The 115,343-nt window shown below is 34.4% G+C and carries 103 protein-coding genes, 1 tRNA gene, 1 other RNA gene and 1 riboswitch (2 of these 106 only partly in view); of the genes, 16 read left to right on the top strand and 89 right to left on the bottom strand.

Features of this window, described 5'->3' with window-relative positions; all coding sequences use genetic code 11:
- Positions 1-171, top strand: the 3' portion of a protein-coding gene (locus DES36_RS00855; RefSeq protein ID WP_113919329.1) for a type II toxin-antitoxin system antitoxin. 9 nt of this gene lie to the left of the window's left edge; the window shows 171 of its 180 coding nt (coding positions 10-180); the start codon falls outside the window, past its left edge; it ends in the stop codon at positions 169-171.
- 203 nt (positions 172-374) lie between these two features.
- A complete protein-coding gene (locus tag DES36_RS15255; protein WP_113919330.1) occupies positions 375-1,199 on the top strand; it encodes a methyl-accepting chemotaxis protein in 825 nt (274 codons plus the stop codon).
- A 163-nt stretch (positions 1,200-1,362) separates the two neighbouring features.
- Here DES36_RS15255 and DES36_RS00865 read toward each other — a convergent pair whose 3' ends face one another.
- From DES36_RS00865 to DES36_RS00945, 17 genes are all read right to left on the bottom strand, one after another.
- Positions 1,363-1,965: a hypothetical protein gene (locus tag DES36_RS00865; protein WP_113919331.1), complete on the bottom strand. Its 603-nt coding sequence runs from the start codon at positions 1,963-1,965 to the stop codon at positions 1,363-1,365.
- Between the two features lie 547 nt (positions 1,966-2,512).
- Entirely contained in the window at positions 2,513-2,731 is a 219-nt protein-coding gene (csrA, locus tag DES36_RS00870) for a carbon storage regulator CsrA (protein WP_113919332.1), read from the bottom strand.
- A 1-nt stretch (position 2,732) separates the two neighbouring features.
- Positions 2,733-3,176, bottom strand: coding sequence for a flagellar assembly protein FliW (gene fliW, locus DES36_RS00875; RefSeq protein ID WP_113919333.1), 444 nt, complete (start codon positions 3,174-3,176; stop codon positions 2,733-2,735).
- A 155-nt stretch (positions 3,177-3,331) separates the two neighbouring features.
- On the bottom strand, positions 3,332-4,243 hold the full coding sequence (flgL, locus tag DES36_RS00880; protein ID WP_113919334.1) for a flagellar hook-associated protein FlgL: 912 nt from the start codon (positions 4,241-4,243) through the stop codon (positions 3,332-3,334).
- A 3-nt stretch (positions 4,244-4,246) separates the two neighbouring features.
- Positions 4,247-5,689 carry a flagellar hook-associated protein FlgK gene (gene flgK / locus DES36_RS00885; protein WP_113919335.1) on the bottom strand — a complete coding sequence of 481 codons (1,443 nt, stop codon included), beginning with the start codon at positions 5,687-5,689 and terminating at the stop codon, positions 4,247-4,249.
- Positions 5,690-5,698: 9 nt separating this feature from the next.
- Entirely contained in the window at positions 5,699-6,070 is a 372-nt protein-coding gene (locus DES36_RS00890; RefSeq protein WP_113919336.1) for a flagellar export chaperone FlgN, read from the bottom strand.
- Positions 6,063-6,359, bottom strand: a complete 297-nt coding sequence (flgM, locus tag DES36_RS00895) for a flagellar biosynthesis anti-sigma factor FlgM (protein WP_113919337.1) — start codon at positions 6,357-6,359, stop codon at positions 6,063-6,065. Before flgM ends, DES36_RS00890 begins: the two co-directional genes overlap by 8 nt.
- A 187-nt stretch (positions 6,360-6,546) precedes the next feature.
- The gene (gene fliY / locus DES36_RS00900) at positions 6,547-7,629 is read right to left on the bottom strand and encodes a flagellar motor switch phosphatase FliY (protein ID WP_113919338.1); all 1,083 of its coding nucleotides are present in this window, start codon (positions 7,627-7,629) and stop codon (positions 6,547-6,549) included.
- Positions 7,626-8,624 (bottom strand): flagellar motor switch protein FliM, encoded by a 999-nt coding sequence (gene fliM / locus DES36_RS00905; RefSeq protein ID WP_113919339.1) that lies wholly within the window; start codon positions 8,622-8,624, stop codon positions 7,626-7,628. Before fliM ends, fliY begins: the two co-directional genes overlap by 4 nt.
- A gap of 2 nt (positions 8,625-8,626) precedes the next feature.
- Positions 8,627-9,031, bottom strand: a complete 405-nt coding sequence (locus DES36_RS00910; RefSeq protein ID WP_170128124.1) for a chemotaxis protein CheW — start codon at positions 9,029-9,031, stop codon at positions 8,627-8,629.
- A 14-nt stretch (positions 9,032-9,045) separates the two neighbouring features.
- Complete coding sequence (locus DES36_RS00915) at positions 9,046-9,408, bottom strand: response regulator (protein ID WP_113919341.1); 363 nt, start codon at positions 9,406-9,408, stop codon at positions 9,046-9,048.
- A 14-nt stretch (positions 9,409-9,422) separates the two neighbouring features.
- A complete protein-coding gene (locus tag DES36_RS00920) occupies positions 9,423-10,025 on the bottom strand; it encodes a chemotaxis protein CheC (protein ID WP_207657409.1) in 603 nt (200 codons plus the stop codon).
- Entirely contained in the window at positions 10,018-12,039 is a 2,022-nt protein-coding gene (locus DES36_RS00925) for a chemotaxis protein CheA (RefSeq protein WP_113919343.1), read from the bottom strand. The genes DES36_RS00920 and DES36_RS00925 overlap by 8 nt, the downstream gene beginning before the upstream one ends.
- Before the next feature lie 22 nt (positions 12,040-12,061).
- Positions 12,062-12,835 (bottom strand): CheR family methyltransferase, encoded by a 774-nt coding sequence (locus DES36_RS00930; RefSeq protein WP_113919344.1) that lies wholly within the window; start codon positions 12,833-12,835, stop codon positions 12,062-12,064.
- Positions 12,832-13,845, bottom strand: coding sequence for a protein-glutamate methylesterase/protein-glutamine glutaminase (locus DES36_RS00935; RefSeq protein ID WP_113919345.1), 1,014 nt, complete (start codon positions 13,843-13,845; stop codon positions 12,832-12,834). Before DES36_RS00935 ends, DES36_RS00930 begins: the two co-directional genes overlap by 4 nt.
- A gap of 46 nt (positions 13,846-13,891) precedes the next feature.
- The gene (locus tag DES36_RS00940; protein WP_113919346.1) at positions 13,892-14,374 is read right to left on the bottom strand and encodes a chemotaxis protein CheD; all 483 of its coding nucleotides are present in this window, start codon (positions 14,372-14,374) and stop codon (positions 13,892-13,894) included.
- Positions 14,375-14,415: 41 nt separating this feature from the next.
- Positions 14,416-14,871, bottom strand: coding sequence for a chemotaxis protein CheW (locus DES36_RS00945; protein WP_113919347.1), 456 nt, complete (start codon positions 14,869-14,871; stop codon positions 14,416-14,418).
- A gap of 214 nt (positions 14,872-15,085) precedes the next feature.
- Here DES36_RS00945 and DES36_RS00950 point away from each other — a divergent pair, with 214 nt between their 5' ends.
- On the top strand, positions 15,086-16,198 hold the full coding sequence (locus tag DES36_RS00950) for an HD-GYP domain-containing protein (RefSeq protein ID WP_113919348.1): 1,113 nt from the start codon (positions 15,086-15,088) through the stop codon (positions 16,196-16,198).
- A 210-nt stretch (positions 16,199-16,408) separates the two neighbouring features.
- On the opposite strand, the gene ychF is transcribed toward DES36_RS00950, so the two are convergent.
- The 7 genes from ychF to DES36_RS00985 all read right to left on the bottom strand — a co-directional run bounded on the left by ychF (position 16,409) and on the right by DES36_RS00985 (position 23,416).
- A complete protein-coding gene (ychF, locus tag DES36_RS00955) occupies positions 16,409-17,500 on the bottom strand; it encodes a redox-regulated ATPase YchF (protein WP_113919349.1) in 1,092 nt (363 codons plus the stop codon).
- Positions 17,501-17,805: 305 nt separating this feature from the next.
- Positions 17,806-19,155 carry a germination protein YpeB gene (gene ypeB, locus DES36_RS00960; RefSeq protein WP_113919350.1) on the bottom strand — a complete coding sequence of 450 codons (1,350 nt, stop codon included), beginning with the start codon at positions 19,153-19,155 and terminating at the stop codon, positions 17,806-17,808.
- An 11-nt stretch (positions 19,156-19,166) separates the two neighbouring features.
- On the bottom strand, positions 19,167-19,862 hold the full coding sequence (gene sleB / locus DES36_RS00965) for a spore cortex-lytic enzyme (protein WP_113919351.1): 696 nt from the start codon (positions 19,860-19,862) through the stop codon (positions 19,167-19,169).
- 342 nt (positions 19,863-20,204) lie between these two features.
- Positions 20,205-20,651 carry a Mini-ribonuclease 3 gene (locus DES36_RS00970; protein WP_341457112.1) on the bottom strand — a complete coding sequence of 149 codons (447 nt, stop codon included), beginning with the start codon at positions 20,649-20,651 and terminating at the stop codon, positions 20,205-20,207.
- Positions 20,636-22,027 carry a cysteine--tRNA ligase gene (gene cysS, locus DES36_RS00975; RefSeq protein ID WP_113919352.1) on the bottom strand — a complete coding sequence of 464 codons (1,392 nt, stop codon included), beginning with the start codon at positions 22,025-22,027 and terminating at the stop codon, positions 20,636-20,638. Before cysS ends, DES36_RS00970 begins: the two co-directional genes overlap by 16 nt.
- A gap of 441 nt (positions 22,028-22,468) precedes the next feature.
- Positions 22,469-22,951 (bottom strand): 2-C-methyl-D-erythritol 2,4-cyclodiphosphate synthase, encoded by a 483-nt coding sequence (gene ispF / locus DES36_RS00980; RefSeq protein WP_113919353.1) that lies wholly within the window; start codon positions 22,949-22,951, stop codon positions 22,469-22,471.
- A gap of 162 nt (positions 22,952-23,113) precedes the next feature.
- Positions 23,114-23,416: a bh protein gene (locus tag DES36_RS00985; protein WP_113919354.1), complete on the bottom strand. Its 303-nt coding sequence runs from the start codon at positions 23,414-23,416 to the stop codon at positions 23,114-23,116.
- Positions 23,417-23,624: 208 nt separating this feature from the next.
- Between DES36_RS00985 and DES36_RS00990 the strand changes: the two genes are divergently transcribed.
- Positions 23,625-23,960 carry a YlbF family regulator gene (locus DES36_RS00990; RefSeq protein ID WP_113919355.1) on the top strand — a complete coding sequence of 112 codons (336 nt, stop codon included), beginning with the start codon at positions 23,625-23,627 and terminating at the stop codon, positions 23,958-23,960.
- 544 nt (positions 23,961-24,504) lie between these two features.
- On the opposite strand, the gene DES36_RS00995 is transcribed toward DES36_RS00990, so the two are convergent.
- The 8 genes from DES36_RS00995 to DES36_RS01030 form a co-directional block, all read right to left on the bottom strand.
- Entirely contained in the window at positions 24,505-25,122 is a 618-nt protein-coding gene (locus DES36_RS00995; protein ID WP_113919356.1) for a hypothetical protein, read from the bottom strand.
- A 109-nt stretch (positions 25,123-25,231) separates the two neighbouring features.
- Entirely contained in the window at positions 25,232-26,044 is an 813-nt protein-coding gene (locus tag DES36_RS01000) for a Cof-type HAD-IIB family hydrolase (protein WP_113919357.1), read from the bottom strand.
- A gap of 457 nt (positions 26,045-26,501) precedes the next feature.
- Complete coding sequence (gene recR, locus DES36_RS01005) at positions 26,502-27,101, bottom strand: recombination mediator RecR (protein WP_113919358.1); 600 nt, start codon at positions 27,099-27,101, stop codon at positions 26,502-26,504.
- A 256-nt stretch (positions 27,102-27,357) separates the two neighbouring features.
- On the bottom strand, positions 27,358-27,699 hold the full coding sequence (locus DES36_RS01010; RefSeq protein ID WP_113919359.1) for a YbaB/EbfC family nucleoid-associated protein: 342 nt from the start codon (positions 27,697-27,699) through the stop codon (positions 27,358-27,360).
- Positions 27,700-27,737: 38 nt separating this feature from the next.
- Positions 27,738-29,270, bottom strand: a complete 1,533-nt coding sequence (gene dnaX / locus DES36_RS01015; RefSeq protein WP_113919360.1) for a DNA polymerase III subunit gamma/tau — start codon at positions 29,268-29,270, stop codon at positions 27,738-27,740.
- A gap of 144 nt (positions 29,271-29,414) precedes the next feature.
- Positions 29,415-29,678, bottom strand: an RNA gene (gene ffs / locus DES36_RS01020) — signal recognition particle sRNA large type.
- Between the two features lie 245 nt (positions 29,679-29,923).
- Positions 29,924-30,016, bottom strand: a tRNA-Ser gene (locus tag DES36_RS01025).
- A gap of 161 nt (positions 30,017-30,177) precedes the next feature.
- Positions 30,178-30,534: a carboxymuconolactone decarboxylase family protein gene (locus tag DES36_RS01030; protein ID WP_113919361.1), complete on the bottom strand. Its 357-nt coding sequence runs from the start codon at positions 30,532-30,534 to the stop codon at positions 30,178-30,180.
- A gap of 120 nt (positions 30,535-30,654) precedes the next feature.
- Here DES36_RS01030 and DES36_RS01035 point away from each other — a divergent pair, with 120 nt between their 5' ends.
- Positions 30,655-31,791 (top strand): aldo/keto reductase, encoded by a 1,137-nt coding sequence (locus tag DES36_RS01035; protein WP_113919362.1) that lies wholly within the window; start codon positions 30,655-30,657, stop codon positions 31,789-31,791.
- Positions 31,792-31,824: 33 nt separating this feature from the next.
- On the opposite strand, the gene DES36_RS01040 is transcribed toward DES36_RS01035, so the two are convergent.
- The 3 genes from DES36_RS01040 to DES36_RS01050 all read right to left on the bottom strand — a co-directional run bounded on the left by DES36_RS01040 (position 31,825) and on the right by DES36_RS01050 (position 35,187).
- The gene (locus DES36_RS01040) at positions 31,825-32,637 is read right to left on the bottom strand and encodes a CPBP family intramembrane glutamic endopeptidase (protein ID WP_207657410.1); all 813 of its coding nucleotides are present in this window, start codon (positions 32,635-32,637) and stop codon (positions 31,825-31,827) included.
- Between the two features lie 187 nt (positions 32,638-32,824).
- Positions 32,825-34,465, bottom strand: a complete 1,641-nt coding sequence (locus DES36_RS01045; RefSeq protein ID WP_113919364.1) for a putative ABC transporter permease subunit — start codon at positions 34,463-34,465, stop codon at positions 32,825-32,827.
- On the bottom strand, positions 34,462-35,187 hold the full coding sequence (locus DES36_RS01050; RefSeq protein WP_113919365.1) for an ABC transporter ATP-binding protein: 726 nt from the start codon (positions 35,185-35,187) through the stop codon (positions 34,462-34,464). The genes DES36_RS01045 and DES36_RS01050 overlap by 4 nt, the downstream gene beginning before the upstream one ends.
- A gap of 230 nt (positions 35,188-35,417) precedes the next feature.
- Between DES36_RS01050 and serC the strand changes: the two genes are divergently transcribed.
- From serC to DES36_RS01065, 3 genes are read left to right on the top strand one after another with little or no spacing between them, the layout of a single operon-like run.
- Positions 35,418-36,512 carry a 3-phosphoserine/phosphohydroxythreonine transaminase gene (gene serC / locus DES36_RS01055; protein ID WP_113919366.1) on the top strand — a complete coding sequence of 365 codons (1,095 nt, stop codon included), beginning with the start codon at positions 35,418-35,420 and terminating at the stop codon, positions 36,510-36,512.
- A gap of 12 nt (positions 36,513-36,524) precedes the next feature.
- Positions 36,525-37,703: a phosphoglycerate dehydrogenase gene (locus DES36_RS01060; RefSeq protein ID WP_113919367.1), complete on the top strand. Its 1,179-nt coding sequence runs from the start codon at positions 36,525-36,527 to the stop codon at positions 37,701-37,703.
- A complete protein-coding gene (locus tag DES36_RS01065; RefSeq protein ID WP_113919368.1) occupies positions 37,703-38,941 on the top strand; it encodes a DUF1015 domain-containing protein in 1,239 nt (412 codons plus the stop codon). Before DES36_RS01060 ends, DES36_RS01065 begins: the two co-directional genes overlap by 1 nt.
- Before the next feature lie 191 nt (positions 38,942-39,132).
- On the opposite strand, the gene tadA is transcribed toward DES36_RS01065, so the two are convergent.
- Positions 39,133-39,588 (bottom strand): tRNA adenosine(34) deaminase TadA, encoded by a 456-nt coding sequence (gene tadA, locus DES36_RS01070; RefSeq protein WP_278278684.1) that lies wholly within the window; start codon positions 39,586-39,588, stop codon positions 39,133-39,135.
- Positions 39,589-39,601: 13 nt separating this feature from the next.
- Entirely contained in the window at positions 39,602-39,775 is a 174-nt protein-coding gene (locus tag DES36_RS15410) for a DUF6954 family protein (RefSeq protein WP_423230741.1), read from the bottom strand.
- Positions 39,776-39,861: 86 nt separating this feature from the next.
- Here DES36_RS15410 and DES36_RS01075 point away from each other — a divergent pair, with 86 nt between their 5' ends.
- Positions 39,862-41,244 carry an MFS transporter gene (locus DES36_RS01075; protein WP_170128125.1) on the top strand — a complete coding sequence of 461 codons (1,383 nt, stop codon included), beginning with the start codon at positions 39,862-39,864 and terminating at the stop codon, positions 41,242-41,244.
- Positions 41,245-41,543: 299 nt separating this feature from the next.
- Here the strand turns inward: DES36_RS01075 and DES36_RS01080 are convergent, their stop codons facing one another.
- From DES36_RS01080 to DES36_RS01130, 11 genes are all read right to left on the bottom strand, one after another.
- Positions 41,544-42,734: an isocitrate/isopropylmalate family dehydrogenase gene (locus DES36_RS01080; protein ID WP_113919370.1), complete on the bottom strand. Its 1,191-nt coding sequence runs from the start codon at positions 42,732-42,734 to the stop codon at positions 41,544-41,546.
- Between the two features lie 197 nt (positions 42,735-42,931).
- Positions 42,932-43,888, bottom strand: coding sequence for a magnesium/cobalt transporter CorA (gene corA, locus DES36_RS01085; protein ID WP_113919371.1), 957 nt, complete (start codon positions 43,886-43,888; stop codon positions 42,932-42,934).
- Between the two features lie 176 nt (positions 43,889-44,064).
- Positions 44,065-44,253 carry a ferredoxin gene (locus tag DES36_RS01090; protein WP_113919372.1) on the bottom strand — a complete coding sequence of 63 codons (189 nt, stop codon included), beginning with the start codon at positions 44,251-44,253 and terminating at the stop codon, positions 44,065-44,067.
- A gap of 107 nt (positions 44,254-44,360) precedes the next feature.
- Positions 44,361-45,809, bottom strand: coding sequence for a DUF2284 domain-containing protein (locus DES36_RS01095; RefSeq protein WP_113919373.1), 1,449 nt, complete (start codon positions 45,807-45,809; stop codon positions 44,361-44,363).
- A gap of 69 nt (positions 45,810-45,878) precedes the next feature.
- Positions 45,879-46,817 carry a DnaJ C-terminal domain-containing protein gene (locus tag DES36_RS01100; RefSeq protein WP_113919374.1) on the bottom strand — a complete coding sequence of 313 codons (939 nt, stop codon included), beginning with the start codon at positions 46,815-46,817 and terminating at the stop codon, positions 45,879-45,881.
- A gap of 277 nt (positions 46,818-47,094) precedes the next feature.
- Positions 47,095-48,135, bottom strand: a complete 1,041-nt coding sequence (locus DES36_RS01105) for a hypothetical protein (RefSeq protein WP_113919375.1) — start codon at positions 48,133-48,135, stop codon at positions 47,095-47,097.
- A 293-nt stretch (positions 48,136-48,428) separates the two neighbouring features.
- A complete protein-coding gene (locus DES36_RS01110; protein WP_113919376.1) occupies positions 48,429-49,619 on the bottom strand; it encodes an anaerobic nitric oxide reductase flavorubredoxin in 1,191 nt (396 codons plus the stop codon).
- Positions 49,620-49,875: 256 nt separating this feature from the next.
- Positions 49,876-50,442 (bottom strand): hemerythrin domain-containing protein, encoded by a 567-nt coding sequence (locus DES36_RS01115; protein WP_113919377.1) that lies wholly within the window; start codon positions 50,440-50,442, stop codon positions 49,876-49,878.
- 12 nt (positions 50,443-50,454) lie between these two features.
- Positions 50,455-51,084, bottom strand: a complete 630-nt coding sequence (locus tag DES36_RS01120) for a hypothetical protein (RefSeq protein ID WP_113919378.1) — start codon at positions 51,082-51,084, stop codon at positions 50,455-50,457.
- A 177-nt stretch (positions 51,085-51,261) separates the two neighbouring features.
- Entirely contained in the window at positions 51,262-51,447 is a 186-nt protein-coding gene (locus tag DES36_RS01125) for a DUF1858 domain-containing protein (RefSeq protein ID WP_113919379.1), read from the bottom strand.
- A gap of 88 nt (positions 51,448-51,535) precedes the next feature.
- Positions 51,536-52,531, bottom strand: a complete 996-nt coding sequence (locus DES36_RS01130; protein WP_113919380.1) for a hypothetical protein — start codon at positions 52,529-52,531, stop codon at positions 51,536-51,538.
- Between the two features lie 190 nt (positions 52,532-52,721).
- On the opposite strand from DES36_RS01130, the gene DES36_RS01135 reads away from it, so the two are divergent.
- The 3 genes from DES36_RS01135 (at position 52,722) to cuyB (ending at position 56,292) form a co-directional block, all read left to right on the top strand.
- Positions 52,722-53,900: a carboxylate--amine ligase gene (locus DES36_RS01135; protein ID WP_113919381.1), complete on the top strand. Its 1,179-nt coding sequence runs from the start codon at positions 52,722-52,724 to the stop codon at positions 53,898-53,900.
- A 127-nt stretch (positions 53,901-54,027) separates the two neighbouring features.
- A complete protein-coding gene (locus DES36_RS01140) occupies positions 54,028-55,572 on the top strand; it encodes a Mur ligase family protein (protein ID WP_113919382.1) in 1,545 nt (514 codons plus the stop codon).
- A 24-nt stretch (positions 55,573-55,596) separates the two neighbouring features.
- Complete coding sequence (gene cuyB, locus DES36_RS01145; RefSeq protein WP_113919383.1) at positions 55,597-56,292, top strand: cysteate racemase; 696 nt, start codon at positions 55,597-55,599, stop codon at positions 56,290-56,292.
- Positions 56,293-56,430: 138 nt separating this feature from the next.
- On the opposite strand, the gene DES36_RS01150 is transcribed toward cuyB, so the two are convergent.
- From DES36_RS01150 to DES36_RS01220, 15 genes are all read right to left on the bottom strand, one after another.
- Entirely contained in the window at positions 56,431-57,078 is a 648-nt protein-coding gene (locus DES36_RS01150; protein WP_113919384.1) for a transaldolase family protein, read from the bottom strand.
- An 18-nt stretch (positions 57,079-57,096) separates the two neighbouring features.
- A complete protein-coding gene (gene rpiB / locus DES36_RS01155; RefSeq protein ID WP_113919385.1) occupies positions 57,097-57,543 on the bottom strand; it encodes a ribose 5-phosphate isomerase B in 447 nt (148 codons plus the stop codon).
- Positions 57,544-57,708: 165 nt separating this feature from the next.
- Complete coding sequence (locus DES36_RS01160) at positions 57,709-58,752, bottom strand: zinc-binding dehydrogenase (protein WP_113919386.1); 1,044 nt, start codon at positions 58,750-58,752, stop codon at positions 57,709-57,711.
- Between the two features lie 2 nt (positions 58,753-58,754).
- Positions 58,755-59,801: a galactitol-1-phosphate 5-dehydrogenase gene (locus tag DES36_RS01165; protein ID WP_113919387.1), complete on the bottom strand. Its 1,047-nt coding sequence runs from the start codon at positions 59,799-59,801 to the stop codon at positions 58,755-58,757.
- A gap of 132 nt (positions 59,802-59,933) precedes the next feature.
- Positions 59,934-61,202 (bottom strand): PTS galactitol transporter subunit IIC, encoded by a 1,269-nt coding sequence (locus DES36_RS01170; RefSeq protein WP_113919388.1) that lies wholly within the window; start codon positions 61,200-61,202, stop codon positions 59,934-59,936.
- A 52-nt stretch (positions 61,203-61,254) separates the two neighbouring features.
- On the bottom strand, positions 61,255-61,533 hold the full coding sequence (locus tag DES36_RS01175) for a PTS sugar transporter subunit IIB (protein WP_113919389.1): 279 nt from the start codon (positions 61,531-61,533) through the stop codon (positions 61,255-61,257).
- Positions 61,534-61,557: 24 nt separating this feature from the next.
- On the bottom strand, positions 61,558-62,013 hold the full coding sequence (locus tag DES36_RS01180) for a PTS sugar transporter subunit IIA (protein WP_113919390.1): 456 nt from the start codon (positions 62,011-62,013) through the stop codon (positions 61,558-61,560).
- A 169-nt stretch (positions 62,014-62,182) separates the two neighbouring features.
- On the bottom strand, positions 62,183-64,261 hold the full coding sequence (locus tag DES36_RS01185; RefSeq protein WP_170128126.1) for a BglG family transcription antiterminator: 2,079 nt from the start codon (positions 64,259-64,261) through the stop codon (positions 62,183-62,185).
- Positions 64,262-64,671: 410 nt separating this feature from the next.
- Positions 64,672-67,182 (bottom strand): RyR domain-containing protein, encoded by a 2,511-nt coding sequence (locus DES36_RS01190; protein ID WP_113919392.1) that lies wholly within the window; start codon positions 67,180-67,182, stop codon positions 64,672-64,674.
- Between the two features lie 210 nt (positions 67,183-67,392).
- Entirely contained in the window at positions 67,393-67,755 is a 363-nt protein-coding gene (gene crcB, locus DES36_RS01195) for a fluoride efflux transporter CrcB (protein WP_113919443.1), read from the bottom strand.
- Positions 67,756-67,757: 2 nt separating this feature from the next.
- Entirely contained in the window at positions 67,758-68,135 is a 378-nt protein-coding gene (gene crcB / locus DES36_RS01200; RefSeq protein ID WP_113919393.1) for a fluoride efflux transporter CrcB, read from the bottom strand.
- A 188-nt stretch (positions 68,136-68,323) separates the two neighbouring features.
- A riboswitch (Fluoride riboswitch) is annotated at positions 68,324-68,383 on the bottom strand.
- Between the two features lie 324 nt (positions 68,384-68,707).
- A complete protein-coding gene (gene glmS, locus DES36_RS01205; protein ID WP_113919394.1) occupies positions 68,708-70,537 on the bottom strand; it encodes a glutamine--fructose-6-phosphate transaminase (isomerizing) in 1,830 nt (609 codons plus the stop codon).
- Positions 70,538-71,028: 491 nt separating this feature from the next.
- Entirely contained in the window at positions 71,029-72,402 is a 1,374-nt protein-coding gene (rpoN, locus tag DES36_RS01210) for an RNA polymerase factor sigma-54 (RefSeq protein WP_113919395.1), read from the bottom strand.
- Positions 72,403-72,599: 197 nt separating this feature from the next.
- The gene (locus DES36_RS01215) at positions 72,600-74,999 is read right to left on the bottom strand and encodes a glycyl radical protein (protein ID WP_113919396.1); all 2,400 of its coding nucleotides are present in this window, start codon (positions 74,997-74,999) and stop codon (positions 72,600-72,602) included.
- Between the two features lie 128 nt (positions 75,000-75,127).
- Positions 75,128-76,030: a glycyl-radical enzyme activating protein gene (locus tag DES36_RS01220; protein WP_113919397.1), complete on the bottom strand. Its 903-nt coding sequence runs from the start codon at positions 76,028-76,030 to the stop codon at positions 75,128-75,130.
- A gap of 221 nt (positions 76,031-76,251) precedes the next feature.
- Between DES36_RS01220 and DES36_RS01225 the strand changes: the two genes are divergently transcribed.
- Positions 76,252-77,010 carry a DeoR/GlpR family DNA-binding transcription regulator gene (locus DES36_RS01225; RefSeq protein ID WP_113919398.1) on the top strand — a complete coding sequence of 253 codons (759 nt, stop codon included), beginning with the start codon at positions 76,252-76,254 and terminating at the stop codon, positions 77,008-77,010.
- Between the two features lie 239 nt (positions 77,011-77,249).
- On the opposite strand, the gene DES36_RS01230 is transcribed toward DES36_RS01225, so the two are convergent.
- The 3 genes from DES36_RS01230 to DES36_RS01240 are packed head-to-tail and all read right to left on the bottom strand — an operon-like array spanning position 77,250 to position 79,241.
- Positions 77,250-78,560 (bottom strand): PTS sugar transporter subunit IIC, encoded by a 1,311-nt coding sequence (locus DES36_RS01230; RefSeq protein ID WP_113919399.1) that lies wholly within the window; start codon positions 78,558-78,560, stop codon positions 77,250-77,252.
- A 22-nt stretch (positions 78,561-78,582) separates the two neighbouring features.
- Positions 78,583-78,897, bottom strand: coding sequence for a PTS sugar transporter subunit IIB (locus DES36_RS01235; protein ID WP_113919400.1), 315 nt, complete (start codon positions 78,895-78,897; stop codon positions 78,583-78,585).
- A gap of 14 nt (positions 78,898-78,911) precedes the next feature.
- The gene (locus DES36_RS01240) at positions 78,912-79,241 is read right to left on the bottom strand and encodes a PTS lactose/cellobiose transporter subunit IIA (protein WP_113919401.1); all 330 of its coding nucleotides are present in this window, start codon (positions 79,239-79,241) and stop codon (positions 78,912-78,914) included.
- A gap of 309 nt (positions 79,242-79,550) precedes the next feature.
- On the opposite strand from DES36_RS01240, the gene DES36_RS01245 reads away from it, so the two are divergent.
- Positions 79,551-82,214: a sigma-54-dependent transcriptional regulator gene (locus DES36_RS01245; RefSeq protein WP_113919402.1), complete on the top strand. Its 2,664-nt coding sequence runs from the start codon at positions 79,551-79,553 to the stop codon at positions 82,212-82,214.
- 168 nt (positions 82,215-82,382) lie between these two features.
- Here the strand turns inward: DES36_RS01245 and glmM are convergent, their stop codons facing one another.
- From glmM to DES36_RS01295, 10 genes are all read right to left on the bottom strand, one after another.
- The gene (glmM, locus tag DES36_RS01250; RefSeq protein ID WP_113919403.1) at positions 82,383-83,726 is read right to left on the bottom strand and encodes a phosphoglucosamine mutase; all 1,344 of its coding nucleotides are present in this window, start codon (positions 83,724-83,726) and stop codon (positions 82,383-82,385) included.
- Between the two features lie 208 nt (positions 83,727-83,934).
- The gene (gene ispD, locus DES36_RS01255; RefSeq protein ID WP_113919404.1) at positions 83,935-84,636 is read right to left on the bottom strand and encodes a 2-C-methyl-D-erythritol 4-phosphate cytidylyltransferase; all 702 of its coding nucleotides are present in this window, start codon (positions 84,634-84,636) and stop codon (positions 83,935-83,937) included.
- 336 nt (positions 84,637-84,972) lie between these two features.
- Positions 84,973-86,082 carry a PIN/TRAM domain-containing protein gene (locus DES36_RS01260; RefSeq protein WP_113919405.1) on the bottom strand — a complete coding sequence of 370 codons (1,110 nt, stop codon included), beginning with the start codon at positions 86,080-86,082 and terminating at the stop codon, positions 84,973-84,975.
- A 119-nt stretch (positions 86,083-86,201) separates the two neighbouring features.
- Positions 86,202-86,678, bottom strand: a complete 477-nt coding sequence (locus DES36_RS01265) for a CarD family transcriptional regulator (RefSeq protein WP_113919406.1) — start codon at positions 86,676-86,678, stop codon at positions 86,202-86,204.
- A gap of 300 nt (positions 86,679-86,978) precedes the next feature.
- Entirely contained in the window at positions 86,979-89,447 is a 2,469-nt protein-coding gene (locus tag DES36_RS01270; RefSeq protein WP_113919407.1) for an alpha-ketoacid dehydrogenase subunit alpha/beta, read from the bottom strand.
- Positions 89,448-89,577: 130 nt separating this feature from the next.
- A complete protein-coding gene (lpdA, locus tag DES36_RS01275; RefSeq protein ID WP_113919408.1) occupies positions 89,578-90,939 on the bottom strand; it encodes a dihydrolipoyl dehydrogenase in 1,362 nt (453 codons plus the stop codon).
- An 11-nt stretch (positions 90,940-90,950) separates the two neighbouring features.
- The gene (locus DES36_RS01280; RefSeq protein WP_113919409.1) at positions 90,951-92,627 is read right to left on the bottom strand and encodes a 2-oxo acid dehydrogenase subunit E2; all 1,677 of its coding nucleotides are present in this window, start codon (positions 92,625-92,627) and stop codon (positions 90,951-90,953) included.
- A 10-nt stretch (positions 92,628-92,637) separates the two neighbouring features.
- Positions 92,638-93,570 carry a sugar-binding transcriptional regulator gene (locus tag DES36_RS01285; protein ID WP_113919410.1) on the bottom strand — a complete coding sequence of 311 codons (933 nt, stop codon included), beginning with the start codon at positions 93,568-93,570 and terminating at the stop codon, positions 92,638-92,640.
- Between the two features lie 236 nt (positions 93,571-93,806).
- Positions 93,807-95,174, bottom strand: coding sequence for a DNA repair protein RadA (radA, locus tag DES36_RS01290; RefSeq protein ID WP_113919411.1), 1,368 nt, complete (start codon positions 95,172-95,174; stop codon positions 93,807-93,809).
- A 271-nt stretch (positions 95,175-95,445) separates the two neighbouring features.
- Positions 95,446-95,955: a VanZ family protein gene (locus tag DES36_RS01295; protein WP_113919412.1), complete on the bottom strand. Its 510-nt coding sequence runs from the start codon at positions 95,953-95,955 to the stop codon at positions 95,446-95,448.
- A 165-nt stretch (positions 95,956-96,120) separates the two neighbouring features.
- Between DES36_RS01295 and DES36_RS01300 the strand changes: the two genes are divergently transcribed.
- Positions 96,121-97,575, top strand: coding sequence for an aminoacyl-histidine dipeptidase (locus DES36_RS01300; RefSeq protein ID WP_113919413.1), 1,455 nt, complete (start codon positions 96,121-96,123; stop codon positions 97,573-97,575).
- 171 nt (positions 97,576-97,746) lie between these two features.
- On the opposite strand, the gene argS is transcribed toward DES36_RS01300, so the two are convergent.
- From argS to DES36_RS01370, 13 genes are all read right to left on the bottom strand, one after another.
- Positions 97,747-99,423, bottom strand: coding sequence for an arginine--tRNA ligase (gene argS, locus DES36_RS01305; RefSeq protein ID WP_113919414.1), 1,677 nt, complete (start codon positions 99,421-99,423; stop codon positions 97,747-97,749).
- 15 nt (positions 99,424-99,438) lie between these two features.
- Positions 99,439-99,873, bottom strand: coding sequence for a YwiB family protein (locus DES36_RS01310; protein WP_170128128.1), 435 nt, complete (start codon positions 99,871-99,873; stop codon positions 99,439-99,441).
- 80 nt (positions 99,874-99,953) lie between these two features.
- Positions 99,954-100,994, bottom strand: a complete 1,041-nt coding sequence (locus tag DES36_RS01315; protein ID WP_113919416.1) for a D-alanine--D-alanine ligase family protein — start codon at positions 100,992-100,994, stop codon at positions 99,954-99,956.
- 227 nt (positions 100,995-101,221) lie between these two features.
- A complete protein-coding gene (locus DES36_RS01320; RefSeq protein ID WP_113919417.1) occupies positions 101,222-102,061 on the bottom strand; it encodes a CvfB family protein in 840 nt (279 codons plus the stop codon).
- A 281-nt stretch (positions 102,062-102,342) separates the two neighbouring features.
- A complete protein-coding gene (gene pulA, locus DES36_RS01330; protein ID WP_113919419.1) occupies positions 102,343-104,241 on the bottom strand; it encodes a type I pullulanase in 1,899 nt (632 codons plus the stop codon).
- Between the two features lie 10 nt (positions 104,242-104,251).
- Positions 104,252-106,672, bottom strand: coding sequence for a glycogen/starch/alpha-glucan phosphorylase (locus DES36_RS01335; RefSeq protein ID WP_113919420.1), 2,421 nt, complete (start codon positions 106,670-106,672; stop codon positions 104,252-104,254).
- A 14-nt stretch (positions 106,673-106,686) separates the two neighbouring features.
- The gene (glgA, locus tag DES36_RS01340; RefSeq protein WP_113919421.1) at positions 106,687-108,123 is read right to left on the bottom strand and encodes a glycogen synthase GlgA; all 1,437 of its coding nucleotides are present in this window, start codon (positions 108,121-108,123) and stop codon (positions 106,687-106,689) included.
- The gene (gene glgD, locus DES36_RS01345) at positions 108,123-109,319 is read right to left on the bottom strand and encodes a glucose-1-phosphate adenylyltransferase subunit GlgD (protein ID WP_113919422.1); all 1,197 of its coding nucleotides are present in this window, start codon (positions 109,317-109,319) and stop codon (positions 108,123-108,125) included. Before glgD ends, glgA begins: the two co-directional genes overlap by 1 nt.
- Before the next feature lie 54 nt (positions 109,320-109,373).
- Positions 109,374-110,504 (bottom strand): glucose-1-phosphate adenylyltransferase, encoded by a 1,131-nt coding sequence (locus tag DES36_RS01350; protein WP_113919423.1) that lies wholly within the window; start codon positions 110,502-110,504, stop codon positions 109,374-109,376.
- 74 nt (positions 110,505-110,578) lie between these two features.
- Positions 110,579-112,486, bottom strand: a complete 1,908-nt coding sequence (glgB, locus tag DES36_RS01355; protein ID WP_113919424.1) for a 1,4-alpha-glucan branching protein GlgB — start codon at positions 112,484-112,486, stop codon at positions 110,579-110,581.
- A gap of 315 nt (positions 112,487-112,801) precedes the next feature.
- A complete protein-coding gene (locus DES36_RS01360) occupies positions 112,802-113,590 on the bottom strand; it encodes a tyrosine-protein phosphatase (protein ID WP_113919425.1) in 789 nt (262 codons plus the stop codon).
- Positions 113,591-113,619: 29 nt separating this feature from the next.
- Entirely contained in the window at positions 113,620-114,330 is a 711-nt protein-coding gene (locus tag DES36_RS01365) for a CpsD/CapB family tyrosine-protein kinase (RefSeq protein WP_113919426.1), read from the bottom strand.
- A gap of 29 nt (positions 114,331-114,359) precedes the next feature.
- A complete protein-coding gene (locus DES36_RS01370) occupies positions 114,360-115,052 on the bottom strand; it encodes a YveK family protein (RefSeq protein ID WP_113919427.1) in 693 nt (230 codons plus the stop codon).
- A 233-nt stretch (positions 115,053-115,285) separates the two neighbouring features.
- On the opposite strand from DES36_RS01370, the gene DES36_RS01375 reads away from it, so the two are divergent.
- A protein-coding gene (locus DES36_RS01375) for a C40 family peptidase (RefSeq protein WP_113919428.1) crosses the window boundary here: on the top strand, positions 115,286-115,343 show its beginning. 935 nt of this gene lie beyond the right edge of the window; 58 of the gene's 993 nt are visible here — the first part of the coding sequence; the start codon lies at positions 115,286-115,288; its stop codon lies beyond the right edge, outside the window.

A 115,343-nucleotide genomic window follows, 5' to 3' on the forward strand; every position in this document is an offset into this window, starting at 1 on the left:
AACGATAAAACAAAAAAACAATTGCTGCTACGTTTATCTCCACATCTATGGGAAGAGATCTCCAAGTGGGCAGAAGACGATTTTCGCTCTATAAATGGTCAAATTGAATACTTGCTACACGAATGCGTAAAGCAACGCAAGAAAAGCAAAACCAAAAATCCATCCGAATAGGATGGATTTTTGACTTCTTCTTGAATCATTTTTTGCGCAGTTGGCTCCGATGACTATTAGTCAATAAAAAATTAGACTATATCGTTTAGAATTATGCGGATATAATTATGAAATACTTCATATAAATATTATTTTGTAATTACACTTAATTTTATCTTAACAAATCAAACAAGTCGCCGATATTATCACTAGAGGTGAATGAAATGAGTGAAAAGATTTTTAACAACGAAGTGTTACATGCATTCCATACTGTAATTGATTACCTGCCAATATTAATGGACGAACCTACGGCAATATATATTACAGATGAAGAATGTTACAGAGTAGTTCGAGATGTTGAGGAGGTTCCTTTAAAAAGTCAAGTGGGAGACTCTATTATCCAAGCGGTTAAAGATGCAGTTAAAAGCGGAGAACCATTTATTGGAGATTTTGAAGCGAATGGAGCTAAATTTAAATCTTACAATTTGCCTATCAAAGACGAAAATGGCAAAATTGCAGGTCATTTACTTATGGCAAAAAGTTTAAAACGTAAACAAGAGGTTCAAAACGCTGCAGAAAATATTAAATCTTCTTTAGAGCAAATCACTATGGCCATTAGTGATTTAAATGTAAATCTTCAGCAAGTAGTAGATAGCAATCAGGAAATGGTAAATATTGTACAGGAATCCACTAATAAGACTAAGGATACCAATAATATATTAAATTTCATCCAGGAGATTTCTTCACAGACGAATCTCTTAGGGCTTAATGCCGCCATTGAAGCAGCTCGAGCTGGGGAATATGGTAGGGGATTTGATGTAGTAGCGAAGGAAATTCGAAAATTATCTAGTTCTACTAGTGAATCTGTTAAAAAAGTCGATGATGTATTAAAAAATGTGTCTAACTCCATAAATAACCTTAATAATAGGATTTTAGACTCTAATCAAAATTTCGAAGTTCAAGCATCAAGCTTAGAGGAAATTGCAGCTTCCATAGAAGAGCTAAATTCTTCTGCGGAGATTATGCATAATTTAGCGGAAAAGCTGTAAATAAAGATAGCCACCAGGGACCAGCCATCAGCGATCAAGGTTTTGCTACCGTTGGTGGCTCTTAGTGGTCCTTGAGTTTATAATAAGCATGAAAAGTATACATGTTATGTAAGATCCTTCGCTTGCGCTCAGGATGACGAGGCCTACGGCCAGCGATCAGCGTTCAACCACACAAAACAATATAGCTTCCAATAAACTCCGCAGCCCTCTTTATCTCTTCCAATACATTTAAAATATCTTTAAATATCTGAATGAATTCTATATTTTTGTCTTTTGCTTTTTCTAAGGATATGCCTAACTCCGATAATTTTTTTACCTGGGTGGTATAGATTTTCCATAGGCTGTATTTTCTTATGGTGTCTTCTTCGGATACTAGGGCATTGATGTAGATTTGGGTTTGTTGAATGAGATATATGTCTTCGATTAATATATTAGTAAATTCTTGTGCGCTATTCTTTGTCATTTCTTCATGCTTGTCTATAAAGGATTCTAATGTTTTTAGCAGTTCTTTTATGTATGTTTCTGTCCTAAATAGTGTACTTTTAATGAGATTAGGTATGCTTTGGGTGATTACTTGTATCTTTTTTATGACTTTCACATTATTGTCGATAAATTGTGGAAAATTGTTGTATACAGGAAGCCCGTCTACCACTAGATAATTTATATTGATTCCCTTTACAATGGTATTGTCGTATATGGTTTTTAAGATTTCATCAGAGTCATTTTTTACTGTTATTTTGCATTCTTCATTAATTTGAACTTGCATAATTTCCTCCTGAAATTTCACCTTTAAAATAGAAAGTGAATTTGAAAATTATTTTAAAATATCTTTAGATATTTATTATATCACTATCTAGGTTCAAAATACAGCAACCAGTAATCATCTTTCTAGCCACTGATAGTGATTGCAATGGATTAGTCGTTCTTAGTATAGTTTTTATGCAAAGATAAGCTTGAATCTAAAAAAGTGCCTTTGGCATTTTAGTCTCTAGTCATTCGTCCTAAGTCACTAGGGTTAGGGTATTCCTTTTGGGTCAAGATCCTTTGCTTGCGCTCAGGATGACGGGGGGGTGTGCTGTGCGCACAATTTAGAATTTACAATTTAGAATTTAGAATTAAACCTCTTAGTATCGTTTTTCGTACAAAGATGAGCTTGAATTCAAAAAAGGCTACCGTAGGTAGCTCTTTTTCGAAGTTCTTTGTTCTATATTGTAATCAAAACCTTTGCCACCAGTGGTGGCTTATTGTTTTTGCTTACCACCTTACCACCTTGTTACCTTACCACCTTACCACCTTGTTACCTTACCACCTTATCAAACTTTATTCAGTATATCTAATACGTTCACCTTTGAATCAATAGATGCCTTGTTCTCAGCTTTTACATCGTCTTGTACTTCTTTTCTAAGGATGTTCACGTTTTTTGGTGCTTCGATTCCGATTTTTATTTTTCCTTCTACTACTTCTAGTATTTTTATCTCAATATTTTCCCCTATAATAATACTTTCTCCTGCTTTTCGATTGAGTATGAGCATATCATTCACCTATCTCTTGGGGAAATAATTTGTGTTTTGTAGCATATAGCGAATCGTTTAGAATAAATTGTTTTCCTTTTTTATCTTCTAAATTAATAAGAACAGGTGCAAGGAGGTTAGCAGTGCTTTCCTTTAGAGTATCACCTAAAGTTACAATACTATAGATAGCCATTTGATTTTGTTGATCAGGAAGAATCCCCAGCTTTTTCAGTTCTTCATCAGGAATTTCCACATCATAATCTTCAAAAAAATCCCAAGGATTTACGACTAAGAAGGCAATGTAACTGGTATGAATACTCTGAAGAAAACAAAAGTGATCATTATTAGGAATTTCGAGTAACACAAATTCATGTTCATCCTCAAACCCTAAAATTCCCATTTCAAAATATTTAATATTTTCCTCTATTATATCAACTTGTCCTAAGTATTTTGTTTCTATTTGCATAAACTACCTCATTATTCAATCATTATATTTGTGTAGCGAAAACAATACCAGAGGCATTACGTTTTCCCTTTAATCATAATCAACTATTGGCTGTCTCTTAGCAATATTCGTCAAAACAAGCTAAAAAGTTCCGCTTTCCGCCTTCCACTTTCACCTTACCTCAAGTAATCGAGCAAACTCGGTTGTAATATTTGCGCTCCTACAGAAAGCGATGCTTGGTATACGGCTTTCATATTACTAAATTCCATGTATTTTTCAGCTACATCTACATCTTGCCTTTGGGATAATAGACTGTTTAAGTTTAAGTTTTCTGTTTCATTTCGATCTTTTGCAGATTCTAATCGATTGTATACTGCACCAATTTGAGATCGAACTCGGATTACATTGTCTAGGTGCTGGTCCATATCTGCTAATAAGTTTTTTGAAAGGGTATCTGCACTTCCATCTTTTAATGCGCTAACAACATTCTCCAAGAATGTGCCCAGGTCCTTATTTTCTTCATCACTAAGACTGTAATTACTGTCTAACTTAGTGATTTGGCTTCCAGCAGTAGGAATCTCTATTGTAACACCTTTAGAAATCTCTCTTGTCACGTTGTTGTCGTCCCCTGCTATATAGTTCATATTTTCGTCAAATGGACTTTCCGTCGTTTTTTGCCCTCCAAATATATACCTACCGTCAAAGTTGGTATTTAAGATATCTGCTAACTGACCAATTTTCATTTGTACCTCATCTTTTATAGCATTTCGGTCCGTATCTGACAATGTACCATTTGAACCGTAAACAATCAGCTCTCTCACCCTTTGGAGGGTTCTTGTTACATCGCTTAATGCTGTATCCTGAGTTTGCACCCAACCTAATGTATTATTTATATTTGTATTGTATTGTTCGTTTTGCAAAATATTATTTTCTAGTGACATAATCTTTGACACCAACAAAGGATCGTCTGAGGGTCTAGATACTTCTTGTCCAGAAGATATTTGGTTTTGATACGTTTTCATCTTTTCAAGATTTTTATTGAGATTTCTTAAGTAATTTTTATTTAATGTTTGATTTGTTATTCGCAATCCTTACACCCCGGTTCTATTGATTAATGTGTCAAGCATCTCAGATAATACAGAAATCACTCTGGCATTTGCCTCATAGGACTTTTGATACTTAATTAAATTTGTCACTTCTTCATCGATAGAGACTCCAGAGGTAGATTCTCTTCTCTGCTCTAATTGATCTAAAAGGACTCCTTGATTGGATACCATATTGTCTGCATGTTCTTTTGAAATACCTACTTTAGTGACGATATCTGAATAAGCTCCTTCAATGGTGATACCACCCTGTTGATTCTTAATCGTCATGGTATCTATATCGTATTCTATAGTCGCACCTTCTTGAAAAGAAAGCTTCGTATTTCGAAGTCTAGCTATGGCCAAAGCTCTTGAGCCATCTCCTTCTGGCGAATCACTAGCTTTTCCTGTACGCACTAGGCTATTGTCTTCTTGAATTTTATCATTTACTTGTATCGTAGCCGCATCAAACTCGCCATCTTCAAATGTAAAAAACAAATCATTTGCTGGATCTGCTCCAGTATGAACTGTATTTATAGCATCTGCCATTGTTTTAGCAAAATTATTTAACTCTGCTCTCCGACTCTTTAACTCCTCAATAGCTTCTGTATTCCCTTTTATTTGCCCTGAGCTTACTGTTATTGCGATTTTATCTTCTCCAACAGAGATTGAAATAGAAGAATCATCGATATTTATATTTACATTTTTTGCACCTTCCGTATTGAGTACTTCTACAAAGCCTGAATCCTCACGATTAAAAGATATTGCTACACGACCATAGGTATCAAAATCAGCCTTAAAATCTGCAGTAGCAGACAAATCTCTTAACAGCAAATCTCTTTGATCTAATAAATCATTTGGAATTTGATCTTTTAGGGATATATTAAATATTTGTTTGTTTAAAGAATCCAATTGTTTGATAATAGAATTCATATCCTGTACATTCTTTTCAATTTGTCCTTTTGTCTCAGCAATCAAAGAATCTGTTTGACTTGCCATGTGCTTTAGGGTATCCGTCATTGTTTTAGATTTTTCTACAACGATGGTTTTCGATGAAAGATTTTCAGGATTTGAACTAAGCTCTTGCCAACTATCAAACATCTCTCCTAAATTAAAATTGAGTCCCGTTTTTGAGGGCTCATTAAAGATGACTTCTAGCTGGTCTAGAACCTGAGCTTTTGTTGTATACTGTTCTAGAGTGCCATTTTCTTGCCTGATTTGTTTCGAAACATAATCGTCTACAAGCCTAACAATAGACTCCATCTTGACTCCTGTACCCAGCTGCCCTACTCCTGTGTAGTTAGAAGCTATATCTGCTTTTAAATCTACCCTTTGCCTCGAAAAGCCTTCTGTATTAGCATTAGAAATATTGTGAATAACCGTCTGGAGTGCTGTCTGCTGAGCTATAAGACCTTTATTTGCCGCATTAAATGAACTAAAAATTCCTCCCATATTCCACCTCTATACTGATTGATCAATTAAATTGATTGTATTTTTTGACTCATAGCTCCCCTTAGGAGAGTACGTATTTGTACTGCCTTGAACATTTTTTGACATACTCTCTAATAAATTATTTTGAAAACGAAGGGCTTGTTTTGTCAAAAGCAAATTCGTTTCTTGTAATTCATTAATCTGCTCTATAATAGCCATAATTTTATTGTTATCTTGTATATCTAAGCCTTTTAAATTCGATAATTCTTCAATATAACTTTTTTTACTCTCAACAATTTGAGCAATTGCATTTCCATCATTGTGAATCAATGCTTCTTTTTCTTCATGTAATAATGTTAAAATGGACTTTAAATGATTGGCTAATTCCTGTGTACTATTCATTATTGCCACTTTCCTTTTGGTTTTTTATTGCATTCATAATTTTATCTGCAATTTTATCAGGTGAGACCTTGTAGGAGCCTTCGAGAATGGCCTTTCGAATCTCTTCTACCTTTTCACCATACTTGCTACCTTCCGCTTGATTGATTTTTTGGGCTAAAGACTTAGCAGAGTCCGAAATCTCTATATTAATATTCTTTTCTTTTTTTATATTTGTCGTCTGTTCACGTTGCTCTTGTGTTTTATAAGGATTATTGCTTATAAAACGACTATGAGAATGATTGATTTTCATAAAATATCCTCCTTGTACCTTTGTATATTAATATCGGAATTGTTGAGTATAATTTAATAGTAAACCAAAAAGAAAAAATCCCCAAGGGATTTTTTCTTTTTGGTTTACAGCTGTAAGTGGAATACTCAAACCACTTCTCGCCTTTGGCGAGTTATGGTTTTGCTTACCACGTTACCACCTTACTATCTTACTTAAGATTCTTCACTCTTTGCTCTTTACTGAGTATATTCGTAATTCTTATGCCGAAGTTTTCATTTATAACTACAACTTCGCCTTGTGCGATGAGTTTTCCATTTACGTAAATTTCTAATGGTTCATCGGTTAGTTTGTTTAATTCTATAATGGAACCATTTCCGAAGGACAAGACTTCTTTAATTGTCTTGCGGGTTTTTCCAAGAACTACACTAAGTTCTAGGGGCACGTCCATGATTAAATCTAGGTTTCTAGGTGCTTTTCTCTCCTCAGAAGGCTTTGTAAGAGGTGGAAATGCAGGCTTTTGTACGGATATTTTTTCTGTACTTACCTCTTCTGCTTTCTCTATTGAAGGGATTTCCTCAATGTATTCTTGCTCCCCTAAAGAATGGGGTGATTGTTCTATTGAAGAAGTCACCATAGTATCTCCCATGAGTAAAGTAGAAATTTCATTTACTGTTTCTTTCGTAAAAATTTGCATGATCTGACTTTGTATCAATCCTTCTACATTTAGATCAAATGCAATTTTACACATATAATTTTCCTTGCTAATCTCTGTAATATCAAAATCTAATTCATTAGCCCATAAGGAAACATCAGGAGGGAGAATATCTACATCTCTTCCTAACATCGTAGCCATAGATGTAGATGCAGACCCAATCATCTGGTTCATTGCTTCTGCGACAGCGCTTAACTCTAGCTCAGAAAGAACATCCTTTTTATTCGTTCCATCTCCACCCATCATTAAGTCTGCAATAATTGTGGCATCTGTAACATCCATCATGAGTAAATTGATGCCCTTTAGTCCTTCTTTATATTTTATATGTGCTACAACTTTAGGAATATCGCATTCTTTTATAATCTGCTCAAAAGGTATCCAGGAAACCCTGGGTGTAGTTATTAAAACTTTTTTATTAAGTATAGAAGAAAGGGTTGTTGCTGCTGTAGACATAGAGATATTACCAACTTCTCCAATAATGTCTTTTTCTGTTTCACTTAACTGAGACTCTTCTTCATCTACAGAACTACTGCCTAGTAGAGCGTCTATTTCCTCTTGAGATAAAAAGTTTTGGTTCATTGCTCAACATCCTCTTCTACATATTGTAATACTTCTACTGCTAATTTTCCGTTCATTTCACCAGGTCTAACATAATAGTGCAACTGATTCTCTACGCACATTCGAAGTGGAGAATTTGTTTGAATATCTAACTGTATAATATCTCCTTCTTCTAGTTGCAAGAAATCATCTATAGTAATAATGGTCCTTCCCAACTCCACTTTTAATTCTACATCAGAATGGATTAGACTTTGTTCTATTAATCCTCTATTTTCATTGCTTTGATTCTTATCTAAATCAAACCAGTTTTTTAAACTTAATTTTTCCATAATACTTTCAATGGACATATAAGGTATACATATATTCATAAAACTCTTGTGTTCATGTATCACTACGGAAAAACTTATTAATACAACTGGTTCATTAGGTGACATATTTTGAATTAATTGGGGGTTTGTCTCTAAATCATCAATAACCGTCTCAATTTCTGCAATTTCGTTCCATGCTGCTTCAAAGGCTTTTAACAAACTCGAAATGACTTCCTCCAGTATTCCCACTTCAATATCCGTAAAGACGTCTTTTCTAGATATATTTTTACTAAAATCACTTTGAGACCCACCACACATGAGTTCAACAATCTGCATGCAAAGTTGGGGGTTTAATTCTAACATTTGATTCCCATTTAAAGGCTTTGAATGAAATACACCTAGCATTGTTGGATTAGGAGTTGAACGAATGAATTCATCAAAACTAATTTGCTCTACAGCTCCCAAACTCAAAGCAGCATTGACGCGGATCTGACTTGTCAATAAATTGCCAGCGATTTTTGAGAAATTCTCAAAAATCATATGCAATGTATTAATGTATTCCTTTGAAAGTTTAATTGGGCGCCTAAAATCATAAGGTTTGACGCGATTTTTTTCTTCATCCAGCTTTACAGCTTCTGGGTCTAGTTCTCCAGTATTTAATGCTTGTAACAGCGTGTCTATTTCTTGTTGTGATAAGACTTCATTCAAATCTATCCCTCATTTTCAGCAAGTAATATCCCTATATCGATGATATTGACAATGTACTCATTTAGTTGAATGATACCTACTATTCCATCAACTACTTGTGTATGAACCCTTTCAATATTATCTGCTTCTATCTCGATAACCTCAATAACATCTTTTACTAAAAGACCTACTTTTTCATCTTCATCATTAATAAGAATAATATTATTATAGCATCTATCATCTTCTTTGCGCAAAAGTTTACATAAATTAACGAGAGATACTACATTTCCTCTTAAATTAATAAGACCTTCAATCCAGTAGGGTGCACTAGGTACCCTTGTAGAAGGGATATTTCTACTAATTTCCTCTACATGTTCTGTATTTATAGCATAGTATTTGTCATTTAATGTGAATACAATAATCTGCATTTTTTTCAACTCCATTACTGTAACGCTTTATCAATTGATTGTATGACTCGGTCATTATCAAAAGGTTTGACGATAAAGTCTAGGGCTCCAGCTCTTATGGCATCCATTACCATAGATTGTTGTCCCATTGCACTACACATAATAACTTTAGCATTAGGATTTACTTCTTTGATGCTCTTTAATGCAGCAATGCCATCCATCTCTGGCATAGTGATATCCATAGTTACTAAATCTGGATTTTCTGTTTTAAATTTCTCTACAGCTTCGACACCGTTTTGAGCTTCTGCAACGACCTCGTATCCACCCTTTTCTAATATATCCTTTAATTTCATCCTCATAAAAATCGCATCATCTACTATTAAAATTCTCTTTGACATGATCTTTTCTCCTTTCAAACACCTAATATTTTGAATAATTTTTTTAGCACGCCTGGTTTGGGAATAAAGTATAAAGAAGACTCTATTCTCTCACCTTGATAAAGAAATTCATTTTTTATAATCATAATATTTTCGTCGTATTGCTCAGACTCTATATAAGCACTACTTAGTATCGCTCCAAACATATCCTCACTTAATGAAGGTACAGAAGAAATGAGATTTACATTGACCATCTTTGAGATGGCATTTAAATAAGAAGATACTACAATATTGACTAATTCCTTCAAGGTCGAATGATTTAATTCTTCATTTTTCTCTTTTATAAAATCAGGCAACATCATTTGAATCAAGGCTTTAGATGCTTCTGGCCTGGTTACAAATAAGTAAATCCCTTCTGCGTCTCCTAACATTCTCATCATAATAGCATCAATCAAGGTATCTTCAGGCATGATTTTATTAAATACATTATTGTAATTTAAGATTTCAATAGTAGGTACTTCCATACTAACAGGTTTGCCTATTAATTGAGATATGCTCGTAGCTGCATTTCCCCCACCAACATTTGCCAATTCCTTTATCGTATCAATTTGTAAAAGAGTATAATTATCCTTATTCAAGATATTCTCCTTTCACATCTTTGCTTAGATTGCTCACATCTAAAATAAGGGTAATATCTCCATCTCCAAGTATGGTGGCGCCTAGATACTCTCTCATTTTGCCGAGAACTCTACTAAGCTTTTTAATAACGATTTCTTGTTGTCCTATTAGATCATCTACTAGGAGTCCATAATATTGATCTCCTAATAAAACTAGGATAATATGTTTATTTGTTCGTTCAGATTCAATACCCAAACTTTTATTTACCCTTATAATTGGAATGGCCTTATTTCTATAAATATAAACCTCACTATTATGAGATTGCAAAATTTCGTCTTTTTCTACTTTTACAACTTTTTCAATAACGCCTAGTGGCAGAGCAAAAGTCTCTTCCCCTACATTTACAAGAAGGGCCTGGATAATAGATAAGGTCAGTGGCAATTTAATGACAAAAGTGCTTCCCTTATTGACTTCTGTTTGTACCTCTATGCTACCACCTAATTTGATGATTTTCTGCTTGACCACATCCATTCCTACGCCTCTACCTGAGACATTGGTTACTTCTTTTGCCGTAGAAAATCCCTGACTAAAAATCAGGTTCACCATGTCTCTAGGGCTCATACCTTCTGTACTAATGCCTTTTCTCATGGCGCTTTGCTGTACTGCTTCTGGATCAATGCCTTTTCCGTCATCGCTAACAGTTATAACTACGCGATTACCTTCTTGATAAGCAGAAAGCTTCACAGTTCCTACTTCAGGCTTTCCTAAAGCCACTCTCTCTTCTACGGATTCTATACCGTGATCTGCTGCATTTCGAAGTAAATGTATCAAAGGCTCGCCAATTTCAGAGACCACTGTTCGGTCTAACTCTGTATCTTCACCTTCTATGACCAGTTCAATTTCTTTGTTTAATTCTTTAGATAAATCTCGAATCATCCTTGGGAACCGATTAAATACTACATTTACTGGCTGCATTCGAATCTTCAAGACTAAATCCTGTAGCTCCGAGGTGATTCTTGCAACATGTTCTAAGTGTTCATTGATTTCCGTAGTTTTAAAATCCGTACAAAGGTCTTCTAATCGAGTTCTATAGATTACCAGTTCCGAGACCAAATTCATAAAACTATCCAACTTACTCAGGTCTACTCGTATGGATTGATTAACATGATGAGCATTATTTTTGTCTTTGTTCTTTTCAATCTTATTTGCAGGCATAGGAGTAATATTTGATTCCTGGATTTCCTCTTTAGGAACCTCTTCTGCAACAGTTAAGGTGGCAGCAACTTCACTCTTTTCTACGCTCTCGATGATTACTTGTTCAATCTCTGCTATATTTCCAATAGTCTCCTCTATTTCAGATCCTTCAAGCCTTGTTAGATAAATTAATGTAAATCGATCTTCAAAATTACCCTCTTCTAGATCTTCCGCTGAAGGGCTTAATTGGAGAATTTCTCCTCCTTGTTCTAGTCTATTGATGATTAAAAAAGCCCTTGCCCCTTTTAAAAGACTGTCCTTAGAAATGCGAACACCTATATGGAAAGCATTGTACTCCTTGTCTTGAGCATTTTTTATAACAAATAAATCCGTGTCACTTATATCCTCATCCATCCTAAAAGTCGACTCTTCTTCCTCTTCATTATCCTGTGTGTTGTTTTGCTTGGCTACTTGGTCAAGAACTTTTACCAAGTCCTCAATATCAAAATCCGTATACTTCTCTTCCCTTAGATCTTCTACAATTTCAGATAATTTGTCTAAGCAACTTAGAAGTAAACTGATGATTTCAGAATCAATTGTAGAAGCTCCACTGCGAAATAATTCCAACACATTCTCCATATGGTGAGTTAATTCTGCCATGCTTTCGTATCCCATTGTGGCTGCCATTCCCTTAAGAGTATGGGCTGCTCTAAAGATTTCATCTATGAGGCTGCTATCTTGAGAATCTTTCTCTAATTGGAGCAAACAATCATTTAAAGTCTGCAAGTACTCATCTGTTTCCTCAAAAAACAAATCCCGATATTTACTATTGTCGTCCATGTGTAACCCTCCTATCTATAAACTATATCTTTTCATAAATAAATGTAGATAATTTTTTTAATCCAATTTCCTTTGGATTGTAGATGCTTTCAGTGGCACCTGTAAAAAGTACTCCTCCGGAAACTAGAGATTGACTTATCTTTGCATAAATTTGATCTTTGGCTTCGTTTTTAAAATAAATCGTTACATTTCTACACACTACGGAATGCAGATTCTTTTCGTATTGATCTAGTATGAGATCGTGTTTTTTAAAGGACACCATATTCTTAATTTTTTCATCAATAACATACTGATTGTCCTGTTGCATAAAATAATGAGCCAAATCTTTTGAGCTTACATTTTTCAACTGATGATCGTAAAATACTCCCTTCTGAGCTTTCTTCAGGATATTATCATCAATATCTGTTGCAAGAATCTTATTTCCTTTATATAAATTGTATTTATCTAGTATTATTGCTATAGAGTAAGGTTCTGCGCCTACGGAGCAAGCTGCACTCCAAATATTTATACTTCTAAATCTAGGAATAAGCACATCTTTTATTACTGCTTCATATTGTTCAAAAATCTCTTTATTTCGAAAAAACTCTGTAACATTAATGGTGATATAATCTAGAAATATATTTTTTGTTTCCTGATCTTGGCTAATGAGTTTTGCATATTCTCTTAGATCAGATGCCCCAGAATTTTTCATGATTGTAGCAATTCTTCTCTGAAGCTGTTTTTCCTTATATGCATTTAAGTCTATATGTAAATTTGATTTAACCCAACTGTAGAAGAAATCAAAGTCTAAATTCATCTCAACACCCCTACATGTCTACTTATACTGCTTGCAATATCTGGTAAGTTCATAATCTTATCAATGACATTAGAAGATATGGCGTGTCCCGGCATACCAAAGACCACACAAGACTCTTCACTCTGAGCGATGGTATATCCTCCAGCTTTTTTGATTTCTTTAAGACCTATGGTTCCATCTCTGCCCATTCCTGTCATTATTACGGCTAGTAATTTGTTTTTGTATACTTTTGCAGCACTTGAAAACAGATAATCTACTGCTGGTCGAACCCCGTAAATCTTATCTTCTTTATTCAATCGAATTCTATTTTTATCTATTGTCATATGAAAATCTCCAGGGGCAAGGTATACCGTTCCCGCTTGTATGAGCATACCTTCCTCTGCTTCTACCACTTTAAGAGATGTTTCACGATCTAATCTTGCTGCAAAAGAGGTAGTAAAGCCTTTTGGCATATGTTGAACAATAAAAATAGGTACCCTAGCTTTTGAGGGCAATTTATGAATAAGTTGAGTAAGGGCCTTAGGCCCACCAGTAGATGCTCCTATGACTACTGCTTCGATCTCATGTGTTTGTCCATAAGATGTACTGCTATTATTCTGTTTATTGAAATGCTTACTTTCCCTTTTCCCTAAAACAGATTTGATTTTATTTTCTAATTCTACTTTTAAATCACCCAGGTTCGATTTAATATCTTGCGGTTTTTCAATAAAATCTACAGCTCCTATCTGAAGAGCTTCAATCGTAATATCGGCTCCAGTATGAGAACTGATCATAATCACCGGAATATTGTATTTTTCTTTAATAATTTTTAATGTTTCTAGCCCATTTAATTTAGGCATTTCTACATCTAAGGTGATGATGTCTGGTTTAAGTTTTGGAATAATTTCTAGAGCATCTAGTCCATCACGAGCAATGCCAGCTACTTCTATTCCTTGCATTTCTTTTACAGAATCGGAAATCACTTTTCTCATGAAAGCAGAATCATCGACGATTAGTAATTTTGTATTCATATTTGTCTCCCTTTATTTAGCTAATTCATATTGACTTCTTTGAGAGCTATAATATTGTTATTTCTCTATTTGCTGTTCTTATTTTCACTACAAAACTCTCTAAATCCACAATCATAGTCCTTCCTATGCTCCCACCTGTATCACTAGCCAAAATAGGAATGCCTAATTCTTTTAGCTTTTGTTGGACAGCCAACACATTTCGTTCCCCAATATTGGTATTTGTTTTTTTATCGGCAAAATTAAACATACTGGCTCCTCCTGCAATCTTAGCTACTAGATTTGCATAGGATCTACCCTTTGTAATCTCGCTCACCATCTTAGGTATCGCTAAATCAGCAAACTTTTCAGGTTTTAAATCTTTCATAAAAAAAGTACTGTCAGGCAACATAATATGGCTTAGACCTCCTACTTTGCTACTTTTATTGTAGATGGCAATTCCCACACAGGAGCCTAATCCTAAAGTAATCAATTTATCAGGCGATTCTCCTATTTTATAGTCTGAGATCCCCACTTTTATTTCATCAGACACGGTTCTTCACCACTCTTTCTGTGGAGAAGTGATATTCCAATTTAAAGGGCATACTCAATACCTTCTCTAATTTCTTTTTCTTGCTCAAGGGTAAACAATCGATCTATATCTAAAACAATGATAATATCGTCATTTGTCTTAATAAAACCTCTAATATATGCTTTTGAAATAGATATATCTCGATTCATTTTTTCATATTGATTTGGTTCAAAACTGCTTATTTCCTTAATATCTTCTACTACAAATCCCATTTGCTTTTCTTTCCATGCAGCGACAATCACCTTTTTACTGTCTGAATTTAGAGAGTCGTTATTATATAATCTCTTTGTCAAATCAATAATAGGTAAAATTTCGCCATTATGTTGTATCACACCTAGTAAATAATCAGATGCTTCTGGTATTTTCTTAGGCTGTTGAAATTCTATGATCCGCTCAATTTTTGAAATATCAAGAGCAAAATGTTGACCATTGTTTATAAATACGATAAATTGTTCCATGGCAATTCCTCCTATTAATACTATATGTACTATATCGTGTTTTTCTTTTATTAATTAATATATTTCGACACAAATTATTAACTATTATCAAAATTTGTCGATATTGTTTTTATAAATATCAAATATATATCAAATATTTTTCAAATATTTTTCAAATTCAGTAAGTGATTAAAAATAGTATGATAGATAATAAATCTAGAAAGGTCGATAACAAATGAGATTGGTGCCAATAAATTCGATCTTGCCAGGGGCAATATTATCGAAAACCATATATAGTAAAAGTGGGGCTTTGCTACTCAGAGCCGGATATCCTTTGCATGAAAAGATGATTGATACCGCACGAAAAAACGGAGTAGAGTTTTTATATATTGAGGATTCATATAGCGAGCAATTAATTGACAATATCATCAGACCAGAGTTAAAAAAAAGGGCAATTTATACAATAAAAGAAAGCTTCAAACAATTACACAAACTATCTACTGAAAGCAATCCTAGTTCAGTAAAAAGTAATGAAATCATAAATAATATTTCATCTTTAGCTGGTGAATTAGTAGATAATGTATTATTTACTAAGCAAATTGGTTTTCATTTAGTTGATATAAAAAATAGAGACAACGATACCTACAACCACTCCGTGAATACAGCATTATTGGCAATCGTATTAGCAATAGAACTTGGTTATGAAAAAAAACAATTGCAATCTATAACAGTGGGTACACTCCTTCATGATCTCGGGAAATTATTTATTCCAACAGAAATTTTGTTAAAACCAGGAAAATTGACCTTTGAAGAATTTGCAATAATAAAAGAACATCCTAAACTAGGTTATGACTATTTGAAAAATCAAGTGAATATCGATTCTATTGCTCTATCAATTGTTTATGAACATCACGAAAAAGCCAATGGCTTAGGTTATCCTAATAATTTAAAAGCAAAAAATATATCTCCTTTTGCAAAAATAGTTTCCATTTGCGATGTATATGAAGCCTTAACTTCTGATAGAGCTTATAGAAAAGCGGTATCACCAAACGAAGCTTTAGAATTACTTATGGGTTCTTGTGGAACAGATTTTGATTTAAACATGGTAAGCTCGTTTATCAAGAGAATCAATCCTTACCCTGTAGGTAGCATAGTCAGATTAAGCAATAAGGATCTTGCAGTAATCAAAAAAACGAACCCTAAATATGTTCTTCGTCCTGTAGTATCTGTGATAAACGATAACTGCACAGATATAAATTCAATGGATTTAGATTTGATGGAACGGTTTGATGTAGTAATAGAAGAATTATATAGCGAAGCACAAGAGAACGTGCCTTCGACGCTTTAGTCGCTGGTTATTAGTCGCTAGTCTTTCGTATTTAGTCACTAGTATTGGGGTATTTCTTTGGGGTCAAGATCCTTCGCTTACGCTCAGGATGACTGGGCAGGAGCTAGAGGCAAGTCTTATAGATTAAAAATTCAATTATATATAAAGAGGACTTAAAATTAAAAATGTAGGCTACTAGTAGCCTACATTTCTCACGTCTCACCACTCAAATTAAACATTGAATCGGAAAAGTATTACATCGCCGTCTTTGACTTCATAGTCTTTTCCTTCTACTCGGGTCCAGCCTAATTCTTTTGCTTTTACGTCGGAACCTGCTTCCATTAATTTTTCATAAGGGGTAATCTCTGCCCGGATAAATCCTCGTTCAAAATCAGTATGAATTTTTCCAGCGGCTTGTGGGGCTTTTGTTCCCTCCGTTATAGTCCACGCCCTTACTTCCTTTGGTCCTGCTGTAATATAAGTAATTAAACCTAGCAGTTTATAACCGGATTTGATTACTTTGTCTAATCCCGACTCAGATAAACCTAATTCCCTTAAAAACTCTTCTTTTTCTTCTGGCTCAAACTGAGATATTTCTTCTTCAATACTAGCACAGATTTTTATTACTTCTGAACCCTCATCTTTGACATACTCTTTTAAGGCCTTGACCATTTCATTGTCTTCACTTGCTACGTCTTCTTCTGAGACATTTGCAATGTAAAGGACAGGTTTTGTAGTGAGCAGCTGAAGAGATTTAATGATTTCCCACTCATCTTCATCAAAGTTCTTTTCTGAGGCAAACTTGCCCCCTTCTAATATCTCTTTAATCTTTATGAGAATTTCTAATTCTACTTTATCGCCTTTATTGCCTGATTTCGCATTTTTAGAAGTTTTTTGAATTCTTCTTTCTAATACTTCTAAATCTGAAAATATTAATTCAAGATTGATGGTCTCTAGATCTCGAGTAGGATCTACTTTACCATCTACGTGAACAATATTCGTATCTTCAAAACATCTTACCACATGAGCAATGGCATCTACTTCACGGATATTAGCCAAAAACTTGTTGCCTAGACCCTCGCCTTTACTAGCTCCCTTTACTAGACCAGCAATGTCAAAGAACTCAATAGCTGTTGGTACGGTCTTTTCACTATTATATAAAGCTACTAATTTATCTAATCTGTAATCAGGAACAGATACTACGCCAACATTTGGTTCAATTGTGCAAAAGGGATAATTTGCTGACTGGGCTCCTGCTTTTGTTATTGCATTAAACAAAGTACTCTTACCTACATTTGGTAAGCCAACGATTCCAATTTTCATTTACTACTTCCTCTCATGTATTGATATGTCTATTATACATGAAAAAGTTCCAAGTTGTATAGTTCTAAAAAGCGCTTTTCGGTCTTGAACAATCGTTGTTAAAAACAAAAGATCCTTCGTCGCAAGCTCCTCAAGGATGACATAAGCAGTAGCTTGGGTCTATTAAGTGCCTTTGGCATCTAGAGCCGACTCCAACGAACTACTCTGTCATCCTTGAGCGCAGCGAAGGATCTTATATATCTCGCCTATAGGCGAGTAAAGTTTTTCCTTTCTGCTTTCTGCTTTCCACTTTCCGCATTCCGCAGTTATAGAGTTAACACCGATTCATCTGCCTCTATAATTTGAAGTATTTGTTCTTCTTCGCCGGTTTTTGCATTGATATAAATGATAAACCATTTGTAATTATAGGTTCCCTTTAATTCATAGCAAAGTACTTCTGATTTAAAATCTGTTGGTATAATGGCCAGTCGTTCACTGGTTAATTCAAAGTCCTTTACTAGATTCTCTTTCGCTTGTTCCATCGTAATGACAGGCTTTTCTATTTCTCTCTCATGATGAGCGTAGTGGAAACCCTGCGCTTCGATTCCTAAAAATCCGCCATTATCAAGGGCTATTTGAACTTTAATCAAATCAGGATAACAAAGGACATCTCCTTCTGTATAAGCATAATTGAATACGCCTACATTAGAATATTTTTGATAATAGGAGTTCTCCATATTTTTGTATCCTTTTTCTTTTAAGAATTCATCTGCCTTCTTTTGGGCTTCTTTCATAGATAATTTCTGCTGATGAGGTACTCTATTCATCATCGCTTTAAGCACATGACCACCCTTTTGTGTGATCTCTACATATGCGCTTTCCTCTTGATCTTTTATTTTAATATTATACTTATACGCTTTTATGACACCCTCAACATTACCAGAGCTTTCTACCTCTTCAACATTTTCACTACCGATAAACTCAATTGCCTTTTTCTGGCCTTCTTCTATTGTAATTTTTTCCCCTTCTATCCACTTAGGTTCCACTTCTGAAATGTGATCCGAAAAAGGTCCATCATATATTAACTTAGGGTAATCTTCCATTTCTTTTTGTACTGTTGTAAAGTTTCTCATAACTAGATTTTCAGCTGCTTCATCTAAATTTCCTTCATTGCTTTCTCTAGAGCCTTCTGCAAATGTAATCTCTCCTGAGGTGACGCTTTCATTCATTTCCTGTAATTGTTGAGATAAATAACTACAACTATTATTTAGCCTTTGAAAATCATTTCGCTGTTCTTTCGTCAAAGTTCCAGAGTCCATATGAATTTTTGCCATTGAATACGAAAAATCTCCAACTTGATTTAAAAACTTAGCTGTATCCTTTAGTGTAGAGTGAGTAAGTGGCAATCTACCCAAATAGGTTTGAGCTAAATCGGCCTGTCTCCAAACTTCTGTCAACAGTTCAACAGACATAGAGTGAGATGAACTGACTATAGCCTTTGACATATTGGTCTCTATATTTTTTACAGTACTGAGCAATGATTGAAAATCATATTGATAATTATTTTCTAATCTTGTTCGGTAGCTTGTTGTCTCCTGTCTTTGTTGATAACCGAATACACCAATGCCTATTAAAGCTACCAAGAGAACACCGATAATAATATTTTTATTCTTCATAAATATCCCCCCTAATCACAAAATACGTGCTTTCCAATTTCTGCAATAATCGGCCTAGATAATATCCACTGATTCGTAGACGTTACTGGATTGTAATAGTATATAGCCCCACCAGAAGGATCCCAGCCAGCCAATGCATCATTTGCAGCCTTAACGGAGGACTCTGAAGGCTCTAGGTATATTTGACCATCTGAAACTGCATCAAATGCCCCTGGTTGATAAATTACACCACTTATGCTATTAGGGAATTCAGGATGATTTACTCGATTTAAAATAACTGCGGCTACTGCAACTTGTCCTACATAAGGTTCTCCTCTCGCTTCTCCATTGATACATTGTGCTAGTAAACGGGCTTCACTCCTATTTCCACTTGCTTTCTTTGGAGAAGAAGTGCTCCTACTTTTATTGACTAGATTCCCTAAACCCAATTCCTTTAATGTATTTGCACCACAAATTCCGTCTACATCCAAGCCATTTTTTCGCTGAAACTTTTTTACAGCCTCTTCTGTTCTCCAGCCATAATATCCGTCTACACCGTAGTCATAATAGCCCCATTCTTTTAATTTTCTTTGAACTTTTCCAACTGCATCAGGATCGCTTCCATAGTAGATGGCATTTTGCGCTAATACGGATCCTTCTACAAATAGGAAAGCGAGAATTGTTAAAGTTAACAGTAAAGTAATCTGTCTTTTCTTCCTAACTTTCATAATGAACCTCCTACATATTAAAACATTGACACGAATGTGTTTAAAATTTTCAAGGTTATTTTATGTTTAATTGTCTTATTTATACAAAAAGAAATAACGCATGAGTGTTATTTCTTTTTGTATAAATAGCGGACAGCGGAACTCTTTAGCTACTATTGGTAGCATTTATAAAACTTGTAGAGCAAAAGGATAAATAATAGTTTTCCATCAATGAGATAATGAGAATTTAAATTTCTCGCCTATAGGCGAGTTTTCAGCTTTCACCATTCCGCTTTCAACTTTGCAAAATCTCAATATTCCAGCTTTCTAGCTAGAAAGATTCACCAAATAAAAAAACGCTAGCTATATACTATCAGCTAACGTTATTTTTATTGCTTGTTCTATAATATATTCAAGTCTTTTTTGATCTCCAAGTAAATACAAATAGCCCAGTAAAGCTTCGAACCCTGTGGCTAGCTTGTAGTCTATTAATTGGGTGTGTTTGGGAACGGTTTTTGGAGAGGAGTTTCTGCCTCTTTTTATTATGCGAATCTCTTCTTCTGTTAATTCCCCTTCTATAGCATTTACAACACTCTTTTGTGCAGTAGCCTTCACAAATTTTATGCACTTTTTATTGAGCTCATTTACCTTAATAGGGTGTTTTAAAACTAAATATTTTCTGATACAGATTTCATACACTGCATCTCCTATATAGGCTAAGGTGAGTGGATTCATGGCTTTGACCTCTTTTAAGGAAAGGTTCTTTGAAAACAGGTCAAAACAATCTTGATTTTCTAAATTCTCTTCCACTTTACACCTTCTCTTGTATCTTCTAAAACAATGCCTTTGTCTTTTAATTCATCTCGTATTTGATCAGATAAGGCAAAGTCCTTTTGGCTTCGAGCAATTTGTCTTCGCTCTATCATTTCTTCGATTTCAACATCTAATAGTTTCTCTTCTTTTTTTGTCACAATTCCTAGGACTCCTGTCAATTCTGTAAAAAGATCTAATGAGGCTTTCACTGTTATTTTGTTGCTCTTCTCGTCGATATTGGTATTAATCGCTTTAATCAATTCAAAGATTACTGCAATAGCTTCAGCCGTATTGATATCGTCTTCCATAGCATTTTTAAAAGCTTCTTTGTATTTTGGCAATCTCAAAGCCCATGGTTCTATTTCATTGTTATTTTCTTTTGCTTTTTCCAATAAGAACAACAAATGATCTCTAGTATTGTACAATCTATTTAATGCTGTGTTCGATTGTTCTAGTAAATCTTTACTAAAGTTAATTGGATGACGATAATGGGCGCTTAACATGAAAAAACGCACTACTTCTAAGTCGATTTCCTGGGAAATGTCTCGAATAGTAAAAAAATTCCCCTTAGATTTGGACATTTTTTCGTTATTTATATTGATATAGCCATTGTGAATCCAATAATTTGAAAATGTTTTATCTGTAACCCCTTCTGTTTGCGCAATTTCATTCTCATGGTGAGGGAAAATTAAATCCTGTCCACCTCCATGGATGTCTATCGTGTCGCCTAAGTACTTTTGACTCATTGCGGAGCACTCAATATGCCAACCTGGTCTACCATTTCCCCATGGACTTTCCCATGAAGGTTCCCCTGGTTTTTCCTTTTTCCATAGTGCAAAATCAAGAGGGTCTTCTTTTTCTTCACTGATAGAAATTCTTGCGCCTTGCTCTAGATCTTCAATAGATTGTTTAGACAATTTGCCGTATTCTTTAAATCTGTTTACCCTGTAATATACATTTCCATCTACATTATAGGCTAGACCTTTATCCACCAATTTTTGAACAAAGGAAATAATAGCGTCCATATTTTCACTGACTTTAGGGTGCATTGTGGCCCTTTTGACTCCTAAACCATCGGCATCAATAAAATACTCTTCAATATATCTTTCAGAGATTTCCGATGCTTCCACACCTTCTTCAATGGCTTTATTAATAATTTTATCATCTACATCTGTAAAGTTCTGTATATAAGTAACTTCATATCCTATATATTCAAAATACCTTCTTAAAACATCAAAAATAATAAAAGGCCTAGCATTACCAATATGAAAAAAGTTATAAACCGTAGGTCCACATACATACATTTTCACCTTATTCTCTTCAATAGGCTTAAATTCTTCTTTCTGTTGGTGAATTGTGTTATATAATTTCATTTTTCGCTCCTTGTTTGTTCAATAGTAATAGTAAGTAATCAGACAGAATCCGTGCGTTAACCTATAGTTGAACAATTGTCGAACAATAGTTCAACGATTGTCATCAACTATACTTAAACATAAAGTTACAAGAATAGCGCCTGTGGCGCATTAGCCGCTAGCTAGTCTTTAGTCATTAGTCATTAGTCTTTAGTCACTAGCATTTGGATTCCTTTTGGGTCAAGATCCTTCGCTTGCGCTCAGGATGACTAGCAAGAGCTAGAGTCTAAAGTAGAACTTTCTAATATATAAAAAGCACGGAAAAGTGGTATCTGAATAGATAGGTGGACATGAACTCTAGATAGTTAAAAACACCTCGCCTAAAGGCGAGTTTTTCTTCCGCTTTCAGCATTCAGCTTTCCACTTTTAAATTCTCCCGTCCAACCACTCAGTTTTCCGCTTTCAGCATTCAGCTTTCCGCTTTAAAATTACTGCCGCGTGACTAGCTATGCCCTCTTCTGTACCTGTAAAGCCTAGTCCTTCTTCTGTAGTAGCTTTTATATTCACATCTTCTTTTGGTATTTGAAGAACTCCTGCAATATTTTCTTTCATAGTTTCTATATGAGGCGCCATCTTAGGTTTTTGCGCTACAATAATTCCATCAATATTTCCTATAGTGTAAGAATAATCTATCATTAATGTATATACATGTCCAAGTAGCTCCATGCTATTTGCACCTTTGTATTTTTCATCTGTATCTGGAAAATGCTTGCCGATATCACCTAGGCCAAGAGCTCCTAAAATAGCATCCATAATAGCGTGTATTAATACATCCGCATCTGAATGACCTAATAATCCTTTACAATGAGGAATTTTCACCCCGCCTATGATCAAATCTCGATCTTCCACTAATTTATGAACATCGTACCCTATTCCTATTCGCATGTAAAACTCCTTTTGATTCTCTTGGTAACTTGTCAATATTATAAACCTTTGCAAAAGCACAGCTTGACAAAGACCACTTAAATCTCTTCATAAAAAGCCTATAAGGCTTTATCTTAATTGTAAATTCTTAATTTTCAACTGCTCATTGCGCAAAGCGCTACACTATTCTTTAAATTCTCTATATACCCTAAAAGGTTTTGTCACTACTCGAAATGGTAAACTCTTCAAAAACCCTGTCAGGTCTGCTTCCATTTCCTTTGTCATTCTAGCAGGCTTTGTCAAAACTCTATGAACAAATTCTTCTTTAAAGTGCTTTTGTACGTAATCTTGATCAATTTTTACCTCTACACCGCAACTAGTACATTTAATCATATTGATCTTATTGCTCTTATAGTGAATACTATGTTTCGTTTCATTATCACAATGTATACAAAATAGATAGGCATCCATATGAGAATTTGACATTTTCATTCTCCTTTTCGTTCTTTGCTTTCATTATAGCATACCTCAATAAGCTAGCCTAGATATTTTCAAGGCAAATTCCTTGTTTTTCCTATGCTACCTATGAATATTGTTACCCAAAACTGCACTTCTTTATCCTCACCAAAGCCTATAATAGGAACCTATTTGCGACTTATCTAATACAATAAAGAAATAGCATAGGAGGGATTTTATGAGCCTTAAAGCGATTGGAAAAGCAATGGCAAAGGAATTGATGGAAACAAAAGAATACCAGCTGATGAATAAAAAAAGAAGAGAGCTTTACGCACATCCTAAATTAGGTACTCTCGTAAAAAACTACGAAGCAAAACAAGTGAAGATTGTCAATATGGCTGCATCTCCAGAAAAAAAGCAATCCTTAATGACTTCTCTTACAAAAGAATATCAAGGACTTCTTATGACAAGAGAAATGAAAGAATACCGAAATGCTATTGACGGGTTTCAAAAGAAAACTTTCGCTGTATTTAATGAGCTAAATGTAGAGATTAGTATGATTATTAATCAATAAAGCCCGGAAAGTGCTTTAGCCATCAGCGGTCAGCTATCAGCACTCTGCCACCAATGGTGGCTTTTTCAAAAAGATGACTCCTGACGAGGTTCCGTCACCATCTGGCGCATGGCTCCGTGGCCTTAGATCCTTCGCTGTGGTATAGGATGACGGGGCCTACGGCCAGCGATCAGCGTTCAGCCGTCAGCCGCCAGGGCTTGGGTATTCCTCTGGGGTCAAGATCCTTCGCTACGCTCCAGGATGACCTATGTGTGCTTTGCACACAATTAATAATTTACAGACTTTTCTTCACAGTCTCATTTAGAATTTAGAATTATTGTTTAGAATAGCTCATTATTTTCCTTTCCACTTTCCACTTTTAAGTTTTAAGTTTTCCCGTCCAACCGTCCAACCGTCCAACCGTCCAACTAAGTTTTCCAACATATCAACGTTAAAAGTTTCAGCTTTCCGCTTTCAGCTTTCCGCTTTCAGCTTTCCGCTATCAAAAAAAGATGCTCGAGAAAGCGATATGTAATCCTTACTCCTCGAACACCTTTATCAAAATTTAGTAGATTGGTGGATAGCCGTAGTTGTCATCTTGAGTGCAGTTGCTGCAACCACATCCTCCCATTGGGCTTTGGTACATTGGGTTTTGGTACATCCCCATATCATAGCCATTGCTATTTTGAAGCATTTGCATAAAGAAAACACTTGCCATGTAACACATTGAAGCAACGCACCTAATTACTTCAGTACAAGTCCCCCCCATAGGCATTATATTGTATCCATTCATACCCTGCATTGGTGGCATATTGTACATATTGTCCATTCCGCCTTGCATTGGTGGCATATTGTACATGCTGTCCATTCCCCCTTGCATTGGTGGCATATTGTACATGCTGTCCATTCCTCCTTGCATTGGTGGCATATTATACATGCTGTCCATTCCTCCTTGCATTGGTGGCATATTGTACATATTATCCATTCCATCATCAACAGACCATACATCACTATTTATACTGGTTTCATCCATCCCATACATCGGACCAAAATTATTCATATCTTGCATAAAATTCTCCATTCCTTGACTTGAATTTACTCCTTGCAAACCTTCAATATTCACAAATTCTGGTGAATAATTAATTTCATTATTGTTTGTGCTATAATTTGTATTTTCCTCCAAACACACTCGCCTCCATTCCTAGAATCTTACTATAATATACGCTTGATTAGGGATTGTGTGACGGATAAAAAAGAAGCCTCTAGATAACCGAGAAGCTTCTTAAAAGTAACTATAAAATATTTAATTTTTTTAGGGCTTTTACAAAACCAAGATTGTCATTCGTGTCCGTCACCATGTCTGCTTTGCTTTTTACTATGTCTCTAGCATTGCCCATGGATACACTACAACCTGCGTATTCGAACATGCTCACATCATTGCCTCCATCACCTATGGCGATGATTTTTTCTCTTGGTATTTTATAATACTCTGCAACTTTTTTGACTGCATTTCCTTTGCTAACCTTTTTGTTGGTTATTTCGATACTAGATTCATCTTGTAAGATTAAATTTGATTTGTTCAAATCAATGGGAAATTGAGAGTATATATCCATTATCCGAGATTTTGGATCAAAGAAATCTACCTTTATAATTTTATTCATATCGTCTAAATCCATAATATCTTGGATTGTATTAAATAGTACTTTAGATACGGCATCTGCTCGCACCAATTTATTGTCTCTATAGTATTCGTTATAAATATCTAGAGATGTATAATAACCCATATTTTCTGTGTAGATTATGTATTCAAAATTTAACTCATCGCATATTTTAGCTGTTTTGATAATTTGTTCTTTATCTAAGTGGATGGTTTCTAAATAATCTTCATAAGATATGACCGCACCATTGCAGGCAGCAAAACTGGGATTAATATTTATAGAAGTAGCATAAGACGCTGCTGATTCAATAGGTCTCCCAGTAGAAAACATGATTTTGATCCCTTTATTTTCTAAAATATGTAAGGCTTCAATACTTTCCTTTGGTATCGATTTATTGCTATCTAAAAGAGTTCCATCCATATCCGTGGCAATTAATTGGTAATCCATGCTAGCCCTCCTACTGTTTTTGGTATTTATACTTAATAGTATACAGGGTAAGGCAGAGGGATTCAATTGGATACGTTTTCACTTTTCAGGTGGTCAGGTGGTCAGCAAATATGCGACTTACGTCGCAGTGAACAATGAACAGTGAACAATATAAAGGGTTGTTGAGTCGCATATTTGTACTGTTCCATGTTCAGTATTCATTTTTCATTGTTCATTGAAGGTTTTTTCATTTTATTCTAATAATAAGAAATCAACCTCGCCCTTAGGTGCGATTGATTTTCTTTATAGTTTTCAGCTTTTAAGATTTTCCTGTCCAACTGTCCAACTGTCCAACTGTCCAACTGTCCAACTGTCCAACTGTCCAACTGTCCAACCATCTCCATTTGAAGAAGTAAAAAGCTTAAAAGCACAAATTCTAAGCGCAAAGTATATCTTCAAAAAAATAAAAGAAGGAAGCTCATATTTCATGTCTTCCTTCAATAGCTTTTGATAGGGTTACTTCGTCTGTGTATTCTAAATTACCTCCTATTGGAATGCCGTGAGCTATTCTGGTGACTTTGATTCCTGAAGGTTTTATTAGTTTAGAGATGTACATTGCAGTGGCTTCCCCTTCAATATTAGGGTTTGTGGCTAGGATCACCTCTTGGACATCTTCCTTTTGAAGCCTCAATATAAGCTCTCTAATCCGAATTTCGTTTGGTCCTATTCCCTCCATAGGTGAGATTGCTCCCTGCAATACATGATATAAGCCATGGTATTCTTTTGTCTTTTCGATAGCAATGATATCGTTGGCCTCTTGAACAATACAAATAGTGCCCTGGTCTCTTCGAATATCAGAACAAATGGAACAAGGGTCATTTGATGTAATATTAAAGCAAGTAGAACAGTTAATCACCTTTTCTTTTGCCTCTACGATTGCATCAGCTAAATTTTTTACATCTTCACTATTCATCTTCAACACATGCATTGCCAATCTCTGAGCAGATTTGTTTCCTATGCCAGGTAATTTACTAAATTCATGTATTAATTTTGAAATTGGCTCTGAATAATACGACATGATTTCCCCTCTTCTCATAGATACAGCTATCAGCCACCAGCGTTCAGCAATCAGTATAGCTACCGTTGGTAGCTTAATTAAGATCCTTCGCTGGCGCTCAGGATGACCACGGCATCATCTATTCTCCACTTTTCAAAATGCCGCCATTGGCGGCAAATAGTGGTGGTGATTGCTGGCAGCTGGTGATTTGTGGCTGGCAGCTGATGGCTATTCTACATAATGATACTATACTTAAACAGCAATTAATCCAGCTATACTAAAATAGCCCCTTTGGTAGATTCATTCCCCCTGTTATTTTGCTCATTTCGTCGCTTACCATTGCTTCTGCACTTCTTAAAGCTTCATTTACAGCAGCCAGTACTAAGTCTTCTAGCATTTCTACATCATCTTCATCTACTACTTCTGGATTGATTTTAATTGAGACAATATTTTTCTTTCCATTAGCTATAACTTTTACTGCTCCACCACCAGAGGTAGCTTCTATTTCTTTTTCTTCTAATTCGCCTTGCATTTTTTGCATATCTGCTTGCATCTTCTGAACTTGCTTCATCATATTATTCATATTACCCATTCCGCCTGGAAAACCTTTTTTTGCCATAATTTATTCCTCCTTAATATACCTTCTTCATTATTTTGCTATTTATCTGTTAAAAAAACTTTATCTTCTCCAAATACTTCTTTTGTGCGACTTAGGAAGTCGTCTCCTCCCTTTTCTTCAGTCCCACAATTAAAATAGCAATTTGGATTTATTAATTTTTTTACTTGGTCTTCAATATACTGTCTGTTTTTGTGTACCGTATTGTAGTGAAAGGAATTGTCTTTATTAAAGGCAACGCTACATTTTTCATCTGAAATCTCTTTGCACGTTCCCATTTCAAGAGCCGTTCCTATGAGTGGTCTGTCTTTTTTTATAGTATTGCACAATGTCTCAAAGTCAATATTCCCCTTTGCTTGTTTACGCTCTTCTTGTCTATTATTTTTACTTTGCGTACTTTCTATAATCTTTTCTATTGGTTTTCTATTCGATATTTTGTCCTGAGCAATTTCTACATTAGAATTTGTCACTGTATTTGTAGATAAACCTACGCTACAAAGCTTGATCAGAAGTACTTCCATTAAGACCTTTGGTAGAGTGCTGTATTTTATTTTGCTTTCCATCTCCGCTAAACTTTCAATATAATAAGATAACAATTCATTTTCTACTTGAGTGCTTAGCTCTCTTAATGTATTCGTATTTTCTTCACTTGCTTCCATTAGATTATCAGAGGAATTTGTTACCTTTAGTATGAGCATATCTCTTAGACATACCACCATCTGATTGACTAATTGGGCAATTTCTTTTCCATTTCCATAGGCTTGCTCTAAAGTGTTAAGGGCACTGTGAATATCTTTATGAATAATATTTTCAATAAGTCCATAGACCAATTGATCCCCACTGATACCTAATAACTCTTTTACGCTATTGTAATCTACCATATTATCATCGCTAATAGATAGACATTGTTCTAATATGCTTAGAGCATCTCTCATGGCTCCATCTGCATTTTTAGCAATGAGTTTTAAGGTTTTTTCTTCAATTTGTACATTAAGTTCTGTGCATATATAGTCCATTCTACTATAGATGTCTTTCAATTCCAATCTTTTAAAGTGAAATCTTTGACATCTAGACAGAATGGTCGTAGGTAATTTATTTGGTTCAGTAGTGGCCAAAATAAAGATAACATGCTTCGGAGGCTCTTCTAAAGTCTTTAGTAAGGCATTAAAGGCTTCTGTAGTCAACATGTGAACCTCGTCTATAATATAGACCTTGTAGCTTCCCACTGTAGGTGGATATTTGACCCGCTCTCTTAACTCTCGGATTTCATCTACCCCTCGATTTGAAGCAGCATCAATTTCGACAATATCCATGATATTATTATTGTCGATTGCCTTACAAGTTTCGCATTTCTGACATGGTTCACCAGTTCCATGATTTTCGCAATTTACAGCTTTTGCAAAAATCTTAGCAGCAGAAGTTTTCCCAGTTCCTCGAGTTCCACTAAATAAATAAGCGTGACCAATTTTTTCTGTTATAATTTGATTTTTTAATATCTTAACAATATTATCTTGACCAATAACCTCTGAAAAGTTTGTAGGTCGATATCTTCGGTATAAAGCTATATGTTCCATCTCTTCACTCCATGGGAGAATATTTTCTTACTATTATATCAAATTATTTAGAGATAGAGTAGTTTTTACTTTTTCTCAACCAACCAATTTTTTCACAAAAAAAGAACTCCTTAGAAAAAGAAGTCCTTTGTTTTAAAGAAAGAGTCGTGCACCTTTCGTCGAATATAATCTTCGAGCGTTACCTTGGTAGTTGGCTCAAATCAGGTAGACCTGAGGCACATAGATTAGCTTGCTTACCGCTGCTTCCTTCCGGACCTGACGGGGTTCACAAGCGTCTATTGCACAGGGCCCGATTCTCAACACCACTTGCCAAGGTCAGACCCCAAAGATTATACCCTCGGTCAGGAATTCAACCCTGCTATAGCGGATTGCAGGTACAGGGCACCGCTAACTCCCCGTCTAGCACGACAAATGGGTATATGCAAAATGTCTCATTGGACATGCATTATTAAATTAATTTATCATCAGGTCAAATTAGATATAGCTAATATTTTAATATATTCATTTTTACCTGATTATTTAAATACATAAAACCTTTAGTGAACAATAAAGAATAAGCATTGAATATTGAACAATACATATATGCGATATTCACATTAAACTGATGTACGCTGTTCATTGTTCTGTGTTCACTGCGATGCAAGGCGCATATATGGCGGAGAGAGGGGGATTCGAACCCCCGGTACGCTTGTGACGTAACACACGCTTTCCAGGCGTGCTCCTTAAGCCAACTCGGACATCTCTCCGTACTTCGGATTTTAATTATACCTGTTCACTTCTTAAAAGTCAACACGTTAGTTGTAAGTTCTACGTTGCCAGTTTTAAGTAAAAACATTCAGGCCACCAAGGGTGGCCAAAGCTTTTACATAGATCTTAGAACATAGATCTTAGAACATAGAACTTACAACTATTTTGTTTGTAGTGCTTCAATAGCATCTTTTACATAGGTAACAAAAAAGGTCATAGAATCCATACCACCTGATATAACAGATACCATAGCCGCTTCTGCAATCTCTTCTTGTGTTGCTCCTAGTTTATAAGCTTCATTTATATGATAGACTAAGGATTGTTCATTTCTACTGTATGTTGCAATACCAATGCTAATAAGCACTTTTGCTTTTTCCTCTAATTCACCTGGATTATTAATGGCATTGATTAAATCTTGAAAGGGTCTGTAAACTTGCTGGTCTTCTGAAGATAAATTTCTCATTCCCTCTAAAAATGTACTTAATAATTCTTTTATTTCTTTTTGCTTTGAATTCATACGTTCACACCTCCATTATTTTATTATTTCATTGTCGAAAGGAAATATTCAAAGAACATAACTTGACATCCTTCTTTGTTATTATTAGTATCTAAATTAGATAAAAGGAGGGTAACGATTATGATTTATAGAGATTTATGCAATGAAAAGGTATCGCAACTTGGATTTGGTTGTATGCGTTTTCCCACTTTAGATGAGGATCCCAGACAAATTGATAAAGAAAAATCTTCTGCAATGCTAAAAGAGGCAATCGACAAAGGAGTTAATTATTTAGATACAGCATGGCCTTATCATGGTGAGATGAGCGAATTGTTTGTAGGGGAATTCTTAAAGGAAAACAATTTACGTGAAGAGATTTATTTGACTACTAAATCACCTGTCTGGCTGTGTAAAACGTATGATGATTTTGGCTTATATTTAGATAAACAATTAGAAAAATTGCAAACAAATTATATCGACTTTTATTTACTTCATGCTCTTGATGCTGGGCGTTGGCAAAAACTAAAAGAACAAAATATTCAAGACTTTATTATTGAAGCAAAAGGCTCTGGGAAAGTAAAACACTTAGGATTTTCTTTTCATGATTCACTAGATCTGTTTAAAGAAATATGTGATTCTAATTTATTTGATTTCTGTCAAATCCAATTAAATTATATGGATGTCAACTACCAAGCTGGCTTAGAAGGTTTACAGTATGCTCATTCTAGAGGAATTCCTGTAATCATTATGGAGCCACTAAAGGGTGGAAAGCTCGCCTTTAAAATTAAGGGGGTATTAAAAGAAATATGGGACAAACACGGTGTCGAGGCTTCGCCAGCCCAATTAGCACTAAAATTCCTCTACAATCTACCAGAGGTCAATTTGGTTCTAAGCGGTATGTCTACTATGGAACAAGTGCTAGAAAATATTGATACCTCTTCTGCTGCAAATATTAGAGATTTAAGCAGTAAAGAAGAAGCTCTTATTAAAGATATTAAAAAATATATAGAAGAAAAGACAAAAGTAAACTGTACTGCATGTAAATACTGTATAGATTGCCCACAGCAAATCCCTATTCATGATGTCTTTGAAATTATCAATACTGCTTATATGTACAATGATTGGGACTACAGCAAGAAAAAATACAGCCAAATCAGCGAAGACAAAAGAGCTAATAATTGTATCGAATGCGGAAACTGCGAGGATCAATGCCCTCAGCATATAGGTATTATTGAGGCATTAAAAAAATGCCATGAAGAATTAAGGCTACCAAGTTAGTTTGAAGGTGGTAAGGTGTTGCTTACCACCTTACTACCTGATTAAGTTAATCCCCACATACACCAACACAATAAGAAAAAACGGTATATTAAAAAACAAACTTTTCCAAGAAACCTTTATATGACTCTCATTTCCTTCATTCTCGTTCTCTTCAAGGACACCTTCTTCAAGTTTAATCTCTTTTGTTGCCACATTGACTTTTTGTAGTTTTTTGATGTAGTGAACAGATAGTAGGATTCCAATGCCTAAGCAGATCACTGCAAATACAAAGCTATAGGCTTCTTGTACTATACCTATATTGGCTGTAGATTGAGCCTGTGCTTCTGTCACCATTTGTTCAAATCCATTGGGTAGAGTATTTTCTATAAGCTGTAAAAAACTTAGAGCAGCTACAGATGTAAAATTATTGAGGAAGTGGAAAAGTACACCTCCCCATAAGGAACCTGTAGCAATGACGATGGCTCCCATTAAAATACCAAGGGCAGTTGTATAGCCTAATTGACCAATGTCTACATGCATAAAACCAAATAACAAACCTGTCATGATAGCACCTTGCCAAAGACTAGTATCTTGAAATTGATCCAATACTACACCTCTAATGATGATTTCCTCTAAAAAGGAAGGCATAATGGCTACGGCAAAGAATAAAGTAAGAAAACTTGGCGCTAATTCCATTACTTCCATAGTCACTCTCGAAGGGTCAATAGCACCTGTTAACATGACAAGATAATTGATGCCTAATTTTAATAAAAAACTAATCAAAAACAATTGAAAGACAATGATAACACTTTTTCTATTTATCTTCTTATCGAGTTTTAAGGTCGATAAGATTGGCTTTTTGGTCACTAGTAGATATATTAAACAAGGAATCAATATATCTATTACCTCATGATATAAGGCTAAAGGGTAAAGGTACACTCCAATGAATAAATTTAATGCCAAAAACACTATAAACAAAATCAGAAAAAGCCAAAGGCCTTTCTTAAAATTCTTATTCGTAATTTGTTCCATAATTCTCCTTACTATGAAATTCTTATTTTATTTTATGAAAAGCCCCAAAAATTCCGCCTGCAGCAATCGTAGATAGAATACTTATAAAGGCATAAATCAAGTTTATATCTATTTCATATTCCGTCATCTTTATAGACATAAAACCTAATAACAAAATATACCCTGCTCCTATTAACATATTTAAAAGGACATTGACATTTTGCTTTACCGCCTTTTGTGGCTGATCCCAGTCTAGTTTTGGATTCAATCTATCGATGAATACTCCTATTGCACATATGGGTAAACTGACCAACATACCAATTACCAGACTAATGAACATCTCACTAATGTCAAGGGGCAAGACAAATTTTAAGGAGCCTAACATAATAAGGATGGATATAAACTCCAATAGCATAGGTTGTAACATCCTGCCTACAAACATACTTCCAGGAGTCACGGGAATCACAGCATTAATCCAATATGCTTTTCCCTCTCTAGAATAAGTAGTAGACGCTGTAGGATTTGCGGTAGCAATAAAAGCAAAAAAGGCAATTAATATTAAAGTAAAATAATCTTTAAACTGAAAATACAATTGGCTAAAATCTGCGTCTTCCCCTCCAGATATTAAGGGCATTACTATAACTAGTATAGGCAATAGAAAAGAAATACTCACGCAGTTAAATAAGTAAATAGGTGTTCTCAAAACTAGTTTTATGTCATTTAGAAAAATTGCAATAATAGGAGATCTATTTTTTATGAGCAATCCTAATTCAACTTTTTTTAGGCTTTTCCTGAAATTGTTTTTTTCTAATAAAGCCTTAAGATAAATTTTGCTGCCTATTTGCCCGATTAAATAAACCATGCCCACTCCTAATAATATATTAAGTACGGAATAAATAAGACCCGATATATTATGTGCATTTGATATGCTTTTGCTAAACCATATAGCAGGTGGATAAGCTCTTCCTAACCAAACCATAATGCCATCACTTCTTTGTAAAAGCGCACTCAGGAATTCTCCCTCTTTACCTGGCTCCACAGAAGTAAGTGTGTTATTAAGTACTGCTTGAAATGCAATGATAATAAATAAGACAAAGAACATGGAGAGATTTCTCAGCAAGTCCTTTCTTCCTTGAATATTGGTTAATTTCATAAGTACCATGATGATAATCGTGTCGATTCCAAGAGGAATGACTGGTAACAGTAATATGGTTAGTAAGCTGTAAATAATATAAAGTGTTCCACCAAAATCTCCAAATCCTACAATTAGCACAGGCAATAACATAAGTACTACAATAAGGTAATTAAAGACTACCATACTAATAAATTTTGATATAACAATATTACCCTCTTTTATAGGCAATGGAATGAGTTTTTCCATATCATTAGAAAAGTAAAAAGCAGACAATACATAAGACAAGCCAAAGACAAAGATGATGAGTGAAATAGGCATAATGATTAATGTGAATATTGAACTTTCTTGCCCTAAAGTAAATAATTGTATATATATGTTTTTAATCAATTTGACATACATAAAATAAGATGGGATAAGGGATGCCAAAGCCAATACCAATATGATAGGCTTCCAAATATCTTTCTTGTTTTTCATAAAATTATACTTTATGGACGAAAATCCAAAAGATGAAAGTAAAGAAATTCTCACTAATTTCACAATTTGTTTCATTCCTCTGTCAACTCCAAAAATATATTCTCTAAGCTTTCATTGTTTTTCGTCATATTCTTTAGCTCTTCTATAGTGCCCTGAGCGATAATCTTACCTTTGTTAATAATAGCAACTCTATTGCAGATTTTTTCAGCTACCTCTAGTACATGGGTTGAAAAAAATACGCTTTTTCCTTTTTGACAGTGCTCATTCATAATTTCTTTTAAATGAAAAGCAGACTTAGGGTCTAGGCCTACCATAGGCTCATCAAGAACAAATATCTCAGGTTCATGAAGAAGGGCGCCAATTAGGACAATTTTTTGTTTCATTCCATGGGAATAGCTCATCATAGGGTCGTTTAAAGCGTGTTTTAGTTCAAAAAGAGTCGCGTACTTTTCAATCCGCTCTATTCGTTTCTTTGACTCTACTCCATATACATCTCCAAGAAAATTTAGATATTCTACTCCCTTTAGCTTATCAAAAACCTCTGGACTATCAGGCACAAAACTAAATTGCCTTTTGGCTTCTATAGGATCTTTTTGGATGTCTACTCCATTGATTTCAATACTCCCACTATCTAATTGCAATAGCCCAGTAATCATCTTTATTGTCGTCGTCTTCCCCGCTCCATTAGGCCCCAAAAACCCAAAGATCTCCGATGAATGAACGTCAAAACTTATATCATCCACTGCAAAAGTCTTCCCGCCATTAAAAGATTTTTTTACATTTTTGACTGATAACATCTGTATTACCTCCTTATTAGTTCTAAGTTCTATGTTCTATGTAAAAACCTTTGCCACCAATGGTGGCTTATTGATTTTGCTGACCACCTGACCACCTGACCACCTGACTACCTCGCATTTATTATACCTTAAAACAAATATATAACAAAGTAACTTGATAATATCTATGAAATAATTTAAAATATAGGGATATAAATCTGTAGCAAAATAAAACTAATGGAGGAGATAATATGAACAATGATAGAGTTTTCAACTTTTCTGCAGGCCCATCCGTCTTACCAGAAGAAGTTCTATCTATAGCAGCAAAAGAAATGTTAAACTACAACAACTCAGGAATGTCTGTAATGGAGATGAGCCATCGTTCGAAAGTATATGAGTCCATCATTTCAGATGCAGAAAAACACTTGCGTTCCTTAATGAATATACCTGATCATTATAAAGTATTATTTCTTCAAGGTGGAGCATCTACTCAATTTGCAATGGTTCCCCTTAATTTATTTACAAAATACAAAAGAGCTTCTTATATAGACACTGGCTCCTGGGCCTCAAAGGCAGCAAAGGAAGCAAATAAATATGGAGAAGCGGTTGTTATTGCCAGCTCAAAAGAAGATAATTATTCACATATTCCGAAATTAGATCCTTCAATATTCCCTAAGGATGTTGATTATTTTCACATTACTACAAACAATACGATTTATGGTACAAGATATACTCCAGAAAACATACCAGATACAGGGAGTACACCACTGATAGGGGATATGTCTTCCAATATATTGTCAGAATATTACGACATAAATAAATTTTCATTAATATATGCTGGTGCACAAAAAAATATGGGTCCAGCTGGAGTGACCATTGTTATTATAAAAGAGGAGTTGATTGGTCATGCTATGGATATTACACCTACTATGCTCGATTATAAAACTCACGCAGACAATGATTCTCTCTACAATACACCACCATGCTATTCTATTTATATGTGCAAATTAGTCTTTGAGTGGTTGATCAAACAGGGTGGTCTAGCGGCTATAGAAGAAAAGAACAAATATAAAGCCAATTTATTGTACTCTTATATTGACAATAGTACTTTATTTAAAAATCCTGTTGCAGTAGAAGATCGTTCACTTATGAATATTACATTTATTACTGGCAATCAAGAACTAGATGCTTCCTTTGTAAAAGAAGCTGCCCAAAAAGGTCTTGTGAATTTAAAAGGTCACCGCTCTGTAGGTGGGATGAGGGCAAGTATTTACAATGCAATGCCAGTAGAAGGTGTGGAAAAACTTATTGCGTTTATGAAAGAATTCGAAGCCAAACATAAATAAAGGAGTATCTATATGTATAAAATTAGAACATTAAATAATATATCCGATGAAGGTCTTGCATTATTAAACAAAGATACCTATAGCTTTGCTACAGTAGATGAAGAAGCAGATGCTATGATTGTTAGAAGCTTTAAAATGCACGACATGAATTTACCTGAAAAAGTAAAGATTGTAGCACGAGCTGGAGCTGGTGTTAATAATATCCCTGTAGAAAAATACGCTGAGCAAGGTGTAGTTGTCTGCAATACTCCAGGTGCCAATGCTAATGCTGTCAAAGAACTCGTTGTACTTGGATTATTATTATCCTCTAGAAAAGTCATCCAAGGAATCAAATGGGTACATGGTGTGAATACAGAAGAAGTAGATGTTTCAAAAGCAGTAGAGAAGGAAAAATCTAAATTTGCTGGTCAAGAATTAACAGGAAAAAAATTAGGTGTTATTGGCCTTGGTGCCATTGGCGTAAAAGTTGCTAATATCGCCATATCCCTTGGCATGGAGGTATATGGATACGATCCATTTGTTTCTATTGAATCTGCTTGGGGCCTAAGTAGTGAAGTAAAAAGAATTCTAAACATTGATGAAATTATGACTGAATGTGATTATATTACCTTACACGTTCCACTTATTGAACAAACCAAAAACCTTATGAGTGCTGAAAAGTTTGCTCTTTCAAAAAACGGAATTCGACTGCTAAACTTTGCTAGAGATGGCCTTGTAAATATTGAAGATTTAAAACAATCTATAAAGGATGGAAAGATCCTATGCTATATAACAGATTTTCCTGAAAATGATCTTGTAAACATGGAAAACGTAATAGCTATTCCGCATTTAGGTGCTTCTACTCATGAATCTGAAGAAAATTGTGCTAAAATGGCTGTAAGTCAAACAAAAGAGTATTTAGAAAACGGAAATATCATCAATTCTGTAAATTATCCGAATTGTTATATGGGTCTATGCCAAAGCTATGCCCGAATCGCCATTCATCATAAAAATGTACCGAATATGGTTGGTCAAATTTCTAGCATTCTTGCAAAAGAAAATTTGAATATTTCAGATATGTTAAATAAATCAAAAGGTAATTATGCTTATACGCTCATCGATGTAGACTCTGAAGTAAGTGAGCAATTAATAAATGATTTAATGGCAATTCAAGAAGTAATACGTGTGAGAATTATTAAAGGAGATAAATAATGGCAATTATTAAAGATTTTATGGGAATTCGCCCAAGTGCTGATTATGTCAAAAAGGTTGCTGCCCTTCCTTATGATGTATACAGCTCATCTGAAGCTCGAAAGATTGTAGAGGGAAATCCCTACTCTTTTTTGCGTGTTGATCGACCAGAAACCGACTTCCCAGAATCCGTCAATATGTATAGTGAAGAAGTATATCAAAAGGCAAAGGATAATTTAGATGATATGATACAAGAAAATATCCTTGTAGAAGATTCTCAAAAATCTTTATACATATACCGTTTAACCATGTCTGGTCGCAAGCAAACAGGCCTTGTTTGCTGTTGTGATATTGATGATTATTTAAATGGAGACATTAAAAAACACGAGCTTACAAGAGAAGAAAAGGAATTAGATCGAATTAATCACGTTGATTATTGTAATGCTCATACAGGTCCTATCTTTATGATTTACAAGAAGCAAGGTATGATCAATGAAATCATCAGCTCTTGGATTGAAACCAATCCTGTAGAATATGAATTTGTATCCGACGATGAAATCAAACATGAGATTTGGGTTATCGATAATACTCCTACTATAAATACTCTTAAAAATATTTTCAGCGAAATTCCTGCCTTATACATAGCAGACGGCCATCACCGTGCTGCATCTGCTGTAAAGGTTGGATTAAAGAGAAGAAAAGAAAATCCTGATTATACAGGTCAGGAAGAGTTTAATTTTTTTCTGAGCGTACTCTTCCCTCATGATCAAATCCACATTATGGATTACAATCGAGTGGTGAAAGACTTAAACGGACTTTCTAGCAGTGAATTTTTGGAGAAAATCTCTGAAGATTTTTATGTAGAGCTACGTAATGCTCCAATTAAACCATCTCAAAAAGGCACTATAGGAATGTATTTAGAGGAAAAGTGGTACGAGTTAAAGATTAAAGAAAACAAATGCTCTACAGATATCGTAAAAAATCTAGATGTATCCCTATTACAAGACTTCATTTTACAGCCAGTACTAGGCATAAAGGATGTAAGAACAGATAATCGAATTGACTTTGTAGGTGGAATCAGAGGATTAGAAGAGCTCGAAAAGCGTTGTAAAGAAGATATGACAATAGCCTTTTCAATGTATCCTACATCTGCAGAAGAACTCATGAACATTTCAGACGAACAAAAACTAATGCCTCCAAAATCCACATGGTTTGAGCCTAAGCTTCGAAGCGGGCTGTTTGTTCATAAGCTTGATTAAGGTGGTCGGGTGGTCAGGTGGTCAGCAAAAGCACTTGCCACCTATGGTGGCTTAAAGGGGGAACGACGAGCGTCGTTCCCTATTTTATCTCACTCGAAGGCGAATATTGTTCCCTTTCAAATTTACAACAGTCATAATTTCAAATTAAAACCTAGGCTACCAATGGTAGCCCTTTGATTTTGCTGACCACCTTAAAGCTGACCACCTGACCACCTGATCTTTTGAAAAAACTCCTGCATCAAATCTACACACTCTTCCTCCAATATCCCCGGATAAATCTCTATGTTCCTAAATAGTGGATTGTGAATGAAATCCGATTGGGATTCTACTGCGCCTAGTTTATTGTCTCCTGCCCCATATACGAGTTTAGAAATCCTAGAATTTAGTATGGCCCCCATGCACATAATGCAGGGTTCTAAGGTGACATATAAAGTGCAATCGGTTAATCGCCAATTTCCAAGTATTTCACAGGCTCTCTGTATGGCTAACACCTCTGCATGAGCAATTGGATTTGTACTGGTTTCTACCTCATTATGAGCCATTGAAATGATTTCATTATTTTTTACGATAATTGCCCCAACAGGAACCTCTCCTGTCTTCATACCTTCTTTTGCAATATCTAAGGCTATCTCCATATATTTTCTCAACAAATCACACCTATTATTTAGATAGTTTTCTCCACAGATAAACAATCAGACCGTAGAGAAGCAAGACAATAAATAGTGTTATCAATCTCTCTGTTAACACACCATCAGCCATCAAAACTGGACCTAATCCAAAAAAGCTTACTAATAAAAAAGCTATCACTAGCACAATACGCCAAATGTTTTTCACGCTATCAGTCCTTTCCTTTGCACTCTTTGTGATATAATAATACTACAATCAAATACAGAATCATTCTAAAAGGAGGAACACAAATATTGAATGATAATAAAAAAATCATCTTGATTATTTCAATTTTAGGCGCTCTTTGGACACCGTTTATTACTACTTCCGTAAATATTGCCTTACCTCATATGGGTACATACTTAAAAATTGGTTCTTCCCTAGTAAACTGGATTACCTCATCAACTATTTTAGCTATCGCCATGTTTACCTTGCCTATGGGAAAGCTCTCAGATATGATTGGTCGGAAAAAACTCATGTTGATTGGAGCAATTATTTCCACTATATCTACATTTATGTGTGCACTATCTCAGTCGATTTATTTTTTACTGGTTTTTCGGGTACTACAAGGCATTGGATGTGCTATGATCAGTACAGCTGTAGTATCTATTGTATGTGCTGCTTATCCACCTAATGAAAGGGGCAAGGCGTTAGGAATAAATGCAGCTTGTGTATACATAGGTTTGTCAGCAGGTCCAATTATCGGTGGTGGTATCCTAAGTTTTACAAGCTGGCGTGGAATCTTTTTATTTCCTATTCCACTAGGCTTGCTATTGATTTTTTTACTCATTAAGGTCTTTCGTACAGATGATATCATAGATAAATCACAAAGTAAATTTGATTTAAAGGGTACAGGCCTTTACGGCATTTCCATCTTCCTAATCATTTTCAGCTTATCAAATCTGCTCCTACGAAATTGGAGTAAGTATACCTTAATATTAGGAATCCTAATGCTATGTACTTTTGTGTACTTCGAGAGCAAGGTATCTTTTCCTATTATTGATATAAAATTAATGAAAGGCAATAGAGTGCTTATTTTCTCATCTTTAGCAGCATTAATTAATTATAGCTCTACTTATGCCATAAGCTATCTGATGAGTTTATATTTACAAGTAGCTCAGTGGATTGAGCCAGGTACTGTTGGTCTAATACTATTAACCCAGCCTGCAATTCAGGCTACTCTATCGCCCTTTGCAGGCAGGCTATCTGACAAAATCTCATCACAGGTTTTAGCATCTATTGGTATGTGCGTTATTACCCTTGTTTTGTTTGGATTTAGTTTGTTCAACCAAAATACACCTATTGCCCTTGTAGTATTTCTATTAGCTTTAGTGGGAGCAGGTTTTGCATTTTTTAGTTCCCCCAATACAAACTCTATTATGTCTAGTGTAGATAAAACACATCATGGAGTCGCTTCCGGGATATTGGGTACTTCTAGAACGGTAGGTCAATCCTTTAGTATGTCCCTTACAGCCTTAATCACTTCGATTTTTATGGGCAATGAACAAATCGGTACAGAAACAATTCTTCAATTTATTCAAAGTTTCAAAGTAACCTTCGCCATTTTAGCTTTTCTCTGTTTACTAGGTGTCTTTGCATCGCTAGCTAGAGGGAAGAAAGCGCCTATGGCGGAATAGCTACGAGCCACCAGCCATCAGCGTTCAGCGCTAGGGTCAAGTCTCACAGGTCAATCACAAAAAAAAGCACCTACGGTGCAGTAGTCTCTAGTCACTAGCATCTGGGTATTCCTTTAGAATCACAGATCCTTCGCTACGCTCCAGGATGACTAGGGCAGTAGCTAAGGTCAAAAGTAGAATTTTTATATTAAATAAGAAAAAAGGCTTTATGGTTTACAAACCAAAAGCCTTTTTCTTTGCAATTGTTTAACTACTCTTTAACCATTATTCAACTACTGTTCAACTATAGTTCGCAACTATTATTTCTGATAACTTTTCCAAACTTCTTCTAAATGTTCATCTTGCACAGTATCCATGACATACTGTGCATACTCTGCACCAGTTGCCCCATCTTTACGGCCAGTAATGGAGACCTTTGTTTCGTATAATCCACAAATATCTAATGCCATTTGCAGCTTTTTGGCTTCATCTATAAAACCGATATGTTCTAATAGCATAATAGAAGCTCTCATAATACTGCTTGGGTCAGCGTATTCTCCTCTGCCTTCTTCTACCATTCTAGGTGCAGAACCATGAATGGCTTCAAACATAGAATATCTTTTGCCTATATTGGCACTACCAGCTGTACCTACGCCACCTTGGAATTCCGCCGCTTCGTCAGTTAGAATGTCTCCATATAAATTAGGGAGTACCATTACTTGAAAATCTCTTCTTCTCTTAGGGTCGATTAATTTTGCTGTCATAATATCGATATACCAATCATCTAATTCAATTCCTGGATAATCCTTAGCGATTTCTTTTGCAATAGCCAAGAACTTACCATCTGTAGTCTTTATAACATTCGCTTTTGTTACTGCTGTAACTTTTGTCTTTCCTGCTTTTTTAGCGTATTCAAAAGCCGCCTTAATAATTCGATGAGAACCTTCTTGAGTCGTAACTGTAAAGTCAATAGCTAAATCGTCATTTACATGAATCCCTTTGCTCCCTAGTGTATAAGCGCCTTCTGTATTTTCTCTATAAAAAGTCCAGTCAATACCTTGCTCCGGAACCTTAACTGGTCTTACATTGGCGAACAAGTCTAGCTCTTTTCTCATAGCTACATTAGCACTTTCTATATTAGGCCATTTATCTCCCGCTCTTGGCGTAGTTGTTGGCCCTTTTAGTATGACATGGCATTGCTTTAATTCCTCTAAAACATCTACTGGAATAGCTGCCTTTTGAGCTGCTCTATTTTCAATAGTTAAACCATCTATAACTTTAAAGCGTACTTTATTTTCTTGCACTTGATCTTTTAATAAAAACTCTAAAACTTTCTGAGCTTCTCCTGTAATAAATGGACCAATCCCATCGCCTCCTACAATACCGATAACGATTGAATCTAAAGATTCGTAGTCGACAAATTCATTTTCCTTTTTCATATTTTCTATACGCGCAAATTGTTCTTCAATGAGACGCCCAAAGTGTTCTTTTGCCAATTCGATTTCCTTCATTAGTACCTCCTAGTGATATTCATACATTTAACTTTCATTATAACTTAAATTGTATATTTATACAACACTTTAGCCACCAGCAATCAGCCACCAGCTACCTGTATTAGGGTCAAAGATTCAATCTCATATAATAGTAGCTAATTTAAAAAGGAGTTTCTTATTAAATAAAAATTCCAAAGGTTATGGCTTCAATAATTCTATTTATCAAAATCAAACCAGCCCTTCTTTTTAAACCATTTATACATAATAAATCCTGTAGCAATCATAAGTCCTAATGCAAAAGGGTAACCGTATGGCCATTTTAACTCAGGCATATGCAAAAAGTTCATACCGTAAATTCCTGCTATAAATGTCAGCGGGCTAAAAATAACGGTAATCATAGTAAGAACAGTCATAATCGTATTCATTCGATTAGCGTTTATTGCCTGATAATTTTCTTGCAAATCTGAAATAATCTCTCGATCTTCTTCTATCATATCGGTCAATTTTAAAAGATGATCGTAGATATTGACAAAGTACATATGGTTTCCTAGTACCTCTTTTAGATGATTAGCATTGTTCATTCGATAGAGTAAATCTCTCATGGAAGTAATGGTCTTTCGCAACTTTAAAAGTTTGCTTTTTATTTCGTAAAGCCTCTCTATTTCTTGTCTAGATAATTTAATGCTATTTATATCCTCAAATTCATCTAATTCATCCTCTAAAGAGTGGAGCATTGGAAAGTAATGATCTACAATCTCATCTAAAATAAGATAGCCTATGTACACATTCATCTCTTCCCAAGGAATTTTTTTACTTTTCAATTCCTTTTTTACTTCTTGAATTTCTAAGAGATCTTCCTTGAAATGAAAAGTGACTACATAATTCTTACCTAAGTACATATCCATTTCCTCTACTTGCTCATCAACAATAGATTGAAAAATAAAAAAGCAATAATCCTCGTAAAAGTCTACCTTAGGTCTTTGCAAAAACTGAAGGCAATCTTCCACTGTCAAGTGATGAAAGCCAAAGTAATCCGACAACACTTTAACCTCATCTTTATTAGGATTATTCAGATCTACCCAAAAATATTTTATATTTTCTTCCCTTATACTTTCTAGAGCGACGTCCTCAATTACATTCCCATCTTCATCAAAGCCCATAATGTCAATCATCTAATCACCCCTATATGTAAAGGTGGTCAGGTGGTCAGCAAAAGCATATTGGCCACCGATGGTGGCATTAATGTTAGCGAACGCAGTTCGCCGCTATGTCTCGCCTTTTAGGCGAGCTAAGATTTTTCTGACCACCTGACCACCTGACCACCTGACCACCTGACCACCTGACTACCTTATTCTACTATTATTGCATCTGTCGGACATGAGGATTCCGCTTCTTTTGCGTCATCTAGTATATCCTCAGGGATTTCTATATCCTTAGCTATAGCTAAGTCGTCATCATCCATGCTAAATATATCCTCACATATAGAAGGACATAAACCACATCCTATGCATAAATCCTTATCAACAACTGCTTTCATTTGTATTACTCCTCTCAACAAAAGTATTTTTCATTAACTTATTTTACTCTAAATTCTTTTCCTTATACTCTTATTTTATTAGGAAAATTCTTTGCAGTAAATAAATTTTATTCTAATAATAAGAGACCGTAATATTTTACAAAACCATCTTTAGAAGCTAGTGTTTTTAGAGAATCCCCCTGTTTTTGTACTGTTGCAAAAACATCAATTCCGTAATTTTCCATAGAAGGTCTCGTTTTAGTACAATTCTCTTTATCCTGGATACAATGTTCACAGATACTACACGGACCTGCCCATAATGAAAAGGCCTTGTAGTACCCTAGCTTAAAGGCTTGCTTTTCAGCTTGTAACATGGAAATTTGAAAGTCTTTTGTAGGAGGTTCGCCTTCAACTAGAATACCGTAACTAAATTCACCTAGAATTTTTTTTGTATATTCTAGATCACATTCTTTGTAACAGGTTTCTTTATTGTAAAATTCACAACCGTATTTGCACTTTAAATGAGCTACATTTGTTAAGTATATATCGTCCTTAGGATTAATGATTTCTGCATTTTTAAAGCCTATATTCTTTAATTTTTGAAGAAGATAATGTTTTTTATCAATAGATAAATCAGCGATTCTTTCCCATGTCCTTGATGAAAAAAGGATTCCCCTTCCTCCTTCAAGAGAAATGATACCGCTCTTCTTCATGCCTAAATCTTCAAGCTCGTGAGAAATCCACTTTGGTGAAAGGGCTTTTCCCTTTTTGGTTTTAAGTACTCTGTTTAGACTTTTCATATTAGATATAAGAGTGCCTTCGTCTAAAAACACATCATAGATTACTAGGTATCCATCCTGTGATAAATGTTTACTAGCTTCTGTAAGTATATGGGTAATTTCTTCTTCTGAGTAGAGGATTCCTAGATTAGACAGAAAGATTATCTCATATATTCCATCGTCCCATTGTTCTAAAACAGGGTCCTGACGTTCTGCATGTATTTTTCTATTGTTATACGATTTTGCTTGCCCTTGAGGAAATCTTTGTAAGAGATTTTGACAAACTTTTTCAGCACCTGGTCCTATTCCTAATATATGTTCTACACCTTTTACACCTTCAAAATAGGTTTCGATTACATTTTCCATTCCTTTTAAAAGAACATTCATGGCTTTTGTGTATTGTTTTTGTTCTCTAAAATCTTTTTCTAGTTCAAGTCCATCTTTTAAAATCTTGCTTAGATTTTGCCACTGACCTTGTGATTCTTTCATCCATAGGATAAAATCTCCTTGATATAAAAGTGAATCCTTGATTAGATATTTATTTGTTAGAAGTGTATTACAATAATTTCCTTTGTATTCACAGACGAAGCCCATATTGACTAATGCTGTTAAAAATGGTTTTAAAACAGACTTTTCACAATGGTATATCTGTCCAATTTCTTCTACTGTTTTTGTCTGCTGTAGTACTTCAAAAATTTCTGTCTCTAGGGCAGAAAACAAAATCTCTGAATTCCAATAAGATGACGCTAAATCTTGCAAGTACTGCAATTCATCAAAGTGAGGGTCGTATTTTTTCATGTATTTATCGCTCCTATGTAAAAAGTGCCTTCGGCACTTTAAGTTCTACGTAAAAGATTTTAGGTTCTTTTAAGCTTCTGCTAAATCTTTCATTTTCTTAAATAATTCCATCATATCATCGCTTATAGATTCTGGATTTATTATTTTAATGTTTAGATACAAATCTCCACGGCTAGAGTCTTTTGAAATATAGCCCTTTTTAGATACTCTTATTTTTTTTCCCGTTTGTATCCCTGCAGGTATTTTTACAGATATTTTGTCATCTAATGTTTGAACAGATTTTTGAGTGCCTAATACGGCTTCCCAAGGATATACTTCAATATCTAGATAAAGATTGGCACCTTCTAATATCATACCCTCTTGTTTCTTAAAGTGAAACATAATATAAAGGTCTCCATCCTTACCACCAGAACGACCTTTATGCCCTTGGCCTCTTAGACGAATTTTTTCACCTTCCTGAATACCTACAGGCACTTTGTAATTAATGGTCTTTGTATCTTCGCCAACTCGAATGCTTATTTTTTTCTGCTCTCCTAGAAAGCCCTCTTGTGCATTAATATTAACTTTTACCTCAATGTCTTTTCCATCTATACCATGATTGTATGCAGAACCGTGTTCACGCCTTCTGCCTGATGAAGATCCAAATATATTTTCAAAATTAGCCCCTCCACCAAATAGAGTATTGAAAAAGTCACTAAATCCACTGTCTCCACCAGTACTATATTTGTAATGAGTATTGCTTCCATAACCAAATTGAGAAGGGTCAAAATCGTAGCCATTTTGAAATCCACCTTGGGACCCTAATGTATCATATTTATGTCTCTTTTCTTTATTACCTAATACTTCATAAGCTTCACTAATATCTTTAAACTTTTCCTCTGCTTTTTGGTCTCCAGGATTTGCATCGGGATGATACTCTTTGGCCAGTTTTCGATATTCTTTTTTTATTTCCTCCTGGCTTGCATTTTTGTCCAAGCCTAATATTTCATAATAATCCTTATATTTCAATGTAAAAACTCCTTATCCTATGTGTATTTAGATTTGACAAGAAAGCGCCTGTGGCGCATTAGTCTTTAGTCACTAGTATTGGGGTATTCCTCTTGAGTCACGATCCTTCGCTTGCGCTCAGGATGACTGGCCAGGAGCCAATGTCAAAAATAAGATTTTCCTATTACATAAAAGGAAAAGGAATTTTTAGTTTGAATGTGACCTAAAAATCCCTTTTAATCGCTAATCTAGTATGAAACCTAATACTTTATCTTTTGTACATATAAAACAATCGCCTTTATTGCAAAAACATTTCATAATATGCAAAGGAATTCCTCTTTAACTCGTCATATTTTTCAATGTCATTTAAATAGTAGCATACTTCATTTAAGTTCTTCAATTGATCATTAATAAAATCATGTAATAATAAATTGTTCATCCTATATTTATCTTTTTCTGCAAGGATCTTACCACAGATGCACATGGTTATATCGTACAAAATCTCTGAGTTTTTGTCTAGGAAGTAAAACCATTGACTAAACCCCTTGTTTAATTCTCTAATAAAGTTTCGCACCTCAGAGATTTGCCACAATTCTCTTGTATCGTTTTCATAACCTTTGATTTCTATATCCATGCTCTCGCTAAGGTTATGGGTTATTAACACATTGGGGTATAGTGTATTCAACATATTCGCATATTTTGAAACTTTTCTGTTTTCAATATCTTGTCTTTCTATTGACATAATCAGATAATCTGCTTTATTCTTAATCATTAAATCATCAAAATTGATAGCTGGCATTTTGTCCTCTAAATTATATTCATGTAAAAATAGCTCTACAAAGTCAATAATGGCAGATTTAATCTTTTCAGTAATGGGAATTTCTGAACTCCATTGTTTATACAAGAGTCCATCTTTCCATGAAACAAACTGTACACTAATCATATTTTGCTTTAGCAATTTTGAAAGTTCAAAACTTATATGCCTATCTTCTAAATTAAAGTTAATTGGTACTTTAATCCTTTTATTATTTAGTCTAAAACCAATTATTAATTGTAAAATATTTGCATTATATTGAACTTGCAGTTGCATTTGTTCCTTACGTATATCCTTACAATCTTCTACCTCTAATTCATTTGTCACAAGGTAGATCTCAACGCTTTGATTTTCACACTGATTAGAATAAGTTAATAAATGAAACCCTTTCGTCACATCTTGATAAAAACGTTGATATAGCCCTTCGTACTGAATGGTATCGATCACATCCCCCATACTTTCATTTAATGTGAGATGAGAAATAAGATAATCCGTCTCCATATTTAGATATTCTTTTAATTTCATGGAACCCACCCCCTCTTAATTGGGCATTTTAAAGCTTAATATTATTATATCCCGATAAACTTCAAAGTTCAAGGCATATTACTTTTAGTCTCTAGCTTGCATATATTCCTTAAAGGTGTTCTATTGCTCCATTATATATGAAATTTCTTTTATATAATAATTTATAAATAAAATAGAGTCAGAGAAATTCATCAATATATGATTTCTCTGACTCCTGTTAAACTATTTTGCTTTATTAAGCTACCGAAGGTAGCTACTGTGTTCGTTATTATAGACTAGGGACTAGCCGCTAGTTATTTCACTTTTTTGGCAAAGTTTGCTCCGTATTCGTAGCATTCCTTCAGTGCATCTTCGTCAGGATTCCATAATGCGCGGATTCCTTCGTCTACTATTTCAAAGCCTGCTTCTTCTATTTCTTTTGTAAGAAGCTTGACAGACTCTCCACTCCAACCATATGATCCAAATGCAGCGGCTTTTTTGTTTTTAAATCCTAATCCCTTTATCATTTCAATATTGGCTGCCATTGAGACAAGAATTCCCTTATTGATTGTTGATGAGCCTACTAATATGGCTTTTGATTTAAAAATCTCTACCATAATATCATTTTTGTCTGTTTTTGCTGCATTAAAAAGCTTAACAGTAACATCATCGTCTACGCTTTTAATTCCTTTCGCTATTGTTTCTGCCATTCTGCGAGTACCATTCCACATAGTATCATAAACTAATGTGATTTGATTTTCTACGTAATTATCTGCCCATTTCATATATTGTTCAATGATCTGAGCTGGGTTATCCTTCCAAATAACACCGTGACTTGGACATATCATATCAACTGGAAGGTTTAAAGCTAAAATTTCTTCAATTTTCTTTTTTACGATAGCGTTAAATGGATTTAAAATATTAACATAGTATTTCAACGCTTCATAATATAATTCTTCCTGATCCACTGCGTCATTATAAAGATTCTCAGAGGCATAATGTTGACCAAAGCCATCGTTGCTAAAGAGGATATTCTCTCCAGTCATATAAGTAAACATTGTGTCTGGCCAGTGAAGCATTCTTGCTTCAATGAATATAAGTTTGTTTTCTCCAATATCTAGAGTATCACCTGTCTTTACAGTAACAAAGTTCCAATCTTCGTGATGATGCCCTTTAATAGATTTAACCCCATTTGCAGTACAATAGATTGGCGTGTCAGGAATTTCTCTCATTAATTCCTTTAATGCTCCACTATGATCAATTTCGGCGTGATTGACTATAATGTAATCAATATCTTTTAAGTCAATTTCTTTTTTTAAATTACTTACATACTCTTTGTCATATGGCAACCATGAAGTATCAATTAGTACATTCTTTTGATCCCTTATAAGATAAGAATTATAAGAAGAACCCTTTTTTGTAGAAAGTTCGTTTCCGTGGAACATACGTAGTTCCCAATCAATTTTACCCACCCAAGTTACTTTGTCTGTAATTTTGTAATCCATATAAACTCTCCTTATCTATTTTTCTATAGCTCCTAGATTAAGCACCTCGCTATAGTGATTATTATTACAATATTATTTATACCCATTTATTTGACTATATAACTTTAAAAGAAAAAAAATTAACAATAATTCCTTAAATATTACTACTATAGGGCTGAATTTTGCAGGTCAAAAGGAGGACTTTGCTATTAAAAAAGCCACAGAAAATGATTCTCTGTAGCTTTTTTAATATTATTTTGGGGGTGAGTAAATGGTGTTACTCTTTTAGCAATCCAATTTTTGCTTCTAACTCTTCTAATATAGCAATATACTTTTCGCGAACTTGTTCTTTTTGTGCATTCTTTTCAAATTGATCACACTCTTCATCGATTTCTCTTAAGACTTCTTCTGGAAGTCCATTTTCTGCATATGGATATACTACATTATCTTCTTTATCTATATGTCTAGCAAGTAGGGCAGCATATCCTACTGCATTTGCTATGATATCAATTTTTGCTTCATCATTGCCATTTTCAAGTTCCTTTAAGGCTGCTTCAAGATCCATCATATGAAGTCTTCCTAAATCGTGTTCTACAAGCATACCGTGCCTTATAAGCTTATCTGCAACAGGGCCTTGATGTGCCATCATCTGTTTAAATAAAATTTCTTCCTCTTTACCATGATGATGCTTGTCAGCAAAGCTTCTCACAAAATCAATCATTAAATAAAAGTCGTTTATATCTACATCTTCGCCCTTTACTACTTTATAGCTATATTTTCTAAGGACGACTAACATTCTTTTAATATACTTATGCTCATTAACCATCAATTCGATACTTTTCATTTTTCTCCCTCCTTAACGTAGGATTCTTTGGGTATCATCTGATACTTTTTCATACGTAAAGCTTCCTTTTAATGCACTTACAAAGGCTTGAATCCAAGCTTCTCTTAATTCATAAAAAATAGCCACATTACCATCCACAGAGCTCCAGTGTTCGCTATGTAAACAAGTGGTCCTCTTCCAACGAATTTCTTCATTATCTGAATGAACTACTTCATTTACTCTGTCACAAGGCATACCTTCTAAGATAAAATCATTTAGTGCATTGTAGACCTCTTCTGGAGTATTTAATTCCACTTCAGAATATTTTAATGCATCGGCCTTTCCCTGTGTTTGAAATAATTTTATTAATGAATCTTTATACTGAGCATTTTCATTTAGAATTTGAGTTACTAAATATGCTTGTCTTCCTTCTACTACTAAAATTTTCCCTTGTAACCAGCCATGAATATTTGACGTATCAATAATATCTTCTAAAGGCCTACCACCTGTTAACTCACCGTATTTTTGATCTATATCCATTGTCCATTTTTCAATAGGTAGATTTTCTTCTTTTGCCCATCTGGCAATTTCTATTTCTAAATCTTCAAACCATAAAATTTTATCGTATAACCAGTAATGTATTTTTCCTAAAAATAAACTCATTTTTATTATCCTCTCTTATTTAAAATAATCTATGTTTTTCACATGATCTAATTAAAAACTTACAGTCAATAATTGTTCAATATTTTTAATTAAAAATTCTCAATTGTAAATTTTCAATTTAGGAAACGACAGGGGGGCGTGTCGTTCCCTATGAATGAAACAAATGAGTAAAAACCTTTACTTGTTTAATGCTGTTAGTAATTCGTCAATATTGATAGAGTGAACCATAGCTGCTTCTTCTAATGTTTCAGATTGTGCTGATGGACAACCTACGCAACCCATTCCAAATCTTTGTAATACTGGGATTAAATTAGAATCCATTCTTATTATTTCACCGATTGTCATTGTTTTTTCTATTTTCATTTTAATACCTCCTACATTTTTATACTTTATCTATACCCTTAGTATAGTCTTCATAACATATTATTTCTGTAACCAATGTTACAAAACTCTACTTTTCTTCAAATGATTTTATAAGTTTTTCAATAAGTTCTAAGCTTGTTTTTGTCTTCATTCCAATAAGCTTTTCATTTTTCTCTCTAACAACATCTTCTACTTCATTAATACTTTGTTTTAACTGTAGATTTAAGTTTTTATCCGCTTCTAAGGCCTTCGGTTCAATAGAACCCCACAAGTTTAAAGTGCTCTTCATGGAAGAATTCACCTTTTCCCAGTTAATTTCCTTTGAAGATATGTTTATATCATGTAGCAAGTACTTTAATTGATATAAATCTCCTGGAGCTTGTACATTAAAAAGGCTGACAAATTTATTCATGTGTTTTTGCAGTTCAATTGAGTTTCTTACGATGCTTAGCTCTTCCTTGTTTAAATCAACTGTAGGATCCACTTTTTCAAGAGCTTTCTGTGGGTCTTTATTTATTTGATCCTGTTGTTGAGAGCCTCCTTGTCCACCTTGTTCACCACCACCTTGTTGTTCACTTTGTCCGCCACCGCTTTGATTTGACGGCTGACTGCTAGCTTTCTGGCTTTGCTCTTGATTAGTTCCTCCCCCTCCTTGACCACCTTCTCCTTGGCCACCACCTTGCTGCGTCGTCTGCTGTTGTGAGCCTTGCTCTTGATTGCCACCTTGCTGCTGCTTTTCTTTTGGTAACTTCAAGGTCATGTCAATTAGAGAATTGGATAAAGTGTTTAAATCATCTACAAACCCATCCACACTTTCTTGCGCAATTCCTTTTTCCTGTAAATCTGGATATAGTTCATTCCATGTAGTTTGAATGTCCTTTGTCTTTGTTAAACTTGCTGTCCAATCTTTTTTCATAGTATTTTTGACAACTTCGTCTATTTCATTTTGTAATTCCTTTAATTCATTAGGAGGCTTATCTTTTTCACTGTTTTTTGATTTTGTAGCCTCTTTTTCTCCGAAGCACCCGACCATTATACAGGAAAGTGCAAAAATAATTAGTGCAGAGATTATTCGTTTTTTCATAAAAAACACCTACCTTATTAATAGTATCTTTAGCAAATTAGAACTTATTCCAAAAAATTTATTTATATTTATTTTTTAATGATTTTTGTCTAAGATTATTTAAATATTACTTTTTTTGATTATAAGATGAATTTTAGCTACATTTATAGTAGAATATGTGTATTATTGAATTACTATGGTGGTGTTTACTATGAAGAATAAAGCAGTTGTTCTTGGAGCAAATTATTATATTGGCCTTAGTGTTATCCGATGCTTAGGTATTTATGATATCCCAGTAGTTGCGGTAGATTACTCAAAACAAGGAACTTATGGGTTTCATTCAAAATATTGCTCTGAGCGATTAATTGCACCTCATTACAAAAAAGATTCTGAAGGATACTTAAACTTTCTCATCGACTATGCAAAAAAACAAGACAAGCCTCCCGTTTTATTTCCGTGTGCAGATCCCTATATTGAATTTGTAGATAAGTATTTAAGTACCTTAAGACAGTACTATCTGATTACTCAAACAGAACAGGGATTATACACAAAGGTCATGAATAAAGATACTTTAAATGATTTAGCTCTTCAACACGGAGTATTAGTTCCCGAGACTGTGGAAATTGGCGATGAAAATTTTAAAGAAAAAGTAGAAGAACTAATTAAATTCCCTTGCCTTGTAAAGCCTACAGATTCACCGGCTTTTGTATCAACCTTCAGGCAAAAATTGTTTAAAGTGTATAGTATGGAAGAACTTGAATCTGCAATAAAAAAATCTACAGATGCCAATTTACATGTCATAGTCCAGCGAATTATTCCAGGCTTTGACGATCATATGCACACTTTTGACGCTTATCTTAATCAAAACGCTAAGGTAACCCATTGGACTACCTGTCAAAAGTTTAGGCAATTCCCTATTAATTTTGGCGCTTCTGTATATACTGGACAAAAATATTTTCCAGACCTTTATGAAATTAGCGCTAAATTTTTAGAAGACATTGGCTTTAAAGGCTTTGCTGAAATTGAATTTAAGAAAGATGCCAGTACAGGCGATTTTTATCTTATAGAGATCAATGTACGCACTACGAATCTCAATAGCTTGCTATTTAAAGTTGGACTTAATATGCCCTTCTTTGCCTATAGCGAACTGACAGGAGATCCTGTAGAGTCTTATGCTATTAAAGAGAATACAAATCTGGTATTTTGGTATGCCTATGAAGATATACTAGCAGTACGAGAATATATAAAGACTGGTCAATTAAAAATGTCCCAAGTACTAAAATCTTATTTCAAACCAAAAGCCTATGCCATCTGGGACTGGAAAGATCCTATACCTGCGTTTGCATTTTTGGGACAATTATTGTGCAAGATATTTAAGAAAATTAAATAGGTGGTAAGGTGGTAAGCTTTAAGGTGGTAAGTAAAATCTTAAAAGCTAAAAGCGTAAAACTCGCCTTTAGGCGAGAAAAGGTTTTGCTTACCACCTTACCACCTGACCACCTTAATAAGGAGTTATTATGAAAAAATTATTAAAATTAATAGAATCTATTCCCGTTCTCGAGTCAAAAAACGTAAAGGATACAGAGATTCATAATATAGCCTATCATTCTGGAAAGGTAGAACCTGGTGACCTTTTTGTGTGTATTAAGGGTTTTGAAACAGATGGGCATAAATACGCATCTCAAGCTGTTGACAAAGGAGCTTGTGCCTTAATTGTAGAAGATTATCAAGAGAACTTAGATGTCCCTCAGTTTAAAGTGGAAAATAGCCGCAAGGCTCTTGCCTCTTTAGGGGCTGTATTTTATGATTATCCTTCTAAAAAGATGAAGATGATTGGCATTACTGCCACAAACGGAAAGACTAGTACTTCTTTTATGACCAATGCCATATTAGAGGCTCATGGCTTGAAAACAGGTCTTATTGGCACCGTTATGGTTAAATACGGCAATTACATGGAGCCTTCTATTCTAACTACTCCAGAGTCTCTAGATTTACAATCTCATTTTGCCAGAATGGTAGAAGAAAATATTACCTACAACACAATGGAAGTCTCCTCATCTGCTTTAGCCTTTGATCGAGTTTACGATGTAGACTTTGATATTGTCACATTAAATAATATTAGCAGGGAGCATATTGACCTTCACGGATCTTTCGAGGAGTACTTTGAAACAAAATCTAGTTTGATACGAGATGCAAAGCCTCATCAGTGGGCAATTCTCAATTTAGATGATACTTATTCTGCATCCTTGGTAGAACAAACAAAGGCTCAGGTTCTTACATTTGGCATTAAAAATACAGAGGCAATCCTTGCTTGCTCTAATTTAGACCTTACAACTGGTCGAGGACGATTTACAGTAAAAATCCAAAGACCTTTTACTGTAGGAAACACTTCTTACGCTCCACAAGAATTTGATATCGCCCTATCTGTACCAGGCTACCATTCTGTCTATAATTCAATGGTAGCAGTAGCAGTGGGATTATTGTGTGAAATACCTATATCTACTATTGTTAGAGGTTTGAATTCTTTTGTAGGTGTAGAACGCCGTTTCCAATTTATTTTTGAAGATGATTTTAAAATAGTAGACGATCATTTTGCAAATCCTGGAAATATCAATGTGACTCTAGAGACCCTAAATTTTATGGATTATAATAGACTCCATATGATTTATGCCATTCGAGGCAGCAGAGGAGTTACAACCAATAGAGAAAATGCTGAGACCATCGTAAATTGGGCTTCAAAATTAGGCTTAACAGAAATTATCGCTACCCTTAGCCAATCTCATGTATCTAAAAAAGACGTGGTCACTCCTGAAGAACTAGATGTTTTTCTAGAGGTTATGAAAAAGGCAAATATTAAAGTGAACTTGCACTCTGAATTGCCAGAAGCCATATCCTGCGGGCTTAAAAAGGCAGAACAAGGAGACGTACTCATGTTAGCAGGGTCTCAAGGTATGGATTATGGTGCACAAATTGCATTAGAGCAATTATATAAAGAAAGACCTTATCTAGACAAAGATGTTCTCTTTCGTCCTTTAGAAAGCAGGGTAGCAGGTATTGTCTAGAAATATAAAACAAGGGGAACTCTTATGAATGACGATAAAGTTATAGGTATTATTGGAGGTATGGGACCTGAAGCAACAGCGAGCTTATTTACTAAAATCATCAAGGGCACAAAGGTCGAAAAAGATCAAGATCATCACCGCGTTGTCATTGATAGCAATCCCAAAATCCCTGATCGCACAGCCGCCATTTTAGGCAGAGGGCAAAGCCCTGTTTCCGCTATTGTAGCAGGTGGGAAAAACCTCGAAAAAATCGGAGCGAATTTACTGCTCCTACCATGTATTACTTCACATTATTTTATAGAAGAAATACAAAGTCATCTATCTGTACCTGTTATTAATGCTATAGAAGAGCTTTACAAGTATATTGTAAATAATAACCCTAATGTATCAAAAATAGGCGTTTTGGCCACTTCAGGAACCATTAAAAGTGGTCTCTTTAATAAGTATCTTTTAAACATAGAAGTCTTAACACCAGATGATGAAGCTCAAGAAAAGCAAGTCATGGAAGCCATATATGGAAAAAATGGCATTAAAAGCGGTAATACTGGTAAAGAGCCAAGTCAGCTCCTACAAAAAACTGCTGAAAATCTCATAGATAGTGGCGCAGACCTTATCATCGCTGGTTGTACAGAAATAGGCTTAGCTCTAAAACAAGAGCAAATCTCTAAGCCTCTAATCGATCCTATTGATTGCATTTTTTATAATGGAATAATAAAATAAAAATCACCCTTGAGGTGATTTTTATTTTATTTTAAGTTGTAAGTGCTACGTATTTAATTACTGTTTCAATGATTATATGATGAATAATCCAGCTCCCGCTACTATGTAATAAAAAAGGGGAGAGGTGTTGCTTAGGAATTATCCAAATTTCTTTGCATCCCCATTGAAAACAGCTATACTATCAGCAGCTAATTTATTATTCATAATTGTATCTAGTAAATTTGTAGCAATCGTTACGCTATCTGCTCCTGCAAGCATAGTGTGTATAATTTGAGAAGTGTTCTTAAAGCTAGCGCCTAAGATCTTTGTGTTTAAGCCTAAGTTTGCATAAAGCTGTGCTGTATTGCTTACAATTTCTTCTGAATCTAATCCTTGATTAGACATTCGATCTATATATGGAGCAACCCATTCGCATCCAGCTAAAGCTGCAATATAGCATTGTTCAATAGAAAATATCGCAGTTGCAATGATGCCTATTTCAGGATGTACTTCTTTGATTTCTTTCATGGCTTGAAAGCCTGCTTCATTAGCAGCAATTTTTAATTTAATTCTCTTATCGCCTTGTTTTAAGATTTTTTTTGCATCTGCGCAAATTTCCTCTTTTGTATCTCCTGCTGCTTGTATAAAGAGTTCACGCTCTCCTAGTACTTCAAGTATGCTTTGAAGTACTTCTTCTCGACTTTTGCCTTCTCTTGCAATCAATGTAGGATTTGTCGTTACCCCTTTGACCCAATCATAGTCAATGTATTTTTTTATCTGGTCAATATTCGCTGTATCAAGATACAATTTATTTCCCTCCTCGTATTATCTTTTGTTGCTTTCATATTCTGTTATAAGGTCAACTCTTCTTTGATGCCTATCTCCTTCAAACTCAGCATTCATCCAGGAGTCTACAATCTTAAGAGCTAGCCCTTCTCCCACAACTCTTTCCCCTAAACAAAGTACATTACAGTTATTATGTTGCCTTGTCATCTCTGCTGAGAAACAATCAGAAACTACTGCTGCTCGAATACCATGTACTTTGTTAGCTGCCATAGACATCCCTATACCGGTACCACAGCATAAGATGCCAAGGTCTGCATGCCCTTCTGTTACATTACGACATACTTCAAATGCGTAAGAAGGATAGTCTACACTTTTATTTTCAAAAGGTCCAATATCTTTTACTTCATGACCTAACTCTTCTAAATGTCTTACGATTGCTGCTTTTAATCGAATACCACCGTGGTCGCTGCCAATAACTAATTTCATTTTTTCACCTTTTCTTACTTTATAGTTTTTTTCTCATTGGTTGAAAGATTTCTTACTTATTATAACATATTTTTTGATATAGTATATAAGTTCTAAATAAAAAAGCTTCCCCTCTGAAAAGGCCAATATACAATTTTCATTTATTCAGAGGGGAAGCTTATTGTTTTATTCCATATCGTTTGATTTTATCATAACTTTGATTTCTGTACCAGCCATTGTCGTTTCGAAAGCTTCTCTCCAGTCTTTTAAATCATAAACTTTGGTGATTAATCTGTCTGAAGCAACTTTACCATTAGCTAATAGATTTATAGCAATAGGCCAAGAACTTGGTTTTTGAGAACGACATCCAATGTACTCTATCTCTCTTTGGATAATAGATTCATTGTCAATCTCATTGTATTTTTGTGCAAATAATCCTACTTGTACAAAAGTTCCTTTTTTTGCTACTAATGGCAATGCTTGATTTACTGCAACTTTTGAACCAGAGCAATCAAAGGCTTTGTCTACTCCATATCCATCTGTCATATCCATGACGATCTTTTCTAAATCCTCAGTAAGTGTATCTACTACTACATCAGCACCAATTTCTTTTGCTAATGCTAATCTCTTTGCATCTTTTGTAATACCTGTTTGGATGACTTTTGCCCCTTGTGCCTTAGCAACTTGCATTAAAAGTAGTCCAATTACACCAGGTCCGATGATTAATACTGTGTCATTTGGTTGAACAATAGTTTTTTCTAACGCTGCATGTACTGTACATGCCAGTGGTTCTGATAATGCTGCCGCTTGATAAGAAACAGAATTCGGCAATAAATGGCAGCTTTCTTCTCTTGAAAGCACATATTCTGTAAAACTTCCGTTTTGTTGTGTCCCAATACCTTTTCTTGTACTACATAAATTGTAGTCTTTTTCTAAACAATATCTGCAAACGCCACAAGTCTCAAAGGTAGTTTGGCTTGTTACTCTGTCACCTACTTTAAATTTTGTTACATCTGGGCCTACTTCTACCACTTGGCCAGAAAACTCGTGTCCTAAGACAACTGGTGTAGTTGGATTCTTGTATTCACCTTTAAAAGTATGAATATCTGAACCGCATACCCCTGTATAAGCAACTTTAATCTTAATTCGATCTCCATATACTTTTGGTTCTTCAATATCTAAAAATTCCATTTGGTCATAGCCTGGTGCTGTTTTAACAACTGCCTTCATCCTTATACCTCCTGTGGCTTAATAATAACTTTATTGTATTTTTCTTTTCTACTAGCGATCATATCGTATGCATCTTGAAGTTGAGATAATTTGTAACGATGAGAAATCATTGATTTTACATCTACTTTTCCATCTCGAATCATATCGATAGCAGAAGACCACTCTCTACCAGGGAATGGTGCACTATAAGAATTCCAGAATCCAGTTAAAGTCAACTCTCTTCTGAAGATTCTCTCCCAAGATTCTTGAGGAACTGTAATATCTTTGTAAGCTATCCCTAAGAAGCCAATTTTTCCTTTTTTTGCTGTTACCCGGAAACATTGTTCTTCTGTAATGGTAGAACCAGCACATTCTAATGCAATTTCTACACCTCGATTATTGGTATACTCATTCACTTTTTCTATTAAGTCTTCCTTCATAGAGTTAATGGTGTATTTGCATCCATAATCTTTTGCTTGTTGTAGTTTTTCATCGTCAATATCTACTGCTATAATAGCCTTTACACCTGTGTTAAGTAGCACTTGAATGGCAAGCATTCCTATTGCGCCACAACCAAAGACGATAACAGTATCACCAATTTGAGGTTTTATACCTATTACGCCATGAAGTGCGACAGATAAAGGTTCTATTAATGCCGCTTGATCATAATCTAAATCTCCAATAGATAATACATTTCTTGCAGGAAGTACCGTATTTTCAGCAAATGCTCCATGATAGTGGGTTCCAATCATCTCGTAGTCATCGCATAAAGAATAGAGTCCTTGTTCACAGTATTCGCATTTATTACATGGCAAAAAAGGGATCCCTACTACTCTTTCCCCAAGTTGAATATTTGTTACATTTTCACCTATTTCAACAACTTCACCAGTAAATTCATGCCCCATAACTGCTGGCAATTGATACTTCCATTTTGTCTGCATCTTGTGAGAATCCGAACCACAAATACCTGCAGCCATAACTTTTACCCTTACATCATCAGGACCGCATTTTGATTCTTCCACTTCCTCAAGCTTGTTTACATTTGTATCATATAAAATTTGCGCTTTCACAATGATCACTCCTTTTCGATAGTATAACTCCTTGAATCTTAGAAAACCCCTTTATTATTTCATTAAATTGACCTAGTCTTATACAGTAACATGGTCCAAGCATTACACTTGAACCATGTTTTGAATCATTTATTATCCTACAAATGGTGCCATCAATTGTGAGAACTTTAAGATGATCCAGTTTAAGAAGTTTCCACCCAAGTCTATTGATGAGTATATTGTACTACCAACATCTTGTGCTGCTGCCATCATTTCAGTATGAACTAGTGCAAAGTTTGTCGCCATCCATAAACTGAAAACAAGGACAATTGCCATTGTAATAACAGATTGTATAATATTACCTTTTCGTGAAGCTACGATAAATGCAGAGTAGAATGTTAATGTTGCTAAGTCACCAAATGGTAGTACTGCATTTCCTGGAAGCAATACTGCAATAAGCAAAGCAACAGGAGACATCATTAATGCAGTTGAAATTACTGCTGGGTGTCCTGTAGATAAAGCTGCATCTAGACCAATGTATAGGTCTCTGCCTGGGAATTTCTTTTGTAAGAAACTTCTTGCAGATTCTGAAATCGGAATCAGACCTTCCATTAGGATTTTAACCATTCTAGGCATAAGTAGCATTACTGCTGCCATAGCAACTGCAACTTGTACCGCTTTACCAATGTCATAGCCTGCTAGCATACCGATGACAAAACCAAGTATTAAGCCCATCATCATTGGTTCTCCAAAGATACCAAATCTTTTTTGAATTGTATCTGGGTCAGCATTTAGTTTGTTTAATCCAGGAATCATGCCTACTAATTTACCAATTGGTACACCAATGATAGCAAAAGCGATTGTAGATCCTGTTGGTAAGGATACACCTTCTAATCCAAAGAAATCTTCACAATAATGTTGGAATTTGTCTGCAAAAATCAAGACAAGTACTTCATAGATCACTGCTGCTAAAATACTAAACCAAATATTTCCACCAGTTACAACATATGCTGTTGCACCAGCAGCGATAAAATGCCAATAGTTCCAAATATCAACGTCTAATGTTTTTGTAAGTTTTGTAGCAATCATAATAAGATTAACTGCTATACCAACTGGAATAATAATTGCTGCAATTGGAGATGCCCAGGAAGCTGCTGCTGCTGCTGGCCAACCTGCGTCGATAACGTTTAATGTTAAACCAAAACGCTCAACCATAGCTTGTGCTGCTGCACCAAGATTGTTTGTTAATACGCCAATAACTAAGTTTACACCAACCATACCAATACCAACGGTAATACCTGATTTAAAAGCTTTTCCAAAGCCTGTACCAAAAATCAAACCAAGGATTGTCAGTGTTAATGGTAATATAACTGTAGGTCCAAGACCAAGGATATAATTTACTACATCTAATAATGAATCCATATTTTTACTCCCTTTCTTTATTTATATTATAGATAATTTCTGGGGATGCGGCTTATTTAAGCGCATCCAAGATTTTTTGATCTAATTTTTCCATACCAATTCCTGAAATATATGCAGTTGCAATAATTGTTGGGATTTCAAAAGTAGTTGGCAAAATTGTTGTAGAAATCAATAAATCTGCTTCTTTTTCTAAACCTTTTGCTTCTTGGATTTTGATTTGTCTAATATCTGCATCAATACCATTTGCTTTTAATAAGTTGGTAATCTTATCATTTACTACTGTTGATGTTGCAATACCTGCTCCACATGCTACTAAAATTCTTTTTTTCATAATTATTCACCTCAATTTATATTTTTAAGCTAAAATGCTTTTTATAACCTGTTCTACATCTGTTGAATCAAGAATCTGTTGGATCTTATCGTCATTTTGTAATACAGCCATGATTGCTTGTAATGACTCTAATTGGGTATGTGGCTCATTTAAACCTAATACAAAAATAACCTTTGCTTTAATCTGAGCATTTGCATCATCCATTCGACTGAATGGAACCCCTTCTTCACTGGTTACAACGGCAATAAACTGTTTTGTTACATACTCTGGATTGGTATGTGGTATGGCAACACCAAACCTTTCAGTTTCAATACCTGTTGGGAAGTTCTTTTCTCTTTCTGTAACCTTTTCAAGAAAAGCATCTGTAATCATATCCATTGACATAGCCTTGTCAGCTACTTGTTTAAAAACTTCCTCACTTGTGCGAGCAGAAGTATGAATAAATACTAAGTCATTATTAAGAAAATCTTGTAATCCCACTAAACTTTCCTCCTCTCTACATAAACCTTGATTAAGTTACAACCCTATATAAAGCTTGCGCGTTATATCTATTAATATTATCTTTTATATTCATACCCGCATTTCAAAACACAAAACTTTGTGGCTACTTCATATTAATGCAAATTAATGACGGATCATAAATAATCTATTATACTTTTACTTCTTGATATTTTTCTAAAACTTTGTATATACCATCAGCAGTTTTTGCCTTTTGCAACTCTCTTAATGCATTTGGATTCATAGAAATATTGTACAATTGTAGCATTGCATTAATGTGATTTCGTTGATTTGTAGTAGATATAACTACTATATAAAATAATTTTTTGTTATCTTTATAAGGAATTCCCTTATTGATTTTAAGAAAACTCATCCCTAATTTCTTTGATCCATCTTCAGGCTTAGAGTGAGGAATAATGATGCTAGACCCTAAAACAATATTAGGTACAATATTTTCATATTGGCTTTTCATAGCTTCGAAATATTTTTTATTAATATATCCTCCATTCTCTAATGGTATACTTGCTTTTTCTAACGCTTCTATCCAGTTTAATTCTTCATCAGTAATCTTTATTAAGTCAAAATTAATGATATCTACTAGATTTGGCTCTTCTTTAACTCTTTGATTTTTAGGACTTTGTATTGGAGAACGGAAAGTATCTTCAATTTCATTGACAATTTTAAACTCTATATCTGGATTTAGTTCAAAGTACTTTTTTATAATTCGAATGATTTTATTTGTAAATACATTGCCGCTACTTATATTGTAAAGTCTTTGGAATACTACATTTTCAATTCTCTTTTTTTCCGTTTCATCGAGAGGTTCTTTAATCACAACCACATCTTGATTTAATTCTATAGGTACGGATGAAAAGACAATATCTGCTTGCATATCATTCTTTATTTCGTTAAACTCACTTAAAGATATAGACTTTAAAAAATTAATATAGGGAAAAATCCCTGATAATTGATTTTTTAATACACTAGAGAAGATGACCCCATTAGGACAAACCACTAGTGCGTTGATGTTTTTTATAGCTTTATCTTTATTGTATAAATACCCTCCGATGAAAATGGAGATAAACATGATTTCCTGATCAGGAAACTTTTTTCCTACAAAATCTTCAAGAGGCTGTAAAGAGTATTCTACTAAATGATATAAAGATTTATATTCTTTACCTAAAGCATCTATATAAGGATATTCCATAGTCATATTGTACTTAATCCGATATACTGCTGAGCGAAGATGTAAGTACAACTTCTCTTGTAGCTCTTGTTTATGGTAAAGAACAATTGCAGACCTCTTTTCAAACAAATCAAGAAATTCTAGTATACTTTGCTTTAATGCACTAATATCTAATTCAGCATTTGCTTCCGCTAAATTTAAGGACAGGAGTAGCAGTGTAATATATAGCTTTTCTTTACTAGGAATTTCAATGCCCTTCTTGCTTTCAAACAAAGAATTGATTACGCTGTACTCTTTCGTATCAGACAACTCATTAAACTTAATACCAAAATCATTGTCGATATATTTTTCATTTTGGATTCGTTTTGTTATAATAGCAAATTCATATGGCACTGTCCAAATGCGTTTATCGTTATACTTAATGTTTAGCTTTTTTTCAATAGTCCCTATTCTATTCTGTAAGTCTTCTATTTGAGCTTGATCCATATTTCCATATTTTTTCAGGGCTTCTTGGCCATTATAGAAATCGTAGATTTTAGCTACTACAGGTCTTATCAGTTTTCTAATATCCCATTCCTTACCGCCTAGGAAATAACCTTCTGTCCTAGAATAATTTAACTCAATACTATATTCTGCTAAGAATTCTCTAACTTTACTGAAATCTCTTAACACAGTATTCTTACTAATCTCTAGTGCATCCGAAAAGTGAAACAAGGACAAATCATAATCTTTTGATAAGAGCATAAGAACAATTAATTGCACTCTTTCATTTTCTACTGGTATGTACTTTACTTTGCTTTCTGTATTGTCCTTTTCATAAAAAAACTGCTTTATCTTTTCATCAACTTTAAAATAGCCTTTATTGGAGCGGGTAATTTTATCATAATTTTCTAATTGCAGATATTCGTTGATTTTTCGAATACTGTAATCAAGCTGATTTCTACTTAGGTGAAATTCTTCTTGTAGGTCTTTAGAAATGATATCTTCTTGAGATGCAATTACTTTTAATATTTCCATACTTCTCTCATCTAAATTTAGATACACAATTCCACCTCCTGATATCATTATAGTGCTCAATCAACATTAAGAAAAGCTTATTTAGGCTCCAAAATAAATCACCATTTTAAGGAGTGTGGTGATGTTCTTTTTTACGTCATCATGTTTAATAAATACACAAAAAAATCAATTCACGTACTTATTTCAGCACTCTCCCGGTTTTTTTCCATATATAAGTTTATACAATTTGCATTTTCATGACATTAACATACTGTTATCATCACCAAATTCATCATCATTATTCTTTATCGTTCATGAATTTGATGTTTGATTACGCATTCCTCTTCTCTCTTATTTAACACATATCCATCAATAAGTTATTGGTATTTTCCAAAGATTTCATCCCACATAAATATACCCCCTATTATAGCAATAGGGGGTATATTTATATCTATTCTTTATTTTCTCCGTGACTCTAATTTAAAGTTTACAAAAGCTAAGGCTTCAGACCAACTGCTTACAAATTGAATAATTTGCTTTCTTTTATTTACGGGCAGTAGATTATAAGATGTAATGAAGGGGCTTGTCTTTTTATTTTCATCTAAAATCTCACCATACTCCCAACCTCTATTCTTCTTATGGAGGAGCCATCTTCCGTGTTCGTATTTTGCTAAGGTCTCTACTTCCACTTTATCAAATATAATTGGAACAGGGCGCTCATTTACAGATGCAATATCGTAATTAATAGAAAACATGGAATCAGGTAAATTCCTAGCTAAATCGAAATAAAAGTTTCTATGAGCTTCACTGATTGCCTGCCACGACATCACATTTTCACTGATTTCATTGTATTTATTAAATAGAAAACAGGCAAGGGTTTCTGTTTTTTCACTAAAAAACGCATCGTGCATCAAACACCTCATAAACTGTTCTTCATCTACATGAAGTTTCAACTGTTCTTTTGAAGGCAAATAGGATTGTTCCCATTTTTTTGCCTCGTTGAGCATACTCATATCTAATATGGCTTCCATAGAGCGAGTTTCGTGTTTAAATCTTGGAACTTTTAACATCGCTCTTAGTACACCATTGTCTATTTGAGCTACTCCTTTTTTATCAATAAGATGAGACGTTTTTATCTTAATTAAAGATCTGAGAACCATGGCCCTTCTAATAACGTAAAGTTCATCTTGTTCTGATACAGGATTAGGTCCTAAAATATTTACATATCCGCGAAGGCGACTGATAAAGTCAAGACCTTTTGAATTTCTAAAGCTCTTTGTAAATCGGACTTGTTCATCTGGATTATCGATGGTCTCACCACAAAATTCATTAAATGTAGAACTTGTCCCTCCTGCAAAGACAAATATAGCCTTTCCGATAGGATGTTCTGAGTCTCCTTCTCTAAATAAACCATCTTGCATAGGCGCTAGCAAGTACTTTAACCAGCCTAATTTCCCTTTAAACTCTGAATCAAATTCATCAAAAATCATCAAAGGCAATTTCCCAAGTAAAGAGTAGTCTCTAGCTCTATGGAAGGCTCTTATAAGATCATCCGTAGAAGTAAATTGAGACAAATTAAAAGTGAGCTTGATGATTTTATCAGGGGCAATACTTGCTGCAACTTCTGTTATACCATAGGATTTACCTGATCCGGGAGTACCAAAAACAGCAATTGATAAAGGTCTAACAGTATTTTTATTATCGATATATTCTCTCATAAGATTTTTAATGCTCCGATAGCTTTCTATCTCTATTCGGTCAATTACCTTTAAACTTCCAAATCTGGCAAAAGGAATATATCTAAGAGCTTGATCTTCTCCATTTTTTACGATATCGTATGCGATTTCAGCTAAACTCGTAGAGCTTTTATCGTTGAGAATATACCACAAATCCTGTGAACGCTTTTGTGTCAAATTTGGAATTTTTACTTCTTGTACATGTTCTTTGATGATAAATTTTTTATTGTTTTCATGGAATATAGAGGAAATAGGAAAATGAAGTTCGTCCAAACGGTTTCCAAAACCTTCAATAAAATAATTACGAGCAGCTACTATCCCTTCTTTAATCCCCTCACCTATATATTGGTCTAATTTATTTAAGATTATTGGTTCTGCTGCTACAGAACGGGCAAGAGCAGCCACAAAACATGAAGTTAAGCCATACATCTTACCCTGCAAACTTTTCCCTAAATTGTCTTCAATTTCATAAGGCAAAAAATAGAGTTGAGACTGAGAAGACCCATTATTTTGATAATAAATACAACCTTCTAAACCAAAAGGTACGACTAAATGTCTACATTTTGTAAGGAAAATAAGGCTTGGATTATTGTTCAGTTGCCATACAAAATCCTCTGCGGTCCTCTCCCAAGACAAACTCTTGCTAATATTCACGCCCTGAGACCGAATATCCTCTGAGTTGATGATGACAACTGTGTTTTCCCAGTGCTTCCTTTCAAGGTGATACCACATTTCACTGGTTCCAGCAGGTTTATTCATCTTATAAAAGACAATGGGAAAATGATTTTCCTGCTCTAAAGACTTAGGCCAATATTTTTTATTGTTACTAAAACCATTGCCTTCATCATCAATAATCACTAATTTTGCAAATGGATCATCCTCTAGTACAGGCAGTAATCTTGTTAGTCCACATGAGGGACCAGTAAAACCCGAAAATCGGTTGACCCTATATACTTTTTCAGAGCTATTATTTACATACTTTGAAAATAGTTCTAATTCTACAGTAGATTGAATAAAGTCTAAGTCCCCATTCTCAAGCTTTGGACTCAATACCTCTAAACCAGTGGACAATCTGATTAAATCCGATAAAAGCAGTGCTTCCCCACCTTTTGAAACGTTCTTTACATTGTAATGTTTTTGCCAATCAAGACCTTGATGATTTGGTGGTGGTCCAATCCATTGAAGTGTATTTATACACACATCTCCAGTCACAACGATTTTCATGCCCTTCATAAATTACCTCCTATTCCAATATGTTTTATATTAAATTATCATATATGAGATTTTATTTCTATTATAATTATAGTATTAACTAATTTGTCTATTAAAAACGCCTTACAAGTAAAAGAAGTACTTGTAAAGCGTTTTCCACTTAGTTTTGCTATTTTACCTTTATAATGGACAGGAACATAGAAGGCAGGTCTTAAATTTATAGAAATATTATTAAAAAAGGATACTACCAATCAAATAACCAAAGTAAGCAAGAATTATCCCAAACCCATATGTAATTATTGTATAAAGAGTAAATTCCTTTTTTTGTTTATTACGATACAATTGTATCATTTCTAGTTTCAGAGTAGAAAATGTAGTAAAAGCTCCCATAAACCCTGTCCCAAACAAAAGAACGATCACTCTATTAACACTTGCTCCAGTTATTATTCCCAAGAGAAACGCTCCTAATAAATTGACTGTTAGAGTCCCTATTGGGATTATTAATGGTGATTTACTATTTAGATGTTTAGTAACGGAATATCGAGCAATTGCTCCTAAAAAACCACCAATTCCGACCAGGAATATATGTATCATCGTCACGATTTTTGTACCTCCTCACCAACTATATTAAATCCTAATCTACTCATTAATAATCCTCCCACAATACTTACAAAAACATAAAGAAGACCCAATAATATTGCTCCATTTTGAAACAGTTTAACGGTTTCTACACTTAAAGTTGAAAAAGTGGTAAATGAACCAACAAATCCCGTTCCGATTGCTGTCGTTATATGAGACGGCCAAGAAGTCTTCTTCAATAATCTTGTTGTTAGCCAAGTCAATAAAAAACTTCCGATTAGATTAATGCTTAATGTTGCATAGGGGAACAAACTATTCGTGAGTAATGAAACGCCTATCAAATACCTTAAAATAGCTCCAAAAGTTCCTGCAACGCCTACTAAAAAATAAACCATTTTTATTCCTCCTAATTAAATACATACAAGAAAGCGCCTATGGCGCATTAGTCGCTAGTCTTTAGTCACTAGCATTAGGGTATTCTTTTTAGGTCAAGATCCTTCGCTTGCGCTCAGGATGACTAGGCAAGAGCTAATGTCAAAAGTACGACTTTCCTATTACATATAAAAACTCCTGCCAGTAAAAAACACCAGCAGGAGTCATTAGCCATTGGCGATTAAAGGTGAACTCCATCACCTATTGTTTGTATTTATTATCGATATTATTATATATCAAGTTCTTTAATAAAAGAAGTATTTTTTATCATTATCAGTATAACAAATAATAAATAAGAATATGAACTTTTTATAAGATAAATTAAATATTCGCCTTTTAAGTTATCAACCTTGAGAAAGAAATCAATACACAATGCTTTAATTGAGCTATCATGAGGAACGAAAAAAGGGAGAAGCTGCACTTTGAACAGTTTCTCCCTTTTTTTCTTACCGACTTTATTACTTTCTGTACAACTTTATTTTTCTCGGAACGACTTTATTTTTAATTTACATAAGACAATAATTATTATTTTTATCTATTCTACTGTAACAGACTTAGCAAGGTTTCTTGGCTTATCTACATCGCATCCTCTCGCTACAGACAAATAATAAGCTAGTATTTGTAATATTACTACTGTAGGAATAGGCGCAATATCGTCTTGTGTATCAGGAATGTAGAAGACTTTATCTGCTTCCTTTTCTATTGCTTTATCGCTTTCTTTGGCTAAGGCTACAACATAAGCTCCTCTAGCTTTTACTTCTTTAATATTGCTCATCATCTTCTCAAGCAATTCTGTTTGAGTACAAAGGGCTATAACCACCGTTCCTTCTTCTATTAATGCAATAGGGCCATGTTTTAGCTCTCCTGCTGGATAAGCTTCTGAATGAATATAGGAGATTTCTTTCATCTTTAAAGAGCCCTCTAAACTAGCGTAGTAGTCTGAACCTCTTCCTAAGAAGAACACATCCCTTACATTAAATTTGTCGTACGCAAATTCTTTAATGGCACTTTCTTTTTTAATGACTTTCTCAACCATTTCAGGGCTAGCCTTTAAAGACTCCTGGATTTTAGTCAGTTCCTCTTCATTAACAGTTCCCTTTAACATTCCTAAATGTAAGGCAATCATATACATACACGCTAATTGAGTGGTATAGGCTTTTGTAGAAGCTACGGCAATTTCTGGTCCTGCCCATGTGTAGAGTACATCGTCTGCTTCCCTAGAAACAGAGCTTCCTACTACATTGGTAACTGCCATCACTCGAGCCCCCTTTTGCTTTGCTAATCTCATGGCTGCTAAAGTATCCGCAGTTTCTCCTGATTGACTAATGAGAATTAACAAGGTTTTCTCGTCGATAATCGGGTTTCTATATCTAAATTCTGAAGCAATATCTGCTTCAACAGGAATTCTAGCGTATTTTTCAATAGAATATTTTCCAATTAATCCAGCGTGGTATGCAGTGCCACATGCTACAATATAGATTCGATTTATTTTATCTAATTCTTCTTTTCCTAATTTGATCTTATCTAATACAATTTCTTTTTTATCATCATAAAGTCTAGAAGTCAAAGTATCTCTTAATGCTTTTGGTTGTTCGTGAATTTCCTTTAGCATAAAGTGCTCGTAGCCACCTTTTTCTGCATCTGCAGCATCCCAGTCTACTTTAAAGATTTGTTTTCCTGCTTCTTCTCCATGTTGATCTAATACAATCACTCTCTCTTTTGTCAAGATCGCAATTTCCTTGTCATCTAATAAATACACATTTCTCGTATAATTTAAAATTGCTGGAATATCAGATGCTATGAAGTTTTCATTGTCTCCAACACCAATAACCAAAGGACTGTCTTTTCTCACTGCTATGATCTTGTCTGGCTCACTGTGACACAAAACTCCTAAGGCATAGGAGCCCTTTAAATAAGTAGTTGCTTCTCTAACAGCTTTTACCATATCCCCTTGATATAAACTATCTAATAAATGAGCAATCACCTCTGTATCTGTATCGGATAAAAACCGATACCCCTTTATTATGAGTTTTTCCTTTAGCTCCATATAGTTTTCAATGATTCCGTTATGAACGATTACTATAGAGTGATCTGCATTGGCATGGGGATGAGAATTTACATCTGATGGCTCCCCATGAGTAGCCCATCTAGTGTGCCCAATCCCAACGGTCCCTTCTAAGGGCTCTTTTTCCATAAGATCTTCTAATACTTTTAATCTACCTTTACGCTTTTTTGTATGTATTTTTCCGCCCTGGCTAACAGCAACACCGGCTGAGTCATAACCTCTATATTCTAATCTACTTAATCCGTTAATCAGTACTTCTGTTGCCTTTTTATTTCCAATATATCCTACGATACCACACATAATTCATTCTCCTTTCAAAACAAGGACTCTTTTGTAAGCTTATAGCAAAAAAGATCCTTACCATCTGCTAGTCTTTAGACTACATATTTTTATTTGTACTAAAAAAGAAACTGCTATAGAGCATAGCAAAGAAAGGTCATCAAAAATGACCATATTTTTAGAAAGGTCTTTGTTTCACAGTCACCTGTGGGTTTTAAACCTTTAGACAGCTTAGGAGAATTTAAACTGTTTGGGGCATCCGCCGAGTATTTCGATACTCCCCATCCTCGTCAACTCAATACATGAGTCCTGGCGCTATTGTATTTAATTTTTGTGTTCACCTCCATAGTTAAATATATTATACTATTCTCAAAATGGATACAATGTTTTTTTATAGAAATTATGCTTTTCTTCATCTTTTATAACTCAAATTAGTTTTATTTGTAATAAATAAGGTTTTTAAAGAAAGATTCCTTTCTTCATTGGTAAATCCAACAATTTCATAGAATATACTATTTGTATTGTTTTCTTTTACTAGAAGAAGGAATCTCTAATTCTTCTCGATATTTAGCTACTGTTCTCCTTGCAATTTTTACGCCATTTTCTTTTAAAGCTTTAGCAATAGCTTCGTCAGATAAGGGACAGTACTTGTCTTCTGCATCAATGAACTCTTTTATTTGAAACATGATCGAATTAGTCGAAATCAAGTCGTCTTTATTTCCAGTAGATTTTATACCACTAGTAAACAAATCCCTTATTTTAACCATTCCATGTGGAGTTAGTATGTACTTTTCTTTAATTGCTCGACTAATAGTAGATTCGCTTAAATGAAGCTGTTCTGCAACCTCTCCTATGGACATAGGTTTTAAATACTGCAAACCATTACAAAAATATTCTCCTTGTTTCTCTACTATATACTGCAAAACCTGGGAGATGGTGTCCTTTCTTAAATCAACAGCTTTAATAAAAACCTTAGCATCATTTAATTTTTCTTTTACATATCGATTTGCTTCTTTATCTGCTTTTTCTTTTGCTATAGTAGCATAGTATTGATTAATAGCTAATGTAGGCAGTAGTTTATCATTGAGTATTAAAACCACTTCTCCATCAATAATCTCAATATAGGCTTCAGGAATAATATATATATCTTCATCGCCAGTAAAAAAACCCCTTGAAGGCTTTGGCTCAAAATCTTTAATAATACTTATATACTCTTGCACCTCTTCCATACTTATGTTAAGTAAAGTTGCAATGTTCTTAAGTTTATTCTCCGCTATTAGATGAAGATGATATTGAATAATCTCTGTTAATTTTTCATCTTCTATACCTTTTTTAGCGATTTGTATTTCTAAGCATTCTATTAAATTCCTGGCAGCTATACCATCTGGCTCAAACTGTTGTATACATTGTAATGCGTATTCTACATCCTGAAGGCTACAGTGTAAATCCTTTGCTATATTCTCTACGCTATCACTTAAATATCCTCGTTTATCAAGATTTTCGATGATATAAATGCAAATACTCTTTATCTCATGAGATTCTTTTACATCTACGAGCTGCTCTTTCAAAAAATCTTTTAATGTTTTATCTATTGTGACAAAATTGAGAGGGTCTACATCTTTATCAGGATTATAATGAATCGTATCCGAAAAAGAATACTCTTTCTCAGTCCTTTTCCCATCCCGAATAAGCTTTTCTAATTCATCCTGTCTCGGATGATCTGCTTCATAATGAGCTTCTAGAAGAGGATTTTCTTCTACTTTTTTTGAAATATCCATCTTTAAATCCACAATTGGCATTTCTAAAATTTGCAAGGAATGTCGCATTTGCGTGGTCAATATTTGTTTTTGTTGTTGAGCAAGTCCTTGGCTTGTATTTAATCTCATAGGGATCCCTCTTAATAAAAAATTTCGTATATTTATATTATACTACAATACATCAAAGGAATTCAGACCATTCTTTGCCTTATCATTTTTTCTATGAATTACATAAAGATTTTTCATTTTATAAAGAGGATACTATGCTGTTATACCAAACATAGTATCCTCTTATTATTTAAAGAAGGGGCGTTATTTATAGATTATTAAATTACATGTTCTGTTCTTTCAATAATATCGTCTTGTGTTGCCTTAGAAAGGAGATTAAAGAAAGCGGAATACCCCGCAACTCGGACAATTAAATCTCTATGATCCTCTGGATGTTTTTGTGCATCCAATAGGGTCTCACGTGATACTACATTATATTGAACATGATATCCTTTTAAGCGATTGAAGAATGCTCTGATTAACATAATCAATTTCTGTTTGTCTTCTTCTTTTGATAGAACCATAGGATTTACCTTTTGATTCAATAAGACCCCACCAACGATTTTTTCAGTTGGCAATTTTGCAACAGATTTAAATACTCCCGTAGGTCCAGTTTTATCCATATTATGAGCTGGTGAACACCCTTCAGCTAATGGCTCATGCGCATTACGTCCATCTGGTGTAGCCAAAGTACCCATTCCTTGACCTACATTAGCGGAAATAGAAGATGTACCTGCATAACGTCTTCCACCAATTGGTCCACGTCCATGACGAGTATTTGGATATTTTTCAATCTCATCAATATAGCTCTCGTATGCTTCTACAATTAATTGGTCTACATAATCCTCGTCATTACCGTATTTAGGGGCTTCTTCAATTAATAATTCTTGAATTTCTTTTCCACGAGGGCTTTGGAAATCGTCCATTAATGCATCCCAAAGTTCTTGTTGAGTAACCTTACCCTCTTCGTAAACTAATTTTTTAATTGCAGCCAGTGAGTCTGCCATATTTGCGATTCCTACTTGTAAACCAGAGATAAAGTCATAAATCGCTCCACCCTCTTTAATGGTTTTACCTCGTCCAATACAATCTTGAGTTAAAGTAGAGCATAAAATATCAGGAGCTTTTCGCTCTATTCCAATATCGCATGCATTTTCTACAATAACACTCATACGAGTAATTTCACGAACAATACTATCCCATGCAGCTATTAAATCTTCATAAGATTTCATTTGTGTAAAATGGCCTTTTCCTTCTGCGAAACGTAGTCCACTAGCTGGATCAACTCCATCATTCATGGTAATAAGCAAAATTTTAGGGAAGTTCATATAGCTCATACCAGTACAACGATAGCCCCATTTGCCTGGAACTGCAGTCTCTACACATCCAATAGCACTATAGTCATAGGCATCTTCTTCAGATACTCCATAATCTATAAAAGATGGAATTATTATTTCGTCATTATTGAAAGCTGGCATACCAAAGCCTAGTTTAACTACTTCAATGCACTCACTCATAAACTTATTATCTAATCCTGTATGATAGCGTACTGTCAAGTTTGGTTGTGGTAATTTTGTCTGAGCTATGCTGCGTAAAACCAAATAAGACATTTTATTGACAGCATCTTTTTTATCTTTAGTTTGACCACCAATTGTTACATTTTGATAAAGTGGGCTACCCGCACTACTTAATGTATGAGATTGACTACGGACTTTATTAACAGTTAGTGTCTTAACCCATAAGTTTGTCAAGAGTTCAACTGCATGTTCTTCTGTAATACGACCAGCTGCTAGATCTGCTTCATAATATGGATTCATAAATTGATCAAAACGTCCGTAAGACAGTGAGTGTCCATTTGATTCAATTTGTAAAATAACTTGTATGAACCATACAGATTGAATTGCCTCTGCAAGAGTCTCTGCTGGCTCATATGGCACCTTTGCTGTAATCCGACTAATTTCTCTTAATTCTTCTGCTCGTTCAGGTGTAGCATTTTTTGCCATTTCAAGAGCTAGTTTTGAGAAACGCTTTGCATAAGTGTGCACAGCATCGATTACAATTAATACAGATTGATAAAAATGATACTTATCAATATTCTCAGGAACAGTTAAATCTAATTTACTTTTAAGTTTTCGAGTACGCTCTTCATATCCACGTAGTCCTACTTTTAATAGTTGAGGATAATCAGCAGCTAAGTGAGCATCACCAGAATTCATTTTTCCTTCCATTCCAAAAAATCCCAAGAATGGAGCTACTTCATCTGGCAATAAAGATTTAGAATAATCTCTAAGTGATTTTCCATCCCAAAAAGGAGCAATCAAACGTAATTTTTCTTTTGTATCTTCTGTTATGTAAAAAACATCTCCGTCACGTTTTTCAAATTTATCTAATTCATTTATAACAAATTCCATGGTGTACTCTGGAAAGATTGGAGCGTCATTATTTGAAGATGCTTGATTTCCAACAATAAATGTTTCTTCTTCAATATAAATTGTCATATTCTCTAAAATATTTTTTAACATTAGTGCACGTTGTAAATTAACAGGTTTTCCTTGGTTTTCTTTGTAGGATTCTGTAGCAAGAACTGCACGTTCTGGATCTATATATGGCTTTTTATCTAATACGGCTTCACGATATTGTTTCATTCTAGGTGTTAAATGACCAAAATAATTACTCATGTAGATATCCTCCTTATAGTGATTTATATTTTTAGTAATTCTATATTTTCATAATATCACTAATTAGTTACGTATGTCAATATTATTCCTTCATTCGTAATATGTATATTGTTTTATCTAAAACAAATTTATATTTTACAGTCAAACTCTTCTCTTAAAAATATCTCTTGGTATTCCTTTAAATCTTCAGGATGCAATTGTTTTATACCTTTCATCTTGTATTCCATACCTAGTGCTTCATACTTCTTTTCACCCATTTGATGGAACGGCAAAAGATTTACCTCTTTAATTCCAATATCTTTTAGTAGTTTACAGAATTCTTTAGCATCCTTTAGATCATCGTTAAAGCCTGGAATAACCGGAATTCGAGCAATAATTTTTTTTCCCTTCTTCACAGCAGTTCGCATATTTGCTTGAGTAATTTTATTATCTACATTTGTTGCTTCTTTATGCTTCACAGGATCATAATGCTTCATATCGTATAAAAGCAAATCAATGTGTTCAATAAAGCGCTCAAATATTTGTGGTGCTGCATATCCTGTAGTCTCAGCAGCTCTGTGAATACCATATTTTTTTAATTCCTTTAAAAGCTCAATGGCAAAATCCGCCTGTTGCAATACTTCTCCTCCTGATAGAGTAACGCCTCCTCCAGATTCTTCATAAAATACTTTATCTTTAAGGACTTCTTGCATAATCTCATCTACGCTTTTATACTCACCTTCTACAGTAAAACCTTTCGTTGGGCATTCTTTTATAATGGTTTCCCAATTCTCACATTTATTCGTATCTATTTGCTTTCGCCCATTAACATTTATTATGGATCCTTCTGGACAAGACTCAACACATTTATTGCACTCTACACATTTTGTATCGTCCCAGCTGATTTGAATTTTTCCAATTTGTGATTCTGGATTGGCACACCAAAGGCATCTAAGGGGACATCCTTTAAAAAACACTACAGTCCTTATCCCTGGACCATCATGTATACTAAACTTTTGGATATTAAATATTATCGCTCTTTTTTCTTCCATTAGCTCACCTCATTATCCTTTATATGAATATCATAGCTTATTTAGGTCCATATGTAAATAAATATTTATTCATTTGATGCATATTCTTTTTCATTTGAAACCTACCTGTGATATAATCTATAGGTATCCTAAAATTGTCCGCGAAATAAAAGGATTCTATACTATAATCTGGTTTGTAAATATATTATAATAGTTACATATCCTTAATACAGGAGGAAAAAATGACTGATAGACTTTCAAAAATATTAAGTATTGTCAATGAAAATAGAAAGATAGAAGTATCGAAACTATCTGAACTATTAGATGTTTCTCAAGTGACCATCCGCAAGGACTTAGATATCTTATCGGAAAAGGGCCTAATTAATCGGGAACACGGATATGCAGTTTTAAATGAAAGCGATGATATTAACAATAGACTTGCTGTCAATTATAATATCAAATTAAAGATTGCAAAATCTGCAGCAGAGACTGTTTCAAATGGGGAAACCATTATGATTGAATCTGGTTCTAGTTGTGCTATTTTTGCAGAGGAAGTTGCTAAAAGCAAAAAAGATATTACAATCATGTCTAACTCTGCTTTTATTGCTTCTTATATTAGACAATATTCAAATTGCAAGGTAATTTTACTAGGAGGCGAGTATCAAAAAGAGTCTCAAGTAAATGTAGGACCTATTACAAAAATCTGCGCAGAACAATTCTATGTGGATAAGCTTTTCATTGGTATAGATGGATTTTCACCAACTATTGGCTTTATGGCTTCAGATTTAATGCGTGCAGAAGCTGTAAAATCTATGGCAGCATCAGCAAGAAAAGTTATTATCCTCAGTGATTCTACTAAATTTGATCGTCATGGATTAGTAAATCTTTTTTCTATTGGTGATATAGATGCTCTATACACAGATGCTAATATTCCTGATAAAATATGTGAAACATTTGAAAGAAAAGGAATTCATGTTATTACAGTATCTACGGCGCCTTAGCCATCAGCACAATCTACCAAAATTTTGTATTTTTCTGGGGTCTAAGACCCTTCACTAGCGTTTAGGATGATAAGAGGTAGCGGCTGGTTTTACGTTTTTCCCGTCCAACCAACTCACGAACCAACTGTCCAACCATTTATGCTGGTGCTCTGAATGACAAAAGCAATCGTTCAGGTCAAAAATAAGATTTCTTATTCTATAAGATAAAAAAAGCCTCGCACTTCGCGCGAGGCTTTTTTTTATGCTTTTGTTTTTGCTTCTTGTTCTTGTTTATACGTAATTTGATCTTGTTTTTTGAAGAATGGTAAATATATTAATACAGACATCGCTAAGATAATAATTTGCATCAAAGCACCTTTCCAACCTGCTACCATTAATCCTGAAATAAGAAGTGGTGTACTCCAAGGTAGTATTACTCCTGAGAAAGGTTGTAAGAATCCGATAGCAATAGCGCCATATACAAGCAATGCTGCAATTACTGGTACTGCAATAAAAGGAATAAACATAAGTGGGTTTAATACTATAGGGAACCCAAAAACAACTGGTTCATTAATATTAAATATTGCAGGTACTACAGACATTTTTCCTAAGCTCTTATACTGCTCTGATTTTGCAGCAAATAACATTGCAAATACAATACCAAAAGTGATTCCAGATCCCGAAAGGATGATAAAACTATCAAGGAACTGTTGTGTTACAATATGCGCGCCACCTTCTACTGTTGCAGAACCAACTTGTTGAAGTAATTCTGCATTGGCTACAGAGTTTGCTGTCAGTAAAGATACTACGATACCATTGACAATGGATTGCCCATGTACGCCAAACCACCATAGGAAAGATATAAAGAAAGCAATCCCTATTGCGCCTGGTAAGGAATCTGTCAATCCTTGTAGTGGCACTTGTAAAACGGTATAAATCCATTCGATAAATGTAGTTTGTAAACCAAATTTAAATATTCCATATACTATCGCCGATACAGCGAAAATAAACGCTGCTGGTATTAAAGCTGTAAATTGATTTGCAACTCCAGGTGGTACGCTATCTGGCATTTTAATGACGATTTTCTTTCTCATAAACCATGAGTACGTAGCACCCACAAACAATCCTACTATAATAGCTGTAATCATTCCCTGTCCGCCAGTCCATGCTTTTGAAATGACATCATTTACTACTTCTCCACCTTCTAAAGTAACAAATGAGTTTTGAATGATAAAGAAGGTTGCAATAGATAGTACTCCTGCCGGGAGTGCTTCATATCCTTCATTTTTAACATACGCGTAACCGATTGCAAAGCAAGCAACCATGCCCATAATTGCAAATGTACCACCATAGACTTGCATAAATGGTACAGACCATTCCGGACCGAAAGTATTTGTCAGAAAATCTGTTACACCTTTGAATGGTAAAGCTCCGATGATAAGAAATATAGATCCTACTACAGTTAAAGGTAAAATACTCAGCATACCTTCTTTTAATGCGATAACTCCTTTCATGTTGACAAACTTCATCATCACTTCCATGAGTTTATTCCCAAAATCTTTTGTGTTCATTTGTCTAACCCCCTTAATAATTTTATTTTTCTTTTTCTATAAGACTAAGTGCAAAGTCTAGTACTTTTTCTCCATTCATCATGCCATAATCAGCCATAGGAATTACAGCAACTGGTACACACTTTTCACCACATATTTTTTGTGATTTTGGTAGTGTATAAGCAATTTGAGGTCCTAATAAAGCCACATCTAAACCATCTAAAGAATCTGCTAATTTTCCTTGAGCACACGCTTCTATATCTACTTCTAAGCCTCTAGCTGCTGCGGCTTTCTTCATTTTTTCTACCAAAGCACTAGTTGAAAATGCTGCTGCACAAAATAATTTGATTTTTATCATTTGAAATCCTCCTCTTATTTTTTGTTTTCTACTAATGTATTGACTACTTTACGCAGTTCCACAATTTGTTCAATTAAATTCAATTCACTCATAGATGTCATAAGATGATCCTGGGCATGGACAAACAGTGCTGAAATTTCTACTTTTTCGCCTGCTGCTTCCTTCTGCAATAATGAAGTTTGTGCATTATGTGCTACAATTAATGCATCATGAGCTAATTTGATTTCTTCATCAGCCCCTTCGCTATCTCCCTCATTTATTTTTCTTATAGCTTCATACCCATGAGTTTTAGCATCGCCAGAATGTATGATTAACTGCATAATAGTCTGTTCCATTTCATTCATTACTATTTCCTCCTTTTTAATTATGTATTTTGATTTTATTTTGTACCTTGTTGTGTATTCCATACTTTCTTAATAGCAATTCTCATGCCAAACACTAAAATCTAGTTCTTCTTGTGTTAAATCGACGTTAAATTCTATATTTCGACAACAGTGTTTTAAACACACATGTTAGTGTTTGATTCATTTTTTTAGTGTTTGAGACTTTTAAAGTGTTTTATGGTTAGTGTTTGATATTGTTTAAACTCTGTATGGTTTTCATTGTCATAATAGTTTATAATAAATGTATAATAATAATAAAAAGGTGATTATTTGAACAACAAAACACTTATATACAATAAATTACAAGAGTTAAATGATCCTAATGGCGTTAATACTCAAACACTAGCAAATATTTTAGGAATGAGCCGCTCAAATGTGAGCAATGAACTAAACAAACTATATAAAGAAGGAAAAATAAAGAAAACTTCTGGAAGACCCGTTTTGTTCTATATAGAGAATGCTTCTATTTCTCCTACCAAAACAGTCACCACTCAATTAGACGAGCTGGTAAAATACAATACGAGCTTAAAAGACGCCAGAGACCAGGCTAAAGCTGCCATACTCTATCCACCAAAGGGCTTAGCTACCTTGATACTTGGAGATACAGGTGTAGGAAAATCTATGTTTGTCTCATTAATGCACTCTTATGCTATAGAAATGGGCGTAATTCCAGAGGATGCTCCTTTTATCGTATTTAACTGTGCAGATTATAGTAATAATCCACAATTACTCGTATCTCAACTTTTTGGTGTAAAAAAGGGAACTTATACTGGAGCAGAATCAGATCGAGTAGGACTCATAGAAAAAGCCGACGACGGAATCTTGTTTTTAGATGAAGTACATCGACTTCCGCCAGAAGGTCAAGAAGCCTTGTTTACTTATTTAGACACAAATACTTTTCGCAGAATGGGAGATAGTGAGCTTAGAAGTACCAATGCCTTAATCATAACTGCCACCACAGAAGATCCTAACTCTGCTTTATTACAAACCTTTACTAGAAGAATACCCATGATGTTTAGGATTCCGTCTCTTAAGGAGAGAACCTTTGATGAGCGCTTGTATTTAATTAAGAATTTTTTTAAGCAAGAGAGCATCAAATTAAGTCGAGATATTTATGTATCATGCAATACTATTCGCGCTCTTTTATCCTATGAGTGCAAGGGTAATATTGGACAGTTAAAAAGCGATATACAGCTTATCTGCGCCAAAGCCTATTCTGAGTTTTTAACAAATCTACGACAGGACGTTCGGATTAGTAGCAGAAGTTTACCTACTCATATACGTGAAGGTCTTCTTAAGGAAAAGGAACACCGTATGATTTGGAATAAACTAACAGGCGAGGAGGTGGAGTACTTTCGCTTTGCACCTAATATGAAAACAGATATCCCTGCCATTGAAGAAGAAGATAATCATATTTATTCTTTTATAGAAAATAAATTAGCCCAACTTCAAGCAAAAGGAATATCAGAGGTCAATATTGATCAAGTTCTAGCAAAAGATATTATGGCGCATTTTCAAAAGTATCTTATTTTAGAAGATGAGGAAGCGAATAAATCTGAAATTAAAAATTTATTAGGCGAAGATACTATGGCTTGCGTTGATAAAGTAGTCTCCTTTATATCTTCAAAATTAGATAAAGACTTTAACAGCAACTTGTATACCGCCCTTGCCTTACACATCGATACACTTATAAAGAGGATTCGCAATAAAAAAAATATTATCAACCCACAACTCCTTAATATAAGGGCCTCCTATCCAAAAGAGTACAAAATAGCATTAGAAGCAAAAAATATCATAAGTGAATACATTAAAGAGAAAATTTCTGACGATGAAGCAGGATATTTGACTATTTTTCTACTGCCTGAATATGTCCAAACGACAAAAAAAGACCATGTAAAAATCATCGTCATTGTTCACGGATCATCTACAGCTACTTCGATGGTCAATGTGGTCAATGGTTTGCTTGGAGAAGATTATGCAATAGCCTTAGATGCGCCTTTAGATGAAAGCCCATCTAAAGTATATGAAAAATTAAAGAAGATTATCTTAGAGGACAAACACGCTACGGGTTATCTCCTCTTAGTAGATATGGGGTCTCTAACGACCTTCTCAGAAATGATTGAGGAAGAGTTAAAAACACCTTGTAAATCTATATCTTTAGTGTCTACTCTTCACGTTATAGAGGCGACCCGCAAGGCATTACTAGGCACTCCTTTAGATTATATTTACAATGATGTTTTACAAGTACAGTCCTATATAAGCGATCGAATCAGTCCAGATCCTACTGTAGAAAAAAGAAAGATTGCTATCATTACTACTTGTCTAACAGGAGAAGGTGGATCCATTGCCATTAAAAATATATTAAATAACCAACTGAAATACGATAAAAGCTTATTTGAAATTATACCTATAAATAGTTTAGACCAGCATGAATTTATGAAAACTTTGTCTAAAATGCAATTAGAGAGAGAAATTTTGTTTATAGTATCATCCTTTCCTATAAATACTTCTATTAAACATTTTAGTATGCACGATGTCATAAGCATGTCTGTTTTAGATGAGCTACAAGAAATCATAGATGTAAAGACAACTTTAATAAGATTACCTATGGTTTTAAAGGAGAATATTCAAAACTTAGACGGGGAAAAACTCTATGAGGATGTTCATGAATATATCGACAATGTACTTCAAAAAACGAATACAAAATTAGGAGATTCTAATATTATTGGCTTGATATTACATTTAGCTTTTATGATTAGTAGGCTAAAAGATCATGAAGTTACTTTAAATCACCCTAATAAACCTGAAGTGATCACATCTAATGAAAAGCTATATAAAATTATTAAGAAAGAATTCTTTTTCTTAGGCGAGAAATATGACATTAGCTTATCAGATAATGAGATTTGTTACTTAATTGAATACTTTAAAGAATAGTTGCAGCGCCTGCGGCGCTGCAGTCGCTAGCATTTGAATATTCCTTTTGGGTCAAATATGCGACTTACGTCGCAATAAACTAGGTTTTTAATTAGAAAAGCACACCTTTACAGTTTAGTAATTGGCGTGCTTTTTTTATGATGGTAAATTGAATGGCTCTGCTTGAAACTAGCCTAGCCTTTCTACAATTAGGTCTGCTAATCCTTGAGCTATAGACTCTAGTTCTTTTTGGTCCTCGCCTTCAATCATAACTCGGACTAAAGGTTCTGTTCCTGAAGGACGTATAAGCACTCTTCCTTTTCCATGAAAGTGTTCTTCGATTTGCGCTATTTTTTCTCCTATAACAATATCCTCTAAATATTTCTTTTTGTTTTCGTTTTTTACTTTAGCATTTACGAGGACTTGAGGATATATGGTCATCTTATCTGCTAACTTGTGTAAGGAAGTGTTTTCTTTTTTTATAATTTGAGTTAATTGTACTGCTGTAAGAAGACCATCTCCTGTAGTATTATGGTCTAAAAGAATAATATGCCCAGATTGCTCTCCACCGAGATTATAATCCTCTTTCTGCATGGTCTCTAATACGTACCGATCTCCTACTGCAGTCTTTACAGCCTTACAATTACACTCTTTTAACGCGATCTCTAAGCCCATATTGCTCATTACAGTGGCAACCACTGTGTTTTGCTTTAATTTTCCTTCTTTGGCCATGGAGTAGGCAAAGATATTCATAATTTGATCACCATCGATGTTTCTGCCAAGATTATCTACTGCTAATAATCGATCTGCATCACCGTCAAAAGCAAGGCCTAAATCTGCCCCTTCTCTGACAACTGTTTCTTGTAATCCTTCTAAGTGAGTAGATCCACAGTTACAGTTAATATTAATACCATCTGGCTGATCCCCGATGCAGATGATCTGCGCGCCTAATTTTGCGAATATCTCTGGTGCAATTTTATAGCTCGCTCCATTAGCGCAGTCTAGAACAATTTTTAAACCCTTAAAATCCACATCTAGAGAATCTAATAAGAAATCCATATAGACTTGTTCTGGGTAATCACATTGTGTTATGGCACCAACAGAATCCCCCCCAGGCAAATCAAATTCATAATCTTCCAAAATCAATTTTTCTATTTCATCTTCTACTTGATCTGATAATTTAAAACCATCTTTATTAAAAAATTTAATTCCATTAAATTCTGCTGGATTATGAGACGCAGAAATAACAACTCCTGCATCTGCTTTAAAATGTCTTGTGAGAACAGCTACTCCTGGCGTTGGTAATACGCCTAATTGAATGACATTGCCACCCATAGAACAAATCCCTGCAATTAAAGCAGATTCTAACATATCTCCAGAGATTCTAGTATCCTTTCCTATGACAATAGTCGGTGTGTGATTGCCTTCACCTAATACATAGGCCCCTGCTCTCCCCAGTTGAAAAGCTAACTGTGGCGTCAATTCAATATTCGCAATTCCCCTAACTCCGTCAGTACCAAATAATTTACCCATAATATCCTCCTGTTTAAGTTCTACGTTGTAAGTTCTAAATAAGGTGGTAAGGTGGTAAGGTGGTAAAAAAACCATTATTTTCCTATAGCGAGTTTGATCTTAGCTTTTAACAATTCTAAATTGCGCAAAGCGCGTATCTTATCCAACGAACCAACCGACCAACCATCCAACTTCTCATTTTAATTTTCTGCTTTCAGCTTTCCGTGCTTCATCTCTGGATCATCTTAATAATCGACTCCGCCATGATTAAATCCTCTGGTGTTGTGATTTTTATATTGTCATAATGCCCTTTAATGATCTTAATGGTATGATTTAATCTCTCTACCAGCATTGCATCATCTGTCCCAACAAAATGATCTTCGATGGCCTTTTCATGAGCTCTCATAAGAAGATTGTATTCAAAAGTTTGAGGTGTTTGAACAGTCCAAAGAGTAGTGCGATCTGGCGTTTCTTTTACCGTTAAATTTTCATCTACAATTTTTATTGTATCCTTTGAAGGTACTGCCACAATCGTTGCTTTATGCTCTAATGTACCTTCTATGCATTTAATCAAGGTATTAGAATGGACCAGAGGCCTAGCTCCATCGTGTGTAATTACAATATCAGCTTTTTTATTTACTTTTTTAAGGCCTAAGTACATGGATTCTTGTCTAGTAGCTCCACCCTCCACCAATACTTTTACCTTTTTTATCTTATAAGGTCTTATGACTTCTTCCATACATATCTGGACATCTTGTTTCCCAATAACCAATACTACTTCATCTACTAACTGGCATTCTTCAAACACTAGTAGTGTATGCGCCAACACAGGTTTACTATTCAAGTATAAATACTGTTTGTTAACCCCTGCTTTCATCCTTGAACCATTACCTGCTGCAACGATAATTGCGCTTACAAATGGTTTGGGCATAATAACACCGCCTAATTTTTTCTAATGTAACTTGTAATATTATATATTTTTGGGAAGTAAATTGCAATAATAAGGTGGTAAGGTGGTAAGGTGGTAAGGTGGTAAGGTGGTAAGGTGGTAAGGTGGTAAGCAAATATGCGACTTGCGTCGCAACGAACACTAAACAATAAACAATATATGATAATTTTGATAATTTTGATAATAATTAGCATTTTTGTACTGTTCAGTGTTCAATATTCGTTTTTTATTGTTCAGTGAAGGTTTTTCGCGCCCAATCGGCCAACGAGCCAACCGTCCAACCAAAAAGACAAAGCGCCCAAAACGCTTTGTCTTTTTTTAAACCGATTTCGATATCACCTTTTTAGGTTTTGCGAAGATCATTCTACCTGCTGCAGTTTGAAGGACGCTTGTGACTGTTACCTCTATGGTTTCACCTACATATTTTTTTCCATTTTCTACAACAATCATAGTTCCATCATCTAGATAAGCGACACCCTGCCCGTTTTCCTTACCTTCTTTAATCATATTGACGATCATTTCTTCTCCAGGAAGTACTACAGGTTTTACAGCATTGGCTAATTCGTTAATATTTAGAACTTCAATCCCTTTAATTGCAGCAACTTTATTTAAATTATAATCATTTGTTACTACTTTACCATTTAAATCTTCTGTAAGCTTTAGTAGTTTTGCATCTACCTCTGGAATATCAGGATAGTCTTTTTCCATGTTTACAACTTCTATCGGCAGCTCTTTTTGAATCTTATTAATAATGTCTAGTCCTCTTCTGCCTCTATTTCGCTTTAGAGAATCAGAAGAATCCGCAATATATTGTAATTCTGCTAGTACAAATTGGGGGATGACAATCGTTCCCTCAATAAATCCAGTTTTACAAATATCAAATATTCTTCCATCAATTATTACGCTAGTATCTAATATTTTATACTTTTTTAAATTTTTTGTCGTCTTTGTGCTTTTTTGTTCTCTAGGAACTTTTTTAAAAATTGAGCTAAAAGTATCCGCATTTTTATTGGCTATTGTTATTCCCAAGTACCCAAAGAAAATATAAATTAAAATAATGACAATTTGTGTAACGGGTTGAAGAAATTCAATAGCATTGATTGAAATAGATATTAACGCAGCAATAACAAATCCAACAATAAGTCCAAAAGTATTCGTTAAAATCTCGTTAAATGTTAATTTTGATATATAACCTTCAATAGCACTAGATAATTTCAATCCTGCATTAATAAAAAATGGAGACAGCAAATAAAAGATAATGCCAAATAGAGTACCACCGATAATATTAATTGTTAAAAGATAGGGCAATTCTATAATGCTTTTAATATAATTTTGAATAAGTTCAATATTAACAAAGAATTTTGTTAATTGATATCCTGAAACAAAGCCCAATAAAGTAATAATCCATTTCGTGACTTTTTTTACCACCTCATCACCTCCTTCTAAAATTTTACATTCTCTATTATAACAAATATAAATTAATATTTGCTTAAAGACAAGATAATAGTCTAAGAAAATTTTCTTAGACTATTAAAGGTATCTTAAATCTATTTTATATGATCTGTAATCAATTGTTCTGCTTCTTCTTTCGAGATGTCCTTTACTAAGGCAAGTTCACTCATAAGTATTTGTTTTGCATTATTAAGCATTTTCTTTTCGCCAGTTGAGAGACCTTTTTCTTCATCTAATAAGATAAGATTTCTTACAACTTCAGCCACTTCGAAAATATCTCCAGTTTTGATCCGATCCATATTTTTTCGGTGCCGTTTGCTCCAGTTTGTCTCATCTTCATCCTGCCCTTTACCTAAGACAATAAGTATCTCATCTATGATCTCTTCATTTACAATATCGCGAAGTCCCAGTTTTTCTGAATTATTTACAGGAACCATTAACTTCATTTGACATATAGGTAATTCTAATATAAAATAAGAAGCTTTTTCGCCTAATATTTCTTTTTCTTCAATATTTTCAATGACTCCAGCGCCATGCATTGGATAGACAATTTTATCCCCAATCGAAAACATGCATTTACCTCCTTTAATACCCATTAAGGTCTTGTATTTATTATAATACAATCAGGAGAATATGTCAAAACAAATATTTTAACACAGTATATATAGTATGTCAAACAGATTTTAATACGAAAAAGAAAACAAAAGCTATAAGTAAATCTTATTAATAGATTTACTTATAGCCTTCATTATATTATTTTTTGGTGGAAAGTTGAAAGTGGAAATTTAGGCATCGTGCCCGAGTATCTTGCCTTTAGGCAAGTAAGGTTTTGCTGACCACCTGACCACCTTACCACCTTACCACCTTGATCTTTACACCCCAAATTTATATCTTCTAATTTGTTCTACTTTTGTATGATTAAATTTCACTTTATGTCCTGCAAGTGGAACAATCTTTTCGTGTACTGCATCTATGATTGTATCCGCTTGTGGGAAGAAGAATTCTTCTAATTCATCTATTGGAGTGATCCAGTTTCTTGAGCCTACTACTACTGGTGGTGCATCAAGATAATCAAATGCCAATTCAGAAATATTTTGTGCAAAATCATTTAAAATTGAATTTCTTTGGCATGCATCACTTGTAAGAAGAATTCGTCCTGTTTTCTTAACAGATTCAATAACAGGTTCAAAATTAAACGGAACTACGCTTCTAGCATCAATTACTTCTACAGACAGACCGTATTCTTTTTCTAATCTTTCAGCTGCTTCTATGGCTTTGTATAATGTTGCCCCAATGCTTAAAATCGTCAAATCTGTTCCTACTCTTTTAATATCTGGTTCTCCTAGTGGAATTTCATAATATTCTTCTGGAACACCACCTTCATGGAACATTTCACCAACACCATATAATCTTTGACTTTCAAAGAATACTACAGGGTCACTACCATTTAAGGCTGCATTCATAAGCCCTTTTGCATCATAAGGTGTTGCTGGGAATACCACTTTAAGGCCTGGTATATGCGCACAAAGAGATGTCCAATCTTGGGAGTGTTGTGCACCATATTTAGCTCCTACAGATGTACGAAGAACTACTGGCATCTTTAATTGTCCGGCCGTCATAGACTGCCATTTTGCCAATTGATTGAAGATCTCGTCACCTGCTCTACCCATAAAATCACAATACATTAACTCAGGTACACTTCTTCCACCTAACATTGCATATCCTACAGCAGCGCCTACAATGGCAGATTCTGAAATCGGTGTGTTAAAGAGTCTATGATATGGAATGGATTCTTCCATGTTCTTATATACACCATATGCTCCACCCCAATCTCTAAGGTCTTCTCCAAAACTAATCAATGTAGGGTCTTCGTAAAATTTATCCATGAGGGCTTCAAATACTGCATCTCTAAATTGGAATGCCTTTACAGATGGAACAGTCTTTCCATCTTTGATGCCTGCTCTTTCTTTTTTAGCTATTCTTTTCACTCTCGTATTCTCTTCTTTTGGTCCTAATACATCTGGTTCTCTAGTTGTATCCATTGATGGAATTTTTTCATTAGAAAACATATATTTTTCAATGGAATCTACTTCGTTCATTAAATCCATTCTTGGAGATACACTGTCATCAATAGATAGTTTGAATACTTCTTCAATTACCGTTTCAGCTGCTTCTTTGACTTCATCTAATTCTTTTTCTGTTGTCATTCCTGCTTCTAGTATATCGTTTCTAAAGCTTAAAATAGCATCCGCATTCTTCCACGCTTCCAGCTCTTCTTTAGATCTATATGGATTAGCATCAGAAGTAGAGTGTCCAGCGATTCGATAAGTAACTACGTCTAATAAGGCTGGACCTTCTCCTTTAACAAGGATTTCTTTTTTTCTCTTCATAGCATCAATTACTGCTAATGGATTGTATCCATCTACTCTTTCTGCATGTAATTGAGTTGGGCTGATACCTGCACCTACTCTTGCAAGGACATTGTATGCCATCGTTTCACCAACAGTTTGACCACCCATACCGTAGCCATTATTGTTGAAATTAAATAATATTGGAAGTCCGCCTTTGTGAGCTTCATCCCATAATTGTGTCAATTGATCCATAGCTGCCATATTCATAGATTCCCAAACAGGGCCGCAACCTAAAGAACCGTCTCCTGCATTTGCAATGATGATTCCATCTTGTTTATTAACTCTTCTATAAAGAGCTGCTCCAAGAGCCACAGGTGCAGATCCTCCTACAATAGCATTGTTTGGATATACGCCAAATGGAATAAAGAATGCATGCATAGAATTACCAAGACCTTGAGCAAATCCATTTTTTCTACCCAAAATTTCTGTAGCGATGCCGTAGATATAAAAGCGGGTTGCCAATTCTTTTACGCTACCTTTAAATCCTTTTTCTACTACTCTTAATTGAGCTCCATCATGTGATTTTTCCATGATTTCCATTAAATCTTTGTCCTCTAATTTTTCTAGAGCAGACATGCCTTTTGCAATTAATTCACCATGACTTCTATGGTTTCCAAACACTAAGTCGTCTTTATCTAGGATAAAAGATTGACCAACAGCAGTAGCTTCTTGTCCTAAATACAAATGAGCTGGACCTGTATAGCTGTATTTTGTTCCTCTATATTCGCCTGTTGCCCTTAAGTCTTGTAGCATGGTTTCAAATTCTCGAATCAAAATCATATCTCTGTACATATGAATTAATTCTTCTTTTGTATATTCATCTTTTACATCTTTAACTCTCTTTTGGTACTGGTTTAATTGTATCGGTTTAAAGGTAAGTTCACCTGGTTTTCTTCGTTCAACAGGATCAATATTTATACTTTTTGGCATATTTCTTCCTCCAATTTTTATCTATTTTATAGGATTTATCTTTATTTGGGGACGATGATTCTATCGTCACATACACCCATTTCAATCAACTTTTCAACTTAACAAGTTCCGCTGTCCGCCTTCTGCTTATTTACTGAAAAATTGCTTCACGGATAATTTCACTTACAGTAGGATGTGGGAATACAATCTCTTTTAAATCTTTAACGAGCATTTCTGTTTCAACCATAATTCCTCCACCATAAATGATTTCGGATGCATAGCTTCCAATCATCTGTATACCGATGATCTTATTATATTTTTTTTCTATAAGAACTTTCGTGATTCCATTGCCACCTTCATTTTCCGCCATATATCTTCCACTGTAATTCATGGAAATCTTTTTAACTTCGTAATCCAAGCCCTTGCTCTTAGCTGTTTCTTCCGTCTCTCCTACAGAAGCAACCTCTGGATTAGTATAAATTACAGAAGGAATAGCTGTATACCTCATAATATCTTTTTTACCTAGTATAGTATTCACTGCAACTTCTGCTTCACGGTAAGCTGTATGAGCTAGCATAGATTTACCATTGACATCACCTACTGCATATACGCCTGGTACATTAGTTTGGCATGTTTCATCTACTTTGACAGCTCCTCTTTCTGTAGCCAAAGATAATTTTTCTAAGCCAATATTAGCTGTATTCGCTCTCCTACCAATGCTTAAAAGTATCTTATCACTTTCCACAGTAGATTCTTTTCCGTCCATTTCATAGTAAACTACATTATCTTGTACTCTCGTAACCTTAGTACCAAGTAGGAAATTAATACCTTTTTTCTCAAGATTTCCTTTTAATATAGTACCTATTTCTATATCTGTATAGCCTCCAATACGGTCTAACATCTCTATAACAGTAACTTTACTTCCTACAGTAGCGTAATAAGATGCCATTTCAAGCCCTATTACACCGCCACCTACTACGGTCAGTTTTTTAGGAACAGATTCCAAGCTTAGTATTTCTCTATTGGTAACTACAATGCCTTTTTCAAAGGATTCTTTCACACCAGGAATTGGCGGAACAATAGCTTCTGAACCAGTGGCAATAATTAAATTAGTACAGCTGTGTTCTTCATTATTTGCTTTTATTACAAATCCCTGTGAAGTCTTTCCTATTATACTTCCTTCTCCACTAACAATCTCAACTTTGTTCTTTTTTAAAGTAGCTTGTACTCCACTTACTAAAGCTTTTACTACTTTATCTTTTCTCTTAACTACTTTTTCTTGATCGTATAAAACATTTTCACATGTTACTCCGTACTTTTGACCATCTTTTGTATATTCGTATATTTTAGCAGAGTTTAATAATGTCTTAGAAGGCACACAGCCTTCATTTAAGCACACACCGCCAATATTTTTCTTTTCAACTACCATTGTTTTAAGCCCGGCATGTCCAGCTCTCTCCGCAGCTAAATAGCCTCCAGGACCTGCCCCTAGGACAATTACATCATAATGCATTTTAAAACCTCCTATTTTGCTAATAACAAATTAAAGTTTTCTAAATTGAATTTCAATGCCTTTAAGAATCTTGCAGCTGGCGCACCATCTATGGCCCTATGATCAAATGTCAATGAAATAAACATTGCTGGGTATTCAATAAATGTACCTGCTTCTCTTTTCACTTTATACTCAATTGTTCCTACTCCTAAAATACCCGTTTGAGGTGGATTGATTACTGGTGTAAAGTTTTCAATACCAAAGCTTCCTAAATTAGAAATCGTAAAGCTAGCCCCTTGTAATTTCTTAGGATCTATATTTCCTTTTTTACATTGCTCTGCTAATTCTTTTGAATGCTTAGAGATTTCATTTAAGCTCATCTTGTTCGAGTCAAATATAGTTGGTACCATTAGTCCCTTATCTGTATCACAAGCAAAACCTAAGTGAACGCTAGAGAATATTTTTATTTGATCTTCGCCAATCATATGAGCATTTAGATTTTCAAAATCACCGACAGTTCTAGATACTGCATACATAACCATATCATTTAAAGTAATATTACCTAAACCAAATTCATCGGATCCAGATTTTACAAGTTTTCTATATTCCATTATGTTTGTAGCATCAAAAGATGCATTTAAAGTCAATTGAGCTGTAGTTTGAAGAGAATTCATCATATTCTTTGCAATAATCTTTCGAATATTAGAAAATTTCACAATCTTGTACTCTTCTTCTGTAGCTTGAGGTTGTGCAGTAGTGGTCTCAATTTTGCTTGTTTTTGCTCCATCTGTAGATAAAATTCGTCCACCTATTCCAGTAGCATGAATAGAGGATGGATCTACCTCTCCTAATCCAAGTTTTGCAGCCTTTGTCATAACTGGTCCATTATGAAGGAGGGTATACACGTCTCTTTCAATTATTCTACCTTCTGGTCCTGTTCCTACAGCATAGCCAAGGTCTGCACCTTTTGATTCTGCAAGATTTCTTGCTCTTGGTGAAACCTTTTGAATTCCATCTGGATTGACTGTTCCTTGAGCTGGCATAGTTTGTATATTATTTAGAGTGCTTTCTGTTTTAGGATCTTGAACTTCATCTGCTGTGGATTGTTCTACTGAAAAACCACTGATATCTTCGCCTTCTGGCCCTATAATACATACAGGAGTTAATACGTCACAGGCATCTCCTTCTTCGTAGAACTTTTTGAGTAATACACCTTCAAATTCTGATTCTACTTCCATAGAAGATTTATCTGTTTCAATGGTAAATAATACATCCCCTACTTTAACTGCATCTCCTACATTTCTATTCCATGTACTGATGAGATTGCTGGTTTCATTTAAACCAATTTGTGGCATTATGACGACGTTCGCTTGAGAATCTTCAGGTAACTGTGGTGTCTCTTGAGGAGCTTCTACTACAGGTTTTACCTCTTCTTCCTCTTTGGCAGAAAATAAATCTTCAATATCTTCTCCTTGTCGACCGATAATACAGACGGGAGTTAATACATCACAAGCATCTCCCTCTTCATATAATTTCTTCAGTAATACTCCCTCAAATTCTGATTCTACTTCCATAGAAGATTTATCTGTTTCAATGGTAAACAATACATCGCCCACTTTAACCATCTCGCCTACATCTTTATTCCAAGTACTAATTAGATTGCTCGTTTCATTTAAACCAATTTGCGGCATCATAACTACATTTGCCATAGTATCCCTCCTATTCAAGTTTCAATATATTTTGTGCAGTATTTTCATCAGTAATCAATACATCAATTGAACCTGTTTTTAATACCGCTTTAATAGATTTTCCTTTTTCTTCACCACTAGCGATAGCTACTACACAAGGAATTTCCTTTAAAGAATCTATTTCTATTCCAAGGACTCTATCATTTACAGAAGTCTTACATATTTGTCCATTTTCATCTACAAATCTACCAACTACTTCTCCTACAGCTCCATCACTCTTCAATCTTTCTAAATCTTCTTTTTTCAAGTAATTGGACACCACTAGAGTAGAATTTTCACTTACTTGGCCAATCCCTACAATAGCTAATGAGCACTGCTTTTGCATGTCTAAAATACTCGAAATTTGTCCATCGCTTTTAATTGCCTCTTTAATTTTGATATTATCCACAATCGCAGGGGCTGGCAAAAGATAGATACTACCTTGAAAAGATTTTGCGATATTTCTTACAATCACATCGCCACTGTATTCACTTGAACCGATATTACCTAGTAATTGTACGATTTCTACTTCTTTGTTTACCTCACTAATTCGATCGGATACTCTTTTTAGTGTTCTCCCCCAAGCAATTCCTATAATATCCTTAGGATTTACCTTCTCTTCGATAAACTGTGCGGCAGTGTTTGTGACCTCCATATGAATGGAGTCTGGAGAATTTGATGAAGATGAGATGATGACAACTTCTTCTAGATGATATTTTTCCTCTAATTGTCTTTCTAATTCAATGCAATTATCTTTCGGGTATACAATCTCGATTTTTACAATCCCCTTATTTCTTGCTTCTGTCAACAGCCGAGATACTTTAACTCTCGATATATTAAGCCTTTTAGCAATTTGTTGCTGATTTAAATCTTCATTATAATAGTACTCAGCAACTTTAATCAGTAGACTTTTCGAATAATCCAAATATTTTCACCTTCCTTACTGCATATGAACATTATAAACCACATTGAACAAATGTTCAACTATGAAATTATGTTAAGTTTTTATTTATTCAAAGTAGATTTCGTTTCAAATATCATTCATAAAATTAAGTATGTAATTATAAATCAAAGCAAATGTATTAATAAAAAATCAAAAGAGCATTTGACAGGCGTATTTTTATACAGTATACCCATCAAATGCTCTTATTAATTATTAATTTAGATGTTTCCAATTACTTCTGATAACATCGTTTTTTCAATTACTTTAACGTCTTCAAATTTTGCATTTTTAGGAAGAGCGCCCTTAGCAATAAAGACTTGTTTGAAGCCCATGCGATCCAATTCCTTAATGCGAAGTTCAAGGGAAGGTACTTTTTTTAACTCCCCTGTTAATCCCACATCTGCTAAGAAGGCTATCCCATTACTAATGGGTCTATTCTGTACAGATGATACGATGCTCATAATAATAGCAAGATTAACAGATTGCTCTTTAAGTTTTAAACCTCCTGTGGCTTTTAGGACGATATCCCTATCAAAGAGCTTTATTCCACCTCTCTGTTCTAGTATAGACACTAAAGTATTTAATTGATCTTTTCTTATGCATTCGCTGATTCTTGAAGGATAAGGTAAAAAACTTGTGGATACAAGACTCTCAATCTCTACAATAATAGGTCTAGATCCATCTCTGATTACAGTTATTGCACTGCCTGAAACAGTTTTTTCTCCTTCTCTTTGAGTCATAAAAAACTGAGATGGATTATCTATAGAGACCATCCCTTCTTCCGTCATAGTGAAGAACCCTCTTTCCCACGTGCTTCCAAATCGATTCTTTGTTACAGATAAACCTCTTAACTCTTCATCACTCTCTCCCTCAATAAATAAAACCGTATCTACTAAATGTTCTAATGCCCGAAGCCCTGCCATCTCGTCTTTTTTGGTCATTTGACCTACGATGATTACTGCCCTGGGTCTATCTGGATTCTTTGCTAATTTTAGAAGTTCATTGGCACATTCCATAGTCTGTGTAGGAGAACCTGCTTTTGAGTCTCTTATTTCGTCTACCTGAAAAGTCTGGATACTGTCTAATATAATAAGATCAGGATTAATTTGATTGGTATGATATATTACACTGTTTAAACTATTATCGCAAAACACCCATAGATTATCGCTCACTTTATCAAATAATCGATCGGAACGGTTTTTTATTTGACTTTCACTTTCTTCACCTGATGCATAAATTACTTTATGCCCTCTTAGACAAAGATCTTGAGCTACTTGCAATAATAAAGTTGATTTTCCAGCACCAGGTTTAGCTGTAATAATAGTAAGAGAATCCCGAACGATTCCTCCACCCATAACCCGATCGAATTCCTTAATCCCCGTCCTAATACGCTCGCTATTAGAGGATTTGACATAATTTAATTGAATGGCATCTTTGCGCGCTCTATCAAAATTCTTTGCTCCAGCACCCTTAATCTGAACCTCTTCTTCAAAAGTGTTCCACTCATTGCAATTCATACAACGACCTTGCCATTTTGGGCTTTCATAACCACAGTTGGAACAAATGTATATTGTTTTGTTTTTCATGTGCACGCCACCTTTTTTTCATTCTAAATGTAAGTTATCAGCTTTGTATTTTGTATCTGAATGCGGAAAGCTGAAAGCGGAACTTGTATAATTGGTATATTGGCATGTTGGAAAAGGTAGTTCATTGGATAATGAACAATGAAAAATGGACACTGAACATGGAACAGTACAAATATGCGACTCAACAACCCTTTATATTGTTAATCATTCATTGTTCCCTGTTCATTGTTCACTGCGACGTAAGTCGCATATTTGCTGACCACCTTACCACCTATTTCCTACCACCTATTTTATATATCAAATATCCCAACACTCCACCAACCGTATTCAATATCACATCATCTACATCTGCTCTACGACTAGTTAAAAATATGTATTGCATTACTTCTATTAGTGTAGAAAAAAGCAAACTGTACGTAAATACAGAAATTAGTTTTTTGCTTTTAATTAAGAATGATGTTAAAAAGCCCAAAGGAAGAAAAAGCACTAAATTCCCTAATATATTTTTAAAAGAAACCGTAAAAACGGAATTTGCAAAGCGAATCACTTCAAAGGGCAAGTATCTAAAGGCTTCTAAATTGATAATTCCAAAATTTTGCATATGCTTCACATAATTGTTTATACTTTTAAATAGAGTTAAATTGTAAGAATCGTCAAATTTGACACTCTCCTTATATGGAGCTAGTGTTAGAATCAACACGAATGTGGTATATATGATTAATAAAAATATTGTTTTTTTGTATTTAGTCATTTTGAACCTTTCTAGCGAAATAGTAAACATAGTATCTATTGTACTCAATTGCCTTGATAAAAATTACATATATCTGATATTATCATTATATCAGATTTTTATATCAGAATAAAATGATCATTAGAAAAACGATAAAATCAAGAAGAGTTCTATAATATATTAAATAGAAATTATTACCTAAGGAGAAGAAGAGAAATGACAGATTTATTTTATGAATATGAACCAAAGGAAGTTTTACGTTACTTTGCTGAGATATCTCAAATCCCTAGAGGTTCAGGTGAAGAAAAGGCCATTAGCGATTATCTAGTTTCTTTTGCTACCAATCGAGGATTAGAGGTGTTTCAAGATGCTTACAATAATGTACTTATCAAAAAAGAAGCATCTCCAGGTTATGAAGATGCCCCTATTGTAATTTTACAAGGACACATGGATATGGTTTGGGAAAAAAATAAAGATGTAGAGCACGATTTTTTAACCCAAGGAATCAAGTTAAGGATTGTAGATGGTCATATTTATGCTGAAAATACTACCCTTGGTGCTGACAATGGCATTGCCGTAGCTATGACTCTAGCGTTATTAGATTGTAAGAATATATCTCACCCGAAAATAGAAGCAGTGTTTACTGTAGAAGAGGAAACCGGGCTTACTGGAGCAACAAATTTCGATGGTTCAAAATTATCTGGAAGGTATTTAATCAATTTAGATTCAGAAGATGACACAGAAATCATGGTCAGTTGTGCAGGAGGTATCCGCATTCATCACGAAGTAGATTTACAATACATGTCTGCACCTAAGAATTCTTTATGCTATAAAATTTCAATAACCGGCTTAAAGGGCGGTCATTCAGGAATGGATATTAATTTAAACAGAGCTAACGCCAATAAGCTTTTGGCTCGTATTCTCTACGATATAAAGAGAGCAAAAAAAATGCACTTAGTAGATATCTGGGGGGGCTCTAAAGATAATGCCATTCCTCGTGAAGCGGAAGCAACTATTGTTGTATGCGACTCCGTACAGGTGGTTTTTGAATCTGCTATGAAAAAATTTCAAGAACTCTTTGCGGAAGAATATGCTACAAGTGATCCTAATATTTCAGTAAGTGTATCTTTAGTAGACGATTGCAAAAGATGCTTAACTAAGGAGACTACAGAAAAAATTGTCAATCTACTGATGATTTTACCTAATGGAGTACAAACTATGAGTGCTGATATGAAAGACTTAGTAGAAAGTTCAATTAATACGGCAGTACTGGCAATTAAAGAAGATATACTAGACGTAACTTCTTCTGCTAGGAGTAGCGTAAACTCAAAAAAAGATACAATCGTAGAAATATGCCAATGTATTGCAGATACTTTAAAAATTGAAATGAATACCAATAGCGCCTATCCAGGATGGGCACTTGATAAAGACTCAAAATTAAGGGATCAAGCAATAGATTCTTATTATAGACTCTTTGGCACCGAACCTAAAATTGTTGCAACACATGCAGGCGTAGAATGTGGAATATTTAAAGAAAAAATTTCAGATTTAGATATGATCTCCATAGGACCAAATATGTACGATGTCCACACGCCAAACGAGCATGTAAGCATTGCCTCTATTGAGAAATCTTGGCAGTGGCTGTTAGAAATATTAAGAACAATAGAATAAAGCGCCCATAGGGCGCTTTAGAGGTGGTAAGGTGGTAAGCTTCAAGGTGGTAAGCAAAACCACTAAAGCCATCAATGGTGGCATAACGTTGTAAGTCCTAAGCAAAACCTTTAGTCACCTTTGGTGACTTATAAGTTTTTGCTTACCACCTTACTACCTTACCACCTTTAATTACATTTTTTCTGGAGCATTTACGCCCAATATATCTAAACAATTTTTTATTACCTGTCTCGTACATTGAATTAATATGATTCTCGCTTTCATGAGCTCTTCATCTTCCACTTTTACTCTACAGGCATTGTAGAAACTATGGAAATCAGATGATAAATCAAGAACATATTTCGTTATCTTACTTGGGTCTAGCTTTTCCCCAGCTTTGATGATTTCTTGTGGCAAATCTGCTAGTTTTCGAATAAGGGTAATTTCTTCTTTCTCTTTTAAAAGAGCTAATGACACTTGAGAAAAACTTGCCTCTATATCTAATTGTCTTAGGATACTACAAATTCTAGCGTATGCATATTGAACGTAAAAGACAGGATTATCATTAGATTCTTCTACTGCTAGATCTAAATCAAAGTCTAGATGACTATCTGGAGATCTAAGATTAAAGAAAAATCTCGCCGCATCCCTTCCTACCTCTTCAATCAAATCCGATAAAGATATAGCCGTTCCTTTTCTCTTAGACATTCTTTCGATCTCGCCTTTTCGTGTGAGGCGAACTAATTGCATAATAACTACTGTCAATCTGTCTGGATTGATTCCTAAAGCTTCAATACCTGCTTTTAGCCTTGCAATATGTCCATGATGGTCTGCACCCCAGACATTAATAGACCAATCGAATTCTCTAGTACGCAGTTTATTTGCGTGATAGGCAATATCTGCTGCAAAATAGGTTGGAATGCCGTTGTTTCGAACGAGAACATCGTCTTTTTCACATCCAAAATTTGAAGTCTTAAACCATATAGCTCCATCTTTTTTATAAGCATGACCTTTATCTTGAAGCTCTTTTATGATATTTCCCACTGAATTTGCCTCATGCAAAGTGCTCTCATAAAACCAAGTATCATATTTTACACCGTATTCGGCTAAATCATCTTTGATCTTTTGAATATTTAATTTTAAAGCGTAGTCTACAAGAGCCTTTTTTCGCTCTTCACTGTCTACCTTTTTATATTTATCCCCATGAATATCTACAAAGTTTTTCATATGTTCTATGATATCATTACCTTGATATCCATCCTCTGGAAACCCTACGTCTTCACCTATAATTTGGAGATATCTCGCTTCTAAAGACTGACCAAATTTTTCAATTTGATTGCCTGCATCATTAATGTAAAATTCTTTTGAGACCTCATATCCTGCTCGATGTAAAACTGCGGCAATGGCATCTCCAATAGATCCCCCTCTAGCATTCCCCATATGCATAGGTCCTGTAGGATTGGCACTAATATACTCTACATTAACTTTTTTTCCTTTTCCAATATCACTATTTCCATAATGATCTCTTTTATCGTATATTTCTTCTAACACCTCATAGATCCAGCTTTTCTTTAATCGAAAATTAATAAACCCTGGGCCGGCTAGCTCTACGGACTGAATATAGCCTTCTTCTGTATTAATATTGTTCATAATGGCTTCGCCTATTAATTTAGGTGATTTTCTTGCTTGTTTCGTAATTTGCATGGCGATATTAGTAGAAAAATCTCCATAACTTTCTTCTCTAGGAACCTCGATGATAATAGTAGGAATACTCTCTAGAGTAAATTCTCCCTCAGCAATACATTTTTTTATACTTTCATTTATTGCAGATTTGACATTTTCAATTACTTTTTCTATGGTACTATTCATCTCTTCAACCTCTCTTTAGTGCTTCACTTGTATATCTAGAATATTGCGGGCAGCCATTAAACCTTGTATCTCAACATTGTAGTCTACATATATATTTGTTGGATCGTGCTCTTGATTGTAATTTATATTAATATCTTGTGTACAAATGCTAAGCGTCATCTCTCCATATGGAGTAGAGTACATATTATAGCTTTTCTTTCCCTTTTCAAAGGTCATATGGGAATTCATGGTGCCTAAGCGAATAATAGAGATTTTATCGCCTTCAATTTTTAATGTAGTAGTAGTCCCCTCTAAGCCCGATACCTCGGATTCTTTGTACATGATATAATTACTCTTTCGCTTTTTGTACATTTCGCCTTGAGTTACTAATTCAATTACTTCGTCAGATTCGCCCTCTTGTTTTGTAGTACCTTTTATTCGAATTAATACTTTCTGTTTATTTTGATCCATTATACCCTCCATTAGTCGGTATTTTATGTTTTAGGCAACAACTGATTATTGCTCTCTTATGTTGATTTAGAGCAGCTTTTCTAACTATTAAATTCGTCTATAGCTAAGGAGATGATTCTCTCGATTAACTCTACATATGATATTCCAGTTGCTTCCCATAATTTAGGGTACATGCTGATATTTGTAAAGCCTGGTAGTGTATTGATTTCGTTAATAAGTACATCACCTGTGTCTTTATCCACAAAGAAATCTACCCTAGATAGACCTCTACCATTCACGCATTTAAAGGCTTTTACTGCATACTCTCTAATTTGTTGTGTTGTAGACTCATCTAAATTTGCAGGTATAATTAAAGCAGATTTATCTCCATCAATATATTTGGCTTTATAATCGTAGAATTCTTGAGAAGGTACAATTTCTCCCAAAATGGATGCTATAGGACTTTCATTCCCTAGAACAGCGCATTCCACTTCTCTACAATTAATAGCCTTTTCTAAAATCAGCTTGCTATCGTACTTAAAAGCTTCTTTTATCCCTTCTATTGCTTCTTGGCGATTGTGAACTTTTGAAATTCCTACGCTCGAACCCATATTGGCCGGCTTTACAAAGAAAGGGTATTGCAATTTCTTTTCAATTTCTACAATAGAATCTTCCTCGCTTGTTTTCCAATCGCCTCTTTGTAAGGATGTATAATCTCCTATAGGTATTCCTGCATGTTCAAATAAGATCTTTGAATAGACTTTATCCATTCCTACAGAAGATGCTAAGACTCCACAGCCAACAAAAGGTTTACCAAGCAATTTGAACAAACCTTGAACGGTTCCATCTTCTCCATTTGGCCCATGGAGAATTGGGAAAAACACATCTACATTCTTAATAATAGGGTGATCAAATATGGAAAAACCTTTTATGAGATTTTTTTCATCTTGTTGCCAGGTATCTGCGGCGATTCTCTTTGTATCACCATTATACATCATCCATTCGCCAGTTCGAGAAATCCCTATTTTAACCACATCATACTTACTTTTATCCATTACATCTATTACATTGCTGGCTGACATTAAGGAAACATCATGTTCGCCAGACTTTCCACCAAATACTATGCCAATTACTTGTTTCATCGTTTCCTCCTTGATTCGAACGTCTTACTAAAATATATTACGATTGATTCCAATTTATACTATAGGCTGATGCTTTACTCTATAACCTGTCCATCACTGCCTACCAAGAAAGTGCTATCTGTTATAAGCCACCAGCGCTCTAAACTCAAGTCTAACAGGTCAAAATCTAATCCTTGCACATAAATTAAAGATCAGAACTTTTTCTAGCATATAAAAACAGTGACTTCCTATCGCCTTAATTCAATACCCTTATCGGTTATATTGATTTTCTGCTCTCTTAACAATCTCCCTATTGCTCTCTTAAACGCACTTTTGCTCATATTAAATTCAGCCTTAATGGCACTAGGAGGACTATTGTCGTTTAGCTTAAGAAAGCCTTTCTTTGCTGCTAATCTAGCGTATATTTTCTCTGCATCGTCGTCCATCTGCATAAAAACTTCTTTTCTTAAACTTAACTCTAATTTTCCATCAGATTTTACCCTTTTGATTCGAGCTTCAACTTTATCCCCATACTCAAACAAGCGACCAGTCAATTCGCTGTTTGGAATAAGCCCATGATACTTGTTTTCTACTGCTACAAAAGCGCCAATATCTCTGTTAATACTGTAGATTGTTCCCTTTACGATATCATTCATTTTATAGGGAGAATGAGATTGTAAGTATTTTGAGATTTTCATAGTAGCGCATAATCGATCTGTCTTATCAATATAAAGACATACTAAATAGAAATGTTCACTTTTTACTTTTCCTATTTGCTCTTTAAAAGGCAAGAGTAAATCCTTATCTAAACCCCAGTCTAAAAAAGCTCCTATTCTCGTTACTTCCTTTACCATTAGGCTTGATATTTGGCCTAAAGTAATCTTAGGAACTTTCCTAGTAGCTATCATTCGATCTTCAGAGTCTTTATAAACGAATACTTCTACATCATCATCAAGCTTAAGCCCTTCAACTTGATTGTTTGGAAGTAATATATCTTCCATATCTGGATCATTTGCAGAATTTAAAAACAAGCCTACACTGGCTTTCCGTATGACTTTTAATGTTTGTTTTTTACCTAATTCTATCATAATAAACCTTCTTTTCCTCAACTTCTCTTACATTTGGTATTTTTAGTCATAATAATAATACATTAAAGTCTTTAGAATATCAACAATTAAAGGGAAAATTGAAGATGCGAGGTGGTAAGGTGGTCGGGTGGTCAGGTGGTCAGCAAAAGCATATCCACCAATGGTGGTTGTAAAGAAAAACCTCGCTTTTAGGCGAGGTAGTTTCCGCTTTCAGCTTTCCGCATTCAGCCAATTCCAACTTTATACCAGTGCAAAATTCACTAAAAATCTACTACATATCATCAACGCAAAACTATTTGATAAATAACCGTAGACTGAGGAGCACCTGTAAAGGATTTTGATTTTGTTATATCATATGTAGTGTAAGCAATGCCTCTTTCGTCAAATATCTTCTTCACTTTCATACTCTCTAAAGCAACTTCTTCTTTTGAAAATACACTCGTAAATGGAATACCTACATGGGTTTCCATTGCATTGTGAATAATCAATAGATAATCAAAATCGTCATGATCTTCTTTGATTGTATAAGCTATAGTGCATTCTCTTGTAGAAACAAACTTTAATCTCTGTCGTATTTCTTCTGCAGTGTTTAGTCGAAAACACCTATAAGCTTTGCGCAGATAAATGAGGTCTCGTACAAATGTATAAAAATCATAATACCTTTCCTTATAGTCCCAATTTATCTTATTAATTGCTAAAGGAGAATCGTAACTATTCGCTACCATTTGCTTCGTTCTCAGTATTTCATTTCCTTCATGAATAAAAGGAATCCCTTGAGAAGTAAATAGTATAGATAATGCAAATTTATTTAATTTAATGAGCTCTTCCTCACTAGAATAGGGACAAGTCTTTTTTATTTTATCATAAAGAATTAAATTATCATGAGAATTGATATAATTGATGCTTTCTTCCGGATCCTTCGCAAATCCTCTATGAAGAATATCGTAATCAATGGTTCCTGCAATGCCCGTCTCTACGATGTTTTTCATATGACAATTTCCTTGGATAAATCCTTTGCTTTCATCGTCATTTCCACCTTTGATACCATCCCTAAATGCATCATTGTAAACAGAAAAACCTTGATGTGCCTGAGAGCCCTTTAATGTCCTCTCTTTAATAGGTAGGATCGAGTCAAAACCAATCCACGGTTCCCCATAAATGAGAATTTCCTTGTCTATTCTCTTAAGAGCTATCACTATTTCATTTACTGTTTCTTTGTCAATCAAACCCATTAAGTCAAAGCGAAATCCGTCTACTTTGTACTCTTTAACCCAATACACTACAGATTCTAAAATAAATTTTCTCACCATAGATCTTTCTGTAGCCAGTTCATTTCCGACTCCTGAGCCGTTAGAAAAGCTTCCATCCTCTTTCATTCGATAATAATAATCAGGAACCAATACATTAAAATTTGAATCTTTAGAGCGATAAGTATGATTGTAAACTACATCTAAAATAACTTTTATTCCTGCTTGATGTAATTTCATAATCATCTTTTTTAGCTCAAAAATTCTATTCTTAGGATCAGATGGTACAGAGGAATAAGAACCTTCTGGTACATTATAGTGTTCTGGGTCGTAACCCCAGTTGTAATTATTTTCCCGTTTTGTTTCTTTACATTCTTCAACAGTCAAGAAATCATTAACAGGAAGAATATGAACATGGGTCACTCCTAAATCCTTTAAATGTGAAAGTCCCTCCTGATAGCCTTTTCCCTTATCTTCTGAATCAACTAAACTGAGATAAGCACCTTTTTTATCGCTATTTTTCTTACCTGTATAATCAATAAGATTTAATTCGTAAATAATGGTATCACAAGGAAGACTCCCCCTAGGAATGGAGTGAATTTTCCAACCACCAGGATCCGTTTTTTTCAAATCCACTACTGCACTTCTCACTCCATTTTCACTTACAGCCACAGAATAAGGGTCTGTAACTTCAGAGTCATTCACTATAAAAGTATAAAATTTCCCCTCTAGATCCTTTTCAATGGTAATTTCAAATACCCCATCTATGTCCTTTTTCATATTATATAGCATTCTATGGATACAAAGGCTATTTTCGTAAATAGCTAAAAGAATTTTCTCCTGTGTAGGTGCCCATAGGCGAAAAATAGTTTTATTCTTGCTATAAATTGATCCTAACTGTTTGTGGGATACAGGGTATTGATCATTAGGCATCGTTTCACCCTCAATCTTTTACTGATTTAATATTCCATATATATTGCGCATATTCCCTTATGGTGTAATCTGAAGAAAATACTCCTGATGATGCAATATTATTTAATGACATCCTACCCCAATGAACCTTATTCCTATAGGCATTGTCAATTTTCTCGTGGGCGATTTTATAAGAGGAAAAATCCTTGAGTATAAAGAAATCATCATTATCTCTTAGCAAGCGATCGTGTAGGGATTGAAAATTCTCATAATGATTGTGAAATGTACCATCTATTAACTGATCCATAACTCTCCTAATTTCAATATCTGAATGGTATAAATCATAGGAATGATAATTTCCTGTGCGATATAAATCGTATACCTCGAAATCTTTTAATCCAAAGATAACAATATTGTTATCTCCTACTTCATTTGCAATTTCTACATTAGCACCGTCTAATGTGGCTATCGTTATAGCTCCATTCATCATAAATTTCATATTACCTGTACCAGAGGCTTCTTTTGTCGTAGTAGAAATTTGTTCGCTAACATCAGCAGCAGGGATGATCTGAGTAGCTAATTTTATCCCATAGTTTTCAAGAAAGACGATTTTTAATTTGCCTTTTATGGTCAAATCATTGTTAACTACACTCGCCACAGAACAAATCAACTTAATAATTTGTTTTGCATTATAATAACTAGTTGCTGCCTTACCTGAGAATATAAAAGTCCTAGGCACCATATCTAGATTTGGATTGTCTTTAAGCTTATTGTATAGATGCATCACATGTAATATATTTAAAAGCTGTCTCTTATATTCATGAATTCGCTTAATATGAACATCAAATATAGAATAAGGATTTACGACTATACCTGTTTCTTCTAATATATATTTAGCAAGCTTCTCTTTATTTTGATGTTTGATTTGGACAATACGTTCTATGACAAACTCATCTGTATCAAAGTTTAACAATTTCTTTAACTCTATTGGCTCTTTTTTAAAAGAGCTACCTATAAGTTCTTCAATAAAATCACTTAAATTAGGATTTGCTTCTAAAAGCCAAAGCCTGTGCACAATACCATTTGTTTTATTGTTGAAATTATTTGGAAAAACTTCATAAAAATCTTTTAATTCTTTGTTCTTAAGTATTTCTGTATGAAGCTTTGCCACACCATTAATGCTATGTGAGCCCACAATGGATAAAGGCATCATCCTTACTCTTCCATGGGAGATAATAGCCATTTTTTCAATCTTTTCGTTTTCTATCTCTTTCCCTCTCAGCTCTGCTGTATATCGATCGTTAATTTCTTCAACAATCATACATATTCGAGGTAAAAGACATTTAAAAAGATTATAGTCCCATGTTTCCATAGCCTCTCGCATAATAGTATGGTTTGTGTAGGCCATAGTATTTACTGTAATATACCATGCATCCTCCCACTCCATTCCCTCTTTATCCATAAGTATTCTCATAAGCTCTGGAATTGCTAGAGCAGGGTGGGTATCGTTAATGTGTATCGCCACATACTCATGAAACCAAGATATAGGAAAATTTCGTTTTTTATACTGTGCTATGATGCTTTGTAAGGAAGCTGACACCAGAAAATACTCTTGTTTTAATCGAAGGATCCTTCCAGATTCAAATTCATCGCTAGGATAAAGAAATTGTGTAATACTCTCTATTTCACCTTTTCTTCTATAAGCCTCAGGGTAGTTTCCCTTATTAAACTCCCCTATATTTAAGTCCTTGTCATTTTCTTCTGTAGACCAAAGCCTAAGGGTATTCACCGTATTATTGCGATACCCTACAATAGGCACATCATAAGGAACAGCCTTTATTACGTCATAATCTATATGACTAAAGTGTAAACTTTCCTCGTGGTCATAAATCTCAATCTTGCCACCAAAATAGATTTCAAAAACTTCGTCAACTCTCTTATACTCCCATATATTACCATTTAGTAGCCAATTATCTGGCTCTTCTACTTGATAGCCATCTACTATTTCTTGTTTAAAAAGTCCGTTTTTATATCTAATGCCACATCCATAACCAGGTAAAGACAAAGAACTTAGAGAATCTAAAAAAGCAGCAGCCAATCTGCCTAAACCGCCATTTCCAAGTCCTTGATCTAATTCTGCTTGCTCAATTTCTTCAATAGACATATGAAGGGATTCAAGGGCCTCTTTTGTATCTTCATATATATTTAAATAATCTAAATTCTTTTTTAGAAAAGTTCCTGTCAAAAATTCCATAGAAAGGTAATAGACTTGCTTTACCTTTTCTTCTTCATACTTTTTTCTGGTATGTACCCACTTTTCTCCGATATACTCTCTTATCAAAGTTCCAAGAGCTGTATATTTCTCTACATTGCTATAATTCTTCCCTTTTCCAGTTTGAATTAAAAGTATTCGCTTCATATTATCTGCTATTTCTACTGCTTGCTGATTCATATTATCACCCTTTATTACGAATTTGACACGAGTTCATATATCCCTATGTAATTTTTGGATGATTTGTTCCAATCATTTATGGATTTCATACATTCTTTCATTAACTTATCCCAAACTGTTTTATCCTCAAAAAGCTTTAGTGCCTCTTTGATAGCAAATAAACATCCATGAGCATTAAAATGTTCAAATATAAATCCATTTCCTAGTCCAGTTGATGGATTATATGGGCAAATAGAATCTTTTAATCCTCCTATTGCCCTCACTACAGGCACTGTTCCATATTTTAGAGCGATTAATTGGCTAAGCCCACAAGGTTCCACTTTTGAGGGCATGACAAAGATATCTGATGCTGCATATACTTCATGAGATTCGGACTCGTTAAAATATATCCTCGATGCAACTTTTTCAGGGTAGCGATCCTGGAAACAGCAAAACATCTCTTCATACTTTTTATCTCCAATCCCCAAGACTACAAACTGAATATCCTCTTGAATCAATTCGTCAAATATATGAGCGATTAAATCAAGTCCCTTCATTTCATTTAATCTCGTGACCATAGAAAGCATAGGAATATCTGGATTTATTGGTAATCCATATTTTTCTTGCAAGTGTACTTTATTATCCTTTTTACGGGAAATGGACCTCATATCATAATTTCTATGTATATGAGAATCATGCCCAGGATTATACACATCATAATCAATGCCATTCATGATGCCAGATATTTTATTCTCGTGTTTTCTAATGATACCGTCTAAGCTTTCCCCAAAATATGGATATTTAATCTCTTCAGCATAAGATTCTGATACGGTATTTACTGCATCCGAGTAAACTATTCCGCCTTTCATAAAATTAATATTATCATAAAATTTTAGTCCATCTTCATTATAATAAGTCCTAGGCAAATCCATTGTATCTTCTAACATAGTTGAGTCAAAGATACCTTGATACCTTAAATTGTGGATTGTAAAAACTGTCTTTATCTCCTGATAAAAGGAATCGTATTTGGCATATTCTTTTACATAAACATTAGTTAAAGCTGTATGCCAATCATTAGTATGTATAATTTGGGGTTTAAAATCTATGTATTTTGGCAACTGGGCAATGACCTTAGAATAGTAAACAAACCGTTCGCCATCGTCACCTTCACCGTATATTTGATCTCTAAAAAAGTAGAATTTATTATCAATAAAGTAGTGAGTGACTCCATTAAATTCTAATGTCATAATCCCTACATACTGTTCTCTCCAACCTAAGTGAACAGTAAACTCGCTTAATTTGGTCATTTGATTGCCGTACTTTTCATGTATTTGCTTATATAAGGGAAGAACTACTCTCACATCTACGTGATGATCTTTTAGTACTTTTGGCAATGCCCCTGCTACATCACCTAACCCCCCTGTCTTAATAAAAGGGCTCTCTTCGGCTACAGCATATAAAATCCTTAACATCAAATAACCCCCTCGGCTCTTTCTACAATGTTCCCTAAAAAAGATTTAATCTTAGTATTTAGATTACTTTCTTTATTGCTCAGTATCTCTCCCTTTCCTACAACATATGGAATGGACTGATTGCCTATGAGGATGACTTTAGGTTCGACTACTATATGTTTATCTAAAATAGCGTATTCGATATGTACATCTTGTGAAATACAGCACTTTTGCATGATGATGGAATTTTTGATGACCGCACCTTTTTCCACCTTAACTCCTCTAAACAAAATCGAATTTTCTATAACTCCATCTATAATACAGCCATTGGCTATATAGGAATTTTTAACAGTAGCATTGGCTAAGTAATGAGTTGGAGGTTCATCTTTTGGCTTTGTAATAATTGGACCATTTTCATAAAATAGTTCTTTTGAATATTTTGGATTTAATACTCTCATATTTGCTTCATAATAGCTCTTAATACTATTTACATATTGTATTGTACCGTCAAACTTATAACAGGATACCTGATATCTATCCATAGCTTGAAATAGAGCATCTTGAAAATAAAGCTTATTTCCCTTTTCAATTGCTTCATTTAGAATTTCAAAGAATATTTTTTTCTTAATAAAAAACATTTTTAAGTATAAGTTCATTTCTTGGCTATTTCCAGTGTACATGCCAATACTCTTTAGTCTTATTTTTTCATCAAATGTTATATGCTTACAACCAACTAAATTTGGCTTTGGATTATCTATATGTTTATAGATTAAAGTAATATCAGACTCCGATTTTATAAAATCCCTATAGGCTTTACCTATATCGATATTCGCTATCATAGTCGTAGTACAGAAAAAGAGATTATCCATATTGTTCTCTAAAAAGAACACTTCATTTTTTTTGAATTCATTAATATCGCCAATATTTTGGTATATTGGTTCATCATCATATAAAGGTGGATACACTTTAATGCCATGAGTATTTCGATTTAAATTCCATGCTTTTCCATTACGAACATGATCCATTAAAGATCTTATTTTATTTCCAGTAAATAATCCTATACCACTTATTCCAGCATTGATCATATTCGATAAGGCAATATCTACAAGTCGATAACGCCCTCCAAAAGGCAGCATAGCATCTGGTCTTTTTCGACAGAGTACGCCAAAATTACTATCCTTTTGTCCCAATGTAATTACACCTAAACAATTTTCCATATTAGAGCCCCCTCTTAAATGGTCCTTAAGACCTTCTTTTTCCTTATACTCTTCCTATTCACATAAGATATGTTCTCTTGACACTAAGCTAATTTCATCATCAGATCCTATAACGGCACCTGATTCTACTACTACATCTTCCATGATGATACAATTTCGTACTTTTGCTCCTGATTTGACTGTTACATTAGATAAAATTACGCTATTTTCTACTTGCGCACTCTCTTCAATATGTATATCATGTGCTAAAATGCATTTATTCAGAGTTCCTTCTATGATACAGCCCTCATTGATCATGGAATTTTTTACTTCTGAAGTAGATGCTATATAATGAGGAGGTACATGTTTGTTTCTTGTTCGTATTCGCCAATTTACATCATATATATCTAATTCATTGTTTTCTTGCAATAAATCCATATTGGCTTGCCAATAACTTCTCACGGTCCCAACATCTTTCCAATATCCTTTAAATACATAAGTAAACATCCTTTTTTCATCCTCGATCATTTGAGGAATGATATCTTTGCCAAAGTCATCGTTAGATGTAGGATCTTCTTCAATTTTTATCAAATAATTTTTTAATACCTTCCAATTGAACACATATATACCCATAGAAGCTAAATTATTCTTTGGAACAGGTGGCTTTTCTTCAAATTCGATAATGCGATTGTTATCATCTACACTCATGATTCCGAATCGGGAGGCTTCTTCCCAAGGAACCTGAATTACAGAAATAGTGCCATCTGCATCATTTTTGATATGCTCATCAATCATCTTAGAATAATCCATTTTGTATATGTGATCTCCTGATAAAATCAATATATATTCAGGATCGATACGGTTTATAAAATGTATGTTTTCGTAAATCGCATTGGCTGTTCCCTTATACCATCTTCCTTCAACCTCATTTCTGAAAGGAGATAATATTCTAAGCCCTCCACAACTTCTATCTAAATCCCATGATGTTCCATTTCCTATATGTTCATTTAAGATATGAGGCTTATACTGAGTAAGAATTCCTATATCAGATATTCCAGAATTGGCAACATTGCTTAGAACAAAATCAATGATTCGATATTTCCCTCCAAAAGAAACAGCCGGCTTTGCGATTTCCTTTGTCAAATCTCGTAATCTAGACCCTTGGCCCCCTGCTAACAACATAGCAACTACCTTGTAATTTTTCATATCAATCCTCCTTGTACGAATAGACGAAGTGCACATATTCATTTTTTTAGTTCTAAAATTGTGGTTTTTTACCTTTACTCATTTCCTTTATACTTGAGAAACACACCAGAAAGGGGTGGAATCGTCAAGCGAATAGCATAGGGCTTATTATGCATTTCTAATATTTTCGCCTTATAAACGCTCATACTACGACTGTCTCCACCATATTTTATTAGATTGCTATTTAAAACAACTTTATAGCTGCCTAGTTTATCCACACCTATGGGATATCTCTTTCTCTCAATTGGTGTAAAATTAAATACTACTATTAACTTATCTCCTTCCGAACCCTTTCGCTCAAATGCAATGATGCTCTCCTGATGGTTTTCATGTTCGATCCACTCAAATCCATCATATGTGGTGTCTAATTCATAAAGACATGGCTCTCTTCTGTAAAACTTATTTAGGTTTTTTACAAACTCTCTCATTTTCCCATGGGATTCGTAATCCAGTAGATGCCAATCTAAACCCTGCCATTCATTCCACTCGATAAATTGACCAAATTCGCCACCCATAAACAATAGTTTTTTTCCAGGATGGGCGTACATATATGCATAGAGCAATCTTAAATTTGCAAACTTTTCTTTGTAAGTTCCCGGCATTTTGCTTAGTAGAGATTTTTTTCCATGTACTACTTCATCATGACTTAAGGGGAGAACGTAATTTTCTGAAAAAGCATAGGTAATAGAAAAGGTCAATGCATTTTGATTTCCTTTACGAAATAGTGAGTCTTGCTCCATGTACTCTAAAATATCGTTCATCCAGCCCATATTCCATTTGTAATTAAATCCTAGTCCTCCAACATCCGTTGGACTAGTAACTAGAGGCCAAGCTGTAGATTCTTCTGCCATCATTAAGGTCTTAGGATACCTTAAAAATACAGCAGAGTTTAATTCTTTTATAAACTCTACAGCTTCAATATGTTCATATCCGCCATATTGATTTCTTATGTCTTTACCTGAAAAATTTAAATAAAGCATGTAGGCTACTGCATCAATCCGCATGCCGTCAATATGATATTTTTCATGCCAATAGATGGCATTAGAAATGAGGAAATTTCTTACTTCTGTTTTGCCATAATCGAAATTTACAGTTCCCCATTGTTCATTTTCTGCTCTACCTCTGTCACTCGATTCAAAACAATCTTCACCATCAAAATGGCAAAGACCGTGAGCATCCTTACAGTAATGAACGGGTACCCAATCTAATATGACGCCTATATCATTTTGATGACAGCAGTCGATAAAATACATAAAATCAGTAGGTGTTCCAAATCGGCTAGTTGGTGCAAAATAGCCAGTAACCTGATATCCCCAAGAACCATCATATGGGTGCTCCATAATAGGCATAATTTCAATATGAGTAAAGCCCATTTCTTTTACATAGGGAACCAGTTCTTCTGCAAGATCCTTATAAGAGTATTGTTTGCCATCCTTTTTCTTTTTCCAACTTAATAAATTGACTTCGTAAATCGATATAGGTCTGACATAAGAATCTCTTTTTTTGAGGCTTTCCCTCCACTTCCTATCTTTCCATGAATAGTTTTCTATGTCGAAGTACTTTGAAGCGCTTTTTGGCCTTTCTTCCATATGAAATCCGTAAGGGTCTGCTTTATAGAAAACTTCCCCATAAGGGGTAACAATCCTATACTTGTACGAATCGTAGACCTTCACATTAAAAACGCTGATTTCCCATACACCATTGTGGCTTATTTTCTTTAATGGATACCCTGTTTGATCCCAATCATTAAACTCACCTACAAGGCAAACACTAGCTGCATGAGGTGCCCATACTAAGAAACGAACTGCTTCATATCCGTCACAATTTATCCTATGAGCTCCAAAGAATTTGTAACTATTGTACAATTTCCCAGCACTAAACATCTCTAAGGGTTGTTTTTCTAGACTCGAGTAAAAGTACTTTTCAGCATTTTTGATTTTCATAATATGCCTCCGTCACATTAATCTTTGATTTCTCTTTTGTAGTATTATAGATTTGATACTTCACACTCTTCAATTTTTTATTTCCACCCATAAACTATTATGTAATACCGATTAGTGTATTCCTGTTTATACATTATTATGACAAAAATACATATTTAGATATAATAGTATTTTCAGGTGATAGTCTGTTCCATAAGTTTATATATTACTATATCCATTTATGAAATTTTGTAATATTTTGGACAAAAAAAAGCACCTATATAAAAGGTGCTACCATCCTTAGTGCCATTTTTTGCAGTATTTTTAATTGAAAAATTATGCTCGATTAAATTTTAAAAATTGCCAAAAGTTCTTTTTCTTTTCTATTTTTATTGGGGCTTCTGGATAGAGAATTTTCCCCTCAACAATTGCTTTTGGATTACTCCTTGTAATTTCTTCAAAAGTATTTTTGCTTACAGAGCTCTTGAGAATATTCAAAGCTTTACCAGCCCGTTCGTATCCTTTTTCATTATGTGCATCGCTACCGATTAGATGAACCATATTATGCTCAATCATCTTCTTTGCTGTATTTTGAACTTCATGTCCGTATACACCAACTAAGCTAGGTAAATTCATTTGAATCAGAACATCTCTTTCAATGAGCCCTTTTAGAGTATCTATATCATTAATGACAAAGTCATATCTTTCAGGATGCGCTAATATCACAAAATATCCGTTTAACTGTAACTCAAAGATAAAATTAAGGAGGCTGCTAAACATCGTCTTATTTCTAGGCACTTCTAATAAGATATAAGGTGTATCGTTTAAAGTTGCTACTTTTTTATCCTTTAAATGATCTACCAAATTCGATTCTAAAAAGCATTCATTACCTAGATACAATCTAACAGGCAAATTATTATGCATTGTTTCTGCTTTTAAATCAGCTAATAAGCGAGTATTATCAGTCATATCTCTATTAAATTTCGTATTCCCTATATAATGGGGAGTGGCTATAATATCTGTAAAGCCAACGTTGCTGCTTATTTTAGTCATCTCTATAGATTGTTCTAAGCTTTTAGAACCGTCATCTACGCCAAACAGGATATGGCTATGTATATCAAACATTAGTCCCCTCCAAAATTTATCATAATTTCTTATTCCTTATAAGCATACTTATAGCTATATCCTCCGTAGCCATAGTGTCCTTTTTTGATATTGGCTTTATTTACTACAGTTCCAATGATATTGGCACCTACATTTTCTAAAGATTCTATCGTCTTCTTAAGTGCTTCCTTTTGAGTTTCTTCTAAGGCAATTACTACAATAGTACCCTCTGTATACTTTGAAATAATTAAAGCATCTGTTACAGGTAGTACTGGTGGAGAATCTAAAAGAATAATATCAAAGTTTTCACTGGCTACACCAATGATTTCATCCATTCGTTTGCTCTCTAGCATCTCTGATGGATTAGGAGGAACAGGACCTGCTACTAATACAAATACACCTTCTACTTTAGTATATTTGATGCTTCGGTCTAATTCACTTTCTCTCATCAATACATTGATTAATCCATTGACATTTGGCATGCCAAAAACTTTATGTATATTAGGTCTTCTTAAATCACAATCGATAATGAGCACTCTCTTGCCAGATTGAGCTAAAGTAGTTGCATAATTGGCAGTAATCGTACTTTTCCCTTCCCCTTGTTGGGTACTAGTGACCTGTATGACCTTTAATTCCTTATCCACATTAGAATAATGAACATTCGTCCTCATGTTACGAAAAGCCTCGGACACTATAGCTTTTGGATCTGTATGTGCAATAAGTGCATCGTTTACTCTACTCTTTTTTGTATTTTTTTTCATATTATAATCCTTCCTAAAGCATTTTGCATCTATTTGAATTCAGGTATAATAGCTAAAATAGGGTAGTCGATTATAGCCTCTACTTGCTTTGACGTGCTAATTTTTGTATTTAAGTACTCTCTAATAAATACAATAAATACGCCAATCATAAGACCTAATACAAATGAGATTGCTATATTCATCATACTTCTTGGAGCTACAGGAGTATTATTTGCTTCTGCTACATCGATAATATTGACATTATCTATGTTCATTAGTTCACTGACATAATCCATAAATACATTTGCCATTTCATTAGCTATAGTAGCTGCTAGCACTGGATCCGTATTTCGAACGGTTATTTTGATGATTTCTGTATCGTTTAATGTAGTGACAGTGGCCATTTCGCTTAGCTGAGCTGATGATATATCTAATTGTAAATTGTCGATAACTTGATTAGTAATTGTTTTGCTCTTTACAATTTCACCATATGTAGACACAAGTTGTTGGTTTAACATAACATCATTATAGGTAATATCTGCTCTTTCTTGTTCATATTCTTTTGGTTTACCCAGCATTAAGGTTGTATAGGATTCGTACTCTTTATCTAAAACAAAAAAAGTTACGATACTTGTTACAATCATTGCTAGTAAGACCATAATAGCTATAAACTTTATATTGTTTTTAAAAACAAACCATAGTTCCTTTAGATCTAATTCTTCCGCGCTTTCATATTGTTCCATTTCTTAAATCCCTTCCTAATTAATCTTATTACTTTTAAATCAAAATAAATTCATACGAATAATTTAACTATTTTATTATATCATATTGTTACAAAAGTGGGCAAAAAACCCCAAAATAATGAATATACTTTTGATAATTCTATTTTCCCTACACTATTAAATGTATTTACAAGTCCTCTACATTTTTGTTACAATGGTATTATAAAAAAAATGGCGAAGAAAGGAGTATTTTGATGAAAAAGTCAGTTAAGGTTCTTTCAATCTTATTACTGATTTTGATTGTATTTTCCA

This window comes from Alkalibaculum bacchi (assembly GCF_003317055.1).
Lineage (GTDB): Bacteria > Bacillota > Clostridia > Eubacteriales > Alkalibacteraceae > Alkalibaculum > Alkalibaculum bacchi.

Bases quoted from the DNA above. Each gene is read 5' to 3' on its own strand.
- DES36_RS15255 (WP_113919330.1), top strand. From the start codon at position 375: ATGAGTGAAAAGATTTTTAACAACGAAGTGTTACATGCATTCCATACT.
- DES36_RS00865 (WP_113919331.1), bottom strand. From the start codon at position 1,965: ATGCAAGTTCAAATTAATGAAGAATGCAAAATAACAGTAAAAAATGAC.
- csrA (WP_113919332.1), bottom strand. From the start codon at position 2,731: ATGCTCATACTCAATCGAAAAGCAGGAGAAAGTATTATTATAGGGGAA.
- fliW (WP_113919333.1), bottom strand. From the start codon at position 3,176: ATGCAAATAGAAACAAAATACTTAGGACAAGTTGATATAATAGAGGAA.
- flgK (WP_113919335.1), bottom strand. From the start codon at position 5,689: ATGGGAGGAATTTTTAGTTCATTTAATGCGGCAAATAAAGGTCTTATA.
- DES36_RS00890 (WP_113919336.1), bottom strand. From the start codon at position 6,070: ATGAATAGTACACAGGAATTAGCCAATCATTTAAAGTCCATTTTAACA.
- flgM (WP_113919337.1), bottom strand. From the start codon at position 6,359: ATGAAAATCAATCATTCTCATAGTCGTTTTATAAGCAATAATCCTTAT.
- fliY (WP_113919338.1), bottom strand. From the start codon at position 7,629: ATGAACCAAAACTTTTTATCTCAAGAGGAAATAGACGCTCTACTAGGC.
- DES36_RS00910 (WP_170128124.1), bottom strand. From the start codon at position 9,031: ATGCAGATTATTGTATTCACATTAAATGACAAATACTATGCTATAAAT.
- DES36_RS00915 (WP_113919341.1), bottom strand. From the start codon at position 9,408: ATGTCAAAGAGAATTTTAATAGTAGATGATGCGATTTTTATGAGGATG.
- DES36_RS00925 (WP_113919343.1), bottom strand. From the start codon at position 12,039: ATGGACGACAATAGTAAATATCGGGATTTGTTTTTTGAGGAAACAGAT.
- DES36_RS00930 (WP_113919344.1), bottom strand. From the start codon at position 12,835: ATGAATTTAGACTTTGATTTCTTCTACAGTTGGGTTAAATCAAATTTA.
- DES36_RS00935 (WP_113919345.1), bottom strand. From the start codon at position 13,845: ATGAATACAAAATTACTAATCGTCGATGATTCTGCTTTCATGAGAAAA.
- DES36_RS00945 (WP_113919347.1), bottom strand. From the start codon at position 14,871: ATGGAACAATTTATCGTATTTATAAACAATGGTCAACATTTTGCTCTT.
- DES36_RS00950 (WP_113919348.1), top strand. From the start codon at position 15,086: ATGAGATTGGTGCCAATAAATTCGATCTTGCCAGGGGCAATATTATCG.
- ychF (WP_113919349.1), bottom strand. From the start codon at position 17,500: ATGAAAATTGGAATCGTTGGCTTACCAAATGTAGGTAAGAGTACTTTG.
- ypeB (WP_113919350.1), bottom strand. From the start codon at position 19,155: ATGAAGAATAAAAATATTATTATCGGTGTTCTCTTGGTAGCTTTAATA.
- sleB (WP_113919351.1), bottom strand. From the start codon at position 19,862: ATGAAAGTTAGGAAGAAAAGACAGATTACTTTACTGTTAACTTTAACA.
- cysS (WP_113919352.1), bottom strand. From the start codon at position 22,027: ATGAAATTATATAACACAATTCACCAACAGAAAGAAGAATTTAAGCCT.
- ispF (WP_113919353.1), bottom strand. From the start codon at position 22,951: ATGCGAATAGGAATAGGGTACGATGTTCATAAATTAGTGGAAGATCGA.
- DES36_RS00985 (WP_113919354.1), bottom strand. From the start codon at position 23,416: ATGTCAAATTCTCATATGGATGCCTATCTATTTTGTATACATTGTGAT.
- DES36_RS00990 (WP_113919355.1), top strand. From the start codon at position 23,625: ATGAGCCTTAAAGCGATTGGAAAAGCAATGGCAAAGGAATTGATGGAA.
- DES36_RS01000 (WP_113919357.1), bottom strand. From the start codon at position 26,044: ATGGATTACCAATTAATTGCCACGGATATGGATGGAACTCTTTTAGAT.
- recR (WP_113919358.1), bottom strand. From the start codon at position 27,101: ATGTCGTATTATTCAGAGCCAATTTCAAAATTAATACATGAATTTAGT.
- DES36_RS01010 (WP_113919359.1), bottom strand. From the start codon at position 27,699: ATGGCAAAAAAAGGTTTTCCAGGCGGAATGGGTAATATGAATAATATG.
- dnaX (WP_113919360.1), bottom strand. From the start codon at position 29,270: ATGGAACATATAGCTTTATACCGAAGATATCGACCTACAAACTTTTCA.
- DES36_RS01030 (WP_113919361.1), bottom strand. From the start codon at position 30,534: ATGAATTCAAAGCAAAAAGAAATAAAAGAATTATTAAGTACATTTTTA.
- DES36_RS01035 (WP_113919362.1), top strand. From the start codon at position 30,655: ATGATTTATAGAGATTTATGCAATGAAAAGGTATCGCAACTTGGATTT.
- DES36_RS01045 (WP_113919364.1), bottom strand. From the start codon at position 34,465: ATGAAACAAATTGTGAAATTAGTGAGAATTTCTTTACTTTCATCTTTT.
- DES36_RS01050 (WP_113919365.1), bottom strand. From the start codon at position 35,187: ATGTTATCAGTCAAAAATGTAAAAAAATCTTTTAATGGCGGGAAGACT.
- serC (WP_113919366.1), top strand. From the start codon at position 35,418: ATGAACAATGATAGAGTTTTCAACTTTTCTGCAGGCCCATCCGTCTTA.
- DES36_RS01060 (WP_113919367.1), top strand. From the start codon at position 36,525: ATGTATAAAATTAGAACATTAAATAATATATCCGATGAAGGTCTTGCA.
- DES36_RS01065 (WP_113919368.1), top strand. From the start codon at position 37,703: ATGGCAATTATTAAAGATTTTATGGGAATTCGCCCAAGTGCTGATTAT.
- DES36_RS01080 (WP_113919370.1), bottom strand. From the start codon at position 42,734: ATGAAGGAAATCGAATTGGCAAAAGAACACTTTGGGCGTCTCATTGAA.
- corA (WP_113919371.1), bottom strand. From the start codon at position 43,888: ATGATTGACATTATGGGCTTTGATGAAGATGGGAATGTAATTGAGGAC.
- DES36_RS01090 (WP_113919372.1), bottom strand. From the start codon at position 44,253: ATGAAAGCAGTTGTTGATAAGGATTTATGCATAGGATGTGGTTTATGT.
- DES36_RS01095 (WP_113919373.1), bottom strand. From the start codon at position 45,809: ATGAAAAAATACGACCCTCACTTTGATGAATTGCAGTACTTGCAAGAT.
- DES36_RS01105 (WP_113919375.1), bottom strand. From the start codon at position 48,135: ATGAAATTAAAAGAATATCTAAATATGGAGACGGATTATCTTATTTCT.
- DES36_RS01110 (WP_113919376.1), bottom strand. From the start codon at position 49,619: ATGGATTACAAAATTACAGACAAAGTAACTTGGGTGGGTAAAATTGAT.
- DES36_RS01115 (WP_113919377.1), bottom strand. From the start codon at position 50,442: ATGAAAAGTATCGAATTGATGGTTAATGAGCATAAGTATATTAAAAGA.
- DES36_RS01120 (WP_113919378.1), bottom strand. From the start codon at position 51,084: ATGAGTTTATTTTTAGGAAAAATACATTACTGGTTATACGATAAAATT.
- DES36_RS01125 (WP_113919379.1), bottom strand. From the start codon at position 51,447: ATGAAAATAGAAAAAACAATGACAATCGGTGAAATAATAAGAATGGAT.
- DES36_RS01130 (WP_113919380.1), bottom strand. From the start codon at position 52,531: ATGAAAAAACGAATAATCTCTGCACTAATTATTTTTGCACTTTCCTGT.
- DES36_RS01135 (WP_113919381.1), top strand. From the start codon at position 52,722: ATGAAGAATAAAGCAGTTGTTCTTGGAGCAAATTATTATATTGGCCTT.
- DES36_RS01140 (WP_113919382.1), top strand. From the start codon at position 54,028: ATGAAAAAATTATTAAAATTAATAGAATCTATTCCCGTTCTCGAGTCA.
- cuyB (WP_113919383.1), top strand. From the start codon at position 55,597: ATGAATGACGATAAAGTTATAGGTATTATTGGAGGTATGGGACCTGAA.
- rpiB (WP_113919385.1), bottom strand. From the start codon at position 57,543: ATGAAATTAGTTATTGGCAGCGACCACGGTGGTATTCGATTAAAAGCA.
- DES36_RS01160 (WP_113919386.1), bottom strand. From the start codon at position 58,752: ATGAAGGCAGTTGTTAAAACAGCACCAGGCTATGACCAAATGGAATTT.
- DES36_RS01170 (WP_113919388.1), bottom strand. From the start codon at position 61,202: ATGGATTCATTATTAGATGTAGTAAATTATATCCTTGGTCTTGGACCT.
- DES36_RS01175 (WP_113919389.1), bottom strand. From the start codon at position 61,533: ATGAAAAAAAGAATTTTAGTAGCATGTGGAGCAGGTATTGCAACATCA.
- DES36_RS01190 (WP_113919392.1), bottom strand. From the start codon at position 67,182: ATGAAGGGCATGAAAATCGTTGTGACTGGAGATGTGTGTATAAATACA.
- crcB (WP_113919443.1), bottom strand. From the start codon at position 67,755: ATGATACATATATTCCTGGTCGGAATTGGTGGTTTTTTAGGAGCAATT.
- crcB (WP_113919393.1), bottom strand. From the start codon at position 68,135: ATGGTTTATTTTTTAGTAGGCGTTGCAGGAACTTTTGGAGCTATTTTA.
- glmS (WP_113919394.1), bottom strand. From the start codon at position 70,537: ATGTGTGGTATCGTAGGATATATTGGAAATAAAAAGGCAACAGAAGTA.
- rpoN (WP_113919395.1), bottom strand. From the start codon at position 72,402: ATGAGATTAAATACAAGCCAAGGACTTGCTCAACAACAAAAACAAATA.
- DES36_RS01215 (WP_113919396.1), bottom strand. From the start codon at position 74,999: ATGAGTAATTATTTTGGTCATTTAACACCTAGAATGAAACAATATCGT.
- DES36_RS01220 (WP_113919397.1), bottom strand. From the start codon at position 76,030: ATGGAAGAAAAAAGAGCGATAATATTTAATATCCAAAAGTTTAGTATA.
- DES36_RS01225 (WP_113919398.1), top strand. From the start codon at position 76,252: ATGACTGATAGACTTTCAAAAATATTAAGTATTGTCAATGAAAATAGA.
- DES36_RS01230 (WP_113919399.1), bottom strand. From the start codon at position 78,560: ATGAACACAAAAGATTTTGGGAATAAACTCATGGAAGTGATGATGAAG.
- DES36_RS01235 (WP_113919400.1), bottom strand. From the start codon at position 78,897: ATGATAAAAATCAAATTATTTTGTGCAGCAGCATTTTCAACTAGTGCT.
- DES36_RS01240 (WP_113919401.1), bottom strand. From the start codon at position 79,241: ATGAATGAAATGGAACAGACTATTATGCAGTTAATCATACATTCTGGC.
- glmM (WP_113919403.1), bottom strand. From the start codon at position 83,726: ATGGGTAAATTATTTGGTACTGACGGAGTTAGGGGAATTGCGAATATT.
- ispD (WP_113919404.1), bottom strand. From the start codon at position 84,636: ATGCCCAAACCATTTGTAAGCGCAATTATCGTTGCAGCAGGTAATGGT.
- DES36_RS01265 (WP_113919406.1), bottom strand. From the start codon at position 86,678: ATGTTTTCGATTGGGGATAAAATTGTCTATCCAATGCATGGCGCTGGA.
- DES36_RS01270 (WP_113919407.1), bottom strand. From the start codon at position 89,447: ATGCCAAAAAGTATAAATATTGATCCTGTTGAACGAAGAAAACCAGGT.
- lpdA (WP_113919408.1), bottom strand. From the start codon at position 90,939: ATGCATTATGATGTAATTGTCCTAGGGGCAGGTCCTGGAGGCTATTTA.
- DES36_RS01280 (WP_113919409.1), bottom strand. From the start codon at position 92,627: ATGGCAAATGTAGTTATGATGCCGCAAATTGGTTTAAATGAAACGAGC.
- radA (WP_113919411.1), bottom strand. From the start codon at position 95,174: ATGAAAAACAAAACAATATACATTTGTTCCAACTGTGGTTATGAAAGC.
- DES36_RS01295 (WP_113919412.1), bottom strand. From the start codon at position 95,955: ATGTTTACTATTTCGCTAGAAAGGTTCAAAATGACTAAATACAAAAAA.
- DES36_RS01300 (WP_113919413.1), top strand. From the start codon at position 96,121: ATGACAGATTTATTTTATGAATATGAACCAAAGGAAGTTTTACGTTAC.
- argS (WP_113919414.1), bottom strand. From the start codon at position 99,423: ATGAATAGTACCATAGAAAAAGTAATTGAAAATGTCAAATCTGCAATA.
- DES36_RS01310 (WP_170128128.1), bottom strand. From the start codon at position 99,873: ATGGATCAAAATAAACAGAAAGTATTAATTCGAATAAAAGGTACTACA.
- DES36_RS01315 (WP_113919416.1), bottom strand. From the start codon at position 100,994: ATGAAACAAGTAATTGGCATAGTATTTGGTGGAAAGTCTGGCGAACAT.
- DES36_RS01320 (WP_113919417.1), bottom strand. From the start codon at position 102,061: ATGATAGAATTAGGTAAAAAACAAACATTAAAAGTCATACGGAAAGCC.
- pulA (WP_113919419.1), bottom strand. From the start codon at position 104,241: ATGCCTAATGATCAATACCCTGTATCCCACAAACAGTTAGGATCAATT.
- DES36_RS01335 (WP_113919420.1), bottom strand. From the start codon at position 106,672: ATGAATCAGCAAGCAGTAGAAATAGCAGATAATATGAAGCGAATACTT.
- glgA (WP_113919421.1), bottom strand. From the start codon at position 108,123: ATGTTAAGGATTTTATATGCTGTAGCCGAAGAGAGCCCTTTTATTAAG.
- glgD (WP_113919422.1), bottom strand. From the start codon at position 109,319: ATGGAAAATTGTTTAGGTGTAATTACATTGGGACAAAAGGATAGTAAT.
- DES36_RS01350 (WP_113919423.1), bottom strand. From the start codon at position 110,504: ATGAAAAATTACAAGGTAGTTGCTATGTTGTTAGCAGGGGGCCAAGGG.
- glgB (WP_113919424.1), bottom strand. From the start codon at position 112,486: ATGAAAATCAAAAATGCTGAAAAGTACTTTTACTCGAGTCTAGAAAAA.
- DES36_RS01360 (WP_113919425.1), bottom strand. From the start codon at position 113,590: ATGTTTGATATACATAGCCATATCCTGTTTGGCGTAGATGACGGTTCT.
- DES36_RS01365 (WP_113919426.1), bottom strand. From the start codon at position 114,330: ATGAAAAAAAATACAAAAAAGAGTAGAGTAAACGATGCACTTATTGCA.
- DES36_RS01370 (WP_113919427.1), bottom strand. From the start codon at position 115,052: ATGGAACAATATGAAAGCGCGGAAGAATTAGATCTAAAGGAACTATGG.